The 115,343-nt window shown below is 34.3% G+C and carries 101 protein-coding genes and 1 tRNA gene (2 of these 102 only partly in view); 67 read left to right on the forward strand and 35 right to left on the reverse strand.

Annotated features, from left to right (window positions below; all coding sequences use genetic code 11):
• Positions 1 to 876, forward strand: the end of a protein-coding gene (locus tag DMB65_RS06780) for an ATP-binding protein (RefSeq protein ID WP_110305889.1). 1,209 nt of this gene lie to the left of the window's left edge; only the last 876 of its 2,085 coding nucleotides appear in the window; the start codon falls outside the window, past its left edge; the stop codon is at positions 874 to 876.
• A 307-nt stretch (positions 877 to 1,183) separates the two neighbouring features.
• Here the strand turns inward: DMB65_RS06780 and trxA are convergent, their stop codons facing one another.
• Positions 1,184 to 1,501, reverse strand: a complete 318-nt coding sequence (trxA, locus tag DMB65_RS06785) for a thioredoxin (protein WP_110305890.1) — start codon at positions 1,499 to 1,501, stop codon at positions 1,184 to 1,186.
• 761 nt (positions 1,502 to 2,262) lie between these two features.
• Here trxA and DMB65_RS06790 point away from each other — a divergent pair.
• The 3 genes from DMB65_RS06790 to DMB65_RS06805 all read left to right on the forward strand — a co-directional run bounded on the left by DMB65_RS06790 (position 2,263) and on the right by DMB65_RS06805 (position 4,188).
• Positions 2,263 to 3,036 (forward strand): DUF3883 domain-containing protein, encoded by a 774-nt coding sequence (locus tag DMB65_RS06790; protein ID WP_110305891.1) that lies wholly within the window; start codon positions 2,263 to 2,265, stop codon positions 3,034 to 3,036.
• Positions 3,037 to 3,192: 156 nt separating this feature from the next.
• On the forward strand, positions 3,193 to 3,465 hold the full coding sequence (locus tag DMB65_RS06795) for a hypothetical protein (RefSeq protein WP_123955281.1): 273 nt from the start codon (positions 3,193 to 3,195) through the stop codon (positions 3,463 to 3,465).
• A gap of 408 nt (positions 3,466 to 3,873) precedes the next feature.
• Complete coding sequence (locus tag DMB65_RS06805) at positions 3,874 to 4,188, forward strand: HPF/RaiA family ribosome-associated protein (protein WP_031454156.1); 315 nt, start codon at positions 3,874 to 3,876, stop codon at positions 4,186 to 4,188.
• A 130-nt stretch (positions 4,189 to 4,318) separates the two neighbouring features.
• Here the strand turns inward: DMB65_RS06805 and DMB65_RS06810 are convergent, their stop codons facing one another.
• Positions 4,319 to 5,005, reverse strand: coding sequence for a hypothetical protein (locus tag DMB65_RS06810; protein WP_110305894.1), 687 nt, complete (start codon positions 5,003 to 5,005; stop codon positions 4,319 to 4,321).
• Between the two features lie 255 nt (positions 5,006 to 5,260).
• On the opposite strand from DMB65_RS06810, the gene DMB65_RS06815 reads away from it, so the two are divergent.
• From DMB65_RS06815 to DMB65_RS06835, 5 genes are all read left to right on the forward strand, one after another.
• Positions 5,261 to 5,752, forward strand: a complete 492-nt coding sequence (locus tag DMB65_RS06815) for a nuclear transport factor 2 family protein (RefSeq protein ID WP_110305895.1) — start codon at positions 5,261 to 5,263, stop codon at positions 5,750 to 5,752.
• 262 nt (positions 5,753 to 6,014) lie between these two features.
• Positions 6,015 to 7,400: an ammonium transporter gene (locus DMB65_RS06820; protein ID WP_110305896.1), complete on the forward strand. Its 1,386-nt coding sequence runs from the start codon at positions 6,015 to 6,017 to the stop codon at positions 7,398 to 7,400.
• Positions 7,401 to 7,581: 181 nt separating this feature from the next.
• Positions 7,582 to 8,259, forward strand: coding sequence for a tRNA (guanosine(46)-N7)-methyltransferase TrmB (gene trmB, locus DMB65_RS06825; RefSeq protein WP_110305995.1), 678 nt, complete (start codon positions 7,582 to 7,584; stop codon positions 8,257 to 8,259).
• A 42-nt stretch (positions 8,260 to 8,301) separates the two neighbouring features.
• Positions 8,302 to 8,940 carry a LysE family transporter gene (locus tag DMB65_RS06830; protein WP_110305897.1) on the forward strand — a complete coding sequence of 213 codons (639 nt, stop codon included), beginning with the start codon at positions 8,302 to 8,304 and terminating at the stop codon, positions 8,938 to 8,940.
• 108 nt (positions 8,941 to 9,048) lie between these two features.
• A complete protein-coding gene (locus tag DMB65_RS06835; protein ID WP_110305898.1) occupies positions 9,049 to 9,375 on the forward strand; it encodes an MGMT family protein in 327 nt (108 codons plus the stop codon).
• On the opposite strand, the gene DMB65_RS06840 is transcribed toward DMB65_RS06835, so the two are convergent.
• The 3 genes from DMB65_RS06840 to DMB65_RS06850 form a co-directional block, all read right to left on the reverse strand.
• Positions 9,376 to 10,590 (reverse strand): L,D-transpeptidase family protein, encoded by a 1,215-nt coding sequence (locus DMB65_RS06840; RefSeq protein ID WP_110305899.1) that lies wholly within the window; start codon positions 10,588 to 10,590, stop codon positions 9,376 to 9,378.
• Between the two features lie 246 nt (positions 10,591 to 10,836).
• Positions 10,837 to 12,162 (reverse strand): sensor histidine kinase, encoded by a 1,326-nt coding sequence (locus DMB65_RS06845; protein ID WP_110305900.1) that lies wholly within the window; start codon positions 12,160 to 12,162, stop codon positions 10,837 to 10,839.
• 146 nt (positions 12,163 to 12,308) lie between these two features.
• Complete coding sequence (locus DMB65_RS06850) at positions 12,309 to 13,655, reverse strand: sigma-54-dependent transcriptional regulator (RefSeq protein ID WP_110305901.1); 1,347 nt, start codon at positions 13,653 to 13,655, stop codon at positions 12,309 to 12,311.
• A gap of 156 nt (positions 13,656 to 13,811) precedes the next feature.
• Between DMB65_RS06850 and DMB65_RS06855 the strand changes: the two genes are divergently transcribed.
• The 7 genes from DMB65_RS06855 (at position 13,812) to DMB65_RS06885 (ending at position 21,273) form a co-directional block, all read left to right on the forward strand.
• Positions 13,812 to 15,056 (forward strand): efflux RND transporter periplasmic adaptor subunit, encoded by a 1,245-nt coding sequence (locus DMB65_RS06855; protein ID WP_110305902.1) that lies wholly within the window; start codon positions 13,812 to 13,814, stop codon positions 15,054 to 15,056.
• 114 nt (positions 15,057 to 15,170) lie between these two features.
• Complete coding sequence (locus tag DMB65_RS06860; protein ID WP_110305903.1) at positions 15,171 to 15,878, forward strand: ABC transporter ATP-binding protein; 708 nt, start codon at positions 15,171 to 15,173, stop codon at positions 15,876 to 15,878.
• A gap of 120 nt (positions 15,879 to 15,998) precedes the next feature.
• Positions 15,999 to 18,431, forward strand: coding sequence for an ABC transporter permease (locus DMB65_RS06865; RefSeq protein ID WP_110305904.1), 2,433 nt, complete (start codon positions 15,999 to 16,001; stop codon positions 18,429 to 18,431).
• Positions 18,432 to 18,712: 281 nt separating this feature from the next.
• A complete protein-coding gene (locus tag DMB65_RS06870; RefSeq protein WP_110305905.1) occupies positions 18,713 to 19,843 on the forward strand; it encodes an Mrp/NBP35 family ATP-binding protein in 1,131 nt (376 codons plus the stop codon).
• A 118-nt stretch (positions 19,844 to 19,961) separates the two neighbouring features.
• Entirely contained in the window at positions 19,962 to 20,201 is a 240-nt protein-coding gene (locus DMB65_RS06875; RefSeq protein WP_017494691.1) for a NifU family protein, read from the forward strand.
• Between the two features lie 201 nt (positions 20,202 to 20,402).
• Positions 20,403 to 20,888: a hypothetical protein gene (locus DMB65_RS06880; protein ID WP_110305906.1), complete on the forward strand. Its 486-nt coding sequence runs from the start codon at positions 20,403 to 20,405 to the stop codon at positions 20,886 to 20,888.
• 67 nt (positions 20,889 to 20,955) lie between these two features.
• A complete protein-coding gene (locus tag DMB65_RS06885; protein ID WP_110305907.1) occupies positions 20,956 to 21,273 on the forward strand; it encodes a 2Fe-2S iron-sulfur cluster-binding family protein in 318 nt (105 codons plus the stop codon).
• 117 nt (positions 21,274 to 21,390) lie between these two features.
• Here the strand turns inward: DMB65_RS06885 and DMB65_RS06890 are convergent, their stop codons facing one another.
• From DMB65_RS06890 to DMB65_RS06900, 3 genes are all read right to left on the reverse strand, one after another.
• The gene (locus tag DMB65_RS06890; RefSeq protein ID WP_110305908.1) at positions 21,391 to 22,380 is read right to left on the reverse strand and encodes an aspartate-semialdehyde dehydrogenase; all 990 of its coding nucleotides are present in this window, start codon (positions 22,378 to 22,380) and stop codon (positions 21,391 to 21,393) included.
• A gap of 175 nt (positions 22,381 to 22,555) precedes the next feature.
• Positions 22,556 to 22,939, reverse strand: coding sequence for a large conductance mechanosensitive channel protein MscL (gene mscL / locus DMB65_RS06895; RefSeq protein ID WP_110305909.1), 384 nt, complete (start codon positions 22,937 to 22,939; stop codon positions 22,556 to 22,558).
• Between the two features lie 65 nt (positions 22,940 to 23,004).
• Positions 23,005 to 25,473 (reverse strand): bifunctional UDP-N-acetylmuramoyl-tripeptide:D-alanyl-D-alanine ligase/alanine racemase, encoded by a 2,469-nt coding sequence (locus DMB65_RS06900; protein ID WP_110305910.1) that lies wholly within the window; start codon positions 25,471 to 25,473, stop codon positions 23,005 to 23,007.
• 121 nt (positions 25,474 to 25,594) lie between these two features.
• Here DMB65_RS06900 and DMB65_RS06905 point away from each other — a divergent pair, with 121 nt between their 5' ends.
• Positions 25,595 to 26,200 (forward strand): hypothetical protein, encoded by a 606-nt coding sequence (locus tag DMB65_RS06905; RefSeq protein WP_230470619.1) that lies wholly within the window; start codon positions 25,595 to 25,597, stop codon positions 26,198 to 26,200.
• Here the strand turns inward: DMB65_RS06905 and DMB65_RS06910 are convergent.
• Positions 26,195 to 26,896: a porin family protein gene (locus tag DMB65_RS06910; protein ID WP_110305911.1), complete on the reverse strand. Its 702-nt coding sequence runs from the start codon at positions 26,894 to 26,896 to the stop codon at positions 26,195 to 26,197. The genes DMB65_RS06905 and DMB65_RS06910 overlap by 6 nt on opposite strands.
• A 241-nt stretch (positions 26,897 to 27,137) precedes the next feature.
• On the opposite strand from DMB65_RS06910, the gene DMB65_RS06915 reads away from it, so the two are divergent.
• From DMB65_RS06915 to DMB65_RS06930, 4 genes are all read left to right on the forward strand, one after another.
• Positions 27,138 to 27,458 (forward strand): hypothetical protein, encoded by a 321-nt coding sequence (locus tag DMB65_RS06915; protein ID WP_230470620.1) that lies wholly within the window; start codon positions 27,138 to 27,140, stop codon positions 27,456 to 27,458.
• 145 nt (positions 27,459 to 27,603) lie between these two features.
• Positions 27,604 to 29,811: a TonB-dependent receptor gene (locus tag DMB65_RS06920; protein ID WP_110305912.1), complete on the forward strand. Its 2,208-nt coding sequence runs from the start codon at positions 27,604 to 27,606 to the stop codon at positions 29,809 to 29,811.
• A 161-nt stretch (positions 29,812 to 29,972) separates the two neighbouring features.
• Positions 29,973 to 32,081, forward strand: coding sequence for a prolyl oligopeptidase family serine peptidase (locus tag DMB65_RS06925; RefSeq protein WP_110305913.1), 2,109 nt, complete (start codon positions 29,973 to 29,975; stop codon positions 32,079 to 32,081).
• Between the two features lie 296 nt (positions 32,082 to 32,377).
• Positions 32,378 to 33,367 carry a Gfo/Idh/MocA family protein gene (locus DMB65_RS06930; protein WP_110305914.1) on the forward strand — a complete coding sequence of 330 codons (990 nt, stop codon included), beginning with the start codon at positions 32,378 to 32,380 and terminating at the stop codon, positions 33,365 to 33,367.
• 171 nt (positions 33,368 to 33,538) lie between these two features.
• Here DMB65_RS06930 and DMB65_RS06935 read toward each other — a convergent pair whose 3' ends face one another.
• Positions 33,539 to 34,504 (reverse strand): outer membrane beta-barrel protein, encoded by a 966-nt coding sequence (locus DMB65_RS06935; protein ID WP_110305915.1) that lies wholly within the window; start codon positions 34,502 to 34,504, stop codon positions 33,539 to 33,541.
• 176 nt (positions 34,505 to 34,680) lie between these two features.
• Entirely contained in the window at positions 34,681 to 39,222 is a 4,542-nt protein-coding gene (dnaE, locus tag DMB65_RS06940) for a DNA polymerase III subunit alpha (RefSeq protein ID WP_110305916.1), read from the reverse strand.
• A 614-nt stretch (positions 39,223 to 39,836) separates the two neighbouring features.
• Here dnaE and leuC point away from each other — a divergent pair.
• The 5 genes from leuC (at position 39,837) to leuB (ending at position 45,062) form a co-directional block, all read left to right on the forward strand.
• Positions 39,837 to 41,231 (forward strand): 3-isopropylmalate dehydratase large subunit, encoded by a 1,395-nt coding sequence (gene leuC, locus DMB65_RS06945; RefSeq protein ID WP_110305917.1) that lies wholly within the window; start codon positions 39,837 to 39,839, stop codon positions 41,229 to 41,231.
• A gap of 66 nt (positions 41,232 to 41,297) precedes the next feature.
• On the forward strand, positions 41,298 to 41,657 hold the full coding sequence (locus DMB65_RS06950; RefSeq protein WP_110305918.1) for a four helix bundle protein: 360 nt from the start codon (positions 41,298 to 41,300) through the stop codon (positions 41,655 to 41,657).
• Positions 41,658 to 41,709: 52 nt separating this feature from the next.
• A complete protein-coding gene (gene leuD / locus DMB65_RS06955) occupies positions 41,710 to 42,306 on the forward strand; it encodes a 3-isopropylmalate dehydratase small subunit (protein ID WP_007809710.1) in 597 nt (198 codons plus the stop codon).
• 127 nt (positions 42,307 to 42,433) lie between these two features.
• Positions 42,434 to 43,957 (forward strand): alpha-isopropylmalate synthase regulatory domain-containing protein, encoded by a 1,524-nt coding sequence (locus DMB65_RS06960; protein ID WP_110305919.1) that lies wholly within the window; start codon positions 42,434 to 42,436, stop codon positions 43,955 to 43,957.
• A gap of 49 nt (positions 43,958 to 44,006) precedes the next feature.
• Positions 44,007 to 45,062 (forward strand): 3-isopropylmalate dehydrogenase, encoded by a 1,056-nt coding sequence (gene leuB, locus DMB65_RS06965; protein ID WP_110305920.1) that lies wholly within the window; start codon positions 44,007 to 44,009, stop codon positions 45,060 to 45,062.
• Positions 45,063 to 45,133: 71 nt separating this feature from the next.
• Here leuB and DMB65_RS06970 read toward each other — a convergent pair whose 3' ends face one another.
• Positions 45,134 to 45,484, reverse strand: coding sequence for an RNA recognition motif domain-containing protein (locus DMB65_RS06970; RefSeq protein WP_110305921.1), 351 nt, complete (start codon positions 45,482 to 45,484; stop codon positions 45,134 to 45,136).
• 242 nt (positions 45,485 to 45,726) lie between these two features.
• Here DMB65_RS06970 and DMB65_RS06975 point away from each other — a divergent pair, with 242 nt between their 5' ends.
• From DMB65_RS06975 to DMB65_RS06995, 5 genes are all read left to right on the forward strand, one after another.
• The gene (locus DMB65_RS06975) at positions 45,727 to 46,293 is read left to right on the forward strand and encodes a 30S ribosomal protein S16 (protein WP_110305922.1); all 567 of its coding nucleotides are present in this window, start codon (positions 45,727 to 45,729) and stop codon (positions 46,291 to 46,293) included.
• 15 nt (positions 46,294 to 46,308) lie between these two features.
• A complete protein-coding gene (gene rimM / locus DMB65_RS06980; protein WP_110305923.1) occupies positions 46,309 to 46,833 on the forward strand; it encodes a ribosome maturation factor RimM in 525 nt (174 codons plus the stop codon).
• 60 nt (positions 46,834 to 46,893) lie between these two features.
• The gene (locus tag DMB65_RS06985; protein ID WP_110305924.1) at positions 46,894 to 47,607 is read left to right on the forward strand and encodes a tRNA1(Val) (adenine(37)-N6)-methyltransferase; all 714 of its coding nucleotides are present in this window, start codon (positions 46,894 to 46,896) and stop codon (positions 47,605 to 47,607) included.
• A 159-nt stretch (positions 47,608 to 47,766) separates the two neighbouring features.
• A complete protein-coding gene (locus DMB65_RS06990) occupies positions 47,767 to 48,945 on the forward strand; it encodes an acyl-CoA dehydrogenase family protein (protein ID WP_110305925.1) in 1,179 nt (392 codons plus the stop codon).
• A 90-nt stretch (positions 48,946 to 49,035) separates the two neighbouring features.
• Positions 49,036 to 49,818: a DUF3050 domain-containing protein gene (locus tag DMB65_RS06995; protein WP_110305926.1), complete on the forward strand. Its 783-nt coding sequence runs from the start codon at positions 49,036 to 49,038 to the stop codon at positions 49,816 to 49,818.
• Between the two features lie 265 nt (positions 49,819 to 50,083).
• Here DMB65_RS06995 and DMB65_RS07000 read toward each other — a convergent pair whose 3' ends face one another.
• The 10 genes from DMB65_RS07000 to DMB65_RS07045 all read right to left on the reverse strand — a co-directional run bounded on the left by DMB65_RS07000 (position 50,084) and on the right by DMB65_RS07045 (position 59,991).
• Positions 50,084 to 51,631, reverse strand: a complete 1,548-nt coding sequence (locus DMB65_RS07000; protein ID WP_110305927.1) for a Fic family protein — start codon at positions 51,629 to 51,631, stop codon at positions 50,084 to 50,086.
• A 266-nt stretch (positions 51,632 to 51,897) separates the two neighbouring features.
• A complete protein-coding gene (locus DMB65_RS07005) occupies positions 51,898 to 52,425 on the reverse strand; it encodes a hypothetical protein (RefSeq protein WP_110305928.1) in 528 nt (175 codons plus the stop codon).
• 47 nt (positions 52,426 to 52,472) lie between these two features.
• Positions 52,473 to 53,288, reverse strand: a complete 816-nt coding sequence (locus tag DMB65_RS07010; protein ID WP_110305929.1) for a DUF4393 domain-containing protein — start codon at positions 53,286 to 53,288, stop codon at positions 52,473 to 52,475.
• A 194-nt stretch (positions 53,289 to 53,482) separates the two neighbouring features.
• Positions 53,483 to 53,569, reverse strand: a tRNA-Ser gene (locus DMB65_RS07015).
• A gap of 95 nt (positions 53,570 to 53,664) precedes the next feature.
• Positions 53,665 to 54,702, reverse strand: coding sequence for an asparaginase (locus DMB65_RS07020; RefSeq protein WP_110305930.1), 1,038 nt, complete (start codon positions 54,700 to 54,702; stop codon positions 53,665 to 53,667).
• A complete protein-coding gene (locus DMB65_RS07025) occupies positions 54,692 to 55,828 on the reverse strand; it encodes a 1-acyl-sn-glycerol-3-phosphate acyltransferase (RefSeq protein WP_110305931.1) in 1,137 nt (378 codons plus the stop codon). Before DMB65_RS07025 ends, DMB65_RS07020 begins: the two co-directional genes overlap by 11 nt.
• A gap of 63 nt (positions 55,829 to 55,891) precedes the next feature.
• Positions 55,892 to 56,671, reverse strand: a complete 780-nt coding sequence (locus tag DMB65_RS07030) for a TatD family hydrolase (RefSeq protein ID WP_110305932.1) — start codon at positions 56,669 to 56,671, stop codon at positions 55,892 to 55,894.
• A 238-nt stretch (positions 56,672 to 56,909) separates the two neighbouring features.
• A complete protein-coding gene (locus DMB65_RS07035) occupies positions 56,910 to 58,559 on the reverse strand; it encodes a S41 family peptidase (protein ID WP_110305933.1) in 1,650 nt (549 codons plus the stop codon).
• A 119-nt stretch (positions 58,560 to 58,678) separates the two neighbouring features.
• Positions 58,679 to 59,404, reverse strand: coding sequence for a tetratricopeptide repeat protein (locus DMB65_RS07040; protein WP_110305934.1), 726 nt, complete (start codon positions 59,402 to 59,404; stop codon positions 58,679 to 58,681).
• A 2-nt stretch (positions 59,405 to 59,406) separates the two neighbouring features.
• Positions 59,407 to 59,991 (reverse strand): RNA polymerase sigma factor, encoded by a 585-nt coding sequence (locus DMB65_RS07045; protein WP_110305935.1) that lies wholly within the window; start codon positions 59,989 to 59,991, stop codon positions 59,407 to 59,409.
• Between the two features lie 126 nt (positions 59,992 to 60,117).
• Here DMB65_RS07045 and DMB65_RS07050 point away from each other — a divergent pair, with 126 nt between their 5' ends.
• The 5 genes from DMB65_RS07050 (at position 60,118) to DMB65_RS07070 (ending at position 66,885) form a co-directional block, all read left to right on the forward strand.
• The gene (locus tag DMB65_RS07050) at positions 60,118 to 60,408 is read left to right on the forward strand and encodes a hypothetical protein (protein ID WP_110305936.1); all 291 of its coding nucleotides are present in this window, start codon (positions 60,118 to 60,120) and stop codon (positions 60,406 to 60,408) included.
• Positions 60,409 to 60,603: 195 nt separating this feature from the next.
• Positions 60,604 to 61,584 (forward strand): hypothetical protein, encoded by a 981-nt coding sequence (locus DMB65_RS07055; RefSeq protein WP_110305937.1) that lies wholly within the window; start codon positions 60,604 to 60,606, stop codon positions 61,582 to 61,584.
• Positions 61,585 to 61,769: 185 nt separating this feature from the next.
• On the forward strand, positions 61,770 to 63,722 hold the full coding sequence (locus tag DMB65_RS07060) for a DUF7849 domain-containing protein (RefSeq protein ID WP_110305938.1): 1,953 nt from the start codon (positions 61,770 to 61,772) through the stop codon (positions 63,720 to 63,722).
• Between the two features lie 137 nt (positions 63,723 to 63,859).
• A complete protein-coding gene (locus tag DMB65_RS07065) occupies positions 63,860 to 66,496 on the forward strand; it encodes a CHAT domain-containing protein (RefSeq protein WP_110305939.1) in 2,637 nt (878 codons plus the stop codon).
• Positions 66,448 to 66,885 carry a retropepsin-like aspartic protease gene (locus tag DMB65_RS07070; RefSeq protein WP_110305940.1) on the forward strand — a complete coding sequence of 146 codons (438 nt, stop codon included), beginning with the start codon at positions 66,448 to 66,450 and terminating at the stop codon, positions 66,883 to 66,885. The genes DMB65_RS07065 and DMB65_RS07070 overlap by 49 nt, the downstream gene beginning before the upstream one ends.
• A gap of 19 nt (positions 66,886 to 66,904) precedes the next feature.
• Here the strand turns inward: DMB65_RS07070 and DMB65_RS07075 are convergent, their stop codons facing one another.
• From DMB65_RS07075 to DMB65_RS07095, 5 genes are all read right to left on the reverse strand, one after another.
• Positions 66,905 to 67,102, reverse strand: coding sequence for a hypothetical protein (locus DMB65_RS07075; RefSeq protein WP_110305941.1), 198 nt, complete (start codon positions 67,100 to 67,102; stop codon positions 66,905 to 66,907).
• Positions 67,103 to 67,106: 4 nt separating this feature from the next.
• Positions 67,107 to 67,757, reverse strand: a complete 651-nt coding sequence (locus DMB65_RS07080) for a hypothetical protein (RefSeq protein ID WP_110305942.1) — start codon at positions 67,755 to 67,757, stop codon at positions 67,107 to 67,109.
• The gene (locus tag DMB65_RS07085; protein WP_110305943.1) at positions 67,750 to 70,770 is read right to left on the reverse strand and encodes an HsdM family class I SAM-dependent methyltransferase; all 3,021 of its coding nucleotides are present in this window, start codon (positions 70,768 to 70,770) and stop codon (positions 67,750 to 67,752) included. Before DMB65_RS07085 ends, DMB65_RS07080 begins: the two co-directional genes overlap by 8 nt.
• A 140-nt stretch (positions 70,771 to 70,910) precedes the next feature.
• Positions 70,911 to 72,152 (reverse strand): 2-oxoglutarate dehydrogenase complex dihydrolipoyllysine-residue succinyltransferase, encoded by a 1,242-nt coding sequence (gene odhB, locus DMB65_RS07090; protein ID WP_110305944.1) that lies wholly within the window; start codon positions 72,150 to 72,152, stop codon positions 70,911 to 70,913.
• A gap of 77 nt (positions 72,153 to 72,229) precedes the next feature.
• On the reverse strand, positions 72,230 to 75,007 hold the full coding sequence (locus DMB65_RS07095; RefSeq protein ID WP_110305945.1) for a 2-oxoglutarate dehydrogenase E1 component: 2,778 nt from the start codon (positions 75,005 to 75,007) through the stop codon (positions 72,230 to 72,232).
• A 118-nt stretch (positions 75,008 to 75,125) separates the two neighbouring features.
• Here DMB65_RS07095 and DMB65_RS07100 point away from each other — a divergent pair, with 118 nt between their 5' ends.
• Together DMB65_RS07100 and DMB65_RS07105 are read left to right on the forward strand one after the other, a co-directional pair.
• Complete coding sequence (locus tag DMB65_RS07100) at positions 75,126 to 75,680, forward strand: hypothetical protein (protein ID WP_110305946.1); 555 nt, start codon at positions 75,126 to 75,128, stop codon at positions 75,678 to 75,680.
• 55 nt (positions 75,681 to 75,735) lie between these two features.
• Positions 75,736 to 76,314: a hypothetical protein gene (locus DMB65_RS07105; RefSeq protein WP_110305947.1), complete on the forward strand. Its 579-nt coding sequence runs from the start codon at positions 75,736 to 75,738 to the stop codon at positions 76,312 to 76,314.
• 2 nt (positions 76,315 to 76,316) lie between these two features.
• On the opposite strand, the gene DMB65_RS07110 is transcribed toward DMB65_RS07105, so the two are convergent.
• The 3 genes from DMB65_RS07110 to DMB65_RS07120 form a co-directional block, all read right to left on the reverse strand.
• Positions 76,317 to 76,670, reverse strand: coding sequence for a hypothetical protein (locus tag DMB65_RS07110; RefSeq protein WP_110305998.1), 354 nt, complete (start codon positions 76,668 to 76,670; stop codon positions 76,317 to 76,319).
• A gap of 87 nt (positions 76,671 to 76,757) precedes the next feature.
• On the reverse strand, positions 76,758 to 77,495 hold the full coding sequence (locus DMB65_RS07115) for a hypothetical protein (protein WP_110305948.1): 738 nt from the start codon (positions 77,493 to 77,495) through the stop codon (positions 76,758 to 76,760).
• Positions 77,496 to 77,508: 13 nt separating this feature from the next.
• Positions 77,509 to 78,483 carry a polyprenyl synthetase family protein gene (locus DMB65_RS07120; RefSeq protein WP_110305999.1) on the reverse strand — a complete coding sequence of 325 codons (975 nt, stop codon included), beginning with the start codon at positions 78,481 to 78,483 and terminating at the stop codon, positions 77,509 to 77,511.
• Positions 78,484 to 78,734: 251 nt separating this feature from the next.
• Here DMB65_RS07120 and DMB65_RS07125 point away from each other — a divergent pair, with 251 nt between their 5' ends.
• From DMB65_RS07125 to DMB65_RS07165, 9 genes are all read left to right on the forward strand, one after another.
• Positions 78,735 to 79,256, forward strand: a complete 522-nt coding sequence (locus tag DMB65_RS07125; protein ID WP_110306000.1) for a YceI family protein — start codon at positions 78,735 to 78,737, stop codon at positions 79,254 to 79,256.
• A gap of 107 nt (positions 79,257 to 79,363) precedes the next feature.
• On the forward strand, positions 79,364 to 79,960 hold the full coding sequence (locus DMB65_RS07130) for a TetR/AcrR family transcriptional regulator (RefSeq protein ID WP_110305949.1): 597 nt from the start codon (positions 79,364 to 79,366) through the stop codon (positions 79,958 to 79,960).
• A 14-nt stretch (positions 79,961 to 79,974) separates the two neighbouring features.
• Positions 79,975 to 81,309, forward strand: coding sequence for a TolC family protein (locus DMB65_RS07135; protein ID WP_078226950.1), 1,335 nt, complete (start codon positions 79,975 to 79,977; stop codon positions 81,307 to 81,309).
• A 9-nt stretch (positions 81,310 to 81,318) separates the two neighbouring features.
• Positions 81,319 to 82,386, forward strand: coding sequence for an efflux RND transporter periplasmic adaptor subunit (locus DMB65_RS07140; protein ID WP_078226949.1), 1,068 nt, complete (start codon positions 81,319 to 81,321; stop codon positions 82,384 to 82,386).
• A 118-nt stretch (positions 82,387 to 82,504) separates the two neighbouring features.
• Positions 82,505 to 85,681 (forward strand): efflux RND transporter permease subunit, encoded by a 3,177-nt coding sequence (locus DMB65_RS07145; RefSeq protein WP_110305950.1) that lies wholly within the window; start codon positions 82,505 to 82,507, stop codon positions 85,679 to 85,681.
• A gap of 212 nt (positions 85,682 to 85,893) precedes the next feature.
• Complete coding sequence (locus DMB65_RS07150) at positions 85,894 to 88,329, forward strand: TonB-dependent receptor (protein ID WP_110305951.1); 2,436 nt, start codon at positions 85,894 to 85,896, stop codon at positions 88,327 to 88,329.
• A gap of 62 nt (positions 88,330 to 88,391) precedes the next feature.
• Positions 88,392 to 88,724, forward strand: coding sequence for a hypothetical protein (locus DMB65_RS07155; protein WP_110305952.1), 333 nt, complete (start codon positions 88,392 to 88,394; stop codon positions 88,722 to 88,724).
• Positions 88,725 to 88,726: 2 nt separating this feature from the next.
• Positions 88,727 to 89,017, forward strand: coding sequence for a hypothetical protein (locus tag DMB65_RS07160; RefSeq protein ID WP_078226945.1), 291 nt, complete (start codon positions 88,727 to 88,729; stop codon positions 89,015 to 89,017).
• A 4-nt stretch (positions 89,018 to 89,021) separates the two neighbouring features.
• Complete coding sequence (locus tag DMB65_RS07165) at positions 89,022 to 90,569, forward strand: PepSY-associated TM helix domain-containing protein (protein WP_110305953.1); 1,548 nt, start codon at positions 89,022 to 89,024, stop codon at positions 90,567 to 90,569.
• A 71-nt stretch (positions 90,570 to 90,640) separates the two neighbouring features.
• Here DMB65_RS07165 and DMB65_RS07170 read toward each other — a convergent pair whose 3' ends face one another.
• Together DMB65_RS07170 and DMB65_RS07175 are read right to left on the reverse strand one after the other, a co-directional pair.
• Entirely contained in the window at positions 90,641 to 90,988 is a 348-nt protein-coding gene (locus DMB65_RS07170) for a toxin-antitoxin system YwqK family antitoxin (RefSeq protein WP_110305954.1), read from the reverse strand.
• A 211-nt stretch (positions 90,989 to 91,199) separates the two neighbouring features.
• On the reverse strand, positions 91,200 to 92,195 hold the full coding sequence (locus tag DMB65_RS07175; RefSeq protein WP_110305955.1) for a TlpA family protein disulfide reductase: 996 nt from the start codon (positions 92,193 to 92,195) through the stop codon (positions 91,200 to 91,202).
• Between the two features lie 159 nt (positions 92,196 to 92,354).
• Here DMB65_RS07175 and aspS point away from each other — a divergent pair, with 159 nt between their 5' ends.
• The 20 genes from aspS (at position 92,355) to DMB65_RS07275 (ending at position 111,479) form a co-directional block, all read left to right on the forward strand.
• On the forward strand, positions 92,355 to 94,106 hold the full coding sequence (gene aspS / locus DMB65_RS07180) for an aspartate--tRNA ligase (protein WP_110305956.1): 1,752 nt from the start codon (positions 92,355 to 92,357) through the stop codon (positions 94,104 to 94,106).
• A gap of 325 nt (positions 94,107 to 94,431) precedes the next feature.
• Positions 94,432 to 94,626 carry a cold-shock protein gene (locus DMB65_RS07185; protein ID WP_007137066.1) on the forward strand — a complete coding sequence of 65 codons (195 nt, stop codon included), beginning with the start codon at positions 94,432 to 94,434 and terminating at the stop codon, positions 94,624 to 94,626.
• A 240-nt stretch (positions 94,627 to 94,866) separates the two neighbouring features.
• Positions 94,867 to 95,232 (forward strand): NADH-quinone oxidoreductase subunit A, encoded by a 366-nt coding sequence (locus DMB65_RS07190; protein WP_110305957.1) that lies wholly within the window; start codon positions 94,867 to 94,869, stop codon positions 95,230 to 95,232.
• A gap of 161 nt (positions 95,233 to 95,393) precedes the next feature.
• Entirely contained in the window at positions 95,394 to 95,942 is a 549-nt protein-coding gene (locus DMB65_RS07195) for an NADH-quinone oxidoreductase subunit B (RefSeq protein WP_110305958.1), read from the forward strand.
• A 1-nt stretch (position 95,943) separates the two neighbouring features.
• Entirely contained in the window at positions 95,944 to 96,465 is a 522-nt protein-coding gene (locus DMB65_RS07200) for an NADH-quinone oxidoreductase subunit C (protein WP_110305959.1), read from the forward strand.
• Positions 96,466 to 96,486: 21 nt separating this feature from the next.
• Complete coding sequence (locus DMB65_RS07205; RefSeq protein WP_110305960.1) at positions 96,487 to 97,725, forward strand: NADH-quinone oxidoreductase subunit D; 1,239 nt, start codon at positions 96,487 to 96,489, stop codon at positions 97,723 to 97,725.
• 82 nt (positions 97,726 to 97,807) lie between these two features.
• The gene (locus tag DMB65_RS07210; RefSeq protein ID WP_110305961.1) at positions 97,808 to 98,338 is read left to right on the forward strand and encodes a complex I 24 kDa subunit family protein; all 531 of its coding nucleotides are present in this window, start codon (positions 97,808 to 97,810) and stop codon (positions 98,336 to 98,338) included.
• Between the two features lie 3 nt (positions 98,339 to 98,341).
• Positions 98,342 to 99,442 (forward strand): AAA family ATPase, encoded by a 1,101-nt coding sequence (locus DMB65_RS07215; protein WP_110305962.1) that lies wholly within the window; start codon positions 98,342 to 98,344, stop codon positions 99,440 to 99,442.
• 4 nt (positions 99,443 to 99,446) lie between these two features.
• Positions 99,447 to 100,073, forward strand: a complete 627-nt coding sequence (locus DMB65_RS07220; protein WP_110305963.1) for a DUF3226 domain-containing protein — start codon at positions 99,447 to 99,449, stop codon at positions 100,071 to 100,073.
• A gap of 2 nt (positions 100,074 to 100,075) precedes the next feature.
• A complete protein-coding gene (nuoF, locus tag DMB65_RS07225; protein ID WP_110305964.1) occupies positions 100,076 to 101,446 on the forward strand; it encodes an NADH-quinone oxidoreductase subunit NuoF in 1,371 nt (456 codons plus the stop codon).
• Positions 101,447 to 101,537: 91 nt separating this feature from the next.
• On the forward strand, positions 101,538 to 102,569 hold the full coding sequence (locus tag DMB65_RS07230) for a 2Fe-2S iron-sulfur cluster-binding protein (protein WP_110305965.1): 1,032 nt from the start codon (positions 101,538 to 101,540) through the stop codon (positions 102,567 to 102,569).
• Between the two features lie 2 nt (positions 102,570 to 102,571).
• Positions 102,572 to 103,627: an NADH-quinone oxidoreductase subunit NuoH gene (nuoH, locus tag DMB65_RS07235; protein ID WP_110305966.1), complete on the forward strand. Its 1,056-nt coding sequence runs from the start codon at positions 102,572 to 102,574 to the stop codon at positions 103,625 to 103,627.
• A 69-nt stretch (positions 103,628 to 103,696) separates the two neighbouring features.
• Complete coding sequence (locus tag DMB65_RS07240) at positions 103,697 to 104,218, forward strand: ORF6N domain-containing protein (RefSeq protein ID WP_110306001.1); 522 nt, start codon at positions 103,697 to 103,699, stop codon at positions 104,216 to 104,218.
• 117 nt (positions 104,219 to 104,335) lie between these two features.
• Complete coding sequence (locus DMB65_RS07245; protein WP_110305967.1) at positions 104,336 to 104,881, forward strand: NuoI/complex I 23 kDa subunit family protein; 546 nt, start codon at positions 104,336 to 104,338, stop codon at positions 104,879 to 104,881.
• Positions 104,882 to 105,421, forward strand: coding sequence for an NADH-quinone oxidoreductase subunit J family protein (locus DMB65_RS07250; RefSeq protein ID WP_110305968.1), 540 nt, complete (start codon positions 104,882 to 104,884; stop codon positions 105,419 to 105,421).
• Positions 105,421 to 105,741, forward strand: coding sequence for an NADH-quinone oxidoreductase subunit NuoK (nuoK, locus tag DMB65_RS07255; protein WP_110305969.1), 321 nt, complete (start codon positions 105,421 to 105,423; stop codon positions 105,739 to 105,741). Before DMB65_RS07250 ends, nuoK begins: the two co-directional genes overlap by 1 nt.
• 6 nt (positions 105,742 to 105,747) lie before the next feature.
• Positions 105,748 to 107,637 carry an NADH-quinone oxidoreductase subunit L gene (nuoL, locus tag DMB65_RS07260; RefSeq protein WP_110306002.1) on the forward strand — a complete coding sequence of 630 codons (1,890 nt, stop codon included), beginning with the start codon at positions 105,748 to 105,750 and terminating at the stop codon, positions 107,635 to 107,637.
• A 10-nt stretch (positions 107,638 to 107,647) separates the two neighbouring features.
• The gene (locus DMB65_RS07265; RefSeq protein WP_110305970.1) at positions 107,648 to 109,090 is read left to right on the forward strand and encodes a complex I subunit 4 family protein; all 1,443 of its coding nucleotides are present in this window, start codon (positions 107,648 to 107,650) and stop codon (positions 109,088 to 109,090) included.
• A 55-nt stretch (positions 109,091 to 109,145) separates the two neighbouring features.
• A complete protein-coding gene (locus DMB65_RS07270; RefSeq protein WP_110305971.1) occupies positions 109,146 to 110,537 on the forward strand; it encodes an NADH-quinone oxidoreductase subunit N in 1,392 nt (463 codons plus the stop codon).
• A gap of 165 nt (positions 110,538 to 110,702) precedes the next feature.
• Positions 110,703 to 111,479: a Bax inhibitor-1/YccA family protein gene (locus DMB65_RS07275; protein WP_110305972.1), complete on the forward strand. Its 777-nt coding sequence runs from the start codon at positions 110,703 to 110,705 to the stop codon at positions 111,477 to 111,479.
• Between the two features lie 52 nt (positions 111,480 to 111,531).
• Here DMB65_RS07275 and DMB65_RS07280 read toward each other — a convergent pair whose 3' ends face one another.
• The 3 genes from DMB65_RS07280 to mfd form a co-directional block, all read right to left on the reverse strand.
• Positions 111,532 to 112,047 carry a PAS domain-containing protein gene (locus tag DMB65_RS07280; protein ID WP_110305973.1) on the reverse strand — a complete coding sequence of 172 codons (516 nt, stop codon included), beginning with the start codon at positions 112,045 to 112,047 and terminating at the stop codon, positions 111,532 to 111,534.
• A gap of 77 nt (positions 112,048 to 112,124) precedes the next feature.
• Positions 112,125 to 113,207 (reverse strand): DNA polymerase IV, encoded by a 1,083-nt coding sequence (gene dinB, locus DMB65_RS07285; protein WP_110305974.1) that lies wholly within the window; start codon positions 113,205 to 113,207, stop codon positions 112,125 to 112,127.
• Positions 113,208 to 113,892: 685 nt separating this feature from the next.
• A protein-coding gene (gene mfd, locus DMB65_RS07290; RefSeq protein ID WP_110305975.1) for a transcription-repair coupling factor crosses the window boundary here: on the reverse strand, positions 113,893 to 115,343 show its end. It continues 1,912 nt past the right edge of the window; the window shows 1,451 of its 3,363 coding nt (coding positions 1,913–3,363); its start codon lies beyond the right edge, outside the window; its stop codon occupies positions 113,893 to 113,895.

Here is a 115,343-nt window from a genome sequence, read left to right on the forward strand (position 1 = left end):
CGATATCAGAATAAAACTAAGGGGCAGGAAATAAAAAACCTTTCGGCTCAGAATACCATCAAAAACATTCAGATTAACGATGCCAGAAAACAGCGTTTCTATTTGATTTCGGGACTTGTTTTGGTTTTTATAATCGGATTATTATTGTTCAGACAAAATCAAAACCGTAAAAAAACCAATCAAAAATTACAGCTCCTGAATCAGGAACTCGATGAAGCCAACAAAATCAAAGCGAAATTCTTCGGAATTCTAAACCATGATTTACGAAGCCCGATTTCAAATCTGATTCACTTTTTACATCTTCAAAAAGAAAATCCGGAACTCATTGACGAAGAAACTGCTTTACGAATGCAGGCGAAAATAATTTCCGGAGCCGAAAATTTACTATCCTCCATGGAAGATATTTTGCTTTGGAGCAAAGGCCAGATGGAAAATTTTAAACCGCATTTTAAAAATATTCCAGTCGAAGTTATATTCGAAGATACAAAGAGGCATTTTTCAGCCATAGAAAATATCGAAATTTCATTTGAAAATCCGGAAAACATTATTTTAAATACCGATGAAAATTATCTGAAAGCCATTATCCGAAATCTCACCGGAAATGCTGTAAAAGCACTGGATAAAAACAAAAACGGAAAAATAATCTGGAAAGCCTGGCAGGAAAACAATCAAACGTATCTTTCGATAACAGATAATGGCCCGGGAGAAAATCTGGAAAAATTTAAAGCTCTTTATGACGATTCAGAAGTCATCGGAATCAAATCAGGATTGGGTTTACACCTGATTCGGGATTTAGCAACGGCTATTAATTGTAAAATCGAAGTAGATTCAAAACCTAATTTCGGAACTACATTTACTATTTTATTTACCCAATAAAACATTCCATTTGTTTGATGTGAAAACAAATCTGAATGCTAAATTTTCACACAAATTTTAAAACGATTTAAGCCAAATTTAATTTTAAATCTTGTAAATAATACTTTTATATAAAGAGAAAAGCGTTTAAGTAAACTAATACTCTAACTGACATTTTTAATAAATCACAATCATCGGGTTACACACAATCTATGTGCAGCTGCTCAAATCTTTTTAAAATCTTTGAATGCTGTGTCAAAAACTAAAACCAAATAAAAAAGGTCTGACTATTAGCCAAACCTTTTTTATATCAATCATAATCTTACGATTACAACAAAGCATCTAAACTATCTGCATAGGTTTGTTTCGGAGCTACTCCTACTTGTTTACCTACTACTTCACCGTTATGAAAAACCAAAACGGTTGGAATGTTACGCACCCCATATTTGGCAGCGAATTCCTGGTTGGCATCAACATCAACTTTACCTACAACAACTTTACCTTCGTATTCGTTGCTCAATTCGTCAATGATTGGACCCACCATTCTACAAGGACCGCACCATGCTGCCCAAAAATCTACCATTACCGGTTTATCTGATTTCAAAACTACTTCATCAAAAGTAGCATCTGTGATTGCTAATGCCATAATAATTATTTTTAAGATTATCCCTTCAATTTTGCTCAGGGAAACAATTTTTTAAATAAGTTTTAAACTTGAGTACAAATTTAGAAATTTTAAATCAATCAAACGGCATTCGCAAATTAGTTTTGGTTATAAATGTATTGCCAATAATTATATCAACCTGCCAAAAGGTAAACCCTTAGAATCAAAACTGAATCCAAAAGCTATTGAGTACTGAAATTTTCAGGAGCTGTTCCTGCTCTCCGCTGTATCTTTTATGCCTCCCGATAGCTATCGGGACGCCACAAAAGGATGCCGCTTCGATCAGGGCTAGGGGTTTTGAGTTTCATTAGAAATTTTAGAAATATTTTTAAACGTCAGTCAGAAATGATTGGCGTTTTTTATGCGAAAAAAATCAGAAAAATATCGTAAGTCTTTAAAATTATCAAATGTGCCTTTTATGCCGTTGTATCAATTCTAGCATTAGAATAGTTTTGTTTACTTCAATATTTAAAATTGAAAAACTATTATTTATGAGGTCAATTGTAAGCGGGTCAATTCTAATCATTAAACTACTTTTACAAACTATGGATATAAAAGAAAAATTTAGATTTAAAGTCAAAGTAATTCTAGAACAAAAACTCATTATCTGTTTAATTATTCTAGCGAAATCTCATTTAGTATACAGCGAACATTACTAAGAAGGAATACACGTAAATATCCATAAAATAAGATACAGATTTTTATTGTTATTTTTGGTGTGATTAGATAATAAGTCAAACTATATGGAACAAAAAAACAATAAACATGAAAATTATGAAATTCTAAATTTGCTTGGTTATGGATTATCAAAATTTGACAATTTATTCATAGAACAGTTTGGCTTTACCACAAAAAATAATTTCTACAAGTATTTTGTAGAAATTGGAATAGCAGAAACTGCGAGTGTGGTAAAAAACCGAATGGATTTATTTGACCCTTTTTTCTCTAATAACAATAGAAAAGGATGGTGGCAAAAAGGCAATACATACATTCATAGAAAACATTTAATTGATAGTTTATTTGGTACCGAAAATGTAAAAGATTATTCAAATATTGTAAAATTATATTTGAAAGAAAATTATAAAATAGAAGAACTTTTTGTTGAGGTCAAGCCAATTGTAAAATCAAGATTTAAAAAGCTTCAAGAAACAGGTTTAGAAGCTGAACTATACTTTATGAATAATTATAATGAAATTTCCACTTTTAATAAAGGGATTTTAGAAGATGCACGATTATATGGAGATGGTTATGATTTTCAAATTAATGTTAATGAAAGTTTCTTTTTAGCAGAAGTAAAAGGAATTAGAGAGAAAAAAGGAAGATTTAGATTAACTGAAAAAGAATTCATAATGGCTTCAGAATATAAAAATGATTACATCATTGCTTTAGTTTTAAATTTGAATGATGCACCAACTTTTTTAACAATTGAAAACCCTATTAATAATTTGAAATTTGAAGAGCGAATAATAAAATCTAAAGAAATTAAAGAATATCATTTAATTTCAGATATTTTTTAAAATGGTTAAAAGAAAAAAAGATAAAGCATTAATTTTCAGATGTTATCTCTTTATTCAAATTTCTATTATATTTTTCTACTTACTTACAATTGCCATTATGTAATAATTTATAATACCGCAATAGAAGCTGTTAAACCTCAAGATTATCAAATTCCTATGTTAAGTTTAGAAGAAAAAATTCAATACTTAGAAAATTATTTGACTATGCCTACTAAAAATTACGCAGATACTTTTAAAGAAGATATCGTTATGTTTTTAGATGACTTTACAAGCAAAAATGAACTATTGTTTTTTCTTAATAAGCTTAATTCATATGAAGAAATTGAAAATTGGGCTGACAATTTATGTTCAAGAATTGTTTTAAAGTTTGATTATGAAGCAGAGCATATAAATGATTTTATATACGATTATATAAATTCGGCTAATTGAAAAGATTTTAAAATATGATAGAATATTCAGTATTAGAGATACCTACTGTACTTAGCCCGCCTATTAGACTTAAAGATATTATTTACAATTGTCCAGTTTGTGATTGTGAAATTGAAATTGATATGCTTGTAGTTGATGATAGTTTTATAAAATGCGATGTATGCGACCACATAACTAAATTTAAAATTAAAAAAATATGAATTTAGATTCCTGCATTCTCGAAATTCAAAACGCAATCAGCGAAAGACAAAATATTTAGTTCGCTTATTGTTGTGGAATTTCTAGTGTTATTCTCCTTCGTCGAAATGACAAAAAAGAGCAAAATTTTTCATAATCTTTCCTTAACTCACTTGCCATTTCATCTAAAAAAAAATAGCTTTGAGAAACAATCATTAAATACAAACCGTTATGAAAATTCAAATCAATACCGACAAAAACATTGAAGGACACGCAAGATTAGAAAACTATTTTTCTGAAGAATTAGAAAAAGGCTTAGCACGTTTTGAAGATAAAATTACCCGCATAGAAGTACATTTTGGAGATGAAAATGGAGAGAAATTCGGCTTAAACGATAAAAAATGCGTTCTTGAAGTCCGCATTGCCAATTTACAGCCGCTTACTGTTACAGAACACGCTGATACTCTTGAAAAAGCTTTTAGTGGCGCTTTGGCAAAAGCCAAAAAATCATTGACTACTACTTTCGAAAAAATGAAAGCACATTAAAATATAGAATTCCTACCTTTTTTAAACCCTATAAGTGATATAAGTTCATTTTAGTTGAAGCTCTTAATGCTTATCTGAACTTACATCACTTATGTGGTTTTTTGCTTTCGACTTTTGACATTCGACTAATTTAAGATTTTGGTAATGGTGCTCCTACAGCAATATCACAGCGGTGTCCCGGCTGTCCGTGTACGGGGTTGGTTCCTTCCTTTGTGGCTACAGGTTTGGCATTAGCTGTTTCGGTACTTAATAAAGCCGGAACGGCATTATTGTTTGCCGGAGGTGTTACTGTAAATGTTTTTTCGATTGTTCCGCCTTGTGGAGCAGCAGCGGTAGTAGTAGCTGGTTTTGTAACCGGCGAATTCAACGGTGCTCCTACCGGAATATCACATCGGTGACCTGGTTGTCCATGCGACGGATTCATTCCTTTCCCTACTTTTACAGGTGCTGCAGTTACCGTTTTTGTCGTAACCATATTCTGCTGACCAGAATTTACCTGAACCGTTTGCGGTGTCTGAGCTGTAACCTGCCCTTGTTGCACAGGTGCCGAATTTAAAGGCGCTCCAACGGCAATATCACAACGATGTCCCGGTTGTCCGTGTGCGGGATTGAGCCCTTTTGTTTCTCCTAAAACTGTATTTGGGTTTGTGGCCGGAGCCTGTTGAACCGGAGCTACAGTTTTTGAAGTGTCTTTTGCTAGTCCAAGTCTGATTAATTCTGAGGTTGAAGTGTTCGTCTGAGGTTCGAGTTCTTTTTTGCAGGAAATAAAAACTAAAGAAGCAGTAATGATCGAACTTATGTAGATTTTTGAATTCATGATTGAGGTATTTTAAAGCACTCAAATATAAAAAATAAACCTTAGTTATTATGAAAGATAATTTTAAGTTTTTCTTGATATACTTTGTCTTTATTAATCTCGCAAAGTCGCTAAGACGCAAAGTGTTTATTTTAATTTTCTTTGCGGCTCTGCGCCTTTGCGAGAAACAACATTAGGCTTACATTATCTTATATCACTTATATGGTGAAAAAAAATTTAGATATTCTTTATCTTTAGGCTCAAATATTATCTCTCATGAAAAAATCAATTCTGTTCTTTTTATTAGTTACTTCTTTTGCAAACGCCCAAAATACCGAAAAAGACAAAATCAACCAAACACTTGATGCCTGGCATAAAGCCGCAGCCGATGTACAATTCGATGCCTACTTTAATGCTATGACAGATGACGCCGTTTACATTGGAACCGACGCTACTGAAAACTGGACCAAACCCGATTTTAAAATTTGGGCAAAACCTTATTTCGATAAAGGAACAACCTGGAATTTTACCGCTCTGGAACGTCACCTCTTTTTTGATGAATCCGGAAAAATAGCCTGGTTTGATGAATTACTAAATACCCAGATGAAAATATGCCGTGGTTCGGGCGTTTTGGTCAAAGTGGGAAAAGATTGGAAGATCCAGCATTATGTTTTATCCATGACGATCCCAAATGACGAAGTAGATGCTGTCGTAAAAGTAAAAACACCTATTGAAGATATACTCATCAGGAAACTTCAAAAAAAATAAGCAATATCTGTCAATCTTATTTCAATCTTAATCTTTTGGGCTCTTTACTATATAGGGTGTGAATTATATTATAATATATTTGGCAATATTAGCATAAATTTAGAAGCGCAAAATAAGATACTCTCAAAAAAACAGGGTGAATTTTATGTATTTTACTAAAATAAAAATCCAGCCTCTATTTTGTCACCCCTAAAAATTAAAATATTTATTTTTTTTTAACTTTGCCCCCAAAAAAAATAGGGTTCAATAAAGTATTTGAAAAATGAAAATAGAAAAACGCTGGATCATTTCCTTTATTATGATAAGTATTGTTTGTATCACGGGGGCATTTTGGCCAACGGTTACAGAAAATGATTATGTATTATCTAAATTTGGCACTACCGATGATATCGTTTCGGCAGACGTTGCCTGGATGCTTACATCTTCTTGTCTGGTTTTAATCATGACACCGGGATTATCCTTCTTTTATGGCGGTATGGTAGGCCGCAAAAATGTAATTTCGACCATGCTTCAAAGTTTTATTTGTCTTGGAGTTGTGACGCTTTTATGGGCTGTAGTAGCTTTTAGTCTTGCTTTTGGAGAGCCGGTTGGCTTTGGTTCAGGAGATCATTTTTACAGTTTCTTTGGTAATCCGGCCACTTTTGCCTTTATGGATTATGTGGGTGTTTTGCCTCATAAACAATTGGCTAATACGATTCCGTTTATGCTTTTTGCCTTGTTTCAGATGAAATTTGCGATTATCTGCCCAGCCATTATTACAGGGTCTTTTGCAGAACGCGTTCGTTTTATCTCTTATTTAATTTTCATCAGCTTATTTACCATTTTCATCTATGCTCCCCTCTGTCACGCCGTTTGGTACCCAACGGGTATTTTAGGAAGCTATTTTGGTGTAAAAGATTTCGCCGGAGGAACCGTAGTACACATGAGTTCCGGATTTGCGGCTTTGGCCGGGGTTATTGTTTTAGGAAAAAGAAAAAACAGTCAGCATATTCCAACTAATATTCCGTTTGTATTATTAGGAACCGGAATGTTATGGTTTGGATGGTTTGGTTTCAACGCCGGTTCTGCCCTTGCAGCAAACGGAACAGCCGCAATGGCTTTTGCAACCACCACGACTTCATCGGCTGCAGCCATGTTAACCTGGGTTTTCTTTGACCGAATGAACGGCAGAAAAGTTTCTGCTTTAGGAGCTTGCATCGGAGCCGTAGTAGGTTTAGTTGCCATTACGCCTGCTGCAGGTTATGTATCGGTTCCGGAAAGTATGTTCTTTGGGTTCATTACCGCTTTGGTTTCTAACTCTATAGTAAACTGCAGTTTTTCAAAAAGATTTGATGATACACTGGACGTCTTTGCCTGTCACGGTGTTGGTGGAATCATGGGAATGATCCTGACTGCCATTTTTGCTCATGGAGAAGATGCCAGTTTATTGCACGGGGGATGGAATGTTTTCGGACACCACATGATGGCATTAGTACTGGTTTCAATATTTACTTTCTTCGGAGCTTATTTTTTATTCAAAGTAACGAATTTCATTATTCCGCTGCGCGTTTCAGAAGAGTCAGAACACATCGGACTTGATTTATCTCAGCACGATGAAACTTTAGATCCAAATTCAGGCGCTATAACTGAGCCACATTACGGTAACTAAATAAAAATTATATCAGAAATGGCACAGCTTCTAAAGATTGAAATATATCTTAGAAATTTGTGCCTTTTTTGTTTAGAAACAAGTTTAGTTTTCTTTTTGAGGAATAATATTCTTGTTTTTAGGTGCTTTCACCCGATTCATTCGTTTATATTCCTTAATTTTGCCGAAAATTTTTGTAAAAGTGGGAAGTAAAAATAAACTAAAAAGATTCAGGGAAAACGAAACGTTTCAAAACGTTTTCCAGCCAACCAGAGAAGAAGTTGTAGGTGATTTAATGCCTTTGAAAGGGAAATGGAATGCTGATTTCTTTAAAAATGACAATCCGTTAGTTTTAGAATTAGGATGTGGCAAAGGAGAATATTCTGTTGGACTGGCAGAAAAATACCCCAACAAAAATTTTATCGGAATCGATATTAAAGGAGCCCGATTCTGGAGAGGTGCCAAAACTGCTGTTGAAACCGGATTGCACAATGTAGCTTTTGTACGAACTCAGATCGAATTAATCAATCATATTTTTACTGAAGGTGAAGTAGACGAAATCTGGATTACTTTTCCGGATCCACAGATCAAATACAAAAGAACCAAACACAGAATGACCAATTCTGAGTTTTTGAAATTGTATAAAAAAATCCTGAAAAAAGACGGGGTTGTGAACCTGAAAACCGACAGCGAATTCATGCACGGTTATACATTGGGATTACTTCATGGCGAAGGACACGAAGTTTTGTATGCCAACCATAATGTATATAAAAACGAAGGAAGCCCTGAAGAGGTTACTGCTTTTCAGACGTTTTATGAAAAACAATATTTAGAAATAAACAAGGCAATTACGTATATTCGTTTTAAAATTAAAGATTAATTTAATTTTAAAAACATATACTTAACTCCATCAACTAACAGAATGGTCTTTCTTACCCCTTTATTTTCAGGCTTTATTGCAGCTGTTATCGGAATTATTCCTCCGGGTTTGCTCAATATGACAGCCGCGAAAATAAACCTGAAAGAAGGGAAAAAGAATGCTTTATGGTTTGTGATTGGTGCAGTTCTGGTAATTTTTTTTCAGGTATCTATCGCAGTATTATTTGCACGTGTAATCGATAATCGACCGGACGTAATAACTTTACTTCGCGAGATTGGCTTTGTTATTTTCTCTGTTTTAACGATATACTTTCTGTTTATTGCAAAAGAGCCAAAGAGCAAGAAAAAATCAAAGATTAAAAAAAGTAGTAAAAAAAGCCGTTTTTTTCTCGGAATGCTGCTTTCAGGACTGAATTTCTTTCCTATTCCTTATTATGTTCTCGTAAGTGTTACACTGGCTTCCTATCATCTTTTTGTATTCGAAAATAACATCATATTTACCTTTGTTACAGGTTCTGTTTTAGGTTCATTTGCCGCTTTGTACAGTTATATTGCTTTCTTTGGAAAAATAGAACAGAAAACCGATTACTTAATGCGAAATATGAATACGATTATTGGAACTATTACAGGTTTAGTAGCAGTCGTGACGCTTTTTAATATCTTAAATTATTATTTCGGATAATAGAACCCGATTAAAAGAGCAAACTGATTAACTTTGAAGGTCAAAAAGGTCTTTCAATCATTAATTTATCCCGTTTTATCCTTTAATCTGTGGCAAACTACCAAAACTATGGCTGAGGAAAATTTTTTTGAAAAAGTGTATGCAATCGCCAGAAAAATCCCTTACGGAAAAGTAACTTCTTATGGCGCAATTGCAAAAGCATTAGGCACCGCACGTTCTGCCCGAATGGTAGGCTGGGCCATGAACGCGTGTCATAACATGGAGGATGTCCCTGCACACAGAGTTGTAAACCGAAAAGGACTTTTGACCGGAAAACATCATTTTGAGGGAACTAATTTAATGCAGCAGCTTTTGGAAAACGAAGGCATCAAAGTTGATAACAATCAAATTGTTGATTTTAACAAACATTTCTGGCAGCCTGAAATAGAACTGTAATCAATCCATTACTAAGCCATTACTGACATCCGTTTCTGTTTCTTTATCTTTTTGATATACATCCGGATAGAAATAAACTTCACCAGTTTCTTCATTTACCCAGCAAGTAAAATAGCCAATATAGATCAGAATTGGTTTTTTCAACATACAGGTTGTTTCATTTACACCATCCATCGCACTGTCAATTTTTTCTGCAGACCAGTCGGGATCGTCTTTCAAAATTGCATATGCCAGTTTTTTAGCTTCTTTTATATTAATACAACCATGGCTAAAAGTACGCTGTTCAAACATAAACAAACTTTTGGCCGGCGTATCATGCATATAAATATCAAATGGATTTGGGAATAGAAATTTTACCAGTCCCAAAGAATTTTTAGATCCGGGTCTTTGTCTTACTCTACCTCCGTTCCATTCCATATTATGCTCCTCGAGATAATTTTTATCTTTGCCCATGTTGAGTTTTAATTCGTTGTCAATAATACTCTGCGGGATATTCCAATACGGACTAAATACCACCCTGTCCATTGTACTGCTGAAAATTTCGGTTTCTGACCAGATTGTTCCAACAAAAACATCCGAAACAAACTCATTAACACCATTTTTCACATATAATAATCGGTATGCCGGAATATTTACCATTATGTAGTCCTTTGCTTCTATGAGACTTTCAGGAATTAAACGACAGCGCTCCATATTCAGTTTTAGGGTTTTGATTCTTTCAGATACAGACTCGTTCATTTGTTTGATATGCTCGAATGTCAGCTTATAATTTAATTTCAGCCCATATCTTTTTTTATAATTTAAAACACCTGCCATCAGCTCTTCATCATATAAACTGCTTTTCGAGTTTTTTTTCAGATCACCATCGATATACAAACGTTCACGGATTTGTTTTACAGCAACACCGCTGTCAAAAGGTTTCAGATTTTTATACGTAGCACTGTCAATATCGATTTTTCTCCACAGCTTTTTTCTCTGGATTTTTTCGTATTTGTCTAAAGCGGTCTGAAGACGGTCATACTGACTGGATAAAAGGTACACTTCTTTAGAGGCACTTTTAGACACACTGCTGGTTGAATCAGATTTATCCTGAACCGCCTGATTTTCTTTTACATACAAACTTTCCATTGGTTTTATATCTTTATCATTAAAACCAAATGAAGTAAGTACAAAAGCTATTGCTATAATCAGGAGAAATTTTTGTAATTGTTTCATGATGTTATTTTTTTAAATATTCTTGTATTATTTATTTAAAAAAATAGCAGAACCATATTAAAAATCTGAAACCTTCAAAATGATTTTTCACTATATTTTTAAATATTGAAAATCAAAAATTTAGGGTATTTCAAATTTACGACGCAACGTCAAAAACCGAATTATAGAATATTCAGAACATCTATTAAAATTCACATCAGGCACAAAACAAACAATAAAACACTGATAAACAGAGTTTTACTACAACTAAATCAGGCAGATAATAAAACTTGTTTTGTCCTCATCGGTGTGATAATTTAAGTAGCCGCCATGGGCTTCGATGATGTTTTTAGAAAGTGTTAAGCCTATTCCGGCTCCGTCTTTTCTGGTAGTGAAGAAAGGTAAAAATACTTTGTCCTGAATTTCAGGATCAATTCCTTTTCCGTTGTCTGATATTGAGATGAAAAAACGGTTATTTTCTGTGTAACTGGATACAAACAGCTTTTTTTGAGTTTTTTCTTTTAATGCATAAATGCTGTTGGTAATCAAATTGATAATGACCTGCTCCATTTGGTTTTTATCAATCAGTATAGAGCGTGAGCTATGGGTATTATTGATCAATTCAATATTTTCAGTTTTCAGGATCGGGTTCATAACACGCAGGCAGTCTTCAAAAAGTGAATTTATCGGGATCATTTCTTTTGTTGGGGTCGGCAGCATCGCCAGTTTACGGTAATTTTCTACAAAAACCTGCAAATGATCGCTTCTGTTGATAATGGTCGAAATACTGCTTTTGATGTCTTCAAGATCATCTTCTTCCAACTTTTCCTGATCAAAAATCTGAAGTAAATTCTGCGAAAGTGCCCTAATTGGCGTTAAAGAATTCATTAATTCATGAGAAATAATTTTCATCAGGTTGATCCACGCTTCTTTTTCTTTTTTCTCGATAACACGTTGAATACTGTCCAGCAAAATGATAAAATATTCTTTATTATAAGTTTGGGTCCTGGATGTTTGCAAGATAAAAGTCTGCAAATCCTGATCCTCAATCTTAATAGAAATGCCAGATTTCAATTCAGTGAATTCCGTTTTTTCAATTTCGTGGCACAGAGAAGGAAGATAATTTTTAAGGTATTGCCAATGACTGACTTTTGGCACCTTAAACAAATCTGAAAAACAATCGTTCATCAGAAAAATATTCCAGTCTTGATTTTCTTTCTCCAAAATTAAAGCTGCCGTATCGATATTATTTAAAAGCGAACGATAAATGAGTTCTTTTGAAGTTTGTTCCTGATGCTGTAATTTTAAAGTCTCGTATAAAAGATACAGGCTTTTAAAATTATCTTTTTTATTTCCTTCAGGAAAATGGTTTGAAAAATCATTATGCAGAATCGAAAGTAAAGTCCGGTCATAAAACTGAGATTGATTCCGGACATAAAAATACATTTCGGCCAGCATTACAAGAGCAAAAACGGCAACCAGCATCGCATTGTAATAAAACATTTTAAAGATTAGAAAAACACAGAGAAAACAGAGCATCATTATAAATACAGCCCTTACAAATAATGCGTTATGAAATTTCCAGTTTTTCATTAATTATTTTTTATTTCTGAATAATACTGATGAAAATGTTACCGCAAAGGCTTTAAGCAAATGTCGCCAAATACCGTTTTACGAACTTAATAAAGCAATTGCAAAAAAATTATTTTGTGTGCTTTGCGATAAAATTAACACTGTGCTTACGTATTTTTTAAATCGTATTTTTCGATTCTTCGGTACAAAGCAGCTCTTGATAAGCCCAGTTCATCAGCTGTTTTACTAATATTGCCATGGTGCTTAAAAAGTGCTTTTTCAATAGCCGTTTTTTCTATTTCAGATAACGGGTTTTCATCGTTTTCCTGAATTTCATCAAAATCCAGAATATCCAGATCATGAACCGAAATGGTATGGTTATCAGCCAGAATCAAAGCACGCTCGATTTTGTTCTGCATTTCACGGATATTTCCTTTCCATGGATATCGTTCTAAATACGGCGCTGCATTTTCATCAAAATGCCAATTTTCCTGGTTGTATTTTTCGGCAATATTTTCTAAAATAAAATGCGCCATCGGAACAATATCCTCTTTTCGTTCCCGCAAAGGCGGCAGAATTATTTCCATTGTATTGATCCGGTACAGTAAATCTTCTCTAAAGGTTTTATTTTTTACCTCCGCTTTGATATCATTATTCGTTGCCGAAATTATTCGGACATCCAATGGTCTTGCTTTGCTTTCGCCCAGGCGTGTAACGGTTTTTGTTTGCAGCACATGTAATAATTTAGATTGCAGATGAAGCGGAATATTACCAATTTCATCCAGAAAAATAGTTCCGTTTTGTGCACTTTCGAATCTTCCGGGCGTATCGGTTTTGGCATCTGTAAAAGCGCCTTTTGCATACCCGAAAAGTTCACTTTCGAATAAATTATCACTCAGAGAACCTAGATCTACATGAACAAAAGCCTGGTTTTTTCGTTCTGAATTTTGATGGATAAATTCGGCACAAACGTATTTACCGGTTCCGTTTTCTCCTAAAATCAAAACATTTACATCCGTTTTTGCCACTTTTTCAGCAATGGAATAGGCTTGTTTTATTTTTTGGGAAGTGCCGGTAAAATACCTTTTTGCTGTTTTTTCTACGAATGGTTTTTTAGTGTTTTTTCTGCTTTCGACAACAGCCTTATCCATCATTTCGAGTAATTTTTCGTTGTGCCAGGGTTTTAAAACATAATCAAAAGCTCCTGTTTTTATGCCTTCTACCGCAGTTTCTATTTTTCCGAAGGCGGTCATCAAAATCACAATTGTATTGGGCGAAAGTGTCTTGATTTCTTTGAGCCAGTGAATTCCTTCGCGCCCGTCTTCAAAACCAATTCGGTAATTCATGTCCAGCAAAACAACGTTAATTTCATTTTCATTTAGAATTGAAATGATTTTTTTTGGACTATTTGCCGTAAAAATCGTTTCAAAATGCTTTTTAAGAATCATTTTTGCCGAAAAAAGAATTTCTTCCTGATCGTCTACAATTAATATTTGGGCCTGTTTTTTTCTCATGATGTCTTTTTTTGTCCGCTTTCGAACGGTCAACTGTTCATTTTCGGACACTGATTTTCTGAATGATTCTGAAAGCTCCCTTGAAATCAATGCTTTACAGGAAATAAATTTAATGGCACAGTATTTACCTATTGATTATCAGTAAATTATTTAAAAATGGACAAGGTAATTCCTCGTAAAAATAAAAAAATTAGCTATCTATCAATAGCAATTGGAGTTTTTTTAGTTTTGGCAATACTGATCTTCTTATCTTTTAATTCCAAAAGAAACTTAAATGTCAAAGCAGAAGAAATTTCAGTTCAAAAAGTCGAAAAGGCTTTTTTTGAAGATTTTGTTGTTTTTCAGGCCAAGGTTGAACCACTCAATATGATGCTGTTGAACGTAACTGAAGGCGGGTCTGTAAAAGAGATTTTTGTAGAAAACGGTGCTATGGTTACCAAAGGTCAGTCACTGGCACGTTTGTATAATCCAAATACAGAACTGAATTATCTGACTCAGGAAACAGCGATAATTGAACAGATCAATAATTTGAATACCGGAAAACTGAATATCCGAAATCAGGAACTGAACTTAAACAAAGATTTGGTTTTAATCGAACACGATTATAATGATGCCAAAAGATTGTACGATATGAACTCGAAATTGTTTGAAAAAGATGTGATTTCGAGAAACGACTGGAATACGTTTAAAGAAAGTTTACGTTTTCAGGAAGAACGCAAAAAAACGATTCAGCAAAGTATTCAAAAAGAAAAGCAATCCAATCAAATGCAGGTTTCGCAGATCAACCGTTCGATTCAGACCATGGAAAAAAGTTTGGAAATTTTGCGGAATAATAAAAAGAATTTCCTGATTACCGCTCCTGAATCCGGAAGACTGACTTCTTTTGAACCTGTTCTTGGAAAAACATTTCAGGCAGGAGAAAGCATCGGAAAAATCGATTCTAAACGAGGCTACAAACTGACTGCCGATGTAGATGAATTTTATTTAGAGAAAGTCCGCGAAGGTTTAAAAGGTCAGATAGAATTTAAAGGAAAAACCGTTGAAATAATTGTAACCAAAGTAATTCCGGAGGTCAAAAGCGGGCATTTTACAGTAGAACTGGCTTTTACATCTAAAGAAAATATCGCATTGCAGGACGGATTAAGTTTTGGAGTAAAACTGATTTTATCTGAAAGAAACAAAATTTTAGTAGTCCCAAAAGGAAGCTTTAATCAGGAAACAGCCGGTAAATGGATTTTTGTGGTAAAAGGAAATAAAGCACAAAGAAGAAACATAAAATTAGGCCGGGAAAATCCTTCGTTTTACGAAGTACTGGAAGGTTTGAAAGAAGGCGAATCTGTAATTACGTCCTCTTATTCAGATTATAAGGATATTGAGGAACTTTCAATTAGTTCAGAATAGATTCTAGTTTTAGATTAACGAAGCGAGCCAACCTCAAACTTTAAACCTAAAATAAAAAAACATCATCAATCATCAGTCAAAAAACGCAGTCAATAACATTTAACACCTCTAAAAATGATAAAAATTCAAGATTTAACCAAAGTTTTCAGAACCGAAGAAATAGAAACAGCTGCATTGAGCGGTATTTCTTTAGAAATTAAAAAAGGAGATTTTTTAACTATCATGGGGCCATCAGGTTGTGGAAAATCGACTTTACTAAATATCATCGGGCTTTTGGATAGTGCTACCGATGGAAGTTATAAATTATTAGACCAGGAAATGATTGGTCTTAAAGAAAAAGGAAGAGCAGCGGTCCGCAAAGAAAATATCGGGTTCATTTTTCAGAATTTCAACCTGATTGACGAACTTTCTGTTTATGACAATATCGAACTGCCTTTGCTTTACAATAATGTAAAAACTGCCGATAGGAAACAAAAAATTGAGGCAATTGCAGCAAAACTGAATATTTCACATCGCCTGAAACATTTTCCACAGCAACTTTCAGGCGGTCAGCAGCAAAGAGTCGCAGTTGCCAGAGCTTTGGTAAATGACCCGAAAATTATTCTTGCTGACGAGCCAACCGGAAACCTGGATAGTAAAAACGGTAACGAAGTCATGGAGCTCCTGACCGATCTGCATGCGAAAGGGGCTACTATTTTGATGGTTACCCACTCTGATTATGATGCTTCGTTTTCGCAAAAAACGATTCACATGAAGGATGGTGTGATATTCTCTGAGCGTTTAAATCAGCGAAATGTCGATGTTTTTATGGACGCTAAATAAGTAAAGATGCTCAAATTCATTGTAACCGCAATCCTGATTCTGGTAGAGTTGGTTTGCAAAATATTCGCAATTATTTAAAATCAGTTTACCAAAGCTGAAATAACTATAAAAATACATACCATGATTTTTAACTGGTTTAAAATATTTATTTATCATTTAAAGCAAAACAAACTGTTTTCGTTTTTAAATGTTTTAGGATTAAGCATCGGAATCGCAAGTGTGATTTTTGCTATTTTATATTGGAATAATGAACACGCATACGATCAATGGAATCCCAATAAGGATAATATCTATATGGTGCTTAACAAAATTGGCGGAACAGGCGACACGTGGGGATCAAACTCAATACCTTTTGGAGAAACGTGTAAAGCGACAATTCCTGAAATTGAAAAAGTATGTTTTTTTAACACCTGGTATAACGAAGACATTATTAAGTATCAGAATCAAAAATTGTTAGTGAAAAAAATCTCCGTAAGTGATGAAAATTTCTTTGATTTTTTTCCTTTAGAAATCTTAAAAGGTGCCAAAACGAATATTTTAAAAGAGAAAAACAGTGTTGCGATTTCTGAAGAGCAGGCAAAACTGATCTTTAAAGATGAAGATCCAATTGGCAAATCAATTGTCTATAATACTGTAGCTTATACTGTAAAAGCTGTTTATCGTCTTATTTTGCCTTCATCAATGGAGCCAAATTATGTTTTTAGCGGTGTAAAACGTGAGGGAGATTTGAACAGCTGGGGAAACTTTAATTATGGTTTACTGGTGAAAATTAAAAAGGATGCTGATCCGGTTGCCGTTTTAAAGAAAATGCAAAACGTAAATTTTGTAAACCGGACTGTAAAAGAGGCCAAAGAGAGTGGTCAGACTGTGGAACAATATGTAAAGGAAAATGGCGAGATTACAGTGATACTAGATCAGTTAAAAACATCCCGTCTGCATGGTACAAAAAGTTCAGCAGGGCAAAATTTTCCTGAAGGTGTAGGAAATTTAAAATTGCTTTACATCATGGCTGGTTTATCCGTTCTGATTTTGGTTTTATCATTGGTAAACTATATCAATTTAGCAACTGCATCAGCAATTAAACGTGCTAAAGAAGTTGGTGTCCGCAAAATTGTAGGCGCTACAAAAAACCAGATTGTCAGACAATTTATATTTGAAACTGCTATAATTGTGACACTGGCAATTGTGTTTGCACTTGCCATTGTGGAGCTTTCTTTACCGTATTATAACACCTTTTTGAAGAAAACGCTAACTATGAATGGTCGTGAATTTTACCTGCAGCTCATTTTTATATTTGGATTAGTAATCATTTTTGCGGGTATTTTCCCTGCCATTTATATCTCAAATTTTGAGACGTTAAAGGTTTTAAAAGGTAATTTCTCCAGAAGTAAAAGCGGCATCTGGATTCGGAATTCAATGTTGATTTTTCAATTTGGAATTGCTGCATTTTTTATCATAGGCGCCCTGATCGTCAATTCGCAGGTCAATTATATGATGAATAAAGACCTTGGGTTCAGCGGAGATCAGGTTATCTCAATTCCATACAACAAACCGGATCGTCAAAAAAGAACACAGCAATATGAAGTTGAAAAACAAGAGATTAAAAAAATCCACGGAGTGATAGATGTTTCTACTTTTGCGGGTTCTTTTGGAGGAAGTACAAACTCAAGTTCCGGATTTACGCACAATGGCATTTTTGTACAGCCCCGAAATGCAGAGATAGATTTTGGCTTTCTTGAAATGATGAAAATCAAAATGGTTGAAGGGCGTTATTTATCTCCCAAATTTGCTTCGGATACCGTAAGCAGTATGCTTATTAATGAAACACTGGCTAAAACTTTGAATTTAAAACATCCCTTAAACACCATTATAACTTCGGGCTGGTCTCTTGGCGATGGCGATAATTTGAAATTCAAAATTGTGGGAGTGGTGAAAGATTTCCATATTACAGGCCTTCAAAATAAAGTTCCCCCAATGGTTTTTGTCAATCTTAAAACCTTAAAATGGAATAATTTTAATAGTCTTTACATAAAAGTTTCCCCAAATAATTTAAGCGGGACATTAGCCAAATTAAAAACTTACTGGGCAAAAAATGTAAATCCGGACTATCCTTTTGAATACGAATTTGTTAACAAAGGATTTGCCAAAACATATCAGGAGCAGGTTAAACAAAAAGACCTCTTTTTCATTCTAAATCTGGTTGTAATTATAATTGCGATTTTTGGATTGTTTGCTTTGGCATCATTTTCGATGGAGAGAAGGCTGAAAGAAATAGCCATTAGAAAAACACTGGGTGCAGAAACTGATATTTTGCTGAAAGAATTGTCAAAACAATATATTGCTTTTTGCTTGATCGGATTTGTTATTGGAATATTTCCGGCTTATATTTTATTGCAAAAATGGCTGGAAGACTTCGCCTTCAGAATCGGTATTTCTGTTATCCCTTTTACTATTGCATTCGTTTCATTATTGGCACTAACTTTGATAATAGTTTTGGCAAAAGCCTATCAGGTAACTAAAATTGATATCCTAAAATATTTAAAATACGAATAACTTGTAGACCATTTTTTTTAAAAGCCCGCCAGAACTGAAAATCCGGCGGGTTTTTTATTTTAATTTTTTTCTGCTAAATCAAAAGACAGCGCAGCAGATTCGCTTAAAAACAGGATTAAACAAAAATTCATTAATCATCATTTTGAATAATTGTAATATCAACAAATACAATTCAAAACAATAAAAATCCGAACTTAATCTGTTATCTTTGCACTTTGAAACAAGTTTAAATGAATTAAGGATTAAAACAAGTTTCATCATCAGAAAACACTACATTAAAAATGAAATTAGATAGAAAAGAAATCCTTAAAGCTTTAGAAACGATAACTATAGCAGGAGAAGGTAAAAATATGGTTGAAAGCGGTGCAGTTGCCAACGTTCTTACATTTGGCAATGAAGTTGTGGTAGATTTAGTACTTCATACACCAGCCATGCACATCAAAAAAAGAGCAGAAGACGATATCAAAAAAACGATTCACGAACTGGTATCGCCAGAAGCAAAAATTAAAATAAACACTAAGGTAGAAACTCCTGAGAAAAACGAAATTAAAGGTCGTGCTATTCCGGGAATCAAAAATATTATAGCTGTTGCCTCAGGAAAAGGTGGTGTTGGAAAATCTACAGTTACAGCAAATTTAGCCGTAACACTTGCAAAAATGGGGTTTAAAGTAGGGGTTTTGGATGCCGATATTTACGGACCATCCATGCCAATTATGTTTGATGTTGAAAATGAAAAACCTATTTCGATTACAGTTGACGGAAAATCAAAAATGAAACCCGTTGAAAGTTATGAAATCAAAATGCTTTCTATCGGATTTTTTACAGCACCAAGCCAGGCTGTAATCTGGAGAGGCCCTATGGCAGCAAAAGCTCTGAACCAAATGATTTTTGATGCAGACTGGGGAGAATTAGATTTTATGCTTATCGACCTGCCTCCGGGAACAGGCGATATCCATTTATCGATCATGCAGTCATTACCTATAACAGGAGCTGTTGTTGTAAGTACGCCTCAAGCTGTGGCTTTGGCTGATGCCAAAAAAGGAGTGGCTATGTTTATGCAGGACAACATCAACGTACCTGTTTTGGGAATTATCGAAAACATGGCTTACTTTACACCAGAAGAATTACCAGATAATAAATATTATATCTTTGGGCAGGAAGGAGCAAAAAATCTTGCAGAAGATTTAAATGTCCCATTTTTGGGAGAAGTGCCAATCGTACAGTCTATTCGCGAAGCGGGAGATTATGGTCGTCCGGCAGCTTTACAAACAGCCTCACCAATTGAAACCGTATTTGAAGAAATTACCAGAAATGTTGTTCAGGAAACAGTAAACAGAAACGAAAGCCTGCCTGCAACAGAAGCGATAAAAATAACAACAATGGCAGGTTGTTCAGCAGTTAAAAAGAATTAGATAATTGAGATAAAAATTAGATAATTGAGATAATTTGAAAATTAGATAATGTGTACCTATTTTATCTGACTGACATATTTTTTAATTCTCTAATTCTCTAATTGACACATTAAATATTATGACAACAGAAGAATTAACAAGCAACGTATTATTAGCTCTCGATGAAATCAGACCTTTTTTAAATTCTGATGGTGGCGACATTACGCTTATTTCAATAGAAGACGATAAGCATGTAAAAGTGCGTCTTGAAGGGGCATGCATTAGCTGCAGTGTTAATCAGATGACTTTAAAGGCAGGGGTAGAGACGACTATAAAAAAATATGCTCCGCAAATAGAAACTGTGGTAAATATTATGTAGTATGCCCTTTTTTTGAGTCTGACAATTTAACAAGAATAATAGATATTTGAGCTGTTTTGATGGATAATTTTCAATAAAACACTCAAAAAGCAATATTTTTTACGATTATAATAAAAAAAAGCGTGAAGATTTAGGATATTTTGTTAAGAAATTGCTACACATTTAACTTAAATTTGTAACATAACCCCTAATTCTTAAATCATGAAAAAATATTACATACTGTTATTCCTTTTGTTTTCAATTGCCATAAATTATGCTCAGCAAGGTTCAGAAACATTAATTGTAGACAAAGCCTGGGTAAATGATTCAGAAGAATGGTCTGATTACAGCTACTCAGGAAAAATTGTATTTTCTGCCAAAATTAACAGTGAAGAAGGCAGTCTTAGAATTGGTAATTACGATTTTTTATATGATTTTTGCGAAGGAAAAGCAAAGTTCTTAAATAAAGCAACTTATAGTACTGCAGAATTTTCTCATCCAAGAAAATTAAATGCACATACTGACAAGCAAGGTGTTATAAATTCGACATATGAAGGTACTTTAATTTTTCAGTCTGATAATGATTATTATTCGGTAATAGTAATAGTGACACTGCTTGAAAAAGGAGGTAATTTCCTTGGTGCAAAAATGCGTCTAAAAGATAATGAAAGAAAAGAATACGCTTTTAGCTTAAAGCCAAATAGTTAAATAAATAATTTTAGAATTTATACCCCGTTTATAAAATTCTAAGTAAGTAAAATTCCAATAATTTGAAATGGATGTATTAATAAAGATTAAAGATCGAGAAGGAGTTATACACGAATTACAGGCTCCGACTGATATGGCAATGAATATAATGGAGTTATGCAAAGCATACGAACTTCCTGTTGAAGGAACCTGTGGCGGAATGGCCATGTGTGCTTCCTGCCAGTGTTATGTCCTTAATGACGTTGCATTACCGGAAATGGGAGATGAAGAAGAAGCAATGCTCTCTGAAGCTTTTTATGTTAAATCCAACAGCCGTTTAGGTTGCCAGATTCCAATTACTGAAGACCTAGAAGGTCTAGAACTTGAACTGGCTCCGGAACATTAATATACAAAAAAGCGAGAATTAGGATTCTCGCTTTTTGTTTTGTAACTCATAAAAAAACCGTAATCACTTTTGGTAATTACGGTTTTTTCTTTATAACAATTTTGTGTAACCTCTTGATTATACCAAACCTGCCTGAATTAAATACTCTGCAATCTGGATTGTGTTTGTAGCGGCTCCTTTTCTTAAGTTATCAGCAACAATCCACATATTGAGCGTATTTGGCTGGCTTTCATCACGACGGATTCTTCCAACAAAAACCTCATTTTTACCTTCTGCAAATAAAGGCATCGGATACGAAAACGCATCCAGATCATCCTGAACCACTACTCCATCAGTATTTTGCAAAATTTCACGCACTTCATTTACTTCAAAATCGTTTGTAAACTCCACATTTACAGCCTCACTATGACCTCCAACAACAGGCACACGAACTGCAGTTGCCGTAACTCTGATGGTATTATCTGAAAGAATTTTTTGAGTTTCACGAACTAATTTCATTTCTTCTTTTGTATATCCATTAGGTTCAAAACTATCACATTGTGGAATTGCATTTCTGTGAATTGGGTATTTGTATGCCATATCTCCTTCAATTCCTGCATATTCATTTTCTAATTGTCTAACCGCTTTTACACCAGTTCCTGTAATAGATTGGTAAGTCGAAACAATAATTCTTTTGATATTATATTTTCTGTGCAACGGTGCCAAAGTCAACACCATTTGGATTGTTGAACAGTTTGGATTTGCAATAATTTTATCTTCTTTTGTTAATGATTCTGCGTTGATTTCAGGAACGATCAATTTTTTAGTCGGATCCATTCTCCATGCAGATGAATTGTCAATTACTGTTGTTCCGGCAGCAGCAAATTTTGGTGCCCATTCTAAGGAAGTATCACCACCTGCAGAAAAAACAGCAATATCTGCTTTCATATCAACAGCAGTCTGCAAACCAACCACTTTATATTTTTGTCCTTTATACTCGATTTCTTTACCTACAGATTTCTCTGAAGCAACAGGAATTAATTCTGTAACCGGAAAATTTCTTTCTGCTAAAACTTTTAACATTATCTCGCCTACCATACCGGTGGCGCCTACAACCGCTATTCTCATTTTATATTTTTTTATATGAATGTTCTAATTTAGAATGCAAAAGTAGGAATAATAAAAACGATTTCAATTCGATTCACAAAAAATAACAAATTGTTATGGATTAAACAATAATTAAAAAAAACCGCCCCAATTATGGAACGGTTAAGTTAGACTTTAGTGTAGCGGTATATATATTTTATTGTTTATTTTTTAAAAGATCCCTAATTTGAATAAGCAGTTCTTCCTGTGTTGGTCCTGCCGGAGAAGAGGGAGCCGGATCTTCTTTCTTTTTCAGATTGTTTATCCCTTTAATGATTAGGAACAAAACGAAAGCAACAATTATAAAGTTAATCACTGCCGAAACAAACACTCCGTATTTTACTCCTCCAAAAGCGGTTAATTGTTCAATAGTCGATAAATGAGCGGCTTCTAAAGCTGGTTTCAATAGTAATGGCGTAATTACATCTTCAATTAGCGAGCTAACAATTTTTCCAAAAGCAGCCCCAATAATAACACCGACAGCCAAATCGACTACGTTGCCTTTCATTGCAAATTCCTTAAATTCTGAAATAAATCCCATAGTTGTTCTTTTTAATTTAGTTAGTAAATATCGAAAATACGAAATTCCTCCGAAAGTTCTTTATGCTATCTAAAAAATACCCTTTTGACACGTTGCGAAATACTGGTTAAAATTTCATACGGAATGGTTTTTAAAGCAGCTGCAATTTCGGTTACGGTTGGACTCTCTCCAAAAATAATAACCGAATCGCCTTCTTTACAATCAATTTGGTTAACATTTACCATCAGCATATCCATACATACACTCCCGACAATGGCTGCTTTTTGATTTTTTATAGTAACATACCCCACTCCATTTCCCCATAATCTTGAGATTCCGTCTGCATAACCAATCGGAATCGTAGCGATTTTAATTTCTTTTTCTGCCATGAACCTGCGTCCGTAACCAACGCTGTCTCCAGCCGGAATTGTACGAACCTGTGAAATGATTGATTTTAAAGTCCCCACATTTTCCAGATATTTTTGTTCTGAAGAATCGTTTGAAACACCATAAAGACCAATTCCTAACCGAACCATATTATATTGTGCATCCGGAAAATTACTGATTCCGGAGGTATTCAAAATATGACGAATTGGATTTATGCCTAATTCATTCCTTAATTTTGAAGAGAGTTTTTCGAATAAACGAATCTGCGAAAGTGCAAATTCATAATGACTCTTATCATCACTGGTTGCCATGTGCGACAAAATACTCTGAATCCGAACGGTTGAATTTCCTTTTAAAGCAGCAATCAATTCGTCTATGGTATTTTCTTCAAAACCCAGACGATGCATGCCAGTGTCTAGTTTGATATGGATTGGAAAATCTTTTAAATTCTTTTCGCGGGCAATTTTCAAAAAAGCATTTAATCCCTTTAAACTATAAATTTCGGGCTCTAGCTGATACTGAATAATCGATGCAAAACTGGTCGATTCCGGATTCAAAACCATGATGGGTAATTTAATTCCGCCATTTTTCAGCGAAATTCCTTCATCGGCGAAAGCCACACCTAAATAATCCACTTTATGATGTTCGAGTAATTTGGCGATTTCCAATCCCCCGTTTCCGTATCCAAATGCTTTTACCATGACCATAATCTTAACATCCTCAGCCAACTTAGATTTAAAGAAATTTAAATTATGGCTAATCGAATTGAGATTGATCTCCAGAATGGTTTCATGGGTTTTCTCCTCCAGTAAAGCCACAATTTGTTCAAACTGAAACGATCTTGCTCCTTTTATTAAAATGGTTTCATTGGCAAAATTCAGGTTTTCAAAATCATGGATAAATGCGGCAGTATTTTGATACGTAATGCAATTTGTAAATTTATCTTTGAATAATGAAATAGTGGTTCCGATACCAATAACACGATTGACTTTATTATCCGTAATGAGCTGTGATACTTTAGAATACAACTCTTCATTTGAAAATCCACTTTGAAAAATATCGGATAAAATAACCGTTTTAGCAGCGTTCTTTTTTTGACTTTCCAGAAAATCCAACGCTATTTTAAGGGACTGGAAATCAGAACTGTAACTATCATCAATAATACTGCAGTTATGAATTCCGTTTTTGACTTCCAATCGCATTTCGACCGGATACAATCCATGCATTCTACTTTGAATCGTTTCAGCATCATATTGCAAACTAAGGAGGACTACTAAACAGGAAATCGCATTTTCTACAGAAGCCGAATCGCTAAAAGGAATTTTTAAATCGTAATTTGTACCTTGATATTGATATTGAATTATAGTCGTTTCATTCTTATTTTCTTTTTTCGAAATAAAGACATTGGCTGTATGATCTGTATAACTCCAACAAAAAAGTTTTCGTGGATGCAGCATATATTCGGCGGCAAATTGAGATATGCACGAATCTACAATTTCATTTTTCTGATAAATAATTACCGGACAGTCTTTAAACAAAAGCAGTTTTTCATCAATCTTTTGTACTAAGTTTACAAAACCTTCGTCATGTGCGGTTCCGATATTAGTAAGTAATCCGATGGTCGGTTTGATAATTTCTTCGAGTTTGTCCATTTCATTTACTGTAGAAATTCCGGCTTCAAAAATTCCTAAATTGTGTTTTTCGTTAATCGCAATCACCGAAAGTGGCACTCCAACCTGCGAGTTATAACTTTTCGGGCTTCTGATAATATTATAATCCGGGCTTAGTAAAAAATTCAGCCATTCCTTTACAATTGTTTTACCATTACTTCCCGTCAATCCGATAACCGGGATTTCAAAAAGATGCCGGTGATGAGCGGCAAATTTCTGTAGTGCTTCTAAAGTCGATTTTACAACTAAAAAATTGGCTTTGCCAACACATTTTTCAGGAATATATTCGACTACAAAATTCTGTACTCCTTTTTCTATTAGTTCAGAAACATACGAATGTGCATCGTTATTGACACCCGATAATGCAAAAAACAAAGTCAGTGAACCATTTTGCAGTGACCGGCTGTCTATAGAAATATGGTCAATAAAAACAGCTGCATCAGAGCCATTCCATTCGGCATGAAGCACCGAAACAAGGCTTTTTAAATTTACGTTCATTTAGAAAGTTTCTTTTTTCAAATTTAACGAAAAAAGTTTCGATTTTCTTAAAAAATAAAGGGTTTACAAAAACCTTCTTATATTTGGATTATATTTGTTAAACACCTTAAATTACTGCGTTTTGAAAAAAATACTTCCGATATTCTCCTATATATTGCATCCCGTTTTTATCTCGATGTATGCCACTTTGTTTTATCTTTTTTACAAAGGTGATGTTTTTACCAATCAGGAAAAATACTTTGTTTTATTTCAAATCCTGATCATTACTTTTATCGTGCCGCTATTATTTTTCTTACTGCTCCGATCAACCGGAAATGTAAAATCAGTGATGATACACGAAACATCTCAACGGATAATTCCATTAGTTTTACAATGCTTTTTATTTATTTTACTCGTTAAAAGAAGCATTGTCATTACACGTTATCCCGAACTGCATTTCTTTTTTCTGGGTGCCTTATTCAGTTCGCTTATAGCTTTAATTTACTCACTTTTTAAGATAAAAGCCAGTTTGCATATGATGGCAATCAGCGGTTTTACCGTTTTTGTAATTGGACTTAATATGCATTTGCAGATGCACAATCCCTATTGGCCCGCTCTTTTAATTGTATTGACCGGAGTTACAGCATCATCACGTTTAGAAATGAATGCACATACTTACAAAGAATTGTTTATTGGATTTATAATCGGAATTCTTCCACAGGCTTTATTTATGTATTTATGGCTATAAAATATAAAATATAAGACCTAGGTTCATGGTTTTCATTTTAACTTCTTCCCCTAAAACAGTTTTAACATCTTTAAACAAAGGATTCAAACCATAATAAAAATAAATATTCCAGGTATTATAACCCGCCGAGATATAAGCACCATACTGAAACCTGTTGAGATCGGGGTTGTTATTGATTGTATAGGTGGTTTCACCATCATCCAAAACAGATTTGCTGGAGAGAACATAGCTCAATTTTAAACCGGTGTAAATTCTCCAAAACTTATGGCTTTCATAGGTCGAATTCCTCCATCGTAATTCAATTGGCAGATCTATTAAATATTGCCTGAATTTGTTTGAAACAAATTCGTTATAGTCGTTAACGCCATAAATTACTGCCCCGGAGCCATCTCTTGAAATGGTTAAATTTTGAAAATAATTCTGGTACGTTAATCCCAAACCAGTTGCAATCGCAATTGTTCTTTTTTTATTGATCGGCATATCCCGCAAAAAGCCGGCAGAAATTCCCGCAGAAAACTTATCACGCTTAAGACCTTCTGGTGCATCTGACAAAAGATTATACGTAACCGAAAAATAAAACTGATCTTCTCTGTACAAAGAATCAATTTTAACTACCGGCTTCACTTCAGGCTTTTCTTCTTGTGAAAAAATATTGAAAAACGATATTAGAAATAAACAACTAAATAATAATCGCATAGTGTGTTTGAGTTAAAAGGATTTCAGATAAACGTTTTTGAAGTTCATTTATTTGACACACAAATATAATATATTGATATTTGATGAGGCGATTATAATGCGATTATTCTGTTTTCTTTCGTTAAAAAAATATTTTGTTGCACTATTTTCAACAAAAAGACCCAAAACCAAAGATTTTTATATTTCCGTTTTATACCTTTGCAGTATAATGAAAAGAAGGCAGCTCATAACCGGTTTTTCTATGGCTCTAATAGTATTGTTCTCAATACTGTTTCAGTCTATACACAGTTACAAGCATATTGCAAAACAGCTTTCAGAGAAAAAATGCCATCATAATTATAAGGATACAAATGGCGAAATTACGCATCAGCATCACAACGATGATTCTTGTGTGGTTTGTCATTTTTCTTTTGGAAATTATATTACCCCTGAAAAAATTTCATTTCAGTTTTACAAGATTCAAAAAGAAATCCCTTATTTCATTAGATCTTCTGAAAGTGTTATTACATTTTCAGGAAGTTTATATACGCTTCGGGGACCGCCTTCTGCCCTGGTTTCCTAAGTTTCATAAAACGGAACAAACACTTTTAATTTGATCAAAACTTATTTAGGTTTACTGATTTTCATTCTATGAAAATTCAGCAAACTACACTCTCTTTTGATTCAATTTTAAAAAAAAATCCATTAACTATAGTAATCATTTTCAAATGAAAAAAATAATAATAGCCCTTATTTTAGGGTTTTCGGGCATACTTTCTGCTCAAAATTCGGTTTCCGGTGTTATAACAGACAATCAAAATCAACCATTGCCGGGCGTTTCTGTTTATGCACCCGAAGTACACAAAGGCACTACAACTGACATCGACGGAAAATATGTACTGAACAATCTGCCAAACGGAAGTTTACGTCTTGCTTTTTCTTATGTTGGATATGCCAATCAGAATACAACCATTGCAAAACTGACTAAAGAAAACACACTAGATATAACGCTTTTAGAATCCATCTTAGAAATGGACGAAGTGGTAGTTTCGACTCCTTTCAATAAATTACAATCACAAAACGTAATGAAAATTGATCACGAAAGCATCAAAACATTACAGCAAAAAGGAACTTCGACTTTGATTGAAGGTTTGGCAACGATTCCCGGAGTTTCACAAATTTCTACCGGAACTTCTATTGGAAAACCAGTAATCCGAGGACTTAGCGGGAATCGCGTTTTGGTATATTCGCAAGGTGTTCGTATCGAAAATCAACAGTTTGGAGATGAACATGGTTTAGGTTTAAACGATGCCGGAATCGAAAGTGTCGAAGTAATCAAAGGACCTGCTTCTCTATTGTACGGTTCTGATGCTTTGGGAGGGGTTTTGTACTTTAATCCTGAAAAATTTGCTGATGCAGGAACTTTCAAAGCCAATTTCAGCCAAAAATATTTTACCAATACACAAGGAAGTAATTCTTCTATTGGTCTAAAAACTTCTACCGATAACTGGAAATTTCTGGCCCGCGGAAGTTTCAATACCCATTCTGATTACAAAATTGCAAATGGCGATCGCGTTACGAATTCACGTTACAATGAAACCGATTTTAAAACCGGAATTGGTTATAGCAACTCGAGTTTCTCAAGCGTTTTAAGATACAACTATAACAAACTTGATATCGGAATTCCGGAAGAAGGAATCGCTGAACAATCTTCAAGTAAGGACACCCAGTTTCCGAGACAGGGCATTTTTAATCATTTATTCAGTTTAAATAATGTAATCTTTTTTGAAAACTCAAAACTGGATGTTGATTTGGGCTACATATCCAATGACCGAAGCGAATTCGAAGACAGCAACGACGCTGTCCTGCGCATGAAACTGAATACTTTTAATTACAATGCAAAATATCATTTTCCGAAATTTGGCAAAATTGAAACCATTTTAGGCGTTCAGGGAATGCATCAGACCAATACAAATTCAGGTGAAGAATATTTAATTCCGAATGCCACTACAAATGATTTTGGTGTTTTCGGAACCGCCAATTATGAATGGAACAGCAGCGTTCTGCAAGTCGGATTGCGTTTTGACAACCGAAATGTAACTTCTGAAACTCACGGAACTGAAGGAGAAGAAGGCTATTTTGAAGCTTTGGATAAATCATTCGACAGTTTTAATGCTTCTTTGGGATACAAAACAAAAATAGCCGAACCATTCACTCTCCGACTAAATGTTGCAACCGGATTCAGGGCTCCAAATTTAGCAGAGTTAACCTCAAACGGTGTACATGAAGGAACTAACCGCTACGAAATTGGAAACAGCAATTTAAAAACCGAACAAAACATCCAGACTGATTTGAATTTAGAATATAAAAATTCACATTTTGAGTTTTTTGTAAACGGATTTTATAATCACATCAACAATTACATCTACACTTCGCCAACCGGAGAAGTTTTAGACGATAATGATGTTTTTGCATATGTTCAGGATAATGCAAAATTATTTGGAGGAGAAGTTGGACTACATTTTCATCCGCACCCGCTAGACTGGCTGCATTTTGAAACCAGTTTTGAAACCGTTACAGGTAAAAAAGACAATGATGATTACCTGCCTTTAATCCCGGCAAACAACTGGAACAATACTCTTAGAACCGAATTCAGTATTAAAAACTGGTTCAAAGAAGGGTATGCTTCATTAAATGTTTCCTCGACTTTAGACCAGAATAATGTGAGTGGTTTTGAAACGGCTTCAAAAGGCTACACTCTGGTAAACCTGGGTTTTGGAGGAACTGTAAAACTGGGTAAAACTGCCTTTGATGTAAACCTGAACGGAAACAATTTATTCGATAAAAAATATATTGCGCATCTTTCAAGGCTAAAAACCGATGGAATCCCAAACATTGGGAGAAACATTGTATTGGGAGTAAATTTCAATTTATAATTTTCTTTAACCGCAAGGTTCACAAGGAAATCACGCCAGGATCGCAAAAGCTTATTTTTAAATTTTGCAATCCCTGGGTGACACCCCTTTGTGTTCTCTGCGGTTAAAAATTTAATAATCTCACGAAAAATACTATTTTTGTTAAACAGACAAGCGTAAATATGAAACACAAAATTCTTATAATGGCAATGACTACCGCAGGAATTTCATTCGGGCAAAATAAAATTCAGTATCCTGAGACTAAAAAAGGTGAAACTGTTGATGTGTATTTTGACACAAAAGTAGCTGATCCCTACCGTTGGCTTGAAGACGACAAATCTGATGAAACCGGGGCCTGGGTAAAAGCAGAAAACGAAGTTACTTATGCCTACCTAAATAAAATTCCGTTTCGCGATGCCTTAAAAGCAAGAATGGAGAAACTTTGGAATTACGAAAAAATAGGCGCTCCTTTTACAGAAGGAAAATTTACTTATTATTTTAAAAATAACGGACTTCAGAATCAATCTGTTGTTTATAGAAAAGATCAAAACGGAAAAGAAGAAATTTTTTTAGATCCGAATACTTTTTCGAAAGACGGAACTACTTCACTTGGCGGACTGGATTTTTCGAAAGACGGATCCAAAGCAGCTTATTCAATTTCTGAAGGAGGAAGCGACTGGAGGAAAGTAATTATCATTGATGCTGTTTCTAAAAAAGTATTAGAAGATACTTTAGTCGATGTAAAATTCAGCGGTATTTCCTGGTATGAAAATGAAGGTTTTTATTATTCGAGTTATGAAAAACCAAAGGGAAGCGAATTATCCGCGAAAACAGACCAGCATAAACTGTACTTTCATAAATTAGGAACTTCTCAAAAAGAAGACAAAGTGATTTTTGGAGCCGATCAAAAAAGACGCTATGTGGGAGGTGGGGTTACAGAAGACAATCATTATTTAGTGATTACCGCTGCCAATTCTACTTACGGTAATGAGTTGTTCATTAAAGATTTAACTAAACCAGACAGTCCGATTATCTCCATTGTTGACAATTTTAACAGCGATAACAATATTATAGAAAATGAAGGCAGTAAATTGTTTATTGAGACCGATTTAAATGCACCAAACAAGCGGGTGGTGACAGTTGATGTAAGTAATCCAAAACCGGAAAACTGGAAAGATTTTATTCCTGAGACACAAAATATTTTGTCTCCTTCAACAGGTGGTGGTTACTTTTTTGCCAATTATACCAAAGATGCCGTTTCCTTGGTGCAGCAATATGATTATGACGGAAAATTAATTCGTGAAATCAAACTTCCTGCTGTGGGAACTGCTGGTGGTTTTGGCGGAAAGAAAAAAGAAAAAACGTTGTATTACACTTTTACCAATTACACTACTCCCGGAAGCATCTTTTCGTTTGAGCCAAAATCAGGTAAATCTGAAATATACCAAAAACCAAAAGTAGATTTCAAAAGTGAAGATTACGAGTCAAAACAGGTTTTCTACACATCAAAAGACGGTACCAAAATCCCGATGATTATTACCTATAAAAAAGGGACAAAACTAGACGGCAAAAACCCTACAATCCTTTACGGTTACGGCGGATTCAATATTAGTTTAACCCCGGCTTTCAGTATTGCAAATGCAGTCTGGATGGAAAACGGAGGCATTTATGCCGTTGCCAATTTAAGAGGCGGTGGCGAATATGGTAAAAAATGGCATGATGCCGGAACCAAATTGCAAAAGCAAAATGTGTTTGACGATTTCATCGCTGCAGCCGAATATTTAATCGCTCAAAAATATACTTCATCAGATTTCTTAGCGATCCGCGGAGGTTCGAACGGAGGTTTGTTGGTTGGTGCGGCTATGACACAGCGCCCTGATTTATTTAGAGTAGCATTGCCTGCAGTTGGCGTTATGGATATGCTGCGTTACCATACTTTTACTGCAGGAGCAGGCTGGGCTTACGACTACGGAACTGCTCAGGATGACAAAGAAATGTTCGAATACTTAAAAGGATATTCTCCGGTTCACAATGTAAAAAAAGACGTTCAGTATCCCGCAACTATGGTTACAACAGGAGATCATGATGATCGTGTGGTTCCCGCACATAGTTTTAAATTTGCTGCCGAATTACAAGACAAACAAACCGGAGAAAACCCTGTTTTAATACGAATTGATGTAAAAGCAGGTCACGGTGCCGGTAAATCGGTTGCTGCGACTATTCAGGAAAATGTAGACATTCAGGCGTTCACGCTTTACAATATGGGTTTTAAAGCATTGCCTAAAAAGTAAACTAATAGGTTTGATTGTATTAGCCACGACCCGAGCGATAGCGAATAGGCGAAGCAATTCACGGATTATTTTGTGAGTTCGTGGCTTTGTTTTTAACACAAATTAGCACAAATTTAATTAGTGGAAAATCGTTTAATTTATGGCGATCTTTTATCTGTGGCTAACTCTTAAACGAAGAATTAGCGAAAATTGGTGTAATTTGTGGTAAATCATTTTAACGACAAAGAAGTAGTGGAAATTGGTGAAATTCGTGGCAAACCTTTTTTTAAATTTGATAATAATTAAAAAATCCAAAAATGAAAATTATAAAATGGGGAATCATAGGCTGTGGAAATGTAACTGAAGTCAAAAGCGGTCCTGCCTTTCAAAAAGCGCCCAACTCAGCCTTGGTTGCCGTCATGCGAAGAGATGCAGCACTTGCCGAAGATTACGCCAAACGCCATAATGTACCCAAGTGGTATTCGAATGCTCAGGATTTAATAAACGATCCTGAAGTTGATGCCGTTTATATCGCAACACCTCCGTCATCCCATAAAGAATATACGATTTTGTGCGCCAAAGCAGGAAAACCTGTGTATGTCGAAAAACCAATGGCTCTGACTTTTGAAGAATGCAACGAAATGATCAGCGTTTGCGAAGAACACAACGTTCCTTTGTTTGTGGCCTATTACAGAAGAAGTTTACCCCGATTTTTAAAAATAAAAGAATTAATCGACGAAGGAAAATTAGGAAACATACGTCACGTAAACTGTGTTTTATACCATCCTTTTGAAGAACGTTATGATGACGAAATCAATCTTCCTTGGACGGTTTTGCCTCATATTTCAGGAGGAGGGATTTTTGTTGATTTAGCCTGCCATACTTTAGATTTTCTGGATTTTGTTTTAGGTCCGATTAAATCTGTACGCGGACATGCGACTTCACAGTTAAAAGCGTATCCTGCCGAAGATTCGGTTTCGATGTCTTTTTTATTCGAAAACGGCATTCACGGAACGGGAATTTGGAATTTTGCCAGTTTCGAGCGCTATGACATTACTGAAATCGTGGGCGACAAAGGCAAAATAGCTTTTTCAACTTTTGGTGAGGATCCCATTCATATTCAGTATACTAATGGAGAAAAAGAAACTATCACAATCGAAAATCCGATCCATATTCAGCAGCCTTTTATCGAAACCGTTATCTCCGACCTTTTAGGGAACGGTACTTCACCATCAAAAGGAATTTCGGGAGCCAGAACTTCACGGGTTATTGATGAGGTTTTAAAGGAATTTAGAAATTCAAAATAGTAAATTTCAGGAGCTATTCCTGCTGTCCGCTGTATCTTTTCATCTGCAAAAAAGCAGATAAAAAGGATGCCGCTTCCATCAGGGCTAGGGCTTCCGTTTTTATAAGAACAGAAAAAGAGGATATTCGTAATTTGAATATCCTCTTTTCTATATAAAAATGTTAGATCTAAATTATAGACTGTATTTTAGTCCAAAAGTCAAACCTACACCAGAAATTCCAACATAAGAACTAATATCGTTCATTGCATCATCTGGTCTGGTTGTATCTTTTTCTATATTTGTTGTTGCTGTATTAGGATTAAATAAATAGTGATTTGAATTCGTTGTCAATTTATCTACATATTTAACATGACTTGCTGAATACGAAGCATCTGGTCTAAAAGTAGTTGACGTATATAATTTATCAACTCCATTTTCAGTATACTCTTTTGTTTCTTTAGTATCACCATGTACAGTAAAATTACGATACTCCACTTCAGCAAATACAGAAAGATGATTTCCTAACTTATAAGATGTACCAATAGCGGCCATAAAACCTACAGTTGGTTTTGGCTTTACAACATCTTTAGAAAATGTCTTTAATATTGGTGTCCCGGAAGCATTTGTATAGGTACGGTTAGTTTCGATAGTTAAATCTCCATGAACAGGAACAATAACACCTACTTTAGTGTAAGGCTCAAAACCTCTGTGTTCTCCTAAAAATAAAACTAAAGCCGGAGACAAATCAAATGCCCTGATCCGGCCTTCTGCCTTACCAGAAACAAAAGTTGGTCCTGCAGCTACTAATCGGTGAGTAGTTTCAGCCATTTTTTCATTATTCCCAACATAGTAGTTTATACCCATTTCAACACCTAAACGTGTATTGAATCTGTATCCTGCTGCCAAAGTTGAACGAAAACCTTGTCCAAAAGATCCATGATTAGCTTCTCTTGAAACTAGGGTTGTACCGTCTGCTGCGTATACATCATTATTAGGTAGTGTCCCTGAAATAATTGGAAAATCAGTAGCGGCAGTCTGAATGAAGTATGATCCTCCTAATTTAAAATACCAGCTTTCTTGTTTTTCTGGTGTTTCTGTTTGCGCCATTGTGGCCATAGAGCAAATCATCAATCCGATTAAAAATAAATGCTTTTTCATAGTTTTCTTTATAAATTTTAATACAAACTTATAATAATTAACTTTTCTTTTTCATAACATTCCTGGTTCAGAGTATGATTATTATTGATTTGAAATTCAATATGAAACAAATTTACTATGCGCGCATATTTTTAACCTAAAAATTACATTATCAATTAAATTTTAACTGTTAATTTTTAATTGAGTTTGAAATTAATCTGCATTTTTTCTAATTCCTGCAGTAATTCAGTTGATATTTTAACTTTTAACCTGCGGCTTGGCATCGTTAACTTTGTAACCACTTTAACCTCCTCAACCTCTTTAACTTCCTGAATTTTGGCCGCTTCAGAAATAACATCATTATCTTCATTTTCGTCTTCAAAAACAGTGTCTTCTGTTTCTTCGAATTCATTTGTTGTTTCAACCTCAACCAGACGCTTTACTTTTTCTAACTCCATGATTTCAAAAGTCACAGCATTGTCTCCTTTATAAGCATTAAATAACTGACTCAGTCTATGAATGAATTCAGTCTGGAGATCTTTAATATTAAGCAACAGAATTAGCTTTTTGGCAAATGTTTCCAAAACATCCTGCAATTGTTTAATCTCAACAAATTGCATTCTTGGCTCCGATTTTTTTCCTGTATCGTGATTGACCCAGCCATCCTTAATTAAAATTTTAAAAAACATAAATTTATTTGGCACTAAAAAATGCTGGTACTTTAAATATTCTTCACCAAACATTCTAAATTCATAACTTTCATCATAACCTTCCAGATTAAACATTGCCCAGCCCTTTCCGTTTTTCGCTACTCTATGTTGAATATTACTAGTAATTCCGGCAACAGTTAAATGCTTTCCAACATACTGTTCCATATTTTTTAGAGCATCTAATCGGGCATTGCAGAAGTATTTCATTTCAAATCTAAAATCATCCAAAGGATGCCCAGAAATATAAATCCCCACTACTTCCTTTTCTCTCGAAAGTTTTTCCATTGTTCCCCAATCCTCACAAGGAGGTATTACAGGCTCCGAAATCTGTACCTCACTGGTTTCTCCAAACAAGCTTACCTGAGACGAGTTTTCGTTTTCCTGAAACTTTGATCCATAACGCATCGCTTTTTCATAAAACGTAATTCCGTCTCCATCATCATGAAAATATTGTGCTCTTGTAGTTCCCTCAAACGAATCAAAACCACCAGCTAGTGCTAAATTCTCTATTGCCTTTTTATTGGCTGCACGCAAATCAATTCGTTTTGCCAGATCAAAAATCGATTTATACCTTCCGTCTTTCCTGCTTTCTACAATTGTTTCTACAGCACCCTGACCTACTCCTTTGATAGCTCCCATCCCGAAACGAACCGCATAATCATCATTTACGGTAAATTTATAGAACGATTCATTAACACAAGGTCCCAAAACCTGCAAGCCCATACGCTTACATTCTTCCATAAAGAACGAAACCTGTTTGATATCATTCATATTATTGGAAAGCACCGCCGCCATATATTCAGCTGGATAATGCGCTTTTAAATAAGCGGTTTGATAGGCAATCCAGGCATAACAAGTCGAGTGCGATTTGTTGAAAGCATAACTTGCAAAAGCCTCCCAGTCTTTCCAGATTTTCTCCAGGATTTTGGCGTCATGTCCTTTTGCTGATGCCTGTTCTACGAACTTCGGCTTCATTTTATCCAGTACGTCCTTTTGTTTTTTTCCCATCGCTTTTCGTAAAACGTCAGCCTCACCCTTTGTAAATCCTGCCAAAGACTGAGACAAAAGCATTACCTGCTCCTGATAAACCGTAATTCCGTAAGTTTCTGAAAGATATTCGGCACAGGCATCCAAATCGTACTGAATTTCCTCATCACCATTTTTTCTTCGGACAAAAGACGGAATATATTCCAAAGGTCCCGGACGGTACAAGGCATTCATCGCAATTAAATCCCCAAAAACAGTTGGTTTCAGATCCTTCATATATTTCTGCATCCCGGGTGACTCGTACTGGAAGATTCCAACGGTTTCACCCCTTTGGAAAAGCGCGTACGTTTCAGGATCATCAATCGGGAAAGTATCCGGATCCAGTTCTTTTCCGGTTCTGTATTTTACCAGTTTTACAGTATCTTTTATCAGCGTAAGGGTCTTCAGACCCAGAAAGTCCATTTTCAGCAGTCCGGCACTCTCTGCTACGGAGTTATCAAACTGGGTCACGTATAAATCCGAATCTTTTGCTGTGGTAACGGGAACATAATTTGTAATATCCGATGGCGTAATGATTACACCACAGGCATGAATCCCTGTGTTTCGCATCGACCCTTCCAGAATTTTTGCCTGCTGAATGGTTTCTCCTGCCAAATCATCTTCATTGGCAATGCCGATTAATTCCTTAACCCGATCAAATTCTTCTGATGATTTCAGCGCTTTTTTAACCTCATCTTCACTCTCAGAAATAAAACGTGCCAAATTCCACTTCCCTGGCATCATCGCCGGAATCAGTTTTGCAATTCTGTCGGCTTCAAATAAAGGCAGATCCAGTACACGCGCCGTGTCACGAATCGCCGATTTGGTTGCCATTTTACCATACGTGATAATCTGTGCCACCTGTTTTTGACCGTATTTGTTGATTACATAATCCATCACACGGCCACGCCCCTCGTCATCAAAGTCGATATCAATATCGGGCATGGATACACGGTCAGGATTTAGGAAACGCTCAAAAAGCAAATCGTATTTAATCGGGTCAATATTGGTAATCCCAAGACAGTATGCAACCGCAGAACCTGCAGCAGAACCCCGGCCTGGTCCAACGGAAACGTCCATTTTTCTGGCCTCTGCAATGAAATCCTGAACAATTAAAAAGTAACCCGGATATCCTGAATTTGAAATCGTCAATAATTCAAAATCCAGACGCTCCTGAATCGATTCTGTAATTTCGCCATATCTTCTTTTAGCACCTTCCATCGTAAGGTGACGTAAATATTTATTCTCGCCACGAACGCCACCATCGGCTTCATCTTCAGGAACTACAAATTCTTCCGGAATATCAAACTTTGGAAGCAGTACATCCCGATAAAGCGAATATCCTTCTACCTTGTCAACAATTTCCTGAATATTGATAATCGCTTCAGGCAGATCGGTAAAGAGTTTTTTCATCTCTTCTTCCGACTTATAATAATATTCCTGATTCGGCAATCCGTAACGATAGCCACGGCCCCTGCCAATTGGTGTAGCTTGTTTTTCACCGTCTTTTACACACAATAAAATATCGTGCGCATTGGCATCTTCTTTATTTAAATAGTAAGTATTATTGGTAGCAATTAGCTTGACATTATGCTTTTGCGAAAACTCAATGAGGGTCTTGTTTACACGATTTTCATCTTCCTGATGGTGTCGCATGACTTCCAGATAGAAATCTTCGCCAAATTGTGTTTTCCACCAAATTAAAGCTTCTTCGGCCTGGTTTTCACCAATATTCAGAATTTTACTTGGAATTTCCCCGTATAAATTCCCGGACAAAACCATAATATCGCCTTTGTATTGCTCAACGATATTTTTGTCAATCCTCGGAACATAATAGAATCCTTCGGTATAGGCAATCGACGCCATTTTTGCCAGATTGTGATAACCCGCTTTATTTTTAGCCAGCAAAACAATCTGATAACCGTTGTCTTTTTTGGATTTGTCTAAATGATTTTCGCAAATATTAAATTCACAACCAACAATTGGTTTTATTTCGGTTTCTGTTGGTTCTTCGCCTGCTTCGACCAAGGCTTTATTTTTTCCTGAAGCAGCTTTGTTGTGGTTCATCACGGCACTCACAAAATGGAAAGCCCCCATCATGTTCCCGGTATCAGTCATGGCAACGGCTGGCATTCTGTTTTTGGCTGTAGCCGAAACAATATTCCCAATCCCGATAGTCGATTGAAGAACCGAAAACTGCGTATGATTGTGTAAATGTGCAAATTTTGCTGCTTTGAAATCGGCTTTTGCCGAATCTGAAACAACAGTTGGCGTATCATCAACCTGTAAAGCCTTAATCTGCTCCCTGATTTTATCAGAGGCTGCTTTTAAGTTGATATGCTTTAAACCGATTAATGGAAATTCCTTCGGATTTCTTTCCTGAAATTCCTTAAAATAATCTTTAGGAACATCCAGTTCTTCTTTGGTAAAAACTTCCCGTCTAATTAACTCTAAAAAACAACGTGTAGTGGCTTCAACGTCGGCAGTTGCGTTGTGCGCTTCCGCAAAAGGGACATTGAATAAATATTCGTGTAATTCTGTTAACGTAGGAAGCTTAAATTTTCCTCCACGACCTCCGGGAAGCTTTAACAACGAAGCGGTAACCTCGGTACAAGTATCCAGAACCGGCATCGAACTCATAGGAGAATCAACGCCCATTCTATGAAATTCGGCTCCCATAATATTAACATCAAAACCTAAATTCTGTCCAACGATAAATTTGGTTTTGGTTAAAGCAATATTGAATTTCTCTAAAACTTCGGCCAGCGTGATTCCGTCAGCTTCTGCCAATTCGGTAGAAATTCCGTGAATACGTTCAGCATCATACGGAATATTAAATCCGTCCGGTCTTACCAGATAATCCTGATGTTCGATCAGCTGTCCCATTTCGTCGTGCAGCTGCCACGCAATCTGAATACAGCGGGGCCAGTTATCAGAATCGGTAATGGGTGCATCCCAACGTTTTGGTAATCCGGTTGTTTCGGTATCGAATATTAAGTACATAGTTGTTATTGAGGTAGTTGCAAATTTTAAAAAACAAAAAATCTGAACTTCAAAATTAGTCTTTTTTTGGAAGAAAGGAAATGCATATCTCCCAAAAAATCATTCTTATGAACAAATCAATATTTCTCTTAAAATTCATAAAATTTCATAAAAATACACTTCTTGGATGTCGTAGTATTTGAATTAAAATGGAGGAGAAAAATATCCTTTAAAAATTAACTTTTCGGGCATTAAAAGAACAATTAATAAGGGTTTTTAAAACCATAAAAAAGAATTCAAAACTACCAATTGTTACTATTTTTATTTGTTTTGTTACATTTTTTTGAATTAAAACCACTATTTTATAGTGATTTTAAGATAAATTTGCAAACTATTAAAACTAAAAGCAATCAATTCAAAATTAACCTGAAAAAGAAAAAGAAAACCAATTTATATTCATTCTACAATCAATTTTAAGTACAAAAAAGCGAATAACAATTTGTAATTTACTTTGGGTATCGTATATAATGAAATATTGAAATTGACCACTTTGTATCTTTTTCTAATTTTGTTTTCCTAATATAACAAGCAGGAATTGCTGTGACTTATAGAATTACAATTAAAAAAAATAAAAAATGAGTAAGACATTATTTGACAAAGTATGGGATTCACACGTTGTGCGCAAAATTGAAGATGGACCGGATGTGTTTTTTATTGATCGTCATTTCATTCACGAAGTTACGAGTCCTGTTGCTTTTTTAGGATTAAAAGCCAGAGGCGTAAAGGTTTTATACCCTGAGCGTACTTTTGCAACTGCCGATCACAATACACCAACCATAAACCAGCATTTACCAGTTGCCGATGCGCTATCTGCCAATCAATTGCAGGCATTAGAAGACAACTCCGCAGAATACGGAATTTCGCACTGGGGATTAGGTCACCAAAAAAATGGAATTGTGCACGTAGTAGGTCCTGAAAACGGAATTACTTTGCCAGGTGCAACTATTGTTTGTGGTGATTCACATACTTCTACTCACGGTGCTTTTGGAGCGATTGCTTTTGGTATCGGAACTTCAGAAGTTGAAATGGTACTTTCTACACAATGTATCATGCAGCCCAAACCAAAAAAAATGCGTATCAATGTAAATGGTAAACTAAGCAAAGGTGTTGGCCCAAAAGACGTTGCTCTTTATATTATTGCTCAATTAACTACTTCCGGAGGTACAGGATATTTTGTTGAATATGCGGGAAATGTATTCGAGGAAATGACTATGGAAGGTCGTATGACTGTTTGTAACCTAAGTATCGAAATGGGTGCCCGTGGAGGTATGATTGCTCCTGACCAGACTACTTTTGATTTCCTTGAAGGAAGATTATATGCCCCAAAAGGTGAAGCCTGGACGAAAGCTGTTGAATACTGGAAAACCCTTAAAACTGATACTGATGCTGTTTTTGACGCTGAATTAAACATCAAAGCAGAAGATATCGAACCAATGATTACTTATGGTACTAACCCAGGTATGGGAATTGGTATCTCTAAACATATTCCGAGTGCTGATCAGGTTGAAGGCGGTGAGGAAACGTATAAAAAATCGTTAGCTTACATGGGTTTCCACGAAGATGATGTGATGATTGGAAAACCAATTGACTACGTTTTCTTAGGAAGCTGTACAAATGGTCGTATTGAAGATTTCAGAGCTTTTGCTGAAATTGTAAAAGGAAGAAAAAAAGCTGATAATGTTACGGCCTGGTTAGTTCCGGGTTCTCACGTTGTAGAAGCTCAGATCAAAGAAGAAGGTATTTTAGACGTACTGACAGAAGCTGGTTTCGTATTACGTCAGCCGGGATGTTCAGCATGTTTAGCAATGAACGATGATAAAGTTCCAGCCGGAAAATATGCCGTAAGTACATCAAACCGAAACTTCGAAGGCCGTCAGGGCCCTGGATCTAGAACTTTGTTAGCTTCTCCAATTATGGCGGCGGCGGCGGCTGTTACAGGAAAACTAACAGATCCAAGAGAGTTGTTTTAGAAAGCTGTGAGCTCTCGGCTGCCGGCAATCAGCCCACTGCCGAGAGCTTATAGCCCACAGCCCAAAATGAGAGATTTTAGAAAATATAATGTTTGGCAAGAAAGTCATTTGTTTACACTTGAAGTTTATCAGGTAACAAAATATTTTCCAAAAGAAGAATTGTCTGGATTAACAAGTCAATTGAGAAGAGCAGTTTCTTCTATTCCAACAAATTTTACTGAAGGTTGTGGCTCTAATTCCGAAAAAGAATTTGCAAGATATTTGAATATTGCAATTGCTTCCTGTTCAGAGGTTGAATATTTATTATTACTTACTTCTGACTTGAAATATTTAAGCCCTGAAATTCATCAAAGTTTAGAGAAGAAAGTAATTCAAATTAGAAAACAGGTTTATCAATTAAGACTAAAATTAAATCAACAAAATTAGCGCAGTTTGCCAAAGCCCAAAGCTCAAAGCCGACTGCCCAAAAACAATAAAAATGGCATACGATAAATTTAATATATTGACCAGCAGTGCAGTGCCGCTGCCAATTGAGAACGTAGATACTGATCAAATAATCCCTGCTCGTTTCCTGAAAGCTACAAAACGTGAAGGTTTTGGAGACAATCTTTTCAGAGACTGGAGATATAACGGAGATGACACTCCAAAAGCTGATTTCGTTTTAAACGATTCAACTTATAGCGGAAAAATTCTTGTTGGAGGGAAAAACTTTGGTTCAGGATCTTCAAGAGAACACGCTGCATGGGCTGTTTACGATTATGGTTTCAGAGCTGTAGTTTCTTCTTTCTTTGCAGACATCTTCAAAGGAAACTGTCTAAATATTGGTGTTTTGCCGGTTCAGGTTAGCCCTGAATTTGCTGATACTATTTTTAAAGCTATCGAAGCTGATCCAAATACGCAATTAGAAATTAACTTACCCAATCAGACTATTACTTTATTGGCAACAGGGCAATCAGAATCTTTTGCTATCAACGGTTACAAAAAAAATAACATGATTAATGGTTTTGACGACATTGATTATTTACAAAATATTAAGGAAGATATTGTAGCTTTTGCTGACAAACTGCCTTACTAAACACAACCAACTCAAATGCAGTTACGTAAGTTTCAATTTCTATAGTTGGGCTTGGTAACTGCTTTTTACAATTTTACAAAATCCGATTCGAACTATCAAATCGAAAAAATATCATATCATATTTAGAATGGAAAAAAGAAAAATTGAAATAATGGATACAACGCTCCGTGATGGTGAACAAACCTCGGGAGTATCTTTTTCTGCTGCAGAAAAACTGACCATTGCACAATTGTTGTTGGAAGAATTAAATATTGATAGAATCGAAATTGCTTCAGCACGTGTGAGTGAAGGCGAATTTCAGGGCGTAAAAGGCATTATGTCATGGGCCGAACAAAAAGGATACACCAGCCGAATCGAAGTTCTGACTTTTGTAGACGGTGGTCTTTCTATAGACTGGATGAAAAAATCAGGTGCCAAAGTTCAGAATTTACTAACTAAAGGATCCCTGAATCATCTTACGCATCAATTAAAAAAAACACCAGAACAACATTTTTCTGAAATCGCCCAGGCAATTGCATTAGCAAAAGAAAACAATATTGAAACCAATGTCTATCTGGAAGACTGGAGCAACGGAATGCGAAATTCTCCTGAATATGTTTTTCAATATTTAGACTTTCTAACCCAACAGCCAGTAAAAAGAATTCTGCTTCCGGACACACTTGGCGTATTGATTCCTTCGCAGGCTTTTGAATTTATTTCGACAATCACAGCAAAATATCCCAATACTCATTTTGACTTTCATGCCCATAACGACTACGATTTAAGTGTTGCTAATGTTATGGAAGCTATAAAAGCCGGAATAAATGGACTTCACGTAACTGTAAACGGAATGGGAGAACGTGCCGGAAATGCACCACTTGAAAGTACGGTTGCCGTTATAAATGATTTTATGCCGGATGTAAAGATCAACATCAAAGAAACCTCATTATACTCTGTAAGTAAACTGGTTGAAACTTTTACAGGCTACAGAATTCCAGCCAATAAACCCATTGTAGGCGATAATGTTTTTACGCAGACTGCAGGAATTCATGCAGATGGTGACAACAAAAACAACTTATACTTTAATGATTTACTTCCGGAACGTTTTGGAAGAAAAAGGAAATATGCCCTTGGTAAAACATCCGGAAAAGCTAATATTGAAAAAAACCTTCAGGAATTAGGGTTGAAATTAAATCAGGAAGATTTGAAATTGGTTACCCAAAGAATCATCGAATTAGGCGACAAAAAAGAAACCGTTACCAAGGAAGATCTTCCATACATTATTTCGGATGTTTTGGACAGCCATACCTACGAAGAGAAAATCACAATCGAATCTTATATATTGGTTCACTCAAAAGGAATGCGTCCTTCAACTACTTTATGCCTGAAAATTGATGGGGAAATTATTGAAGAGCATGCTCAGGGTGACGGTCAGTTCGATGCTTTTATGAATGCCTTAACCAAAATTTATAAAAGTAAAAAACTGACGCTTCCAAAACTGATTGATTATGCGGTGCGAATTCCTCCAGGAAGTAGCTCTGATGCTTTATGCGAGACCATTATTACATGGGTAAACAACGGAAAAGAATTCAAAACCCGCGGATTAGATTCAGATCAGACAGTGGCAGCTATTATAGCCACTCAGAAAATGCTGAATATTATCACTCAGTAAAATTTAAATAAATAATCGAAATAATAAATAAACCCATAATATCCATAAAATGAAATTAAACATAGCCCTTTTAGCCGGAGACGGAATCGGACCAGAAGTAATTGATCAGGCAGTAAAAGTATCAGATGCTGTTGCACAAAAATTTGGACATGAAATCACCTGGAAACCAGCTTTAACCGGCGCAGCCGCAATTGATGCAGTAGGCGAACCTTATCCGGATGCTACACATGAAGTTTGTAAAAATGCTGATGCGGTTCTTTTTGGAGCGATTGGCCACCCTAAATACGATAACGATCCTTCTGCACCAGTAAGACCAGAACAAGGTTTGTTAAAAATGCGTAAAGCATTAGGTTTGTTCGCAAACGTAAGACCTACTTTTACATTCCCTTCTTTATTGGATAAATCTCCATTAAAAAGAGAAAGAATTGAAGGAACTGATTTGGTTTTCTTAAGAGAATTGACTGGAGGAATTTACTTTGGTGAAAAAGGAAGAAAAGACAACGGCGACACTGCTTTTGACAACTGCGTTTACACCAGAACCGAAGTACAGCGTTTAGCCAAAAAAGGTTTCGAATTAGCGATGACACGTTCTAAAAAACTGTGTTGTGTAGACAAAGCAAACGTTTTGGAAACTTCTCGTTTATGGAGAGAAACTGTTCAGGCAATGGAAAAAGATTATCCGGAAGTTACTGTTTCATACGAATTTGTTGATGCAGTAGCCATGCGTCTGGTACAATGGCCAAATTCTTATGATGTATTAATTACAGAGAACTTATTTGGAGATATCTTAACAGACGAAGCATCTGTAATCTCAGGTTCAATGGGATTAATGCCTTCTGCCTCTATGGGTGCTGAAGTATCTTTGTTTGAACCTATTCACGGTTCTTACCCACAAGCTACAGGATTAAACATTGCTAACCCGATGGCTACTGTTTTATCTGCTGCGATGATGTTCGAAAACTTCGGATTGATGGAAGAAGGAAAAGCAATGAGAGATGCTGTAAACAAAGCTTTAGAAGCCGGAGTAGTTACTGAAGATCTAGCTGATGGAGGAAAAGCATACGGCACCAAAGAAGTAGGTGACTGGTTAGCTGCTAACATCTAATTTCTTTTAGAAATAGAAACAAAAAAGGCGTCAATTTTCATTGACGCCTTTTATATATGTAGAAAAAAATATTAATATCCTCCTCTGTTTCCACCACGGTCGTTTCCGCCACGGTTGTTTCCGTAACCACCGCGAGAATCACCTCCACGGTTGTTATTGAAGCTTCTTCTTTCACCTTCAGGTTTTGGCTCAGATTTATTAACCACAATTGCACGTCCCTGAACAGTTGCCCCGTTCAATTCATCAATTGCTTTTTGAGCTTCGCTGTCGTTTGGCATCTCAACAAAACCAAATCCTTTGCTTCTTCCAGTAAATTTATCAGTAATGATCTTAACTGAATCAACTGCTCCGTAAGCCTCAAAAGACTCTCTTAAATCTGCTTCCTCAATACTGAATGGAAGGCTTCCAACAAAAATGTTCATATGTACTTGTTTATTATAATGTAGCAAATGTAGTCTTATTTTTCCGTAATCTACTATATATTAGTTTATTTATGTTTTTATTTTGATTTACAGCAAAGAATCCTATAAAACAATCTTCGAAAAGCCCAAAAAATTTATTCAACAGATTTAATAAATTTATGAGCCTAAAATTCAGAAAAAAATTATATATTTGCGCCCTTAATTAACAGAGGTCGAGTACCTCAAAATTTAATCATACGATTATGTCAGTAAAAATTAGATTACAAAGACACGGTAAAAAAGGAAAACCTTTTTACTGGGTTGTAGCTGCAGATGCACGCTCAAAAAGAGATGGTAAATACTTAGAGAAAATCGGTACTTACAATCCAAACACTAACCCGGCAACTGTTGAGTTAAATCTTGACAGCGCAGTTAAATGGCTACACAATGGTGCACAGCCAACTGATACTGCAAGAGCTATCCTTTCTTACAAAGGTGCTTTATTGAAACACCACCTAGATGGAGGTATTCGTAAAGGAGCTTTGACTCAAGAGCAGGCAGATGCAAAATTAGCTGCTTGGTTAGAAGCTAAAGCAGGAAAAGTTGATGCTAAAAAAGACGGTTTGACAAAAGCACAAGCTGAAGTTAAAGCTAAAGCTTTAAAAGCAGAACAAGAAGTTAATGCTAAACGTTTAGCTGCTGCGGCTCAGGCTGAAGCTGACGCTATCGCTGCTGCAACTGCTGCAGAGGCTACAGAAGAAGTTGCCGAAGTTGAAGCATCTACTGAAGAAGCTGCTGCTGAAGAGAATAACGAAACAACTGAAGCATAATTTTAGCTGGCGATAATGCGTAAAGAAGAATGTTTTTATTTAGGTAAAATCGCTAAAAAATTTAGTTTCAAAGGTGAAGTTCTGATCTATTTAGATACAGATGAACCTGAGTTATACGAAAATCTGGAATCAGTGTTTGTTGAACAGAACAAACATCTGGTTCCTTTTTTTATTGAAAAAAGTTCTTTACACAAAGGCGACTTTTTAAGAGTTCGTTTTGAAGATGTAAATACAGAAGAAGATGCTGATGCCCTGATTGGCAATGCTATTTATCTTCCCTTAACCATGTTGCCAAAACTTTCTGGCAACAAATTTTATTTCCACGAAGTTATCGGTTTTGAAATCGAAGACCAGCGTTTAGGCGTTTTTGGAAAAATTACTTCAATTAATGATTCTTCTGCCCAGCCACTTTTTGAAGTTTTAAATGGTGAAGTTGAAATTTTAGTCCCAATGATCGATCATTTCCTTGTAAAAATTGATCGTGAGAATAAAAAAGTAATCATGAATCTTCCTGAAGGATTGGTAGAGATGTACTTGTAGAAAGTATTCAGCCTTTCTGTCACAGTTTTTCAGTCGCTCACTTTTTTAAATCTTTTAGCAATGTCTAAATTCACTTTCAAACAATTCTCTGTTCAACAAGACAAAACCGCTATGAAAGTAGGAACCGATGGTGTTTTATTAGGTACTTGGACTCCAATAAATCATAATCCGTTTAGTATATTGGATATTGGTGCCGGAACAGGAATAATTGCTTTAATGCTTGCCCAGCGGACAGCTGCCCAACAAATAGACTCACTTGAAATTGATGAAGCCGCTTACGAACAGGCAACAGAAAATTTTGAAAATTCACCCTGGAATGACCGTTTATTTTGCTTTCATGCCGGCCTAGATGAATTTATTGAAGAACCTGAAGACGAGTATGATTTAATCGTTTCGAATCCTCCTTTTTATTCCGAAGATTATAAAACTGAAAATGAAAAAAGGGACTTAGCCCGTTTTCAGGATGCCATGCCTTTTGAAGAATTAATTGAAGCTGCCGATTTATTACTTTCTGAAAACGGAATCTTTGCCGTAATTCTTCCATTCAAAGAAGAAAAAAGTTTTATTGCTTTAGCTAAGGAATCTGAATTATACCCAACCAAAATTACACACGTAAAAGGAACTCCAACTTCCGAAGTCAAACGCAGTTTATTGGCTTTTAGCCGAAATGACAATCCGGAAATCGAAATCGATGAATTAACCATAGAAATCGAACGACACGTCTATACCCCTGAATATATCGAATTGACAAAGGATTTTTATCTTAAAATGTAAAGCCCTTATTTTAATTCAAAATCAATTAAAAAACCTTATTTACTTACTTATCAATATCTAAAGAGCTAAATAGTTTATTAAAAAGTAATTTTTACAACATTAATCATTAGTTTTGTTATATTTCTTTATGTAGATTTGTATCTATAAAACTATTGTACCATGAAACCAGACCTATTTCAAGCTCCCGATTACTACAATCTTGATGATTTACTAACAGAAGAACACAAATTGGTTCGCGAGTCTGCACGTGCATGGGTAAAGCGTGAAGTTTCTCCCATTATAGAAGAATATGCCCAAAGAGCCGAATTTCCAAAGCAAATTATAAAAGGTCTTGGAGAAATTGGCGGCTTTGGCCCCTATATTCCTGTTGAATATGGTGGTGCTGGTCTGGATCAAATTTCATACGGTTTGATTATGCAGGAAATTGAGCGAGGCGATTCCGGCGTACGATCTACCTCATCTGTACAATCATCTTTAGTTATGTATCCGATCTGGAAATACGGAAACGAAGAACAACGAATGAAATATTTGCCAAAACTGGCTACCGGAGAATTTATGGGATGTTTTGGATTAACAGAGCCAGATCACGGCTCTGATCCCGGAAGCATGATTACCAATTTTAAGGATATGGGAGATCATTATCTTTTAAACGGTGCCAAAATGTGGATCTCGAATGCCCCTTTTGCAGATATTGCCATTGTCTGGGCAAAAAATGAAGAAGGCAGAATTCACGGATTAATTGTAGAACGCGGAATGGAAGGGTTTTCAACTCCAGAAACCCATAACAAATGGTCGCTTCGTGCATCATCAACTGGTGAATTGATTTTTGACAATGTAAAAGTTCCAAAAGAAAATGTATTACCTAATAAATCAGGTTTAGGTGCACCGCTTGGCTGTTTAGACTCTGCCCGATACGGAATTGCCTGGGGTGCTATTGGAGCGGCAATGGACTGTTACGACACCGCTTTGCGTTATGCTAAAGAAAGAATTCAGTTTGGAAAACCAATTGGAGGTACTCAATTACAGCAAAAAAAATTAGCCGAAATGATTACTGAAATCACCAAAGCACAATTATTAACATGGAGATTAGGTATTTTAAGAAACGAAGGAAAAGCAACAACAGCCCAGATCTCAATGGCAAAGCGAAACAATGTCGACATGGCCATTAACATCGCACGCGAAGCCAGACAAATGCTGGGCGGAATGGGAATTACAGGCGAATATTCGATCATGCGTCACATGATGAATCTCGAAAGCGTCATTACATACGAAGGCACACACGACATTCATTTACTGATTACCGGAATGGATGTAACCGGAATTTCAGCATTCAAATAATAACGCTCTATTAAAATATATTGAAAATCAATACCAAAAGCTTCTTCTAATCGGGAAGCTTTTTTATATTTACCAAAAATACCACCACATATGAATATCGAAACCATAAACAATCGCATTAATCCTCAGAAGGAAATGCTTTTACAGCACTCATTGTACAATAAAATCCAAAACATCGATGACCTGCATAGTTTCTTAGAAAATCATGTCTTTGCAGTTTGGGATTTTATGTCATTATTAAAGGCTTTACAGGCTAAACTTACCTGTACCACTACACCATGGTTCCCCACCAAAAACCCGGAAACCAGGTATTTAATCAACGAAATTGTTTTGGCTGAAGAAACCGATTTGACTATCGACGGAAGAAGGCAAAGCCATTACGAAATGTATATCGAGGCCATGGAAGATTGTGGTGCAGATACAACGGCAATCAACAAATTTTTATCCGAAGTAAATTCGCTTCATAATATTTTTGTTGCCATCAAACAAAGCTCATTACATCCGGACGTAAAGTCATTTTTAGATTTCACATTCAGAGTCATTGAACAGGGTAAACCTCATGAAATCGCTGCTGCCTTTACTTTTGGAAGAGAAGACCTGATTCCGGCTATGTTTACCGAAATCCTAAAGAACTTTCAAAAAAACCTGCCAGATACCGATTTAAGAAAATTACTATATTATTTCGAAAGACATATTGAACTCGATGCCGATGAACACGGCCCCATGGCAATGCAAATGATTACGGAGTTGTGTGGCGGAGATGCCCAAAAATGGTCAGATGTCGAAGAAATTTCAATTCTTGCATTAGAAAAGCGAATTGGACTCTGGAACGCTATCGAAGAAGAAATCCTCATGAAAACTGAAATGGTATAAAACCATAATCCCTTTTTTAACGTAACTATTTGTTTAGAAATGATGTAAATCCTAATTTAAAGTAAAATGAATTGTTATATTTCTTTATTTCAATATTAATTTAGTAAAAAAAACATCTTCTAAAAGAGTCTTTACCGATATATGGTTAATAAAAAACCCTGAAAATTATTAACAATTTTTCAGGGTTTTACTTTTCGGGCAGTCTCTTTTATTCTTGTAGAGAGTAAGGAATTCGAACCTACCACTACATCTAGTTTATCATTTTTTAAAACCCGAATTTCATTCGTAATTCATAATTTCGTTCAATCTCTTTTATTTCTTCTTCTGTTAATGCTGAAAATTCTTTTTCGATCGCTCTTTTTGAAAGTTTCCCATCATTCTGTTCTAAAAAACGAATTAATAATGCTACCGTTTTATCCGGCATTTGAAAAATATCATCTAAATAACTTTTCATTTCATCATATTTTTGAAGATAAGTTACTTCCTGTGGAATCACATTTTCAATAGTATCATTTACACAATCGTACAAAAACTCCGCTTGTTTGGTAGCATCAAAATAACGGTAAAAATCAATGGTTTCATTTAAAACTTCAACATTGTTAGATTTTGTCTTTTCCCATTCTATAAAATCAAGTAACGGATGAGAATACGATTCTAACACGTTTCGATAGTCATCAATATGATTTAAAATAGAAGCCGAAACAGGAAAAATAATTCCCTGATGTGCAAATCGCATTTTTGATAATATATGATGTATTAAATAGCGATGAATTCTGCCATTCCCGTCTACATAAGGATGAATAAAAACGAATCCAAATGCAATTCCTGCTGCTGCTAAAACGGCATCAAAACAATCTTCTTCCAGTTTTTTATAAGTAGCAATCAAGCCATCGATCAGTTTTTCTATATCTTCCTGTTTTGCTGAAATATGTTCCGGGATTGGGTCACCGGTAATTCTTTCATGCTCGCCTACAAACCCGCCTTCCTTTCTAAAGCCCATTTCAAGAAAACGGCTGTTTTCTATTACAATTTGCTGTAATCGAAGCAATTCTTCTTTATCCAGTGCTTTCAAACCTGCCTGCCCAATCGCTTTTCCCCAACGTACAGCACGATTAGTTGTAGGATTCTCTCCTTCTATTGTAAAAGAGGCTTTTGAATCTTTCAGCAATAAAAAGGCCGAAGCTCTTTGCAAAACATCTTTATGAAACGTATTTAAATAAGCGTCTTTTTTTTGGGAAAGATTCTCTTCGATATAATTCTTAAGTTTATCGGTTTTAAATAGTAACGGACAAAAATCAACCGTGCCTGGTAAATTATTAATGATACGGTGCCGACCTGATTTTAAGCCGTTTATTACTGTAAATTGTTTATTAGCATCTAATAAATCCGAATATTTGATTTTCACATCAGCATCTGGAATATCTAGACTTTCAGCCATAAGCCATTCATACAAAAACCATATTTTTCGGACATATTGCCCTGTAGATTCTTTATTAATAATTTCTTCTATTTCATTTTTTGAAATTTTTTCAAAAAGCTTTTTGAAAACCAGCAGATTGATTCCCTCATATTTAAGGGCAAATACCAAATGTTTAAACAAGGTATCATCAGGCTGGTAACTTGGAGGATAAACATCGAAATTTTGAACTGAATATTTTTTGTTTTTTTTACTGACAATTGAAATAGTTTGCGGGATAGGTACATTTAAACCATGACTATCTATAATTGCAGTATAACCAACTAATTTGGCTTCTTCAGGTAACTTTTTACCATCAAAAACAGACGCTGTTCGAGAAATTATTACGCTATTCATTGTTTTTCATAAAAAAGACACGCTAATTAAAAATTAAAGATAATCTTAATTTCTGCAAAAAACAAACGCTTTACATTAAAAACAAACGCTTTACAACATATTGAAATAAAAATGCACGCTTTATATGTATGAATTATCTCTTGCAATTTTTTTTAGAAGCAGAAAATCTGTTTTCAAAAGACCAATTCTCCCGCTATCCACTTTATCTTTTGTAGCGAACCCCGCCAAAAGGATATCATTTCTATCGGGGCTGGATTAGAGGTTTTTCAATTTACAAAATGTATTTTTTCTGGTCTTGGAGGTGATGGCGGAGGTATTAGGTATCCTAAATCTCCAAAATCTACAACCTTTTTTGTTGGAAGAAATTTTAAATTAGCTTTTATTTTCCCTAATGAATCTATAAATGTTTTGAGCTCTTTTGGAATTACATTACCATATAAAAAAATCCTTTTATGCTTATCTTTTATAGAAACATTCAAAAGATAAGCCTGACCATCGTACAAATTTTCTTGTGCGTAATCATTATCAAACTTTATAAAATTTATTCCATTAAATAATTTACTAAGCTTTTCTCTTTCTGCTGACTTAAGGATTGTATAAGAATTTTCTATCGGCTCAGGATACCGCTTCTGAAAATAAATGGTATCACTTTTTGTGAATTTTAGAGAAGTTAGATGATGCAAACCCGCAGAAGAAATAACAAAATCATCAAAAGGAAATGACTTCACCTCTTCTTTTTTAGAGCAGGAAATTAATACGAATAGAAGACTTAAAAGTATAATTTGGTTTTTCATATATTAAAGATAAAAATAGAGAGAACTGACTTTCTATTTTTGATATATCATTTTCTTTCTTTAACAACATTATTTATAAACAACTTTCCATAATTTGTAATCCGAATAACTTTTTTTGATATTTTCATCGTCATTCCTTTAGCTTCTATTGCATCCTTTGCAATAAGAATTAATTCATCATTTTCTAAGTCGTCATAAGTTTTTGGCGCACTTAAATACGAATCTTCTGGGATTTCTGTAAGACCTAATCTACATATATTATCAAGATATGAAGGTATTAAATCAGGTCTTTTGAAATCCATTAGATTTTTAAAATGTGAAAAATTGTTCATTACAATTATTTCTCCAGAACTTTCTGGAATTATTTGAACGATATTAATCAAAGGATAAATTGACTTTTCGATAAATATCTGTAATAATTTTGCTTCATCACTGCATAAATTTTTTAATATTTCAACATAACCGGGATGAACTAAATGCTGTGTTGAATTATCCATTGCCGAGGCTAATAAATTTGTATAAAGTTCCCTTAAATCGACGTCTTCTCCACTAAACCTTAAAGCTTCAAAAGCTGGACCTGCAATTGATGGCGGTGGTGTTACAATATTTTCTTCTGGTACATTTTTTAACTTCTCAGAAACACTATTTGTTACATAATTTTCAATTTGCTCATATCCCCAAACTAATCCTCTAATAGGAAATAGCACAATATTAACTGCTCTTGTAACAGTTTCAAGTGTATTGCCAATTTGTTTTGCTGCAGGTTGTATTGTGTCTTGATAAACTGGAATTGCAGCTACTAAACCTGTTACAGCATGAATTGTTGCATTAACATTAGAATCTTTATTTTCATTTTCTTCCATAAATTTTTCTTTTTAATTATCTCGTTAATTGCTCTTTATCTATTTAACTTATGAAATTATTGTTGAAATCATTTAATTACGAAGATAATTTTTTTTCAAAGCAAAACATCACATTTTCAAAATGTATGCTAATAATAAAAAAAAAACAAAAATCCCGAAATCTCAATAAATGAAATTGCGGGATTTAATTCTTGCAGAAAGGAAGGGATTCGAACCCTCGATACAGTTACCCATATACTAGCTTTCCAGGCTAGCTCCTTCAACCACTCGGACACCTTTCTATTTTGGTTTGCAAATAACATGAAAAAAAATGAGTTAGAAAAGTATTTTTTTAAAATCCTCTCAATACTTGCAGTATTTTGTCTAATTAAATCGGCTAAAGCGAAATTTCACCACGCAAGGCCGTTTCAAAAATGGTTTTAAATTCATTTTGCGGAATCGTAACCGTGTGCCCCAATAAATACATTAACTTGGTAATAGCCGCTTCCGTTGTAATGTCTTTGCCGGAAATCACGCCCAAAGATTTCAAGGCTGTACTAGTTTCATATTGTCCCATATTGACGCTTCCGCCTGAACATTGTGTTACGTTGACAATATGCATTCCATTCTGAATTGCTTTCTGAATCAGGTTTAAAAACCAGTCTTCGGTTGGAGCGTTTCCGGACCCGTAAGTTTCAAGTACAACTCCTTTTAGATCTTTAATTGCCAAAATCGAAGCCAGAACAGTCTCACTCATTCCGGGAAACATTTTTATAATGGCGACATGATTGTTCAGGTTTTTATGCACAATCAGTTTTGCGTCGGTTTTTATGGGAAGAAATAAATGTCGGTTTAATTTTAAGTGTACACCAGATTCTACCAATTCCGGATAATTGGGTGCTGTAAACGCCCTGAAATGTTCTGCATTTACTTTCGAAGTTCGGTTTCCGCGATATAATTTATATTCGAAATACAGACAAACTTCGGTAATTACAGGCTGTCCGTTTTCCTGAAGTGAAGCAATCTGAATGGCTGTAATCAGGTTTTCTTTGGCGTCTGTACGCAAGTCCCCAATTGGCAGTTGCGAACCCGTAAATACAACAGGTTTTGCTAAATTTTCGAGCATAAAACTCAATGCCGATGCCGAATACGACATGGTATCTGAACCGTGCAACACGACAAATCCGTCAAATTTATTATAATTTTCCTCGATAATGGTGGCAATTTTAACCCACATTTCAGGATTCATATTCGAAGAATCGATTGGATTTGCAAAGGAAACCGTTTCGATTTCACAGTCGAGTTGTTTTATTTCGGGGATGTTTTTAAGCAGTTTTCCAAAATCAAAAGCTTTGAGAGCCCCTGTTTCAAAATCTTTGCTCATACCGATAGTTCCACCGGTATAAATTAAAAGTATTTTGGATTTAGAAGGCATTCTTGTATTTTAATTTACTTACAACCGGATTCGCATACATGGCCAAAAACCCTTGTCTGGCAACTCCATTGTCAGTTCCTATTCTCTTTTCTAAACGACGCTCAAAAAGCTGTTTCTCGCCTTCTTTGTATAAGTGGCTGTATTTATTGGTCTCATTCAGAATGTCATACGCAATAAAATTGGTTGGCCATAATTGATAATTTTGCAAAATAGAATCATCAATTGTTTGTGCCAGGGCCTGAATTTGTTTGTTCGAATTATCATTTTCGGCAACAATACGGTCAATTTCAGTATCTAAAACATCTCCAACAGAAATATGGATTCTTTTTTTGGTTCCCATAATCCCGCTTAAAATCGTCATGAAATCCTCGTTTTTATCTTTTACATAAACCTCGTTGTTGGCTTCTGCCATTAATTGTGGCATTTTTAAAACATCGGTTGGATCGTATTCGTATGAAATGGATACCGGCACGATTTTTAATTTTTTGAAATAATCCATCGGGTTAGCTTCATCAGAACCCATTGCAATCATTTTTAAAACACCCGGATTAGTTGCATCATTTCCGTCTTTGGTGCGGCCTTCCCTTTGTGCAATCCACACTGAGCGGTTTTCGCGAAGCAATAACTGCCCCATATATTCGGCCAGTAATTTTGAACTTTGCAGCATTTCTCTTGGCGTTAAACCTCTTAAAACTAAAAAGTTCCTGTTCAGTTTTGCGAGTGTGCTCAAAAATGCTTTTTTGACCAGATTATCACCAATTGCCGATGCGGTCATGACCAGACCGTGTTCAAACAGACAAACATTTAATAAAGTAGTATCCAGTAAAATATCGCGGTGATTGGATATAAATAAATAAGGCGTGTTTTTTTCTAATTTTTCAAAGCCCGAAGTGGTAAGTCCTTCTGAACTTTTTTCAAGTACTTTCTGAATCGTCTGATAAATAAAATTGCATTGAAAATCACGGATTGAGTGTGTTTTCTTCAATTGTTCTTTCCATACTTCATCATTTAATTCCGGAAAAGTAAAATTCATCATGGTTTTCATCATCGGATGATTGACAACTCCATGAAGTGCTTCATTTACTTCTGAATCATAAAATGGTCGAATAGCGTCAAATTTCTGCATTATAATTATCAATTTAAGTGGGCAAAAGAACAAAAAAAAAATTAAAGTATTGTAATCCGGTTATTAAATCCCGAAAACGTCTTTAGAGTTTTGTGTTGTTGCTGCTGCAATTTCTGTATCTGAAAGGTCGTAAATTTCGGCCAGTTTTGCAATTACATTCGTTAAATAACTGCTTTCGTTGCGTTTACCTCTGTATGGAATGGGCGCCAGATAAGGTGAATCGGTTTCTAAAACGATATGTTTTAAATCAATCTGGTTTAAGAATTGGTCGATTTTTCCGTTTTTAAAAGTCACTACTCCGCCTATTCCTAATTTCATATTATACGAAATAGCCTGAAGTGCCTGCTCGTAGCTTCCGGTGAAACAATGAAAAATACCAAATAAATCTGCTGATTTTTCTTCTTCCAGAATTTCAAAAACTTCATCAAAAGCGTCGCGGCAATGAATCACGATCGGAAGTTTATATTGTTTTGCCAGCTGAATTTGTTTTCTAAAAGCGATTTGCTGTTCTTTTAAATGGGTTTTATCCCAGTACAAATCGATTCCGATTTCGCCTACGGCATAAAATTTTCGTTTTGAAAGTTCTGTTTCAACATGTTTCAGCTCGTCCAGATACTTCTCTTTCACGTAAGTGGGATGCAAACCCATCATCAAAAACACATGATCCGGATACTTTTGCTCCAGATCATACATTGATTGTGTGGCTGCAGCATCAATAGCGGGAATAAAAAAACGGGTTACTCCTGCGTTTATGGCTCTCTGAATCATTTCATCACGATCCTGATCAAATTCTTCAGAATATAAATGAGTGTGGGTATCGGTAATAATTGTTGCTGAATTCAATTGTATTGTCTTTTTTAAAGTTGTCAAAATTACGACAATAATAAACGAATAGCAATTGTGGGATTTGGGATGCTGATGAAACGGATTCACTTTTGTGAAAATGCTGATGAAACAGGGATTTTTTTATGTTTCTCTTTAATATTGAAGAAAAAAAATTACACTACAATCAACAAAATGAGCCAATCTTTGTCGATCAACTCATGCGATTTATCCCTAAGATCGAAATAACATAAAAATACTATTTGCCTGTTTCAATGAAAGCCAGTGCTCTGTCTAAAACCTCATCTTTTCCTTCCTGAATTCCTTTGATGGTTGGTTTAACTTCAATATCCGGAACAATTCCGATTCTTTGGGTTTCTCGTTTGTCAGGATAATAAACGCCTATTCCTGAAAAACCTGTATGAAATCGTTTAAAATCAAATTCGAATACATTTCCATCTGCTCCAGCCGTCTGACTGCCAATAATAGTGGTGTTTTCTGCCGTTTGAAAACACATAGCTGTCCATTCGGACTGACTGTAAGCATCTTCGTTTAACAAAACAATCACTCTGCCTTTATAATGATCTTTGTTTTCAAATCCAGCTTTTGCTCCTTCTGTCCATTTATATTTTCCCGGATATTTTAAATAAGGTTCCGTGTAAATCGCAAAACTTTTTTCCTTAGAATTTAAAAAATCTGAAATTTCTTTCCATGTATTTTGCGGATAATTTCTCATATCAAAAACAATTGCCTTTGTTGATTTTAAAGCTTCAATCATATCCGGAATATTTTTTGGTTTGATAACTCCCATATTAACATAGCCGACATTATTTTCGAGAAGTTTAAATTTGTCCTTCTTTTTTATGGCTCCCTTTTTATATTCGTTTCGATGAGAATCATGATAATTAAACCATATCATTTCTTTTATTTCTGACTTTCCATCTTTTAGAAACTCTACTTTTACATTTTCAGAATCAGAGGTAAGGATTGGATTTACAACTTTATTTAAAAACGAAGTTTTGTTTGAAGCACTTATAAAATTTTTATTTTCATCAATATAATTTTTAATCGTTTTATCATTTATTTTGGTAATAACATCTCCAATTTTAATATTATACACTTCTGCAAGACTATCACCTAAAATTTCGGTGACAACCAATTTTTCATCAATTATTTTACCCGTTGCCGGAAAATAAACCGTATTTTTTACTGTGCCTTTTGATGGATAGATATGAAACATAACATGCCCATCATTTATATTAGTTGACATTCTTTTCATTGCTGCTAAAAATTCTACATCATTTTTAACATCTAAAATAATTGGCAAAGTTTGTTCTAAACTCTTATCCCATTTTTGATCCATTACATATTTGTACGGAAAAAAATATTCTATAACATTCCAATAAGTAAATAACATTAAGATTCTGGAAACTTTATCATTATAGTCAAAACTAAAGTAATTTTTCAGATTTTTAAAACTATCAAAATCAGGTCCGAATTCTTCATTGCTCTGAAACCTGTTCTCTTCAATAAATTTCAATTTCTTCGAAAGCTTTTTAGAAAACAGCTTAGTATTATTCAACCAGCTTAAATCGAAATTCTTATCAAAAAGCTCTATGTCTTTTGGCGCATCAATCGGAGCAATTTCTTTTACCGATCCCAGCTCATCAATCCAGTTTTCTAAGATTAGAGAAAACTCTTCTTTAGTCTCCGCTTTTTCAATTTGAGGCAATTTTTCTAAAAGCTGATTGTCCCAATTTACTTCTCCTCCGGCTACTTTTGGATGATAATATTTTAAGAATCCCCAAACTTTGCATGTTGCTGTGAGTTTTTCTGTTTCAGAAATTTTGGCAAGAGCAAATGTGCATTGAAAGAATAGAATAAAGAGTGTTAAAATAATTTTCTGCATTTAAAAATGGTGGTTTAAGATTCTAAATCATTTTAATTCAGTTCATAAAAACAAAAAATCGAATTTAGAATAAAAATTTCTAAATTCGATTTTTTGTTAGTATTTCTTACAAAATTAATTTATTCCAAAGCATGTAAAAGTTCCTGAACTTCATCATAGTCTTCATACTCCTGAGAAATAGTCTGCAGGATTTGCTTACAGCCTTTATAATCTTTTTGTTTTAATTTGAGTAAAGCCAGATTCCAAAGTGCTTTTTCTTTATAAACAGAATTTCCTGATTTCAATTCATTGAAAACCACTTCTGCTTTTTTATATTCAATGGTTTGCAATAAAGAAACGCCATAATAATATTGAATTTCAGCAGTTTTGTTATTTTTAAGAACGGACTCAAAAAACGGAACCGCTTCTTTGAACTTTTTGTCATTAAAAGCTTTTTCGGCTTGTATCAAATTGACATTTGTATTGCTTCTTTCTGTAAAATGAGCTTGTCCGGGTTGGTTAAAATCATTAAAAGACGGATTTTGATTGTAGTCAAAAAAGAGCAATCCGAATAAAATTGCTACAGATGCCGCAGCAGCAAAATACCAAGGGCGCATGAATACGACTTTTGGCTTTTCTTTATTGAAGTGTTTATCTGAAATCGCAGAAAGGTTTTCTATGAACGCTTCTCTTTCCTGTTCATGTCCGAACTTAGTTTTCAATTGTCTCAAAACTTCTTTGAAAGTACTGAATTCCGAGGCAAAATCCTGATCTTCTGAAATTTGCTTTTCAAAATTACTTCTTTCTTCAACCGTCATTTCTCCCTGAAGATATTGATCAAATAATAGGTAGCGTTCTTCGTTCATGACTAATTATTTTTTAGAGATTTAAAATTTTTTGCTTCCTGAATCCACCGTGTCAGTTGCCCCACGCATAACGATTTCTTTTTACGTACATAGCCGTAAGTTACGTTTAGTTTTTCAGCAACCTCTTCCATTGATTTTATAGTAAAACTCAGTTTCAGCAATTCCTGGCATTTATCTCCTAATTTTTGGAACATCATGTCAAAAAGCTGCTGTTTCTCATCAAATTGTTCAGCCTGTTCAACTGAATCGAGAGCAGATTCATTGATAGATGCAAAATCTTCATTAATTGTTACCCCTTTATTCGAAGTTTTTTTCAACTCGTTAAGCCATTTCCTTTTGCACAACAAAAAGAAGTAGGCATCGAACGGACATGTCAACTGTAATGTATTGGCTTTGGCCTGATTAAAAAGCAAAATCATGATTTCCTGAACCACATCCTGGGCCTGATCCCTGTCGCCGGAATTGTTCATGATGTAGAAAACTACTTTTGGTACGTAATTTTTATAGATCGATCGGATTATAGCCGAGTCATTTGCGGCAATTCCGTCGATGTATTTTTGGTCAGGATGTATTTTACTTTTTTTCATATCGAAAATTATTAGCTAATGTAAAAAAAGAATCTGAAAAAAAACTACAGTAAAAAGGTAACAATTAAACAAAGAAATTGATATACGGTAACAAAATGTTTTTTTTAAGAATTAAAATAACACCTCATGAAAAGTTATCAATTAACAAACAAAAAAGATTTTGCCAGATTTCAGCAAACATTGTCGGACAAAATTCGCAACGGATTTATCATAATTGAAAAAAACGACAAGCTCCCTTATGTGGTTTTATCCAAAGAAAAAAAGCAGATCAATTCCTCTTTTCATCTTGCTTTGGTTTTGGCAACTCTTGGACTTTGGTCCATAATCTGGCTTTATTTAGTGATTAGTCTTCGCAAAAAAAAAATCCTGGTTGCGCTTGATGAAGACGGGAATGTTTTTGAAGAAAAATGCCTCTGAATAATTAAAAAAAAGGGGTAACAATTTTAAAAGCCTGTTGATATAGCACTATAAAACAAATTAAAAATATTTTTTTAAACAAGGGTAACAATATCAAACCCGAATTGATATAAGAATATAAAAATTGAATTAACAACCAAATCTGAAAACCAACTGACAACGATCAGCTCAGATTTATCAAAAAAATTAGAAATCATGAACACAAACTTTAGAAAAATCGGATTATTATTTTTAGCCTTAACGACATTTGTAAGCTGTGATGACAGCAATGGAGAAGATAAAGTTGTACCACCATCAGCTTCAGAATTTGCGGCACTAAGAGACGAAGCCCTTGTCGGAAAAACACAACATTTTACAGCTACTGCAGGAGCAGGCTCCATTACATTTACTTCAAAAAAAGGTGTTAAAATAACCATTAACGGAAACTGTCTAACCAAAGCAGGAAACGCAGTAACCGGAACAATCGACATTGAATATGTAGAGCTTTTTGACAAAGGAAGCATGCTGGTAACTAACAAACCAACAATGGGGTTAATGGCTGACGGAAATAAAAATTTATTAATCTCTGGAGGCGAATTTTTTATTAAAGCTACGCAAGGTGGCGTTGAACTTCAAACTTCCTGTTCAATGAGTATGATTGTTCCTGCAGCATTAACAGATGGTGTAGACAATACAATGACTTTATGGACTGGTTTAATTGATGAAGCCGGAGAACTGGCCTGGAAAGAAGCCAGAGCAGGTGGTGACGGTGCTAACGGCAAAGGCGGCGTTCAGGGAGAGGGAAACAATTATTATGTTACTTTTGGAAACTTTGGATGGACAAATGTTGACCGTTTTTACAGCGATCCAAGACCTAAAACTACTATTTTGGTAGATGCTCCTGAAGGTTTTGACAACAATAATTGTGCAATTTACCTGTCTTATGACGGCGAAGGAACAAATGCTCTTGCAAAATTAGACACCTACACAACAGCAGGTTTGTTCAGCGAACATTACGGACAAATTCCGGTTGGTTTAGCCTGTCACATCATTTTTGCTACAGAAGAAAATGGCCAATGGCGTTATGCAATTAAAGGAGTAACAATTGCTGCCAATCAGACCTATACCTTCACTCTTGCCGAAACAACAGTCGGTTCAGAAGCGCAACTGGTAGCTGCAATCAATGCCATTCAGTAACTTTCAAATACTTTTTTTAGGAAAAAGTGGTGATTTGCTCATCACTTTTTTTTACATTTAATGCTGTTTTAAATTTATTCTGATAATTTTCAGAAGCTAATCCTGCTGTCCGCTGTATCTTTTTCTGTCTAAAGAAGCCAGAAAAAGGATGCCGCTCCCATCAGGGCTAAAAAACCTCCTCGACCATGAAAAAACTTTTATACTGTTTCATTTTTCTTTCATCAGTAATGGTCTTTTCGCAGACCAAAGTAAAAGACACCATCACCCGAAGAGCAAACATCAGCTATATCCAAAAAGGCAATTCGGTTAATTTCAAACCCGAAACACCGCCGTTAATCCCCATTGCAGGTGCTCCAAAACCAAGCTATTCTTATTTATGGGAACTTGGAGACGGACATTACAGCAAAGAAGCCGAACCAAAACACGTTTATAAAAACAAAGGCAATTATACCGCCAGACTTGCTGTAACCAACAATTACGACAACGGAAAACCTCCGGCAACACGCCCAAAAAAAGTGGCTGTAAACGATATTACCGACACAGATTATAAAGACATCGCATCCATTGCCGACCAAAACGGATTCACCATCCTAAAAAACTGCGACCCCATTCCGGAACAGGAAATGGTAGTCGTAGTAAGTTATCAGAATCTGGAAAATTATGTTGCCAATGGCAAGCTCTATCTTTTTTACAACGAAAAACAATTCAAAAACAACAATTTCGAACTGGTCGATTTCAGGACCTACTCAGGCGAACGCGAAGTAAAAGAAAACACAATTGCCTCAATTGATGATCTTGATGACACAAAAAACTATCTGGCCTCTGCCGAAAACACTTTCAAATTCAAAAAATATAAAAATACAACGACTGAAGAAGATCTGGAGGCAAGCTTAAAAGAGGCACATACGCTCTATCATAACGTTTCGATCCTTGAATTTGACGATGCCAATCCAAGCGAAACCCGAAATGTTTTTTATACCTTTAAAACAACACCCGAAATGATCAAGGATACCAGCGCAACGGTTACCATGCGTGGGATTTTTGTACCCAACCGCAGTTTTAAAAATCATAAAGTCAAAAACCTCGAAATGGAAATCGTAACCTCCCACGATCCCAACAAAATGGGGTCGAACGGAAGTTTTATGAATTACAGATTTGTTCGGTTTAAAAGAGTCAAATTTAAAACACGTTTTCAGAACAATGGCGAAGGGCCTGCGAGAAAAATTCGTTTAGAAACCGATATTCCGGATATGTTCGACAAAAAAACTTTCCAGATTGAAAGTATGTATCCTGAATGCCCGATTTGTCCCAAAGGAGAAGAACCAACTGTAAGCTGTCTGGACACTATTATTACCAAAAAACAAATCATTTTTACGTTTAAAAATATTTACCTTCCGGGAACTGAACAAAAAAACGTTCACGAAAAAGACAGTACCAAAGGTTTTGTTCGCTATTCGATGAAATTTAACGAAGACTTTCACAAAACAAATACACGAAGCAGGACTTCGATTATTTTTGATAAAAACGAACCTATCCTAACCAATTACGCCGTTACACGATTCCTACCAGGAATCTCGATTGGTGCCAAAGCGGGGTATAACTTTTATCCAAATCTTGAAAAATCGACGAGCTATTTTGTGGGTGCCTCTATTTCACCTTTTAAAGCTTATCGCTTTTACTGGCAGGCAGAATGGATGAATGCTTTAAACCAATATAACAGTGCCGTGGCTATTACCACCGGATTTGATAGTAATGCAAACGGAGTCAGACGGTTGACACGTACCACTACTACAACAAAAAACAAAAATGTGAACTGGGAAATTCCTGTTTTGATTCGGTACAACATTAATAATTATATTGGAGTCGGAGCCGGAATTCAGGCCAATATCAATGTTTTATCCCAACAGGATCAGGATAGAAAAATAGAAATTTTTGAAGGAGACAAAGAAAATATTCTGATTGGCACAAAAACAACAAATAATACCATTAAAAACTCCTTTACCAATTTCAAAACCGGTCTTTTATTTGACCTGACAGCAGGATTTGCCAGAATCGGACCAAGTCTGGGCGCACGATATGTGATCAACTTTGAACAGGATTTTAATTATTTTCAGGTGTATGGGATTTGGAGGTTTTAATATTTCACCATATAAATGATGTAAGTAAATTTAAGTTTTAAAATTCAAATGTCATCCTGAGCGAAGTCGAAGGCTCATAACAAGAAGGTCTTCGACTTCGCTCATACAGACACTTATCACTACTTTCAAGCAATAATATGAACTTACATCGCTTATATGGTTTAATCCTTCTTTTTCTGAGTCTCCATGTTTTCGGGCAACAGGAAAGTAAAATCTATAATACTATTGATACTTTCGTTACAAACCCTTCCGCGAAAGCGTTAAAAAATTTAACGAATGCAGAAAATACGTTCTGGAGAAATCCAAAACCAAAAAGCAAAGACGAATTATTGTCCATAGTGGTTTTAAACTGCAATAAGGCCTATTATGAAAATCAATTCGGGCAAACCCAAAATGCCCTGTTAACCTACGAAAAAGCCTGGCAAACCTATCAGAAATACCAACTTAAAAATTACGATATCATTGAATATTGTCTCAAACCTTTAGGAAATCTATATACCATTGTAGGGGATTATGATAGCGCAGAAAACACGATCAAACAGTATTATTTTATTGCCGAAACAGAAAAAAAACAATCACAAAAAATAGCGGCCATCCTGAATTTATCGAATGTCTATCAGAATTCAGGAAAGATTTCAATGGCAATTGAACTTTTGGAAAATTCTCTAAAAACTGAAAAACTGTCAAATGCTCTAAAAGGAATTTTATGGAATAACCTTGGTAATAATTATTTACTGAGTTCAGCAGGGCATTTAATGAAACCAGAGGTCTATGATAAAGCACAAAAATATTTTGAATTAGCAGTAAAATATTTAAAAAATGATACCGATCAGTCTGAAACCCTGTCGAATTCTTATCGAAATTTAGCCAATCTTAATCGCTTACGACAAAATTTTGAACTTGCAGACTCTTATTTAGAAAAAGCACAAAAGCTGATGCAGGATTCGCAGCCCAGAAAAATTGCAAAATTGTATTATGAAAAGGCTCTATTGTTGTTTGCTGAACAAAAACACAAAGAAAGTATCAATGAAATTAAAGGTATTTTTAAAATCTTAATTCCCAATTACAATTCAGGAAATTTATTGCCAAATAAAAATCAATTGTATGCAGAAACCGTTTTATTGGATGCACTCGATTTATATGCCGAAATTTTATCCGTCAAAGACCCCAAAAAAGCTTTAAAGACTTTTGAACTTTCTTTTTACATTGACGATTTATTGATGAATTCTTTGGTTTATGAAAATTCTAAAATCATTAATCAGATCAGAACCCGGAACCGTACCGAAAAATGTCTCTTACTTTACGATCATTTGTATCAAACAGAGCACAAAATTCAATATTTAGAACAAGCATTTCAATTATCAGAAAAAACAAAATCCGGAGTTTTAAAAAATTATCGTTCAAATATTAAAAACGCTTCTGCAAAAGAAAAACAGCTTGTGCAGCAACTTCAAAATTTAATTAATGCTATTTTAAAAGAACAGCAAAAAGGGGATTTAGCTGATATTTCAAAAATTAATCAATTCATAAAAAAACAAAATGAATCGATGCTTTCGCTAAAGAAACTCCAGGCTGAAGATACCGATTATTTCTCTGAAAACTGTGATTTAAAAGCGCTGTTTTCAAAATTAGAAAGTGACAAAGCCGTTATGGTTTATTATTTTATGGGTTCTGAAAACTTGTTTTATTTCACTTTACAAAATAACCGAATTAATTTAAACCACATCTTTACAGCCCATAAAGCAATGCTTGAAATCGTGCATTTTGTAGATTATTTTAATGACGCTAATGCTATTATTAATGATATTTCGGGTTATAATCGTTTTGGAAATAAGGTTTATAACCTATTGCAATTACCCGGCAATTCGGTTTATCAAAACCTGATTGTTGTTCCGGATGGGATTTTGAATTTTCTTCCGTTTGAAGCATTAATTACACGTAAATCAAACACAACAAACTTTGCCAAAATGCATTATTTGCTGAACGATTTCAAAATTGCTTATAATACCTCGGCCAATATTTATTTGAATTCTAAACCAGTTTCTAAATCAGAAAAAACCGTTTTGGGTGTTTTTCCGGTTTTCAAAAAAACTGCTTTTGAATTAAATTATTCAAAAAAAGAATTAGCATCAATCCGAAGTAATTTTAAAGGAAAATATTTAGAAAACACAGAGGCCACTTTCGATAATTTTAAAAAAAATGCCATTGATTATTCGATTCTGCATTTGAGCACACATGCTGCTGCAGGCGATATTGAAACTCCGGCAAGCATTAAATTTTATGATCAGGAAATTTTATATTCCGAATTATACAACCTGAATATCAACCCGGATTTAGTGGTTTTAAGTGCCTGCGAAACCGGAATCGGAAAACTCTACAAAGCCGAGGGAGCGATGAGTGTGGCAAGAGGTTTTCAGTTTGCGGGAGCACAGAATTTATTGTTTTCTTTATGGAAAGTAAATGATTATACAACTTCGGTTTTTATGTCTGACTTTTATAAAAACATCAAAAAAAATCCGTCTTATTTTGAAGCCAATACAAATGCAAAACTTGATTTCTTAAATGACAAATCGATTACAAACGCAAAAAAGTCACCTTATTATTGGAGTTCTTTTGTGTATTACGGTTCGATTTCTACAGAAATAAAATCAGCCCATTATATCTATTACATCATTAGTTTATTGACGTTAATTGGCTTATTTTTGGTTTTCAATCACTATCAAAAATGGAAAATCTTCACGAGGTTCTCAAAAAAGAGAAATACAAAAAAATAAAATTCAAAATCATCAAAACACAGCATTTACTGATTAAAGTAAAAATCAACGGCGTTTCGGGAAATTTTATTTTAGATACCGGAGCTTCCAATTCCTGTGTGGGTTTTGAAGGTATTGAACGCTTTGAATTAACTACAAAAAAATCAAAGACTAAAGCTGCAGGAGCAGGTGGTACCGGAATGAAAACGCAAATTTCAAAACAAAATTCGGTACAGATTGGTTCCTGGAAAAACGATGATTTTGGGATCGTAATTTTTGACCTTTCACATGTTAACGAAGCGCTTACACAACACAAAGCGAAACCCGTTAACGGCATTATTGGTGCTGATATCCTCCTAAAAGGCAAGGGGATTATTGATTACTACAATCATTATTTGTATTTGAAGTAACTTTCAAAACTCCAAACCATTAAATTTTGAATGTTCCCAGATGTAAAGTCTTATATTCATCCGAATAAACATGAATTTCATAACCATCCGAAAGATTTCTCGACCAAACTAACTTATTTACTGAGATAAAATAATTATACCATTTTCTTTCCCCTAAAATTTTAAGGTTAAGTTTATTAGTTCCTACAGCTTTTAATATTTTATTTTCTATTATCATACCATTAATTTGAGAATTCAAAAAACAAATGTTTTAGAACCTTTTGAGAATGTTTTGTCTCAAATATTTTATGATTATCAATAAACTTACTTTTATGTAGGATCATTTCAGAGTCATTTTTACATGAACTAATTTTAGCATTTACTTTGTCAATGATATTTTCTAATGAACCATTTACAATGTAGCCCAACATACAACCATTTTTTTCTTTAAAATGTCCTGTCAGAAATCTATCAATACCTTTAGTAATATATTCTTTCTGTTGTTGAGAAGCATTTACTTTGCTTCCGTTTGATTTATTCCATTGTGAAGAAGAAATATTTTTTGCTTCAATGATATAATTTAACCTTATTTCGTTTGACCAAACATTATGAAATCTAATATCAATTGGATTTGCTTCGTCTGCTGATTTCAAACCATTATCAATTTCATCATCCTCCAATTCTTCTTCTTTTGTAATAATCATTTCATATTTTAAAGCTACATCGCACTTATTCATTAAACTTACTAAATGAGAGGAAAAAGTTTTCTCTTCCCAATCTTTTGAATATGACTTATTCTTTATAGAATCATTATATGATTTAACCAAAACTGTTAAACATTTCAATTCAAAGCTTTCATTTACTTTCTGTATTATAAAATTGCTTTTAGCCATTCCCGTTAGCTATTTCAACTAATAAAGATTTACAATCCTCCATAGCAGCAGTTTGACTCCAAAAACGTCTTTGATTTGGCTTTATGATGTAAACATGATCACCATCATAATAGTTTAGTTTTTTTCTAAAATATAAATTTTGAGCTTCTTCTTCCCAAAGTTTTTCATCTAAAATTTTTAACTCTTTATATATATCTTCTTTTGATTCGAAAACAGGTTTTTCTTCATTCCCAAATGATATTTTAACTAAATACAATGGGCAATTTCTATTGATATCATAAATTGTTGCAGACGCTTTTAAATCAACATCATCCAACCAATCATTTAGTTCTTTTGTTAGTCTGTTAATATAAATGCCGATTTTGTTAACTGGTAAAACCGCTTTAGATTTCTCTTTATTTTCAAATAAATCTAAACTATAATCTAAAGTGTCTTTAATTATAATTTGCTCATCTTCTGTCAATTTAAGAATATCATTAAAAATAATCTGGTCAATTTCTTTTTCTAAATGTGAAATATCTTGACTTACTTTGTTTGATTTTTTTATCGAAATTATTTCATCAACTTTTGAAGATAACTTTATAATATTTTTCGCTTCTATATTTTCAATAACAGAAGGGAGCTGTAACATTTCATTTGATTGAACTCTTTCTCTTTCTATTCCCCAAGAAGCTGAACTTAACGAAAGATAATAATTTGAAAAAACTGAATTTATGAATGAAGATAAAACTTTTAGGATTTGAATATCACTGTTCACAATACTATAAGCCATATGATAACAATCAAAATCTATTATACTTGAACAGTATTCTTTATCTTTTTGACCCTCTTTAATTATTAAAAAAGGACTTTTGTATAATAACTCGTTTGTAGGTCTATAAATTTTAGAATTTGGAACTAACGCATTTTTCGAAGTATAATATTTATCTATTAAACCAGTTTCAATATATTCAATAGGAGTGAAAAATTTATTTTCTTCTATTTGCTCTTTTGAAGGAGAATGAAGTCCACTACCTTTTATCCATTCATTTTTATTAGTTTCAAAATATTCTTCTAGAGAATTGTATTTTGATTCAATTTTTTCAATCAACTCAAAATCAAAATAATTCCCCCACATTGCAATTTTCCAGATTTTTGAATCTTTCTTTTCACAATCATTTCTTGGCAAATGCTTAACATCTGATGAATCAATTACAATTCCTTCTAAAACATCATTTTTAATATAGGTTTTAGGGGCATAATAAGTTATGGTATCTTTTGGGTTTTCAGGATTCTCTTTTTGATAAAAAACAATACATATGGGGGTTTTAGCAGATCCGAAAAGCTGACCTCCAAATTCTTTAGGAATATCTCTTAAAATTGAAAAGTTATAAATTTTTTCTACATAATTATAAGTAAGCAACCATTTCCTAAAATTTTGATATGTACCTCGTGTATTCGTTAAAACTTTAGTATTGAAAATTAAAGCAATTTCACCTTTTGGTGCTAATAAAGTAGCTTTGTGCATAAATGGCAAAACCATTTCTTGAGCAAAATTTTGTTTTTTACAATAATTTATAATTGATGGTAATAACTTTTTTGTCCCAAATGGGGGATTTCCAACTACTAATTGAAAATTTTGCAATTCTGATATTTCAAAATCAGATATAGTATCTCTTTTAAAAAGATTATACCCCTGTTCATTTAAAGTTGAGTCCTCTGGATCGTTTATTAAATAAGGAAATTTAATATTCCCATTCCACCAACCTGTCTTTGGGTCTAGATTATCTAACAACGCTAAATACAAACTAAATGCCGCTACTTTAATTGATTTTCCTTCTATTTCTATCCCAAAAATATTGTCTTTTAGAATCTTTACTAGAATATCGAAATCCGTTAGCTTTTTTTGGCATTTGTTTTCATAACGTTTTACTAAACGCTTAAAACTTTGAACCAAAAAAATTCCTGAACCACAACTTGGATCAAGTGTTTTTATATTATAATTAGTTTTGTCGTTTTGAATGGGTAACTTCTCATTTAAAATCAGTTCAACTAATGATGGAGGTGTATAAAAAGTCCCTGAATCTTTTTTATTTTTTTCATCTAATTCGGATAAAAAGTTTTCGTAGATTTCACTTAATAATTCAATTCGAATAATACTAAAATCAAATAACCTCCAGCCTTCAAAAAAAGTAATTTGTTCATCATTTTCACAACCATTAATAAAACATTTTTTTATTAATTCTAAATGATTTAGTTTGACTAGATTTCTTTCCTCTTGAGTTATAGTAAATAAACTTCCATTAAAGTCATTGGATAATCTTTGGAATAGATTATAAGTAGCTTCAATATTTTCTAGAACCTTAAAATAAGAATCCGCATGATCTAAAAAAGTAGCATAAAATGGTTTTGTAGTCGCTCCTTTATCTTCTAAATACAATAAAAATAAAGAACGCATCACTAATTTATGAATAATGTCTTTGTCTTTTAACCCTTCTTTTTCTAGCTTCCTCGAAACATTAATTAAACTCTTAATTAAATATTTATCAACTCTATTTTGGAGATTTAGTTTGTCTTTTATCTCTTTAGCTTCAATTGCTGACCAAATAAAGCCTGTGTCAATAGCAATTCTTGAAAAAAGTGTATTAAGAGTTTTTAATTTTACTTCGTCTGTTTCCTCACAACAAAAAAGTTGCAGTTCTTGTAATTGACTTTTTAACTTTAAGTCAGCTATATTTTTATCTAAAACGAAAGGTTTTACAGAACAATTATAAATTCTAATTTCTGTTTTAGTATAAACATAGAGAAATAAAACTTTTTGAAAATTCCAACAAGCATGCTGAATTTCAGCAATCAATTTTAAGGTTTGTAAATCAAAAGACTCTACTTCTTTTAAGAAAAGAGCGGGATATCCCTCATTTTCATAAACTTCAATAATTCCATGTTTTTCAATATCAAATATATCAATATCAATTTCCTTGCTATCTTTTGCAAAGTCATTAAAATCGAGTTGTTGAAAAATGGAATTTGACATTATTGGGGTTTTAAACAAAAATATGATTTAAAAAAAATATTTCCTTATATATACGGAAAAATATATCAAAAATGATATGAACAAAAAAATCTCGTTTACAGAAATAAACGAGATTTTTAAAAATATATTTTTAGAATGTATTACAACTCCAATGCTCTTTTAGCATCACCGTTCATCAATAATTCTACTGGGTTTTCTAAAGCTTCTTTTACCGCCACTAAGAAACCAACAGACTCACGTCCATCGATGATTCTGTGATCATAAGAAAGGGCTACGTACATCATTGGGTGAATTTCTACTTTACCGTTTACAGCGATTGGGCGCTCGATAATATTGTGCATTCCTAAGATTCCTGACTGAGGAGGGTTGATGATTGGAGTAGATAACATACTTCCGAAAACACCACCATTAGTGATTGTAAAAGTTCCACCAGTCATATCGTCAACTGTAATTTGACCGTCACGAGCTCTTAAAGCCAATCTTTTGATTTCAGCTTCGATTCCACGGAAGGTTAAAAGTTCAGCATTACGAACAACAGGAACCATTAATCCTTTTGGTCCGGAAACAGCGATTGAGATATCAGCAAAATCGTAAGCGATTTTGTAATCACCGTCCATCATAGAGTTCACATCAGGATATAATTGTAAAGCTCTTGTTACTGCTTTTGTAAAGAAAGACATAAAACCTAAACCTAAACCACCATGTTTAGCTTTGAAAGCGTCTTTGTATTCATTACGAATTTGGTTGATTGGCGTCATGTTTACTTCGTTAAAAGTAGTAAGCATAGCTGTTTCGTTCTTAGCCGAAACTAATCTTTCTGCTACTTTACGACGTAACATTGATAATTTAGTACGCTCAGTTCCACGGCTTCCACCAGTTGGAGTTCCCATAGAAGGCACTGCATTTACAGCATCATCTTTAGTAATTCTTCCGCCTTTACCAGTTCCTGAAACAGTTGCCGGAGCAATATTTTTCTCGTCTAATATTTTTCTTGCTGCAGGAGATGGAGTCCCGGCTGCATAACTTGTTGCTGCCGGAGCCTGAACCGGAGCTGCTTTTGAAGCCTCAGCTTTTACTTCTGCTTTTGGAGCTTCAGCCTTAGGAGCTTCTGCTGCTGGTGCAGCTGCAGAACCAGATGGTTTTGCCGCATCAGTATCAATTAAACAAACTACAGCACCAACTGCTACTGTATCACCTTCTTCAGCTTTTAGTGTAATTACACCGCTCATTTCAGCAGGCAATTCAAGAGTAGCTTTGTCTGAATCAACTTCAGCAATCGCCTGATCTTTTTCTACATAATCTCCGTCTTTTACTAACCAAGTTGCAATTTCAACTTCTTTTATTGATTCCCCTGGTGATGGGACTTTCATTTCTAAAATCATCTTTGTTTTTGTTTAAGGTTTTTATGGTTACAGGTACAGGTGGTTAAACCTGAAACCTGAAACTTGAAACATTCTTTTTATCTAAATAAATCTTTATCGAATACCATTCTGATAGCATCTGCATGGCGGCGTTTTGCACGTGTATAACTTCCGGCAGCCGGAGCAGAATATGCTTTTAGTGAAGCCAGTCTCCATTTTACAAGATCAAAGTTCATTAACATAAAGCTATAAGCTCCCATGTTTTTAGGCTCTTCCTGTGCCCAAACATAATCATCTGCTTTTGGATAGTTGGAGATGATTTCTTTGATTTGCTCAACAGGGAAAGGGAATAATTGCTCTACACGAACAACTGCAACGTCATTTCTTCCGTTGTTTTCTCTTTCTGCAACAATATCGTAGTAGAATTTACCTGTACAGAAAACTAAAGTTTTAACTTTCTTTTTATCTACTGTATTGTCATCAATAGTTTCCTGGAAGCTTCCATTTGCTAATTCATCTACTGAAGAAACGCATCTTGGATCACGCAATAAACTTTTTGGAGAGAAAACGACCAAAGGTTTACGGAAATTCGTTTTCATCTGTCTTCTCAACAGGTGGAAGAAGTTCGCTGGTGTTGTACAATCAGCAACATACATATTGTGTCTTGCGCAAAGCTGTAAATAACGCTCCATTCTTGCTGAAGAGTGCTCAGCTCCCTGACCTTCATATCCATGTGGCAATAATAAAACAATACCGTTTTGATTGTTCCATTTGTCTTCACCACAAGAAATATACTGGTCAATCATAATTTGGGCTCCATTAGAGAAATCTCCAAATTGTGCTTCCCAGATCGTTAAAGCATTTGGATTTGCCAAAGCATAACCGTAATCAAATCCTAAAACACCGTATTCTGATAAAAGGGAATTGAAAACACCGAATTTTCCTTTTTTGTTTTCGATATTGTTCAATAAGATTACTTCCTCTTCAGAATCTTCAACTTTAACCACAGCATGACGGTGTGAGAAAGTACCACGTTCAACATCCTGACCCGAAATTCTAACATCGAATCCTTCTGTTAAAAGTGAACCATAAGCTAAAGCCTCTGCTGTTCCCCAGTCAAGAGTATTATTGTCATAACCAACTTTTCTGTCAGATACAATTTTATTGATTTTATTGATGAATTTTTTATCCGAAGGTAACGTTGAAATTGTATTGATAATTGAATCCAACCCTTTTTTGTCGAAAGTAGTATCGATCTTTTTCAGCATCACATCATCAGAAACCTGTTGGAATCCTTTCCATTCATTTTGCATAAATGGTGTAATGATTGTCAACGCCTTTTTACGGGATGCTTCTAAGTTATGTTCAAGATCTGCCTTGTATTCTTTTTCAATTGTGTTTACATAATTAGCATCGATAACTCTTTCTGATAAAAGCTTTTCTGCATAAATATCTCTTGGGTTTTGATGTTTTGCAATGATTTTGTATAAAACCGGCTGTGTAAAACGAGGCTCATCCCCTTCATTATGACCATATTTTCTGTATCCTAATAAATCGATAAATACGTCACGTCCGAACTCCATTCTGTAATCTAATGCAAAAGATACAGCGTGTACAACCGCTTCTGCGTCATCAGCATTTACGTGTAATACAGGCGAAAGTGTTACTTTGGCAACATCTGTACAATAAGTTGATGAACGGGCGTCTAAATAGTTTGTGGTGAAACCAACCTGGTTGTTGATTACGATATGAATGGTACCTCCGGTTTTGTAACCGTCTAATTGCGCCATCTGGATAATTTCATAAAGTAAACCTTGTCCTGCGATTGCAGCGTCTCCGTGAACGGCGATTGGTAATACTTTTGAAAAATCATCAGCATAATATTTGTCTTGTTTTGCTCTTGTGATTCCTTCAATAACAGCTCCAACGGTTTCTAAATGCGAAGGGTTTGGTGCTAAATTAATATTGATGCTTTTTCCTGATCTTGTTTTTTTGTCGGCAGTAAGTCCTAAGTGGTATTTTACGTCACCATCAAAGTATTCCTGATCGTAATCTTTACCATCAAATTCGCTAAAGATATCCTGAGTAGATTTTCCGAAGATGTTTGCCAAAACGTTCAAACGACCACGGTGAGCCATTCCCATTACAAACTGCTCTACTCCTTTTTCGGCAGCTTTTTCAATTAAGGCATCCAAAGCAGGAATAATAGTTTCTCCACCTTCTAATGAAAATCGTTTTTGCCCTACATATTTTGTATGCAAAAAGTTTTCGAAAGAAACGGCTTCATTTAATTTATTAAGGATAGTTTGTTTTTCTTCTGTAGAGAAATTTGGCTGATTGTTGTTAACGCCTAGTTTATCCTGAATCCATTTTACAACACCAGGGTTCCTGATGTACATATATTCAACACCAATATGCTGGCAGTAAATTGCTTTAAGACGGGTAATAATATCCTGCAAAGAGCATGGAGCAACACCAATAACCTGAGCCGCGTCAAAAACTGTAGCAAGGTCTGCAGTTGTTAGTCCAAAGTTTTCAATATCCAGCGTTGGAGATGAAGTTCTGCGGTCGCGAACCGGATTGGTTTTAGTGAACAAATGACCACGTGTGCGGTAGCCATCAATCAATTTCAATACGTTAAATTCTTTTTGTAATTTTTCAGAAACTTTACTGTAATCTGTGTTGTCGCTTGTTGTTACATACTCAACAATCTGCTGCACAGGATTTTCATCATTATAAGTAGTCATTCCAAAGTCAAAGCCCTGAAAAAAACTTCTCCAGCTTGGCTCAACGCTGTCTGGGTTTACTAAATATTGATCGTATAATTGTGCAAAAAACTCGGTATGCGCTGCATTTAAAAATGAAAACCTATCCATAATATTTGAGTGAATATACTTTTTGTTATATAGAATGGCAAAAGTACAACAAACGATATTATTTAAATGATTTTTTTACGTACTTTTACGTAAAAATTTGTTAAAAATAGCCTAAACTATGAAGAAAATTCATCTTTCAATCGTTTTCAAATCATTTTTTGTGATTTTGGTTAGCCTGTTTTCAAATGATACTATTGCACAAGATCAAAACAATGTAATCGATAACAATAATCAATTTTGGGACAAAGTACAATTTGGCGGCGGATTGGGTCTTGGAATTGGTTCCGGCTATACTGATATTTCTGTAATGCCAAGCGCTATTTATAATGTGAACGAAATTGTCGCAGTTGGATTAGGACTGCAGTTTGGCTATTTATCTTCTAAAAACCAATATCATTCTTACATATATGGGGGGAACCTTGTCGGATTAGTAAACCCCATTCCCGAAATGCAGTTATCTGCTGAACTGGAACAAGTAAGGGTTAATACAAAATATGAACGCCTTGATAACTTACCTGGCTATTCAGATAATTACTGGAACACGGCACTATATCTTGGTGCTGGTTACAGAACCGGAAGCGTAACTGTAGGTGGTCGCTATGATGTTTTATTTAATGAAAAAAGAAGTTTGTACGGATCTGCGTTTATGCCTTTTGTGAGGGTTTATTTCTAAAAAGTTGCTAAGGTTCTGAGATGCTAAGATTCTAAGTTTATTTAAACCTGAAAATTTGAAAAAATATATCTTTATAATTACAGCTATAATCATTTCTAGTTGTAATAATTCTAAAAAGGAAAATACTAATAATAAAAAGGTTGTAAAGAAAGAATTACGACCTTTTTTTGATTCTGATGAAATCAATCATTATTATTTGAATTTTTCGGAGGAAGATTTTATGAAAATTATGATGAAAGAGAAGAATACTCCAAAAGAATTAGAGTTTATAGATTTATTCGTTCATCATTTTCCAGACACCATTCCAAAAGAAAATTTCGAAAAAATTCTATTGAATTATAACTACAAAAAATCAAATTTATCGCTTAAACAGCAGAAAGAGATTGAAAATGTGTTTAGTGAAAAAGATTCATTGCAAGATGCTTTCGCCGCCTGTGCAGCAGAATATCGCGATATTTTTATTTTTAAAAAGAAAAAAGAAACGGTAGGAATAGTTAAGATGTGCTTCAAATGCGGCCGCGTTCAATTTGTAGGGAATAAAATTGATACCGAAGGTTTTGGCCTTTGGACTGAGTTAGATAAACTACGAAAAATCGTAAGACCTGAAAATTATAGTATTTTAATAAACAATTAATGTTACTTGTAATAATTCCTGAACCAAACTTTCTGCCATTCCCTCTTTAAAATTAAAAAAGAAACCTGCTCAGCAAGAACAACCAAATCTGATCCGTCCAGTTGTTTGATTTCGTTTTCCGGAACATCAATTATATAGAGGAGATTCAGATATTCAGCAAATTTGTACTGAATCATTCGGTAAATTTTTTCGTGAAGCTGGATTTTTAATTCTTCAGGCACAATACTTAATGGGAAATCAATTCCCTCATTTGCCAGATTAAAATCTTTATTAAGCTGTTCTACTAATTTAAGGTATAAAGAATCTTTTTGAGCTTCTTCAAATAACAAATCGGTATTTAAGGGGGAAACATACATAATTTTTTTAATTTCAAAATTCAATGGCAATGGCAAAAATCAATTTCAATTTCAAAAACTAATTTCAAAAATTAATACCAATGGCAATTAAAACTGATTTCTTATGGTTTTTGATTTCCAGTAATCTACAATTTTAGATAAAAGAACATCGCCGCCTGCATAGAAAAAAACAGCTCCCATTGGCGGATTGGCAGCCGGAATTAACCCGAATGTTTTTGGAATCCATTTCCAACATTGAAAATAAGTCCCCACAAGCTCAATAAATATAACACAAATGGCAATGAAATAATATAAGTTTTGCCATTTTTTTCTCTTCAAAAGCAAAAAGAAAAAGATTCCAAAAATGAGTGAAAATATATCTTTCAGGGTAATTCCAACAGATAAAAACAATATCAGAAATCCAATCGCGAAATATTTTTTAAGAGAATGATCGTTTTTAACTGCCCATTGGGTATACGCATACACATAACCTGAAGCATAAACAATGGCATGACCAAAAGGGACATATAACGGAATAACTGTTGTTCTGTAATGGTACATTCCGAGTAACGTGCAAAAAATCAATTCGCCTATATATGACAAAAATACCATCACAAACATCAATTTCCTTAAATAAGAACCTGAAAACCAAAAGAAAAAAGAGAAATAAAGTATGGCTAAAATATTTGTAATTTGACGGCCATCAAAATAATGCGCAGTAAAAGAAACGCTGTCAATTCCTAAAGCGAAAATGGTAAAAAAAGGAAAACAAGCAGCAAAAAACAATTGCTTTTTGGCATCATAATTTTTGTCATTAAAGAAAACCGAATCGACTATGGCATTCATAAATCTTACTGTATTAAACCTTTCTGCCCATTAGATTTTCGCCAAAAGCTTTCAGAATATTTTTCTTTTGCGCATTGATTGCCATTTTCTCCAGAGTTTCAAAAGCCTTAAAAGTGTATGTTTCTATTGCTTTCTGAGTTGCCTCTGATGCTCCGGATTCGTTAAAAATCACTTTGGCAATTTCTATTTTGTCCGTATTATCTTCCAATCGTTCACTAAAGAGTTTTTGTAATTCTGCCGCTTTTTCAGTAGCAGAAAACTCCATCGCTTTTAAGTACAAATAGGTTTTTTTGTTTTCGATAATATCCCCTCCTACTTGTTTACCAAAAGTTTTGGGATCTCCAAAAGCATCTAAATAATCATCCTGTAATTGAAATGCCAACCCCAAATTAAGTCCGAAATTATAAATTAAATCGGCTTCTTTTTCAGATGTTTTCGCAACAATTGCACCCATTTTCATAGCTGCAGCAACCAAAACAGCTGTTTTATATTCGATCATTTTCAGATATTCCGGAATGGTTACATCTGATCGTATTTCAAAATCGACATCCCATTGCTGACCTTCGCAAACTTCAAGTGCTGTTTTGCTGAATAATTTTGCTAAATCCCTGAAAACTGTTGGCTCGTATTGTTCAAAATATTGATAAGCCAAAATAAGCATCGCATCCCCAGAGAGAATTCCGGTATTCAGATTCCATTTTTCATGTACGGTTTCTTTTCCTCTGCGTAAAGGCGCATCATCCATAATATCATCATGCACCAACGAAAAATTATGAAAAACTTCTACCGCCATTGCGGCCGGAAGTGCTATTTTATAATTGGTATCAAAAACTTCTGCCGCCATTAGCGTCAGCACCGGGCGCATCCGTTTGCCGCCAAGTCCTAAAATATATTCAATAGGCTCATAAAGATTTTTGGGCTCTTTGGTTATGTTTTGGTTCTTTAAATAACTTAAAAAAAAATCCTGGTACTGGCTAATATCGTGCATAAAATGAAATTCTGATTTACGAAGTCCAAAGATACAATTCATATACGAATTATTGTTTTTAAAATTTAAATGCTAACCATAATTTACTATTACCTCATTTTTAATCCTTTAAAATTATTTTAAAAAACATGGAAACTTTTTTGGTATTATGAGTTTCCTTTTTATATTTGCAAACGGAAACTGAAAACACCATATGAGTTTCCATGTATTTTAAGCGTTTTATAAACTCAATTAAATTAAATCAAATATTTATGAGAACAACATGGACCGTAGATTCTAGCCAGTCAGATGTTTTAATAAAAATGAGACATTCGATAATTGCTTATTTGGGAGGACCTGCAAACAAATTTGATGGCTATGTAAATATCGAGGATAATGAAATTGAAGATGCTTCAGTAGCTTTTTCATTAGATATAAATAATAAAGCAGATAGTTTTCAGCAAATCGACTCTCATCTGCAACTGAATGATTTATTTAATGTAAACGAACACCCTATTATTAGTTTCAAATCGACCTCTTTTCAAAAAGTAAATAATAATATCAACTTTTTTAAAGGAGACTTAACCATAAAAGATGTTACACGAGTTGTAGAACTTGACGCAGAGTTTATTGGTGTTAATAACTATAACGGAGAGAAAAAAGTTGCTTTTGAAATTAAAGGAGACATTAAACGTCAGGATTTTGGTTTAGACTATAATTCTTACAATCACAACGGAGGATTGGCATTGGGAAAAGATATCAAACTTATTGCAAATTTAGAATTCAGTATTTAAACCCTACATAATGAATAAGTTAATGTAAAATTATTACAAATATAATGGAAACTTTTTTTGTAACTTTAGTTTCCTAAATACTTTAGTAATAGAATTTGAAAATTAAAATGAAAGAGAAAATTATTTCAAAAGCAAGTGAATTATTTTTGAAACTGGGTTTCAAAAGCATCACAATGGATGACATCGCTTGCGAAATGTGCATTTCTAAAAAAACTATTTATAAATACTTCTGTAACAAAGAGGTGTTGATAGAAGAAAGTATTGCGGTGTTGCATAAAGAGGTACATCAAAGCATTGATGCAATAGTAAAAAAAGATTACAATGCTATTGAAGAAAATTTTGAAATTCGAAAAATGTTCAAAGAAATGTTCAATAGCGGAGACACCTCTCCAATGTATCAGTTAAAAAAACATTACTCTGAAACCTACAATAAACTAGTTAATAGAGAGATAAACGAATGTAATACGGTTTTTAAGCAAAATATCGAAAAAGGAATCCGAGAAGGATTTTACCGATCAGAAATACCCGTAGATAAATATGTGAAATTTTATTACACATTGATCTTTGAGATAAATGGAAATACGATTTCTGAAAAAGAGGCACAAGATTTAGAATTAGAAGCACTTGAATACCACACCAGAGCAATGTCGACTCCCTTAGGGATTCTAGAATTAGAAAAACAACTTAAAAAAATTATTACTTAAATATTCATCAATCTATGAAAAAAATCATTCTTATATTTTTGTGTACAATTGGTCTGTCGGCCAATGCACAGGTCACCACTTTAACTCTGAAAGATGCTGTTAATTATGCACTGCAAAATAAAGCTGATGCCAAAAAAGCAAAATTAGACGTTGAAAACAGCGAATACCAAATTCAGGAAGTTCGTTCAAGAGCTTTACCTCAAATTTCGGCTAACGGAAATTTAACTCATAATCCTATCTTACAGACAAGTGTAATTGACGGGGGTTCTTTTGGACAGCCTGGAACTACTATTCAGGCAAATTTTGGACAAAAATGGACCTCTGGAGCGGGAGTTTCATTAACACAGGCTTTGTTTGACCAATCTGTTTTTACAGGTTTAAAAGCTGCTAAATCTACCCGTCAATTCTATCAGATCAATGATCAGTTAACAGAGGAACAAATAATTGAAAGAGTAGCAAACAACTATTATCAGGTATATGTTCAACGTCAGAAATTAATTTTATTAGACAGCAATTATGTCAATACTACTAAAGTTCGTGACATTATTAAAGGGCAATTTGATAACGGACTGGCAAAAAAAATCGATTTGGACAGAGTAAATGTAAAACTGTCAAACATCAGCACGCAACGTCAGCAAATCTTGAATGCCGTACAGTTACAGGAAAATGCTTTGAAATTTTATATGGGAATGCCTATGGAAACTCAAATCGAGATTCCACAATCTGAATTTGAAGTAACTCCGGCTGCATTAAGCGAAGCTCCTAATACTGCAAATAGAACTGAGTATCTGCTTTTGAAAAAACAGGAGGAATTATTAGTATTTCAGAAAAAATCAGTTGAAGCAGAATATTACCCAACTCTTTCTTTGTCTGCGGGATATAATTATATAGGACAGGGGCCTGAAATACCTTTGTTTGCAAAACCTGCAGATGGTGTATATTGGTCTGATTACGCATCAGTTGGTTTGAATTTAAAAGTACCCATTTTTACAGGATTTGGCACCCGTGCCAAGGTAAGACAGGCAGATGTAAAAATCAGATCACTTCAGGAGAATATTAAAGATACCCAACTTTCACTTGATTTAGAATACAAAAATGCGACGACTCAAATTCAGAATAGTTTGATTACAATTGAAAATCAAAAAGAGAATATGACTCTGGCAGAAGAAATTCTGAATAACACGAAAAATAATTATTTACAAGGACTGGCTTCATTAACAGATTTATTAGATGCAGAAAATGCATCGATAGAAGCACAAAACAATTATACCGCAGCTATATTAGATTACAAATTAGCTGAAGTAGCACTTATCAAATCAAAAGGCGAACTAAAAACTCTTATTAAATAACTAATTACAATGAAAAAAACTATTACAACGATCGTAATCATAATCGCAGCTTTGGGTGTGATAGGATATGTTTTAAGCAACAATAAAAAGGAGAACAAAGCAAAAACAGATATAGTGGCAGAAAAAAATGCTACTGTTTCAGTAAAAGTTACTCCTGTAAAAACAGAAGAGATCTCTTTAGATTTTGTTGCAAACGGAAATTTTGCTCCAACTCAGGAATTGACTTTTGCTGCAGAAAAATCAGGAAAAGTAATCAGCGTTCTAGTAAAAGAAGGAGATTACGTAAGAGTAGGTCAAAACTTACTGACCATGAGAGGCGATGTGATTAATGTAAGTGCACAACAAGCACAGGCCGTTTATCAAAATGCAAAATCTGATTTCAGCAGATACGAAAATGCTTTTAAAACCGGCGGGGTTACCAAACAGCAATTAGATCAGGCAAAATTGGCTTTAACAAATGCAGAGTCTAATTTAAAACAAGCCAATATAAATGTAGGTGACACAAAAGTAAAAGCTCCAATTAACGGATTTATCAATAAAAAATACATTGAGCCGGGATCTATTTTAACAGGAATGCCGGCAACTGCATTATTTGATATTGTAAATACATCTAAATTAAAATTAACAGTTACTGTAAATGAAAACCAGGTAGCGAGCCTTAAAAAAGGAGACAATATCAATGTAACTGCAAGTGTTTATCCAGACAAAACATTCTCAGGAAAAATTACTTTTATTGCTGCAAAAGCAGATGAAACTTTAAGCTTTCCTGTTGAAATTGAAATTGCAAATAACTCAAATAATGATCTAAAAGCCGGTATGTACGGAACTGCAAATTTTGCTTCAAAACAACAAAAACAAAACTTAATGGTGGTACCAAGAAATGCATTTGTTGGAAGTGTAAGCAGTAACGAAATTTTTGTTGTTGAAAATGGTAAAGCTAAATTGAGAAAAGTAACTGCCGGAAGAATTTTAGGTGATAAAGTAGAAATTATCAACGGATTATCTGATGGAGAAAAAGTAATTACCACAGGTCAGATTAACTTACAAGACGGAAATACAGTAGAAATTATTAAGTAAAAAAGTAATTAGTGATTAGTACTTAGTCCCTGGTTCATAGAATTAGGAAATTATTAAAAACTCTAAAACAGGGAATCATAAGACTAATAAGAAACTAAGGACTTAAAAAAAGAAACATATGAAATTAGCCGAAATATCCATTAAACGTCCGTCGTTGGTAATTGTATTGTTTACAATTCTGACACTTGGTGGATTATTCAGTTACAGCCAACTGGGCTACGAGCTGATACCAAAATTTGAACAAAATGTTATTACCATTTCTACAATTTATCCGGGAGCTTCTCCAAGTGAGGTTGAGAATACGGTAACCAAGAAAATTGAAGATGCGATTGCGTCCTTAGAGAATATCAAGAAAATTGACTCAAAATCTTACGAGAGTTTGTCTATTGTGTCCATTACTTTGACTTCAAATGCAAAGGTTGATTTCTCTATGAATGATGCTCAGCGAAAAATCAACGCTATCATTAGTGATTTACCTGATGATGCTGAAACGCCTGCGTTAACTAAATTCTCATTGAGCGATTTGCCAATTATGACAATTGGTGCCAATGGAAAAATGGATGAAGCAGCATTTTATGACTTAATTGATAAAAAAATTGCGCCTATTTTATCTCGTGTACAAGGTGTCGCACAAGTAAATATTATTGGTGGTTCTGAGCGTGAAATTCAGGTAAATCTGGATGCTGTGAAAATGCAGGGTTACGGGCTTTCAATTCCTCAGGTTCAGCAGACCATTTTGTCTTCAAACTTAGATTTTCCAACAGGAAACATCCAGACCCGTGATCAAAAAATATTAATTCGTTTAGCGGGTAAATATAAAAATGTTGAAGAACTAAGAAACTTAGTAGTTTCTTCTCAAAACGGAATTCAAATTCGTTTAAGTGATATTGCTGACGTTCAGGATACACAGAAAATAGCTGAAAAAATATCACGTGTTGATCAAAAAAGTGCGATTGTTTTACAAATTATTAAACAATCAGATGCGAATGCGGTTGCCGTAAGTGAGCAATTACTAAAAACAATTGCAATTCTTGAAAAAGATTATGAAAAAAACAATTTACAATTAGAAGTAGCAAAAGACAGTACAATTTTTACTTTGGAAGCTGCTGATTCAGTAGTTCACGATTTATTAATAGCCGTAATTCTGGTGGCTCTAGTAATGTTGTTCTTCCTGCACAGTATTAGAAACTCATTAATTGTAATGGTTTCGATTCCGGCATCGTTAATTGCAACTTTCATCGGAATTTATTTAATGGGATACACCTTAAACTTAATGAGTTTATTAGGATTGTCTCTGGTGGTAGGTATTCTGGTCGATGATGCAATTGTGGTTTTGGAGAATATTTACAGGCACATGGAAATGGGTAAAAGCCGAATTCGCGCTTCGTATGATGGTACAGCCGAAATTGGCGGAACCGTAACTTCGATTACCTTAGTAATTGTGGTGGTATTCCTGCCTATTGCAATGAGTTCTGGTTTAGTTTCTAATATTATTACACAATTTTGTGTTACTGTAATTATTTCAACTTTACTATCGCTTTTAGCTTCTTTTACTATTATTCCATGGTTGTCATCTCGTTTTGGGAAATTAGAGCATATTGAAGGAAAAAATTTATTCGGAAAAATTATTCTTGGTTTTGAAAATTATTTAACACGTTTTACAGACTGGGTTTCTCACTTATTAACATGGTGTTTAGATCATTATGTAAAAACTCTTGTTGTAGTACTTATTTTGTTCTTTGGATCTACAATTGGATTAATGGGTGGCGGTTTCATAGGTGGTGAGTTTTTCGCTGCATCAGATAGTGGTGAGTTTTTAGTTCAGATCGAAATGCCTAAAGACGCTTCGTTAGAACAAACTAACTTTATGACACAAAAAGCAGAAGCCTTTTTGAAAACGCAAGAATATGTTCACAGTCAAATTACAACAGTAGGACAAACTAGTGAAGGTCTTGGAGCATCACAAGCAACCGCTTACAAAGCAGAGATTGATGTTAAAATGATTGAGCAAAAAGATCGTACAGACGGAGCTTCTGTATACGCTGCTAAAATTAAACGTAAATTAGAAAAAGTATTAGTTGGTGCCAAAGTTAAAACGGTTCCGGTTGGTATTTTAGGAACAGCAGATAATGCTACTTTAGGCTTGATCGTAACAGGTCCTTCAACTGAAACAGCTATGGCTTTTGCTAAATTAGCTGAAGCTGAATTACGTAAAATCCCTGGAACAACAGAGATTAAATTAACAGTTGAAGACGGTAATCCTGAAATCAATGTTAAGGTAGATCGTGATAAAATGGCCGCTTTGGGATTGACTTTACAAACAGTTGGTTTAACGATGCAAACCGCTTATAGTGGAAATACCGATGGTAAGTTCAGAGCAGGCGAATACGAATATGACATCAATATTAAGTATAATGCTTTTGATAGAAAAAGTATTACTGATGTTAGTAATTTGATTTTTATTAATTCAACCGGACAGCAAATTAAATTATCACAATTTGCAACCATTACAGAAGGTTCAGGCCCAAGCCAGTTAGAGCGTAGAGACAAAACGGCTTCGGTAACAGTACAAGGACAAAACGTTGGGGTTGCTTCTGGAACAATTGTTACCCAATGGAAGGAAAAATTAGATAAGCTTAAAAAACCAATTGGTGTAAACTATATTTGGGGAGGTGATCAGGAAAATCAAAGTGAAGGTTTTGGTACTTTAGGAATCGCTTTACTGGCTGCTATTATTTTAGTTTATTTGGTAATGGTTGGTTTGTATGACAGTTTTGTTCACCCTTTTGTAGTACTATTTGCTATACCATTATCCTTTATCGGAGCGATGTTAGCTTTAGCTTTGACCAATAATACATTAAACATCTTTACCATATTAGGGATAATCATGTTGATTGGCCTGGTGTGTAAGAATGCGATCATGCTTGTCGATTATACGAACCAGAGAAGAGCTGCAGGAGAATCGATCAGAACAGCATTAATACAGGCAAATCACGCACGTTTACGTCCAATTTTGATGACTACAATTGCGATGGTGTTTGGTATGTTCCCAATTGCATTGGCATCCGGAGCAGGAGCTGAATGGAAAAACGGTCTGGCATGGGTAATTATCGGGGGATTAATTTCTTCTTTATTTTTAACCCTGATTGTGGTTCCGGTAATTTATAATATTATGGAGAAAATTATTCAAAAATTCTCTAAAGGAGATAAAATCGATTACGAAGCAGAAATGGTTGCTGATTATGAGCACACCGAATTAAGCGAAGACGGTTTTAACCCTAAACACACGCATTAGTTAATTGTTGATTTGATTTAAATTGAAAAAACCTGTTCATTCATTTGAGTAGGTTTTTTTCTTACAATATCAAATGGGCTTAAAATGTTAATTTTTTAAATAAAAATACGTTTTAAATTTTGATTAATATTTTATTTAGAATAAATAAAAATAATTTGCGTAGTTGCTATTCAAAACCTAAATTTGCGCTATCAAAAACAATTCTAAATAAGATGAAAATAAGATTTACAATACCACTATTAAGTTTATTCTTTATTTTGTTAACTGGTACATCAATCAGTGCACAAGAAAAAACAACTATAAAAGGTAAAATAACTTTAAACAACAATGAAACACCAGAAAATGTTTCTGTCATATTAAAAGGTACCCGTTTAGGTACTATTACGGACGAAGCTGGAAATTATAAAATAAAAAATGTAAAACCTGGATCTTATACCATAAAAGTATCAGGTGTTGGCTATTCTACTAAAGAAAAAAACATAATTATCAATGACGGTGAAGAACATATTGAAAATTTCACTATCTCTACTAACTCGGAAGAATTAACTGAAGTAGTTATTAATGCCGGTAAAACAAATCATTTTGCCCGAAAAGAAAATCAGCAGGTATCCAGACTGCCTCTTAAAAATCTTGAAAATCCACAAGTCTATACAACAATAACTGGCGAGGTCTTAAAAGAACAGGTAGTAACTAATTTTGATGACGCTTTAAAAAACGCTCCTGGAGTAACACAACTTTGGGCCTCTACCGGTCGTGGAGGTGATGGTGCAGGATATTATTCGCTGAGAGGATTTTCTGTACAACCAACGATGGTTAATGGATTACCTGGTTTAACAAATGGAAGTTTAGACCCGGCAAATATTGACAGAATCGAAATTTTAAGAGGTCCTTCCGGAACTTTATTCGGAAGCAGTTTAATATCATACGGAGGGGTAATTAACACCACAACCAAAAAACCTTACAAAGGATTTGGTGGCGAAATAACTTATACAACTGGAAGTTATGCTTTAAACCGAGCAACAGTAGATCTTAATACTTCATTAAATGAAAAGAAAACATTAAATTTCAGAGTAAACTCTGCATATAATGACCAAAATAGTTTTCAGGATGCGGGTTTTAGAGAATCGTTCTTTATCGCTCCGTCTTTATCTTATGAATTAAATGATAAATTATCATTCTTAGTACAAACTGAATTTATGAGCAATGAAACTACTAACCCAACCATGTTGTTTTTTGACAGGGGATATCCGTTAAGAGTTCATAATATTGACGAACTAAAATATGATAATAAACGCTCCTATACCAGTGACGAGTTAACTATTAAAACACCTTCTTTTAACATACAGGCTCAAATGTTTTACAAACTTTCTGATCAATGGACTTCACAGACTGTTTTCTCAAATAGTACCTCAAAATCTGAGGGTTACTATTCCTACCTGTATGAAGGGACACAATATTTCCCAACTATTACTGAAGGAATAGTCTTGGGTCGTTATTTTAATTATCAGGAAAACAACAACAAAACTACTGATATCCAACAAAATTTTATTGGTGATTTTAAAATCGGAAGCTTAAGAAACAGACTGGTTGTTGGCTTAGATTATTACAAAAGAACTTTTGCAGACCATAGTTCAAACTATGCTGCAAACGGCTACATTTATATTGGGGATAATTTAGCTTCTTTCAATAGTGTTTTTGGCCCTTCAAACGGAGATACGGGTGTTTTGACTAAAGAAAGGTCTGATGCACTATTAGGTAATGCCCCAAGAAACAGCAGTAAAACAAAACAAGAAACTTACAGCGCCTATTTTTCAGATGTATTAAACATTCTTCCCAATTTATCAGCTATGGTAAGTTTACGCGCGGATCGTTTTATGAATGCTGAAAATGACGGTTACAACCAAACCGCATTTTCTCCAAAATTTGGAATCGTATATCAGCCAATTTTAAATACGGTTTCTATTTTTGCTAATTACATGAACGGATTTTCAAACGTAGCTCCGGCTGCAGATGTCAATGGCACAGTTACAACAGCAAGAACATTTGGACCTGAAAGAGCGAACCAATTGGAAGCAGGAACAAAATTAAATCTTTTCAAAGATAAACTCTACGCAACTGTAAGTTACTACCAAATAAAAGTAACTGATCAGGTTTACAGCATTAGACCAAATGCAACTGACGTTACTTATTATACCAATGGAGCACAAGAAAATAAAGGTATAGAAGCTGAAATAGTTGCCAATCCAATTAATGGTTTAAACATTATTGCAGGTTACAGTTACAACGAATCTCTTTTAACTGCAGGTGATTTAGATTTTATCGCCCGCAGACCTGAAAGTGCCGGACCGGTGCAAATGGCAAACCTTTGGGCTAGTTACAAATTTACAACAGGAGTACTAAGAGGATTTGGATTAGGGTTTGGAGGAAATTATTTAGGAGACAATAAAATCATGAACAGATGGACATCTGGAGAATTTACAATACCTGAATACGTTGTTTTCAACTCTTCTTTGTTCTACAACGCAGAAAAATTTGGAATAAACGTAAAATTAAACAACATTGCAAACAAAGAAATCTATGACGGATGGTCAACGGTTCATCCAAAAGATCCTAGAAGTATTGCTGCAAGTTTCACATATAGATTCTAATAAAAATTAGTAACAAAACACCTTTCTGTTTAATTAGAAAGGTGTTTTAAAATTCATAAATCATGATAACAACAGCAAGTCTAATCGTTTTTTTAGCTTTTTACACCTTATATTATACTTCGAAAAAAGCTGTTCTATCCTATGATTTAGGTTTCGAAAAATGGATGCAGAAAAACCCAAAACAAACCAAAATCACCGGATTAGTTTTACTCTTGACTGCTTATGGTTTTTGGCTTTTTACAAAATCTTTGGGCTGTGGGAGTTTACTATTTTTTATTCAGCTTATGGCAGTAGGGAGTTTAATTGTAGTATTGACTCCGTTAAAAAAAATAAGTCGCTCATCTTTATTGATTCTTTTTATAATAATCGGTTTATTAGAATTTTATTACTCCTAATCATGCCCGCAAATCCAAAATACTTAACACAATCAAAGTGGCAACGGTTTGCCAAAATTACTGCTGCCATTCTGGGCGGCTATTTTGTTTCTGTAACATTTCATTTGGCTTTAGCCAGCTGGTTGAATCGTGCAGATGTTCTGATTACAATGGCTTTTAGTGGCTTCATTCTTTGGGTAGCCCTGATGATTGTTGCTTTTTTAGCCAAAAACGGATGGAAAATCTGGTTGAGTTACCTATTCCTTTCATTTGTTTTCTCTCTTTTAATCTATTTAGGACAAACGTATAATTAACACTATGAGTAATCGTAATTATAATATTTATTTTCACACCCATACCGTTAGCGGCATTGTCATTAGTGTTGTTCTTTTTGTGATATTCTTTGCCGGATCATTTTCTTTTTTCAGGGACGAAATCATCAATTGGGAGCGAAATGAATCGACTTCTTATTCAAAAGAAATTGATTTAAACTATGATACCGCCTTAAAAAAACTGGATAATGAATATATTTTGCACGGGCGAAATATCACTATTTCTAAGCACAGTAACGAAAAAAGGGTTAGCATTTATCTGGAAGGAACAAAAGATACTTTGGCTCAGGCTAAACAAAAAGAAGGAAGCTTTTTTTATTTAGATACCAAAAACTATAAAAGATCAACTTATGAAGAATCTTATTCATTGGGAGAGTTTTTATACAGACTTCACTTTTTGGCTCAGATTCCTTATCCTGTGGGATATTATCTTTCGGGATTTATCGCTTTGTTTTTTTTATTTGCAATTGTAACCGGAGTTTTATTGCACTGGAAAAAAATAGTGTCTAACTTTTATGTTTTTCGTCCGAAGGAAAAACTTAAGATATTATGGACTGATGCCCACACAGCATTAGGGATGATTGGATTGCCTTTTCAGTTTGTATATGCGGTAACCGGTGCTTTTTTCATGATCAAACTACTAATTGTTGCCCCTGCTGTAATGGCACTCTACAATGGCGATCAGGATAAATTATACAAAGAACTTGAATATACTGATCCTGAGTATAAATTTGACAACAAAAAATTAGAAACAACTTTCAATATCAATCAATTAGTTTCAAAAGCAAAAAGTAACTGGGGCGATTTTGAAATCAATCGTGTTTATATTCAAAATTATGGGGATACCAATATGCATGTTCTCGTAGAGGGTGAATTATTAAGTACTAAAAAATTTACCGGAATAGGAAAAGTAGTTTACCGCATTTCTGACGGAAAAGAAATTGCAAAGAAAAATCCTGAAACGCAAAATAATTATTTAGATGTAGTAAAAAATGTTTTATACCGCATTCATTTTGGTGATTATGGAGGATATGTCTTGAAAATAGTGAGTTTTATTTTGGGAATCATAACCTGCTTTGTGATTATTTCCGGTGTAATGATCTGGTTAGTTGCCAGAGACAAGAAAAACATGCCCGAAAAGAAACGTCGCTTTAATGAAGGTGTTGTTGGTATTTACCTGGCAATCTGTTTGAGCATGTACCCAATTACTGCATTGTCTTTTATAGCCACTAAATTATTTCATCCTTTAACCCAGTCAGGTTTGTACAGTATTTATTTTATAGGTTGGCTATTACTTACTATCTTTTTTATTATTAAAAGAAACAATGCTTTCACAAATAAATGGTGCTTAATTTCTGGAAGTGTTTTAGGATTTTTAATTCCTGTTATAAACGGAATTGTTAGCGGAAATTGGTTTTGGAACTCCTTTATACAAAACAAGATACAGATTTTCTTTGTTGATGCTTTCTGGGTTGTTTTAGCCTTAGTTACGCTTTATGCTTCTTTTTCATTAAAGCCAAAAGAAAACAAATAAGAATTTATAAAAAAATCAAAAAGGGAGAAAATTCAATTGAATTTTCTCCCTTTTTCTTAACTAAATGAATCTTAATTTGTATGGGCTAAAACTTTTTCTTCTAAGTTTTTAACCGATTTAATTTTGCTGTCTGAATAATCTACCTGACAAATATTTTTGTCGTTAAAATAAATCCATTTTCCGGTTTTTAATCCGTTTGTATATTCAGCAATGGCTTTTTTATTTCCGTTCTCGTCATAAGATAGCCAAACACCATCTAATTTACCTTCCTTAAAAAAACCTTCCTGCTGTACTTTGCCATTCTCATAATAATAAGTAGCTCTTACTTTGTTTCCAACAGCTTCCAACTCAGGTTTAGTTTCTTGTGCAACTAAAATTCCAGAGAACAATATTGCAACTAAAATTACACACTTTTTCATATTTTGAGGTATTAATGTTATCAAATCTTTATCAAATATAATTAATAATTTACATTAAAAAAACTTTTGCTTAACAATTTAATAACATTGAGTAAAAACTTAACATTGGAAATCAGCCAAATATAAAAAAACCAATGCTCAGGCATTGGTTTTACTAGGTTTTATGAGTTTTAAAAAAATTACGATAACGTTGTAAATTTCATAAATAATCTTAGTTCAATAGTGAATCGAGTTGTTTTTGAAGTTCTGGTGAAGACGGTCTTTCTGCATCCGGATTCAAAATATTTCCTTTTGGATCTATTAATATAAATCTCGGAATTCCGGTTACACCATAACTGGTTACAAACTCAGACTCCCAGTCTTTGTCTGCAAATAACTGGATTCCTCCTAAATTTTTATCCAATACAAATTTTTTCCATTTCTCATTGTCTTTTGCCTTATCAATCGAAATGCTTACAAATTCAATATTCTTACCGTGATATTTCTCTTCTATTTTTTGTAAAAAAGGAATCTCGGCTCTGCAGGGGCCACACCATGTAGCCCAAAGATCAATGTAGACATATTTCCCTTTTAAATCAGAAAGTTTTGTTTTGCCTCCTTTATAATTCTCATAATCAAAATCAGGAGAAGGTTTTCCTTTTAATTTATTTGCTTTAGCGGTACTTTCATAGGACTGAACTGCATATTGATTAAACTGTGCAAATGAATTTTTTAAAGCCATTTGAAACTCCGGATCAAATTTTCCCTTTTCAATGTTTTCATTATCCAGCTTTGTTTTTGTATCTAATAGTGCTTTAAATTCGGCTTCTTCTTTTGAGAAAGCTTCATTTTGAAATTTTTCATTGCTTAAAGAATACTGAGCCAGAAAATTACTTTCATCCACCCCTTTACCTTTATATACAATAGTCTCATCAAATTGTTTGGCATCCATTGTCAGGTTTATTTCTGAATCCGGTTTCAGATACAAACCAGAAACTTCACTGCCATCTGAAAATTGATAAAATCCCTTTGGTGCTTCAAAAGTAGCAGCAAAAACTCCCTTTTTATCAACAGGAATGACCTGGGTAAAATTATTTGCTCCGCGTATAACTAAAGTATCGCTATTTCTGTTCGCAATTTTAGCGGTAAACTTAATTTTATTATTGGTTTGTGCATTAACATTAAAAGCGCTTAGTATCATTAGGGCTAAAAGGAAAACTTTTTTCATGATTGACAGTATTTTATTTTGAATAGGTCAAATCTAAAGAAATTCTGTGTGAGAAATTTACCTCTTAACAAAATATTTCAAATTTATAAGCATCAAGTCATTACTTTACTATATTAATTTGAATTTTGTGTTTACTTTTGCAGTCTAAAATTTTGATCAATGTATAGAAGTCATAATTGTGGCGAATTAAATGCCTCAAATATTAATACCGAAGTTACACTTGCAGGCTGGGTTCAGAAATCACGCGATAAAGGATTTATGAATTGGGTTGATTTACGTGACCGTTACGGAATCACGCAGCTTATTTTCGACGAAAGTCGTACCGATAAAACGGTTTTCGAATTAGCAAAAACACTTGGAAGAGAATTTGTAATTCAGGTAAAAGGAACTGTTATTGAGCGTGAAGCCAAAAACAAAAATATCCCGACTGGTGAAATCGAAATTTTAGTTGCTGAACTGACTATTCTAAATGCAGCGCTTACGCCTCCATTTACTATTGAAGATGAAACAGATGGCGGTGAAGATATCAGAATGAAATACCGTTACTTAGATATTCGAAGAAATCCTGTAAAAAACAGTTTGCTTTTCCGTCATAAAGTAGCAATGGAAGTCCGTAAATATTTGTCTGACTTAGATTTCTGCGAAGTTGAAACCCCTTACTTAATCAAATCAACTCCTGAAGGAGCGAGGGATTTCGTTGTACCTAGCCGTATGAATGAAGGACAATTTTATGCTTTGCCACAATCTCCGCAAACTTTCAAACAATTATTGATGGTAGGCGGAATGGACAAATATTTCCAAATCGTAAAATGTTTCCGAGATGAAGATTTACGTGCTGACCGTCAGCCTGAGTTTACACAAATCGACTGCGAAATGGCATTTGTGGAACAAGAAGACATTTTGAATATTTTTGAAGGACTCACCAGACACTTACTAAAAGAAATAAAGGGCATCGAAGTAGATAAATTCCCAAGAATTACCTATGATTATGCCATGAAAACATACGGAAACGACAAACCAGACATTCGTTTCGGAATGAAATTTGGAGAATTAAACGAATTTGCAAAACACAAAGAATTCCCGGTTTTTAATGCTGCAGAATTAGTGGTTGGGATTGCTGTTCCCGGCGCAGGAAATTACACTCGTAAAGAAATTGACGGATTAATTGACTGGGTAAAACGTCCACAGGTTGGTGCTTCAGGAATGGTTTACGCTAAATGCAATGATGATGGAACTTATAAATCTTCTGTAGATAAATTTTACGATCAGGAAGATTTAGGAAATTGGGCAAAAGCAACTGGTGCAAAACCTGGTGATATGATTTTTATTCTTTCGGGACCAGCAAATAAAACCCGCGCACAACTTTCTGCACTTCGTATGGAATTGGCAACCCGATTAGGATTACGAAATCCTGAAGTTTTTGCGCCTCTTTGGGTTGTAGATTTCCCATTATTGGAACTTGACGAAGAAAGTGGACGTTATCATGCGATGCACCACCCTTTCACATCTCCAAAACCGGAAGATATGGAATTATTAGAAACTGATCCTGGTAAAGTTCGTGCAAATGCCTATGATATGGTTCTCAATGGAAATGAAATTGGTGGAGGCTCAATTCGTATTCACGATAAAGGTACACAGCAATTAATGTTCAGATATTTAGGCTTTACAGAAGAAGAAGCAAAAGCTCAGTTTGGGTTCTTAATGGATGCCTTTCAGTTTGGAGCACCACCTCATGGCGGATTAGCTTTCGGACTGGATAGATTAGTAGCGATTTTAGGAGGTCAGGAAACCATCAGGGATTTTATTGCTTTTCCTAAAAACAACTCAGGGCGTGATGTAATGATCGACGCTCCCGCTGCAATTGATGATTCGCAACTGAAAGAATTGTCAATTAAATTGGATTTAAAATAAATTTCTGTAATTTTCGATAAAAACAAGAGCGATAATTAATTTTATTGCTCTTTGTTTTTTTGTTACCTATTGCGATTTAGCATAAGAATTTCAAAAATGTGAATTTTTAATAAGTAGTCCGTTTATTACAACAAAATAACTATAAGAATTGCTTTATCTTTAATAAATCAGTCTTAATTTAAAGATATCAATATCAAATTTCCCGTAATTTAAACACCGAAAACACTGTAAATCAATAATTTTTACAAAAAATTAACACCTTAGTGTCTTTTGTATGAATTTATATGTTACATTTGCTTTATTATAAATTATTATTACAATTACAATGCGTACAGGTACAGTAAAATTTTTCAATGAATCTAAAGGTTATGGATTCATTACAGACGAAGAAACAGGAAAAGACATCTTCGTTCACGCTTCAGGAATTAACGCGGAAGAATTACGCGAAGGTGACCGTGTAAGCTACGAAGAAGAAGAAGGAAGAAAAGGGAAAGTTGCTGCTAAAGTAGCAGTAATCTAAGAAAAATATAGCAATTTATTTTTTTTGCCTCTGAATGGTTTAAAACGTTTCGATTTATTTCGAAACGTTTTTTTTTTGTTTTCTGGTTAAAAAAATGTGAAAGTTTAATTTATTATTTATAATCAATAAAAATTACACTCAAAGCTCATCTGGCACTATACTTAAATCATTTTTTAGCTTGTGATTTACAGAGTTGAAAGCTATCTTTGTGACTTATTTTTAAGTAAAAAACCTAAGTTTATGCAATCTGACCAATACAGCTATCTACCTATTTTAATGCAGCTTATTTTAGCTGTAGGCTTTGTGGTAGGAACTATCATTATTTCTGGAAAATTAGGCCCAAAAAGAACCTCAGAAACTAAAGATAAAAACTTTGAGTGCGGTATAGAATCCGTTGGTAATGCCCGTATTCCTTTTTCAGTAAAATATTTCCTCGTAGCCATTTTATTTGTCCTGTTTGATGTAGAGGTGATTTTCCTTTATCCATGGGCTGTAAACTTTAAAGAACTTGGAATGGAAGGGATGCTAAAAATGATTGTTTTTATGGCTTTGTTGTTAGTTGGTTTTTTCTATATCATCAAAAAAAGAGCTTTAGACTGGGAATAAAGAAACTTTAGATTTCAGATTTTAGATTTTAGATTGCTTGGATTTAGAATTTTAGATTTGAAAATAAATTTCTCAAAAAAAATAATATTGATTTTTAAAATATAGATTCCGATTTAGGATTGAAAAAAATCCAAAATCTAAAATCTAAAATCTAAAATAAAATGAGCAATTCAAATGTAAATATGGTAGCCCCTCCTGAAGGTGTTGTTGGTGAAGGTTTTTTTGCCACAAAACTAAATGACGTTGTGGGTCTGGCACGAGCAAATTCTCTTTGGCCATTGCCTTTTGCAACTTCATGCTGTGGTATAGAATTTATGGCTACTATGGCTTCACATTACGATTTAGCCCGATTTGGTTCTGAGCGTGTGAGTTTTTCTCCCCGTCAGGCTGATATGTTAATGGTAATGGGAACTATTTCTAAAAAAATGGCTCCTATTTTAAGGCAGGTTTATGAACAAATGTCTGAACCTCGATGGGTAATTGCAGTTGGAGCCTGCGCTTCATCAGGCGGAATCTTCGATACTTATTCAGTTTTACAAGGAATTGACAAAGTAATTCCTGTTGATGTATACGTGCCAGGATGCCCTCCAAGACCAGAACAAATTGTTGACGGTGTGATGAAACTTCAAGAATTGGTAAAAAGTGAATCTGTGAGACGAAGAAGCTCTCCGGAATATCAAGAATTATTAGCTTCCTATAACATTTCATAAGATGGCTTTAGAAAACACCCTGATTCAGGATAAACTTATCGAAACATTTGATTCAAGTGTTTTTAACTTTCAACAGGAAAGAGACATTTACTCATTTGAAACTTCTGCTGATAAAATTACAGCCCTGATTCTTTTTCTTAAAAACGATCCGGAATTACGATTTCATTTTTTAACTGACTTATGTGGCATTCATTATCCTGATAATGAAACAGAGCGCCAGTTTGCAATTGTTTACCATCTTCATAACTGGTATGAAAACAAACGCATAAGAATTAAAGTATACCTTAACGGTGAAAAACCTGAAATCAAAACAATTTCAAATATTTTCTTAAGCTCCAACTGGATGGAAAGAGAAACATATGATTTTTTTGGCGTGAACTTTATTGGTCATCCGCAATTGAAACGTATTTTGAATATGGATGAAATGGTTTCTTTCCCGATGAGAAAAGAATTTCCAATGGAAGACAGTGGAAGAACTGATAAAGATGACCGATTCTTTGGAAGAACAACAACAAATTGCTAAATAAGTAATTCAACATTATAAATGTCAGAACTATTATTATCACCAGAGCATCGATATGCTAAAATTATAAAGGATAAACTAAACGAAGACGGAAGCGAGCTTTCAGTACTGAATTTAGGCCCTACACACCCAGCTACTCACGGTATTTTTCAAAATATTTTGTTGATGGACGGAGAAAGAATTCTGGAAGCAGAACCAACTATTGGTTACATACACAGGGCTTTCGAAAAAATTGCAGAAAACCGTCCTTTTTACCAAATTACGCCTCTTACAGACCGTATGAACTATTGCTCTTCTCCTATCAACAACATGGGATGGTGGATGACTTTAGAAAAATTATTAGGTATTGAAGTTCCTAAAAGAGCACAATATCTGAGAGTTATTGTAATGGAATTGGCTCGTATCACAGATCACTTAATCTGTAATTCAATTTTAGGGGTAGATACTGGTGCTTATACCGGTTTCTTATACGTTTTTCAATTTAGAGAAAAAATCTACGAAATCTACGAAGAAATTTGTGGTGCCCGTTTGACAACCAATATGGGAAGAATCGGTGGTTTTGAAAGAGACTGGTCTCCCGAAGCGTTTAAAAAACTCGACAAATTCCTTGAAGAATTTCCAATTGCCTGGAAAGAATTCGAAAACTTATTCGAAAGAAACAGAATTTTTATTGACAGAACGGTAAACGTTGGAGCAATCACAGCAGAACAGGCAATGGCTTACGGATTTACAGGACCCAACTTACGTGCTGCCGGGGTTGATTACGATGTTCGTGTTGCACAGCCTTATTCTTCTTACGAGGATTTCGATTTTATTGTTCCTGTTGGAAAATCGGGGGACACTTATGATCGATTCTGTGTTCGTAATGCCGAAGTTTGGGAAAGTTTAAGCATTATTCGTCAGGCACTGGAAAAAATGCCGCCCGGAAATGAATATCATGCAGAAGTTCCTGATTATTATCTTCCTCCAAAAGAAGACGTTTATACTTCAATGGAATCTTTAATTTATCACTTTAAAATTGTAATGGGAGAAGTTCCTGTACCAGTTGCAGAAATTTATCACCCAGTTGAAGGTGGAAATGGAGAAATCGGATTTTATTTAGTAACTGACGGAAGCAGAACACCTTACAGATTACATTTCAGAAGACCTTGCTTTATTTATTATCAGGCTTATCCGGAAATGATCAAAGGCGCATTACTATCAGATGCCATTGTTATTTTGTCAAGCTTAAATGTTATTGCCGGAGAATTAGATGCATAAAATGAATTATAAATTTTGAGTTATAAATTATAAATGCCGAAAACATTTAGAATTTAAAATTTAAGATTCAAAATAATAAAAAATGGAACGTAAACATTACAAACAAGAAATAAATATGACTGAAGCATTGATGTCCCGCATCAATGAACTCATCAGTCATTATCCGGAAGATAAAAGAAAATCAGCTTTGTTACCTGTTCTGCATGAAGTGCAGGATGCACACGACAACTGGCTGAGTATTGAATTACAGGATAAAGTTGCTGAAATTTTGCACATCAAACCAATTGAGGTTTACGAAGTAGTTACTTTTTATACCATGTACAACCAAAAACCAATTGGAAAATACATGTTCGAATTCTGCCAGACTTCTTGTTGTTGTTTAAATGGTGCTGAAAATTTAATGGATTACACTTCTGAAAAATTAGGCATTAAAATGGGCGAAACAACTCCCGACGGAATGTTTACCATTGCCGGTGTAGAATGTTTAGGTGCATGCGGATACGCTCCTATGATGCAGTTGGGCGATTTCTACAAAGAAAAACTGACAGAAGAAAAAATCGATCAGTTAATCGCTGATTGCAGAGATAATAAAATAATATTACACGATAAATAAAAAGTGGAAAACAATCATTTAACATATTTCAAAATCGAAAATTTCAAGAAGTTTGACTCTCTTGAAGTGAATGATATTGGACAATTTAATTTGATTGTTGGCGATAATAATGTCGGAAAGACTTGTTTGTTGGAGGCTTTGTTGTTTGATGAGAACAAATTTCAATTATTATCAAATTTTTATTTAGCGTTAACAAAAAGAGGACTTAAATTTCAGATTGAAGAGGTTACTAGAAAAGTAAATGATGTTTCAACAACTGAAATTTTCTATCCAAAAAAGAATTATTTTAAAGAATATATTTTTGGAAAATATTCTAACAAAATAACTTTTAATTATACGAACAACAATAAAAATAAAAATGTTGAATTAAAAATAAATCCTAAAGAGAATGTTAAAAAACATCTGAACGGATTTGAAATTAATTCAAATATAAAGAAAGAAGATTATGTTAAACAATTTATTTGTTATGAAACAGATTCAATAGATGAAGATGTTGTAACTTATTGGATTTACGATTATGATGAGAATATTTTAAATTTTCCCTTAATCAGTTTTAACGACACTCCTTTAGAACAGGAGTCGAGAAGTGTATATGAAACATTAAAAACAAAAAGAGAAAAACAAATCTTAATTGATGTTTTAAAAGTAGTTAATCCAAATATCGTTGATATTGAATTAAGAGAGAATTTTGAAGATTTAAAATCCGTTTTTTTAATCAGTTTTGAAGATAAAGACGAATTTGTTCCTTTGAATTTTCTAGGCGATGGTTTCAAAAGAATATTTTATATTGTATTGAAAGCATTATCATTAAAAGGAAAAAGAATATTAATCGATGAAATTGAAATAGGAATTCATTATTCAAAAATGAAAGATTTTTGGGTAAATATAATGAAGGTTTGCAAGGAATTAGATGTGCAATTATTTGCAACAACTCATTCGAGTGAATGTATTGAAGATTATGTTAAAGCGGCAAAAGAAGTTAATGAGAAAGATATACGTTTGATTAAATTAAAAGAAAACAAAGATAAAACCATTAAAGCAATTTGCTTTCCTTATAATGAATTTGAAGATGTAGGAGGAGATATTTATACCGAAAATCGTTAAAAATATGAATATTAAAATTTTCTGCGAAGGTATATCAGATCAACGATTTTTAAGAGATTTTCTATTTGTTCATTATAAAATAGCAATTAGTGAAGAAGAATTAAAAAAGAATAATGTTATTTACAATTTAGGGTCTTGGAATAAATTAAAGAATCATAAATTAAGAATAACGAATGATTTTTCAGATTACACCTCGTTGATATTTTTGGATGCTGATGATGAAAAAGTAACTGATAAGCCAGGTTTTGATGCGACAATCAAATTCGTAACTGAATTAATGGCAACTTGGAATTGGTCGAAATATGATATTTTTGTATTGCCAAACCATCAAGATACAGGAACGGTAGAAGATTTATTAGAAAATGTAATCAATAAAAAACATTTACAAATTTTTGAATGTTGGAATGAATTCGAAAATTGTTTGTCCAAAGACAAATCATTAACGATTCCAGCCAAAAAATCAAAAATATACAGCTATTTGGAATGTTTACACGGAGTTACGAATCAAGAAAAAGACAAATGTAAAGATCCAAATAGAGATTTTCAAGACGAAAGTTTGTGGGATATTAAGAATTTAGAAAACCCATACATTTTAAAATTAAAAACATTTTTAGACAAACATTTAAAATAAATATGTCAAAAAAAATATTATTAGACAAAATCAATATTCCGGGTATTAAAACCTACGAAGTATATCGCCAGAATGGGGGTTATGCTTCTGTAGAAAAAGCTTTAAAAACGCTTACACCTGACGAAGTGGTTGAAGAAGTAAAAAAATCAGGAATCAGAGGTCGTGGTGGAGCAGGTTTCCCGGCGGGAATGAAATGGAGTTTTATTGATAAAAAATCAGGAAAACCAAGACATTTAGTTTGTAACGCTGACGAATCTGAACCAGGAACTTTTAAAGATCGTTATTTGATGGAGTTTATTCCTCATTTATTGATTGAAGGAATGATTACTTCCAGTTTCGCTTTAGGTGCCAACCTATCCTATATCTACATTCGTGGAGAATATATGTGGGTTTTCAAAATTTTAGAAAAAGCAATCAACGAAGCAAGAGCTGCGGGTTGGTTAGGAAAAAATATATTAGGTACAGGTTACGATTTAGATTTATATGTTCACTGTGGAGCCGGAGCTTATATTTGCGGGGAAGAGACTGCACTTATAGAATCACTTGAAGGTAAAAGAGGCAATCCTCGTATTAAACCACCTTTTCCTGCAGTTTCAGGACTTTGGGCAAATCCAACAGTAGTAAACAATGTAGAAACTATTGCTGCCGTGCCTTGGATTATCAACAATTCAGGTGATGAATATGCTAAAATTGGAATTGGACGTTCTACAGGAACTAAACTAATCTCGGCTTCAGGACACATCAAAAACCCTGGGGTTTATGAAATTGAATTAGGCTTGTCTGTTGAAGAATTCATGAATTCTGATGAGTATTTAGGCGGAATGTCATCAAACAGACCTTTAAAAGCTTTAGTACCGGGAGGTTCTTCAGTGCCAATTTTACCGGCTGAATTGATTTTTAAAACAGCTAATGGTGAAGACCGTTTAATGTCATACGAATCTTTAAGTGATGGTGGTTTTGCTACCGGATCTATGTTAGGTTCAGGAGGATTTATTGTTTACAACGACACATCATGTATCGTGAGAAATACATGGAATTTTGCCCGTTTTTACCACCATGAATCTTGTGGGCAATGTACACCATGTCGTGAAGGAACTGGATGGTTAGAAAAAATATTACATCGTATTGAAAACGGTCATGGCCGTGAAGAGGATATTGAATTGTTATGGAGCATTCAAAGTAAAATCGAAGGAAACACGATTTGTCCGCTTGGTGATGCAGCTTCGTGGCCAGTTGCAGCAGCTATTCGTCATTTCAGAGAAGAGTTTGAATACCATGTTCGTTTCCCTGAAAAAATAAAACACAGAGATCATTTTGTTACTGAACCTTTTTCTCAGGTTAAACATTTAGTAGGCAGTAAAATAATCGTATAATAAAAATATAAAAGAAGTACGAAGTTACTAATATAAAAAGGACAGCAAATCTTTTGAATATAGGCTTTCGACATTCAAATCATTAACAGAGATGAAAGTAACCATAGACGGTCAAAGTATTGACGTAGAACCAGGAACCACCATCCTGCAGGCGGCGCGTATGATTGGAGGAGATTTAGTTCCGCCAGCCATGTGTTATTACTCCAAATTAAAAGGAAGCGGTGGAAAATGCCGTTGCTGTTTAGTGGAAGTTTCCAAAGGAAGTGAAGCTGACCCAAGACCAATGCCAAAATTGATGGCATCTTGTGTAACAGGCTGTATGGACGGAATGGAAGTGAACAGTAAATCTTCAGACAGAGTAACGGAAGCCCGGAAATCTGTAACAGAATTTTTATTGATCAATCACCCATTAGACTGCCCGATTTGTGATCAGGCTGGTGAATGTGATCTTCAAAACTTAAGTTTCGAACACGGAAATCCAAAATCACGTTTTATAGAAGAAAAAAGAACATTCGAACCAGAAGATATCGGTCCGAATATTCAACTGCATATGAACCGTTGCATTTTATGCCAAAGATGTGTACAGGTTGCTGATCAATTAACAGACAACAGAGTTCACGGAGTATTAGATCGTGGAGATCACGCTAATATTTCTACCGGTATTTCTAAAGCTATCGACAATGAATTCTCCGGAAACATGATTGATGTTTGTCCGGTTGGAGCATTGACAGATAAAACTTTCCGTTTTAAATCGAGAGTTTGGTTCAACAAGCCTTATAATGCGCACAGAGAATGTACGACTCCTGGATGCTGCGGTAAAACTACCGTTTGGATGTTTGGAGGAGAAATTCAGCGTGTAACAGGTCGTAAAGACGAGTATCATGAAGTAGAAGAGTTTATCTGCAACAGCTGTCGTTTTGACCATAAAAATGTAAATGACTGGGTGATTGAAGGACCAAGAGAATTTGAAAAAGATTCTGTGATCAATCAAAATAACTACACTCAAAAATTAGAGAAAGTACAAATCGATACCGAAAAGAATATTCTTTTAGGAAGAGATATAGATCGTAAAAAAATCAGTATGGCTGAAATTCCGTTAAACACTAACAACCAAAATTCTTAAACATGGTAGATAGTACATTTATTATAGAGAAAAGTGTTGTTATTGTAGTTGTTTTTGCCATAACGATGATTATGGCAATGTATTCTACCTGGGCTGAGCGAAAAGTTGCTGCTTTTTTACAGGATCGTGTGGGACCAAACCGTGCCGGATGGGGAGGATTATTACAGCCTCTTGCTGATGGTTTAAAATTATTTTCGAAAGAAGAGTTTTTCCCAAATACACCAAACCGATTTTTATTTGTTGTAGGGCCTGCTATTGCCATGAGTACCGCTTTGATGACAAGTGCTGTTATTCCTTGGGGAGACAGATTACATCTTTTTGGAAGGGACATTTTACTACAAGCTACCGATATTAATATTGCTTTATTATACTTCTTTGGCGTTGTTTCAGTTGGAGTGTACGGAATCATGATTGGTGGATGGGCATCAAATAATAAATTCTCGTTGATGGGAGCCGTTCGTGCGGCTTCTCAAATGGTTTCTTATGAAGTTGCGATGGGGTTATCGATGATTGCTTTGTTGATGATGACAGGTACTTTGAGTTTAAAAGAAATCTCCGAGCAACAAGCCGGAATGAACTGGAATGTTTTTTATCAGCCTTTATCTTTTCTTATTTTCCTAATTTGTGCTTTTGCCGAAACAAACAGAACGCCTTTTGATTTGGCAGAATGTGAATCTGAATTGATTGGTGGTTACCATACTGAATATTCATCTATGAAAATGGGATTCTATTTGTTTGCTGAGTATGCGAATATGTTTATCTCGGCGACTATTATATCCGTATTGTTTTTTGGAGGGTACAATTATCCCGGAATGGCCTGGATGGTTGAAAATGCAGGTGTAAACATCGCTAACCTATTAGGAATTGTGGTTTTGTTTGCTAAAATATGTTTTTGGATCTTTTTCTACATGTGGGTTCGCTGGACGATTCCAAGATTTAGATATGACCAATTGATGCATCTGGGATGGAAAATTTTGATTCCGCTTTCTATTGCTAATATTATCGTTACCGGAATTGTTATTTTGAGACACGATATAGCAGTTTATTTAGGATTTTAAATTTTGAAAGGTGTCGCAAAATGCGACACCTTTCAAAGAGATATATTTCGTCTTATAAATAACATTACAATGAGTCAAATAATTATTCCAAATGAAATAATAACTAATAAAATATATTTTATTAGAAATCAAAAAGTAATGTTAGACAGGGATTTAGCAGAACTATATGAGGTTGAACCAAGGAGATTAAGAGAACAAGTAAAAAGAAATAGTACAAAATTTCCTGAACATTTTATGTTTAGGTTAAATGAAATAGAAATTGAATTAATGGTGTCGCAAAATGCGATAACCTCAAAACAAAGTCTGGGAGGTTCATTGCCATATGTTTTTACAGAACACGGAGTTTTACAATTAGCCAGTGTTCTAAAAAGTGAAAGAGCAACTCAAATGAGCATTAAGATTATTGAAGTCTTTGTGAGTTTGCGAGATTTCCTGACTGATAATTTGAATTTAAAATTAGAAGTTGATATGATTAAGAAAAAACTAATTAATCATGACAAAAACATTGAGTTGGTCTTTACTTACTTAGATGAGTTGATGGACAAACAAGAAAATAAATTTGAAAGAACCAAAATAGGCTATAAAAAATAAATAATATTAATACCCAAATGTCCTAGCCCTGATAGAAGCGGTATCCTTTTTTGGCTTTTTCTGCCAAAAAAGATACAAGCGGATAGCAGGATTAGCTACAAAATAAAAATAAAAGAAATGTCTATAGAAACTATATCATTATCGGGTAGAAAGAAGTTGGTCTCTAACAAGGAGATGACTTTTTTGGAGCGATTGTATCTTGTGGCGATTGTAAAAGGTTTATTGATTACGATCAAACACTTTTTCAAAAAGAAAGCTACTATTCATTATCCGGAACAAGTACGTGAAATGAGCCCTGTGTATCGTGGTCAACACCAGCTGAAACGGGACGAACAAGGACGTGAAAACTGTACTGCCTGTGGATTATGTGCTTTGTCCTGCCCTGCAGAAGCGATTACAATGAAGGCTGCCGAGCGAAAAGCAGATGAAAAACATTTATACCGAGAAGAAAAATATGCTTCTATCTACGAAATCAATATGCTACGTTGTATATTTTGCGGTTTATGTGAAGAAGCTTGTCCGAAAGATGCAATTTATCTGACTACATCAAAAGTATTGGTTCCTTCCAGTTATGAAAGAGAAGATTTCATTTTTGGAAAAGACAGATTGGTGATGCCTCTTGATGTGGCGATGAAAAATGCTCAACTTAATAATGCTAACTAAATGATACATATTCCTGATTTTGCTCATGCAACTACTGTACAAGTACTATTTTGTTTCTTAGCGTTTATAACGGTTATTACTGCTTTTTTGACCATTTTTAGTAGAAATCCAATTCACAGCGCTATTTATTTAGTGATTTGTTTCTTTTCGATTGCGGGTCATTATTTGTTATTAAATGCCCAGTTTTTGGCAATTGTACATATTATAGTCTACTCGGGTGCGATTATGATTCTGTTCCTGTTTACGATTATGTTAATGAATCTCAATGAACGCCATCAGGTACACAGACCCAGAATTACACGTTTGGGCGCTATTGTTTCTTTCTGTTTGATTGTGATTGTATTGATTACAATTTTTATCAATTCGAAACCAATAGTTGGAGATTATGATTCTACAGGAGAAGATTTTCAATCGATAAAAGTTTTGGGTAAAATATTATTGAACGAATATATGGTTCCGTTTGAATTTGCGTCGATCTTGCTTTTAGTAGCGATGATTGGAACTGTATTATTGTCTAAAAAAGAAAAATTAAATAAATAATGGGTAATATATTAAATCAAATAGGTATTGAAAACTACATCTTTTTGTGTGTTGTACTTTTCTGTATTGGTATTTTTGGTGTATTGTACAGACGAAATGCGATTATCGTTTTTATGTCTATCGAAATCATGCTGAATGCAGTAAACCTTTTATTTGTTGCTTTTTCGACTTATCATCAGGATGCACAGGGACAGGTATTTGTGTTCTTTTCGATGGCAGTTGCAGCGGCTGAAGTTGCAGTTGGATTGGCTATTTTAGTTTCGATCTTTAGAAATTTAGGTTCGATTAGTATCGATAATTTAAAAAATTTAAAAGGATAAATGGAAATGGATACCAATTTAGCTTTAGTTTTAGTTTTAACTCCTTTTTTAGGATTTCTAATCAATGTTTTTTTAGGGAAAAGCTTAGGAAAAACAGTTTCCGGAATTATCGGAACAGTTGCTGTAGCAATCTCCTTTATAGTTACTCTAGTTCTTTTTAATCAGATTTCTTCAACCGGGAAAGCCATTCAGGTGACTTTATTTGAATGGATTCAGATTAGCAATCTTAAAATTGATCTTGGATTTTTATTAGATCAGTTATCGGTTCTTTGGCTGCTTTTCGTAACCGGAATCGGATCTTTGATTCACTTATATTCTATCAGCTATATGCACGATGATGAGAATATGCACAAATTCTTTTCTTACCTGAACTTGTTTGTATTCTTTATGATTACTCTTGTAATAGGAAGCAACTTATTAGTGCTGTTTATTGGCTGGGAAGGTGTTGGACTTTGCTCGTACCTGTTAATCGGGTTCTGGCATAAAAATCAGGATTATAATGATGCTGCGAAAAAAGCTTTCATCATGAACAGAATTGGAGATTTAGGTCTTTTGATTGGAATGTTTATTTTAGGATATACTTTTAAAACACTAGATTATAGTGAATTAAAACAAACTATTCTAACGATTCATTATGAGCCTCAAATTGTATGGAATATATCTATTGCGGCATTATGTTTGTTTATAGGGGCTTGTGGTAAATCTGCTCAAATTCCGTTATACACCTGGTTACCTGATGCAATGGCTGGACCAACTCCGGTTTCTGCATTAATCCACGCCGCAACGATGGTAACAGCAGGTATTTTTATGGTAACAAGATTAAATTTTGTTTTTGACCTTGCAACAGATGTTCAAACTGTAATCGCTATTATTGGTGCTATCACTTCATTAGTAGCTGCAACAATAGGTTTAGTTCAGACAGATATTAAAAAAGTATTGGCCTACTCTACCGTTTCACAATTAGGACTAATGTTTTTAGCGTTGGGATTCGGTGCTTATGAAGTAGCCGTATTTCACGTAATCACACATGCTTTCTTCAAAGCTTGCTTATTCTTAGGTTCAGGTTCTGTCATTCACGGTTTACACGGAGAGCAGGATATGCGTAAAATGGGTGGTTTGCGTAAAGCAATGCCAATCACGTTCTGGACGATGATGATTTCTTCATTAGCGATTTCAGGAGTTCCATTTTTCTCTGGATTCTTCTCTAAGGACGAAATATTAATGACTGCTTTTCATCATAGTATTCCTTTATACGTTATTGGATCTATTGCTTCTATCATGACAGCGTTTTATATGTTTAGATTAATGTTCTTAACTTTCTTTAAAGAATTTAGAGGAACTGAAGAGCAAAAACATCATTTACACGAAAGCGGTTCCTTAATTACTATTCCGCTTATCATCTTAGCTATTTTAGCAGCTTTTGGAGGATTAATCAGTTTACCTGGACACAGTTGGTTAAATGAATATCTTGCTCCGCTTTTCACGAAAGTGGCCGGCGAAGAACATCATTTAGGTGCAACTGAATATAGTCTTATGGGAGTTGCTGTTTTAGGCGGGTTACTAGGAATTTTAATTGCTTACATCAAATATTTCAAACAAGATAATGTTCCTGAATCTGATGAAAATATTACAGGCTTGAGCAAAGTTTTATATAACAAATATTATGTTGATGAAGCTTATGATGCACTGTTTGTTGCTCCGGTAAACTTTTTATCAAAATTCTTTAGGGATTATATTGAAACAGGTTTATCTGCCCTTGTTTTCGGATTTGGCAAAGTGGCAAATGAAATTGCTATTCAGGGAAAAAGATTACAATCTGGAAGTATCGGATTATATCTATTTGTTTTTGTTTTAGGAATGTGTGCCATTATTTCCTATATATTTTTAGCTCAATAATTTTATAACTATGAACGTTTCTACTATATTAATCATACTCTTAATTGGTGCATTTGCCACTTATTTTTCTGGTGACAAACTGGCTCCAAAAGTTGCATTGCTTTTTAGTTTAGCAGCTTTAGGATGTTCAATTGTATTATTGGCTAACTATAACGCTGGTGAAAATATCAGCGTAATCAATGCCTGGATTACACAGCCTAAAATTTCTTTTGCCTTAAATGGGGACGGATTAGGACTGGCAATGGTTTTATTAACCGCTGCCCTTAATCCTGTTATCATATTTTCTTCTTTCGGAAATGAATATAAAAATGCTAAAGGTTTTTATGCTTTAATTTTATTTATGGCTTTTGCAATGACAGGGACTTTCCTTGCTGCAGATGGTCTTTTATATTACATTTTCTGGGAGTTAGCACTTATTCCAATTTACTTTATTGCTTTAATTTGGGGTAATGGTGATCTTGAGGAACGGAAAAAAGCAGTTGTTAAATTCTTTATTTATACACTTGCCGGTTCCTTATTTATGCTCGTTGCTTTTATTTATTTATCGCAAAAAGCAAATGGCAGCTTTTTAATTGAAGATTTGTACAAGGTAGAATTATCTGCTTGTGAGCAACTTTGGATATTTCTGGCATTCTTTTTAGCGTACGCTATTAAAATTCCAATTATACCTTTTCACACCTGGCAGGCAAATGTATACCAAAAAGCACCAACTGTTGGAACTATGCTTTTATCCGGTATCATGCTTAAAATGGGATTGTACAGTGTAATTCGCTGGCAATTGCCAATTGCACCACTAGCTGCAAAAGAGTATATGAATATCTTTATCGCTCTTGGAATCTCAGGAGTTATTTACGGATCTATTGTAGCTTTAAGACAAAAAGATGTAAAGAAATTATTAGCTTATTCTTCTTTAGCCCACGTGGGATTAATTGCTGCAGCATCTTATACCTTAACTCTTGATGGCTTACGCGGAGCCGTTTTACAAATGATCGCTCACGGTTTTGTTGTGGTTGGATTATTCTACGCTGCCGAAATAATTTTTAGAAGATACGAAACAAGAAATATTTCAGAGATGGGAGGCATTCGCTCGCAGTCTCCAAAATTTGCTTCTATGTTTTTAATTTTGGTTTTAGCTTCAGTAGCTTTACCGGGTACTTTTAATTTTGTTGGAGAATTTACTGTTTTGTATAGCCTTTCCCAAATCAATATCTGGTTTGCTGTTTTAGGCGGAAGTACTATTATTTTAGGAGCGTATTACATGCTGAAAATGTTCCAGAATGTAATGTTGGGAGAAACCAACCCGAAAACTTTTGCCGATGTTTCTGTTAACGAAGGGATTTCATTAGTGGTTATTATTGGTGTATTGCTGTTCTTCGGATTTTATCCTAAACCAATTACAGATTTAATCACACCAAGTTTAGAAACGATTTTAAACGTTATCAATAAAAATTAAGATTTTATAAAAATAAATTAGGGCGTTTTAGATTTCCTAAATCAAAAAAACAAAAATGAATACATTAATAGCTATAACAGGATTGGGTATTTTTTGCCTATTGTTTGAAATTCTAAACTTTAGAAAAGGCATTATTCCATTTACCATTTTAGGTTTATTGGGTGTCCTGGCACTTAACTTTTGTGAGTTTGGATCAACAGAAAGTTATTACAATAATATGATTATGGTGAGTAGATTTTCTACTACTTTTTCATCATTATTTATTGTATTGACGATTTTTCTTGTGGCCTTAAGTCATAATTTTTATGAAAATCACCCCACTAAAATTTCAGATTTTGTTGCTATAAAAATATTTTTATTAGCCGGAGGAGTTGCAATGGTCTCTTTTGGAAACTTGGCGATGTTTTTCTTAGGCATCGAAATTTTATCAATCGCATTGTATGTCCTCGCTGCAAGTGAGCGTTTGAATCTGAAGAGCAACGAAGCAGGAATGAAATACTTTTTGATGGGTTCATTCGCATCCGGGATTATTTTATTCGGTATCTGTTTGATCTATGGAGCTATGGGAAGTTTTGATGTAGTCGAAATCAGCACCTATTCATTATCTGCCGAATTGCCTGTCTGGTTCCCAATCGGAATGGTTTTAGTAACAATCGGAATGTTATTTAAAATAGCCGCAGTTCCTTTTCACTTTTGGGCTCCGGATGTGTATGAAGGTTCTCCTGCATTGACAACTGCTTTAATGAGTACACTTGCAAAAGTAGTAGCAATTGCTACTCTTTTTAAATTAATTTCGTCATTAAATTTTATTCCTTCATTAGAAAATCAAGACCATTTAAGTACTTTCGAGAATATTATTATCTTTATTTCAATTGCTTCAATGACCGTTGGTAACATTATGGCATTGCGTCAGGCAAATGTAAAACGTATGCTGGCTTTCTCTGGAATTTCTCATGCAGGTTTTATGTTAATGACTTTTTTAACTGTAGCAACTTCAGCAGGTGTTTTACTATACTACACTGCAGCATATGCTTTGGCTGGAATAGCTGCTTTTAGTGTTATTTTGTATGTGTGCAAAAATCAGCATAACGAAGATATCACAAACTTTCATGGTTTAGGAAAAACAAATCCTTTATTGGCAGCAATTCTTACTGCTTCGCTTTTATCAATGGCCGGTATTCCTATTTTCTCCGGTTTTTTTGCCAAATTATTTTTGTTTAACCAGACGATTCAGGCTGGTCATATCGCTGTTGTAATTGTAGCTGTTATTAATTCTATTATCAGTGTTGGTTATTATTTCAAACTGATATTGGCTATGTATTCAAAAGAACCAAATCAGGAACGTACCGGAAAACCATTTCTTATCTATGCTGTCGCAATGATCTCGATTGCCCTGAACATTATTTTAGGTCTATTTCCATCATTGGTCTTAGATTTATTAAATTAGAACAGGTTTTCAATCCAAATACATAAAAATCCATCCCCACTAAGGATGGATTTTATTTTTTAAGATGAATTTATTCAGAAGAAAAAATCATGTTAAAAATTTACTGAAATAATTGAACATCAAAAAAACTGCTTATATTTGAATACAAATAAATGTATTAGAAATATGAACTTCAATTCGAAAAATCCATTTTTAAGTAACAAGCGTTTTTCATCAAATGCTGTGTCTAAAGCTTCTGAACAAGTACACGAAGCACAAATTATCGATTACAATCAGGAAATGAGCATTTCAGGGACAATCAATAAAACAGCTATTTTGTTTTTATTACTATGTGCCGGAGCAATGCTGACATGGTGGATGGCATTTAACGGAATGAATGCAATGTTGCCAACTATTGGTGGTGCTATTGTTGCATTTATTTTAGTTTTAATTTCAGCATTCAAACCTCAGGCGTCTCCTTATTTAGCTCCGGGTTATGCTTTATTCGAAGGTTTATTTATTGGAGGGATCTCGGCAATTTTTGAAACCAGATTTCCAGGAATTGTAATTAACGCTGTTGGAGCAACTTTAGTTACCTTTTTAGTTTGTCTAGGGTTATATAAATTTAAGATTGTAAAAGTTACAGAACAATTTAAATCAGTTGTTATTGCAGCAACATTAGCGATCGCAACTTATTATTTAATTTCCTGGTTAGTTTCAATGTTCACAAGTTTCACTCCTGTACATCATGGAAATTCGATGATGAGTATCGGAATTAGTGTTTTTGTAATTATTGTTGCTGCATTAAACCTGTTTTTAGATTTTGACCAAATCGAAAAAGGAGTACAACAAAGAATGCCAAAGTTTATGGAATGGTACGGAGCTATGGGACTTATGATTACATTAGTTTGGTTGTATATTGAATTCTTAAGATTGTTATCCAAAATATCAAGCAAAGATTAATTCTTTTCATATAAAACACGAAAGCCTTTTTGAAAATTCAAAAAGGCTTTTTTTATGCTGCTTTTTCAAAGGCTATAAAATGTGATATCTTTCCACTTATATTAAAAACCGGAAAACCTTGAATATTGCAAACATAAGTTTCTCCAGATTTTTTATAATTTAAAATGGTCTTTTCAAAAGGAATTTGTTTTTCGATTGCACCTCTAATTTCTCTTAAAACTAAAGCCGAAGTCATAGGCCCCTGAAACATTTTTGGTTTTTTCCCTAAGACTTCTTTCTCTGTATAACCTGACATTGCATAAATACCCTCTGAAGCAAAAACTATTTTTTGTTCTAAATCAGTAATTAATACAACCTGATTTTTCAAGCGGTCATTGATATTTAAATCCGTTATATTCCATTTAAATTGACGGGAAATATTTTTGATCTTTTTTGCATCAGAAGAATATATTTTAAGATCATTTAAGGATTCATAATGAAAATCCCAACAAAGTATGGGAACAGAGTTGCAATTTAAATTTGCCTTAGATCCATCGATAAGGTCTAAATGAAGATTTACAGAATTCATAAAAAAAATTTAATCTAAAATTAGTCAAATATTTTCTGAAATCTTATGCTTTTAATATTTAATACTTTAAAATCGATCTAAAAAGCAAATTTTAACTGCACGACTACCGCTTTCTTTTGTTCTGTATTGAGGTTACTAAGAGAAATGCCTAATAATCTGACTGAATCTTTCATTCGTTCCTGATATAATAGCTCCTCAACAGTTTCTAAAATTAAGCTTTTATCAGCAATAAAATAAGGCAAAGTTTTACTTCTTGTTTGTTGCGTAAAGTCGCTGAATTTAATTTTAAGCGTGACCGTTTTTCCTGAAACATTGTATTTTTTTAACCGTTTTTCCAAGGAGCCTGCAATTTTTTCAAGTTGTTCCAGCATAAAAACTTCGGATGTCAGATTAACATCAAAGGTATGCTCTGAGGCAACAGACTTAGTGTTTCGTGAAGGTTTTACTTCACTGTTATGAATACCGCGAACCACATGATAATAGAATTTCCCTGATTTACCAAAGTGCTTTTCTAAAAATTCAAGCGATTTGCTTTTCAAATCTAATCCTGTAAAAATTCCCAGCTGGTACATTTTTTCTGTGGTAACTTTTCCAACCCCATAAAATTTCCTGATCGGTAAATCTTCTAAAAAAGGAATCACCTCATCAGGATTTACCGTCTTCTGCCCATTGGGTTTGTTATAATCACTCGCAATTTTGGCTACAAATTTATTTATAGAAATTCCGGCAGAAGCTGTGATCCCTACTTCATTTAAAATTCGTAACCTGATTTCCTGAGCCAATAAAGAGGCACTCGGGTTTCCTTTTTTATTTTGAGTTACATCAAGATAGGCTTCATCGAGCGAAAGCGGTTCAACCATATCAGTGTATTCATGAAAGATTTTATGAATCTTAGACGAGATTTCTTTGTAACGATCAAAACGAGGACGTACAAATATAATTTCGGGACAGTATTTTTTGGCCAAAACACCACTTATAGCACTACGAACTCCAAATTTCCTGGCTTCATAACTTGCTGCCGAAACGACTCCTCTATTCTCTGAACCCCCAACAGCGATAGCTTTTCCCCGCAACGCAGGATTGTCCATTTGCTCTACCGAAGCATAAAAAGCATCCATATCAACATGGATTATTTTTCGATAAACCGGAGTTTCTGACATAGTACAAATTTAAGAAGATCGAAGAATAAGTAGTATGATAATTGGTTAAATCTGTCTGGCAAAATATTCTTTTATTTTCCCTAAAAACATTTGATTTATCATTTAAAACACACCCTCGGTATTTATAATATCTCAACAAGTAAGACTTAAATTTTAATTATTCAAAATATATTGGTATAAAAAAATGAAATAAGTTTTTTTATATATTAAAAATTACGAAAAATATTTTTATATATTTGCTATATCAAACTAAATCCTACCTCTACAATTGTATTGTAATAGTAGCATTCGAATAACTTAAAATTAATTTGATACAGAAATCAGAAGACAATAGCGAGAACCCACCAAGGAGTCGGCTATTTATAAAAATACCTATCAGAAACCAAAGAGACAAAGGATTACAATGATGCGATTCTTTTTTCCGGCTTCATGATGATACTATCTAAACCAAAAAACCAATTGACCAATTAAATCACCTTTCCGGGGTGATTTTTTTTTTGAGTAGTCTATTTTGAAAGCAAGAGCCTCTCACTTAACCCGGATAGGACTTAAAATCCTTTTATGCCGGTGTACGGCATAAAAGATTACTTCACTTAATTTTGTTGGAGTTCAGTGAACTTCGTTTGTAAGGAAAGCGAAACTATGGCCTAATGAAAATATTATCGGCTTCTAAAGCAATAAACGATTATTCCTCAAACAACTCCATCAATTCTAAAGCACGTTTGATTGATTTTACGTTTTCAAAAGTCAGTAATAAACGTAATCCGTTTACGGTTTGTTTTTCTTTCATTTTGCAGAGTGAACTTTGGTTTTGCACAAAATTTAAAACATTTCTAAATTTCACCGATTGATAGTAATCCGATTGTTGGTCTGAGACAAAATAACCAATCATTTTGCCTTGTTTCAGTACCAGTTTCTCGATTCCGACTCTGGTTGCAATCCATTTTATTCTGATGCTGTTTAATAATGCAACGGCTTGTTTGGGTAAGGGACCGAAACGGTCAATTAGTTTTCGTTCGAATTCCTTTAGACCGGTTTCGTCTTTTATTGCACCTAATTCGTTGTATAAAACCAACCGTTCCGAGACATTATTGATATATTCGTCCGGGAATAGCAATTCAAAATCGGCATCGATCTGAATGTCTTTTACGTATTCTTTGGTATCGATGTCATTTTCTTCAGGATACAGCTCTTTGAATTCGTTTTCTTTTAATTCTTCAATGGCTTCGTTCATGATTTTTTGGTACGTATCAAAACCTATTTCGTTAATAAAACCGCTTTGTTCTCCACCTAACAAATCTCCGGCTCCACGAATTTCAAGATCTTTCATCGCAATATTAAAACCGCTTCCGAGTTCGCTAAACTGCTCTAAAGCCTGAATACGTTTTCTGGCATCTTCGGTCATGGATGAATACGGTGGGCAGATGAAATAACAGAATGCTTTTTTATTGCTTCGTCCAACCCGTCCACGCATTTGGTGCAGATCTGATAATCCGAAATTATTGGCGTTATTGATGAAAATCGTATTGGCATTTGGAACATCCAATCCGCTTTCGATGATGGTTGTAGCCACTAAAACGTCAAAATCTCCATTCATGAAACCTAACATCAATTCTTCGAGTTTGGCACCGTCCATTTGTCCGTGGCCTATTCCTACTCTGGCATTTGGAACCAGACGCTGAATCATCCCTGCCACTTCTTTTATATTTTCGATTCGGTTGTTGATGAAGAAAACTTGTCCGTTTCGTTGAATTTCGTACGAAATTGCATCACGGATAATTTCCTCATTAAAACCAACGACATTGGTTTCAATCGGATAACGGTTTGGCGGAGGCGTTGTAATAACGGATAAATCGCGCGCTGCCATTAACGAAAACTGCAATGTCCTAGGAATTGGTGTTGCGGTCAATGTGAGCGTATCGACATTTGCAGCTATTGTTTTGAGCTTGTCTTTTACATTGACTCCGAACTTTTGTTCTTCATCGACAATCAATAAACCAAGATCTTTAAAAACGACATTTTTATTGACCAATTGATGTGTTCCGATGACAATATCGAGTTTTCCTTCGGCTAAATCTTTGAGCGTTTGCGATTTTTGTTTTGCAGTTCTAAATCGGTTTAAATACCCAATTGTAA

It is taken from the genome of Flavobacterium cheongpyeongense, from assembly GCF_003202435.1.
GTDB lineage: Bacteria > Bacteroidota > Bacteroidia > Flavobacteriales > Flavobacteriaceae > Flavobacterium > Flavobacterium cheongpyeongense.

Excerpts from the sequence above, each read along its gene's own strand:
- DMB65_RS06850 (WP_110305901.1), bottom strand. The coding sequence starts at position 13,655 with ATGAGAAAAAAACAGGCCCAAATATTAATTGTAGACGATCAGGAAGAA.
- DMB65_RS06920 (WP_110305912.1), top strand. The coding sequence starts at position 27,604 with ATGAAAAAAATAATAATAGCCCTTATTTTAGGGTTTTCGGGCATACTT.
- DMB65_RS06975 (WP_110305922.1), top strand. The coding sequence starts at position 45,727 with ATGTCAGTAAAAATTAGATTACAAAGACACGGTAAAAAAGGAAAACCT.
- DMB65_RS06950 (WP_110305918.1), top strand. The coding sequence starts at position 41,298 with ATGAGAGATTTTAGAAAATATAATGTTTGGCAAGAAAGTCATTTGTTT.
- DMB65_RS07190 (WP_110305957.1), top strand. The coding sequence starts at position 94,867 with ATGCAATCTGACCAATACAGCTATCTACCTATTTTAATGCAGCTTATT.
- leuD (WP_007809710.1), top strand. The coding sequence starts at position 41,710 with ATGGCATACGATAAATTTAATATATTGACCAGCAGTGCAGTGCCGCTG.
- DMB65_RS06795 (WP_123955281.1), top strand. The coding sequence starts at position 3,193 with ATGTTAAGTTTAGAAGAAAAAATTCAATACTTAGAAAATTATTTGACT.
- DMB65_RS07200 (WP_110305959.1), top strand. The coding sequence starts at position 95,944 with ATGGCTTTAGAAAACACCCTGATTCAGGATAAACTTATCGAAACATTT.
- nuoK (WP_110305969.1), top strand. The coding sequence starts at position 105,421 with ATGGGTAATATATTAAATCAAATAGGTATTGAAAACTACATCTTTTTG.
- DMB65_RS06845 (WP_110305900.1), bottom strand. The coding sequence starts at position 12,162 with ATGAAAAACTGGAAATTTCATAACGCATTATTTGTAAGGGCTGTATTT.
- nuoL (WP_110306002.1), top strand. The coding sequence starts at position 105,748 with ATGGATACCAATTTAGCTTTAGTTTTAGTTTTAACTCCTTTTTTAGGA.
- DMB65_RS07185 (WP_007137066.1), top strand. The coding sequence starts at position 94,432 with ATGCGTACAGGTACAGTAAAATTTTTCAATGAATCTAAAGGTTATGGA.
- DMB65_RS07085 (WP_110305943.1), bottom strand. The coding sequence starts at position 70,770 with ATGTCAAATTCCATTTTTCAACAACTCGATTTTAATGACTTTGCAAAA.
- DMB65_RS07135 (WP_078226950.1), top strand. The coding sequence starts at position 79,975 with ATGAAAAAAATCATTCTTATATTTTTGTGTACAATTGGTCTGTCGGCC.
- DMB65_RS06960 (WP_110305919.1), top strand. The coding sequence starts at position 42,434 with ATGGAAAAAAGAAAAATTGAAATAATGGATACAACGCTCCGTGATGGT.
- DMB65_RS07155 (WP_110305952.1), top strand. The coding sequence starts at position 88,392 with ATGATAACAACAGCAAGTCTAATCGTTTTTTTAGCTTTTTACACCTTA.
- DMB65_RS06890 (WP_110305908.1), bottom strand. The coding sequence starts at position 22,380 with ATGAGAATAGCGGTTGTAGGCGCCACCGGTATGGTAGGCGAGATAATG.
- DMB65_RS07250 (WP_110305968.1), top strand. The coding sequence starts at position 104,882 with ATGATACATATTCCTGATTTTGCTCATGCAACTACTGTACAAGTACTA.
- DMB65_RS06930 (WP_110305914.1), top strand. The coding sequence starts at position 32,378 with ATGAAAATTATAAAATGGGGAATCATAGGCTGTGGAAATGTAACTGAA.
- DMB65_RS07045 (WP_110305935.1), bottom strand. The coding sequence starts at position 59,991 with ATGAAAAAAAGTAAAATACATCCTGACCAAAAATACATCGACGGAATT.
- DMB65_RS06970 (WP_110305921.1), bottom strand. The coding sequence starts at position 45,484 with ATGAACATTTTTGTTGGAAGCCTTCCATTCAGTATTGAGGAAGCAGAT.
- DMB65_RS07070 (WP_110305940.1), top strand. The coding sequence starts at position 66,448 with ATGGAAAATCTTCACGAGGTTCTCAAAAAAGAGAAATACAAAAAAATA.
- leuC (WP_110305917.1), top strand. The coding sequence starts at position 39,837 with ATGAGTAAGACATTATTTGACAAAGTATGGGATTCACACGTTGTGCGC.
- DMB65_RS07230 (WP_110305965.1), top strand. The coding sequence starts at position 101,538 with ATGAAAGTAACCATAGACGGTCAAAGTATTGACGTAGAACCAGGAACC.
- DMB65_RS07110 (WP_110305998.1), bottom strand. The coding sequence starts at position 76,670 with ATGTATGTTTCCCCCTTAAATACCGATTTGTTATTTGAAGAAGCTCAA.
- DMB65_RS07125 (WP_110306000.1), top strand. The coding sequence starts at position 78,735 with ATGAGAACAACATGGACCGTAGATTCTAGCCAGTCAGATGTTTTAATA.
- DMB65_RS07050 (WP_110305936.1), top strand. The coding sequence starts at position 60,118 with ATGAAAAGTTATCAATTAACAAACAAAAAAGATTTTGCCAGATTTCAG.
- DMB65_RS07080 (WP_110305942.1), bottom strand. The coding sequence starts at position 67,757 with ATGGCTAAAAGCAATTTTATAATACAGAAAGTAAATGAAAGCTTTGAA.
- DMB65_RS06815 (WP_110305895.1), top strand. The coding sequence starts at position 5,261 with ATGAAAAAATCAATTCTGTTCTTTTTATTAGTTACTTCTTTTGCAAAC.
- DMB65_RS07060 (WP_110305938.1), top strand. The coding sequence starts at position 61,770 with ATGAAAAAACTTTTATACTGTTTCATTTTTCTTTCATCAGTAATGGTC.
- DMB65_RS06860 (WP_110305903.1), top strand. The coding sequence starts at position 15,171 with ATGATAAAAATTCAAGATTTAACCAAAGTTTTCAGAACCGAAGAAATA.
- DMB65_RS06925 (WP_110305913.1), top strand. The coding sequence starts at position 29,973 with ATGAAACACAAAATTCTTATAATGGCAATGACTACCGCAGGAATTTCA.
- DMB65_RS06885 (WP_110305907.1), top strand. The coding sequence starts at position 20,956 with ATGGATGTATTAATAAAGATTAAAGATCGAGAAGGAGTTATACACGAA.
- DMB65_RS07175 (WP_110305955.1), bottom strand. The coding sequence starts at position 92,195 with ATGAAAAAAGTTTTCCTTTTAGCCCTAATGATACTAAGCGCTTTTAAT.
- DMB65_RS07145 (WP_110305950.1), top strand. The coding sequence starts at position 82,505 with ATGAAATTAGCCGAAATATCCATTAAACGTCCGTCGTTGGTAATTGTA.
- DMB65_RS07275 (WP_110305972.1), top strand. The coding sequence starts at position 110,703 with ATGAACTTCAATTCGAAAAATCCATTTTTAAGTAACAAGCGTTTTTCA.
- mscL (WP_110305909.1), bottom strand. The coding sequence starts at position 22,939 with ATGGGATTTATTTCAGAATTTAAGGAATTTGCAATGAAAGGCAACGTA.
- aspS (WP_110305956.1), top strand. The coding sequence starts at position 92,355 with ATGTATAGAAGTCATAATTGTGGCGAATTAAATGCCTCAAATATTAAT.
- DMB65_RS07245 (WP_110305967.1), top strand. The coding sequence starts at position 104,336 with ATGTCTATAGAAACTATATCATTATCGGGTAGAAAGAAGTTGGTCTCT.
- DMB65_RS06830 (WP_110305897.1), top strand. The coding sequence starts at position 8,302 with ATGGTCTTTCTTACCCCTTTATTTTCAGGCTTTATTGCAGCTGTTATC.
- DMB65_RS07160 (WP_078226945.1), top strand. The coding sequence starts at position 88,727 with ATGCCCGCAAATCCAAAATACTTAACACAATCAAAGTGGCAACGGTTT.
- DMB65_RS06820 (WP_110305896.1), top strand. The coding sequence starts at position 6,015 with ATGAAAATAGAAAAACGCTGGATCATTTCCTTTATTATGATAAGTATT.
- DMB65_RS06935 (WP_110305915.1), bottom strand. The coding sequence starts at position 34,504 with ATGAAAAAGCATTTATTTTTAATCGGATTGATGATTTGCTCTATGGCC.
- DMB65_RS07150 (WP_110305951.1), top strand. The coding sequence starts at position 85,894 with ATGAAAATAAGATTTACAATACCACTATTAAGTTTATTCTTTATTTTG.
- DMB65_RS07040 (WP_110305934.1), bottom strand. The coding sequence starts at position 59,404 with ATGAACGAAGAACGCTACCTATTATTTGATCAATATCTTCAGGGAGAA.
- DMB65_RS07100 (WP_110305946.1), top strand. The coding sequence starts at position 75,126 with ATGAAGAAAATTCATCTTTCAATCGTTTTCAAATCATTTTTTGTGATT.
- DMB65_RS06855 (WP_110305902.1), top strand. The coding sequence starts at position 13,812 with ATGGACAAGGTAATTCCTCGTAAAAATAAAAAAATTAGCTATCTATCA.
- DMB65_RS06985 (WP_110305924.1), top strand. The coding sequence starts at position 46,894 with ATGTCTAAATTCACTTTCAAACAATTCTCTGTTCAACAAGACAAAACC.
- DMB65_RS07140 (WP_078226949.1), top strand. The coding sequence starts at position 81,319 with ATGAAAAAAACTATTACAACGATCGTAATCATAATCGCAGCTTTGGGT.
- DMB65_RS07165 (WP_110305953.1), top strand. The coding sequence starts at position 89,022 with ATGAGTAATCGTAATTATAATATTTATTTTCACACCCATACCGTTAGC.
- DMB65_RS06900 (WP_110305910.1), bottom strand. The coding sequence starts at position 25,473 with ATGAACGTAAATTTAAAAAGCCTTGTTTCGGTGCTTCATGCCGAATGG.
- DMB65_RS06880 (WP_110305906.1), top strand. The coding sequence starts at position 20,403 with ATGAAAAAATATTACATACTGTTATTCCTTTTGTTTTCAATTGCCATA.
- DMB65_RS06875 (WP_017494691.1), top strand. The coding sequence starts at position 19,962 with ATGACAACAGAAGAATTAACAAGCAACGTATTATTAGCTCTCGATGAA.
- DMB65_RS07115 (WP_110305948.1), bottom strand. The coding sequence starts at position 77,495 with ATGAATGCCATAGTCGATTCGGTTTTCTTTAATGACAAAAATTATGAT.
- DMB65_RS07075 (WP_110305941.1), bottom strand. The coding sequence starts at position 67,102 with ATGATAATAGAAAATAAAATATTAAAAGCTGTAGGAACTAATAAACTT.
- DMB65_RS06870 (WP_110305905.1), top strand. The coding sequence starts at position 18,713 with ATGAAATTAGATAGAAAAGAAATCCTTAAAGCTTTAGAAACGATAACT.
- DMB65_RS07205 (WP_110305960.1), top strand. The coding sequence starts at position 96,487 with ATGTCAGAACTATTATTATCACCAGAGCATCGATATGCTAAAATTATA.
- nuoF (WP_110305964.1), top strand. The coding sequence starts at position 100,076 with ATGTCAAAAAAAATATTATTAGACAAAATCAATATTCCGGGTATTAAA.
- DMB65_RS06835 (WP_110305898.1), top strand. The coding sequence starts at position 9,049 with ATGGCTGAGGAAAATTTTTTTGAAAAAGTGTATGCAATCGCCAGAAAA.
- DMB65_RS07195 (WP_110305958.1), top strand. The coding sequence starts at position 95,394 with ATGAGCAATTCAAATGTAAATATGGTAGCCCCTCCTGAAGGTGTTGTT.
- DMB65_RS07170 (WP_110305954.1), bottom strand. The coding sequence starts at position 90,988 with ATGAAAAAGTGTGTAATTTTAGTTGCAATATTGTTCTCTGGAATTTTA.
- DMB65_RS07000 (WP_110305927.1), bottom strand. The coding sequence starts at position 51,631 with ATGAATAGCGTAATAATTTCTCGAACAGCGTCTGTTTTTGATGGTAAA.
- DMB65_RS07065 (WP_110305939.1), top strand. The coding sequence starts at position 63,860 with ATGAACTTACATCGCTTATATGGTTTAATCCTTCTTTTTCTGAGTCTC.
- DMB65_RS07010 (WP_110305929.1), bottom strand. The coding sequence starts at position 53,288 with ATGGAAGAAAATGAAAATAAAGATTCTAATGTTAATGCAACAATTCAT.
- leuB (WP_110305920.1), top strand. The coding sequence starts at position 44,007 with ATGAAATTAAACATAGCCCTTTTAGCCGGAGACGGAATCGGACCAGAA.
- DMB65_RS07220 (WP_110305963.1), top strand. The coding sequence starts at position 99,447 with ATGAATATTAAAATTTTCTGCGAAGGTATATCAGATCAACGATTTTTA.
- DMB65_RS06790 (WP_110305891.1), top strand. The coding sequence starts at position 2,263 with ATGGAACAAAAAAACAATAAACATGAAAATTATGAAATTCTAAATTTG.
- DMB65_RS06995 (WP_110305926.1), top strand. The coding sequence starts at position 49,036 with ATGAATATCGAAACCATAAACAATCGCATTAATCCTCAGAAGGAAATG.
- DMB65_RS07265 (WP_110305970.1), top strand. The coding sequence starts at position 107,648 with ATGAACGTTTCTACTATATTAATCATACTCTTAATTGGTGCATTTGCC.
- DMB65_RS07025 (WP_110305931.1), bottom strand. The coding sequence starts at position 55,828 with ATGCAGAAATTTGACGCTATTCGACCATTTTATGATTCAGAAGTAAAT.
- DMB65_RS07130 (WP_110305949.1), top strand. The coding sequence starts at position 79,364 with ATGAAAGAGAAAATTATTTCAAAAGCAAGTGAATTATTTTTGAAACTG.
- DMB65_RS07035 (WP_110305933.1), bottom strand. The coding sequence starts at position 58,559 with ATGCAGAAAATTATTTTAACACTCTTTATTCTATTCTTTCAATGCACA.
- DMB65_RS07095 (WP_110305945.1), bottom strand. The coding sequence starts at position 75,007 with ATGGATAGGTTTTCATTTTTAAATGCAGCGCATACCGAGTTTTTTGCA.
- dnaE (WP_110305916.1), bottom strand. The coding sequence starts at position 39,222 with ATGTACTTAATATTCGATACCGAAACAACCGGATTACCAAAACGTTGG.
- DMB65_RS06810 (WP_110305894.1), bottom strand. The coding sequence starts at position 5,005 with ATGAATTCAAAAATCTACATAAGTTCGATCATTACTGCTTCTTTAGTT.
- DMB65_RS07005 (WP_110305928.1), bottom strand. The coding sequence starts at position 52,425 with ATGAAAAACCAAATTATACTTTTAAGTCTTCTATTCGTATTAATTTCC.
- DMB65_RS07055 (WP_110305937.1), top strand. The coding sequence starts at position 60,604 with ATGAACACAAACTTTAGAAAAATCGGATTATTATTTTTAGCCTTAACG.
- DMB65_RS07240 (WP_110306001.1), top strand. The coding sequence starts at position 103,697 with ATGAGTCAAATAATTATTCCAAATGAAATAATAACTAATAAAATATAT.
- DMB65_RS06865 (WP_110305904.1), top strand. The coding sequence starts at position 15,999 with ATGATTTTTAACTGGTTTAAAATATTTATTTATCATTTAAAGCAAAAC.
- odhB (WP_110305944.1), bottom strand. The coding sequence starts at position 72,152 with ATGATTTTAGAAATGAAAGTCCCATCACCAGGGGAATCAATAAAAGAA.
- DMB65_RS07210 (WP_110305961.1), top strand. The coding sequence starts at position 97,808 with ATGGAACGTAAACATTACAAACAAGAAATAAATATGACTGAAGCATTG.
- DMB65_RS07270 (WP_110305971.1), top strand. The coding sequence starts at position 109,146 with ATGAATACATTAATAGCTATAACAGGATTGGGTATTTTTTGCCTATTG.
- DMB65_RS06840 (WP_110305899.1), bottom strand. The coding sequence starts at position 10,590 with ATGAAACAATTACAAAAATTTCTCCTGATTATAGCAATAGCTTTTGTA.
- DMB65_RS06805 (WP_031454156.1), top strand. The coding sequence starts at position 3,874 with ATGAAAATTCAAATCAATACCGACAAAAACATTGAAGGACACGCAAGA.
- rimM (WP_110305923.1), top strand. The coding sequence starts at position 46,309 with ATGCGTAAAGAAGAATGTTTTTATTTAGGTAAAATCGCTAAAAAATTT.
- dinB (WP_110305974.1), bottom strand. The coding sequence starts at position 113,207 with ATGTCAGAAACTCCGGTTTATCGAAAAATAATCCATGTTGATATGGAT.
- DMB65_RS07120 (WP_110305999.1), bottom strand. The coding sequence starts at position 78,483 with ATGCACGATATTAGCCAGTACCAGGATTTTTTTTTAAGTTATTTAAAG.
- DMB65_RS06990 (WP_110305925.1), top strand. The coding sequence starts at position 47,767 with ATGAAACCAGACCTATTTCAAGCTCCCGATTACTACAATCTTGATGAT.
- trxA (WP_110305890.1), bottom strand. The coding sequence starts at position 1,501 with ATGGCATTAGCAATCACAGATGCTACTTTTGATGAAGTAGTTTTGAAA.
- DMB65_RS07020 (WP_110305930.1), bottom strand. The coding sequence starts at position 54,702 with ATGCCTTCTAAATCCAAAATACTTTTAATTTATACCGGTGGAACTATC.
- DMB65_RS06915 (WP_230470620.1), top strand. The coding sequence starts at position 27,138 with ATGGCTCTAATAGTATTGTTCTCAATACTGTTTCAGTCTATACACAGT.
- DMB65_RS06910 (WP_110305911.1), bottom strand. The coding sequence starts at position 26,896 with ATGCGATTATTATTTAGTTGTTTATTTCTAATATCGTTTTTCAATATT.
- nuoH (WP_110305966.1), top strand. The coding sequence starts at position 102,572 with ATGGTAGATAGTACATTTATTATAGAGAAAAGTGTTGTTATTGTAGTT.
- DMB65_RS07280 (WP_110305973.1), bottom strand. The coding sequence starts at position 112,047 with ATGAATTCTGTAAATCTTCATTTAGACCTTATCGATGGATCTAAGGCA.